The organism is Micromonospora sp. NPDC005707 (assembly GCF_040631005.1).
GTDB lineage: Bacteria > Actinomycetota > Actinomycetes > Mycobacteriales > Micromonosporaceae > Micromonospora.
The window spans coordinates 108,438-221,296 of the sequence record NZ_JBEXYR010000005.1; the positions used below are offsets into that span (position 1 = coordinate 108,438).

The window sequence follows — 112,859 nt, forward strand, 5'->3', positions numbered from 1 at the left end:
CCGTCTCCGCCGTGGTGGACGACCTGATCGCCGGCCGGCTGGTCGCCGAGGCCGAACCCGCGCCGCGCACCGGGGCCGGGCGGCCCGCCCGCGGGCTGGTGCTGGCCGCCGACGGCCCCGCCGGGCTCGGCCTGGAGGTGAACGTCGACTACCTGGCCGCCTGCGTGGTCGACCTGACCGGGGCGGTCCGGCACCACCTGGTGCGCCGCGCCGACCTGCGCCCGGTCGCCCCCGCCGACGCCCTGCGGAGGCTCGCCGCGCTGGCCGCCGAGGCACGTGCCGCCGCCGTACGCGACGGGCTGACCCTGGCCGGCGCGGCGCTCGCCGTGCCGGGCCTGGTCGACGGCGGCGGCCTGGTCCGGCTCGCGCCCAACCTCGGCTGGCGGGACGTCGACGTGCCCGCCCTGCTCGCCGGGCACCCGCTCGCCGAGCCGGTCGACGGCATCCCACCCCTGGTGGTCGACAACGAGGCCAACCTGGCCGCCCTCGGCGAGCTGCACGCCGGCCCGCCCGGTTCGACCAGCTTCCTGCACATCACCGGCGAGATCGGCATCGGCGCCGGGATCGTGCTGGACGGCGTGCTCTACCGGGGCGCGCGCGGCTGGAGCGGCGAGATCGGTCACATCCCGGTGCAGCCGCAGGGGCGGCCGTGCCGCTGCGGCGGCCAGGGCTGCCTGGAGCGGTACGCGGGCCAGGAAGCCATCCTGGCCGCCGCCGGCCTGGCCGGCGCGGACCTGCCCGCGGACACCGCCGCCACCCGGCTGGCCGACCTGGCCGGGGCGGGCGACCCGGCCACGCTGGCCGCCCTGGCGGACGCCGGGACCGCCCTCGGGGTGGCCGTGGCGGGCGTGGTGAACCTGCTCGACCTGGACACCGTGGTGCTCGGCGGCGGCTACGCCCCGCTCGCTCCCTGGCTGCGCCCGCCGGTGGTCGCCGAGATCTCCCGGCGGGTGCTCACCGCCGCCTGGTCGCCGGTGACGGTGCGCCCGGCGGCGCTCGGGGCCCGCTCCGCGGCGGTCGGTGGGGCCGCCTCGGTGGTCCGCCGGGTGGTCGACAAGCCGGTCGCCTGGCTGGCCCGCTCCGGGTGACCGGGACGCTCCGCCACGGGCTCACCGCGCCCCCGCTCGGTACGCTTGCTCCCAGGCAACGGATCCGCGACCGAGGAGTGCACCGACAGCATGCGCACGGTTCGACCGACCGAAGCGCCCGGCCACCGGCGGTGACGACGGCCCGACGGCCGGCCGGGGCCGCGCTGCCGGACGACTCCCAGCTCGCCCGCGAGGTGCTGGACGGTCTCGCCGAGGCCGTCGTGACCACCGATCGGGCCGGCGTGGTGACCCTGGTCAACGCGCCGGCCGCGGAGCTCCTCCCCGAGCTCTCCCCCGGCGTCGACCTGGCCGGCTGCGCGGTGCCCGCGCTGGCGGGCGCGGTGCGCGCCGGCGGCGACACCTTCGACACCGAGCACCACGGCCGGCGGCTGCGCGGCGTCCGGCGCGGCCTGGCCGGTGGCACCAGCGCCTGGTACGTGCGGGACGTCACCGAGGAGCAGGCACACGCCGACGCGCTGCTGGCCGAGCGGTCCCGCACCGCGTTCCTGGCCCGGGCGGGCAGCCGGCTCGGGCTCTCCCTGCACCGGGACCGGACGCTGCGGGCCGCCGTCACCCTCCCGGTGCCCTACCTGGCCGACGCCGCCGTGGTCGTGCACCGCCCGTCCCCGCCCGCCGAGGACCGGCCGCACTGGGTCCGGTACGCCGCCGACGAACTCGGTCCGGTCACCGGCGTCGCCGGCTGGCGGACGGTCGAGTCGGTGCCCGGGCTGATCGAGGCGCTCGACGGGGACGTCACCGGGCCCAGCCCCTGGCTCGACGCCGAGCTGGCCGACCTGGCCGAGGTGCTGCCCGCGGGCTTCGGCCGGCCCGGCACCGTGCTGATCAGCCCGATGCGCAGCGCGGGCGGCCCGGCCGGCGCGCTCATCCTGGCCCGCCGCCGCGAGCGGAGCGGCTTCGATCCGCGGGAGGTCGAGCTGGCCCGGGAGTTCGCCGCCCGGGCGGGAGCCGCGCTGGCGGCCGCCGACCTCTACGGCGAACAGGCCCACCTGGCCCGCGTGCTCCAGAACAGCCTCCTTCCCCCGGACCTGCCGGGGCTGCCCGGGATGACGCTGGCCGGCGGCTACCGCGCCGCCGGGGACACCCTGCGCATCGGGGGCGACTTCTACGACCTCTTCCCCACCCCCGACGGCGGCCTCTTCGCCCTCGGCGACGTCTGCGGCAAGGGGGTCGGCGCGGCCGTGCTGACCGGGCGCGTACGCCAGTCGCTGCAGACCCTGCGGCTGGTCGAGCCGCGCCCGCGAGAGCTGATGGAGCTGCTCAACCGCGCGCTGCTGGACGCACCCGACGCGGCCCGCCGGGCCCAGTTCACCACCCTCCTGCTGGGCGCCCTGACCCGCGAGCCGGACGGCGGGCTGCTGGTCCGGGTGGCCGGCGGCGGGCACCCGGCCCCGCTCGTGGTCCGCACCGGCGGCCGGATCGAGCCGGTGCGGGTGGGCGGCATGCCGGTCGGCGCGCTGACCGCGGCCCGCTTCGTGCAGGCGCAGGTACGCCTGGCCCCGGGCGACCTGCTGGTGGCGTACACCGACGGGGTGACCGAGGCCCGGGGCGGGCCCAGCCGGCTGGAGATGTTCGGCGACGTCCGGCTGCGGCGGGCGCTCGCGTCCGGAGCCGGGCTGCCACCCGCCGCGCTGGTCGACCGGCTGCTCCAGCTCGTCGACGAGTGGCTCGACGGCCAGGTGCACGACGACATCGCCATGCTGGTCGTGGCGGCGGGAGGGACCGGCCCGGCCCGGTCAGGCGGTGCGGGCCACCGGCGGATCGCCGGGTGACTCCGGCTCCGCCCGCTGGTCACCGATCCGCTCCCCCGACGGCTGGAGCACCGGCCAGCCCTCGGCGGCGGCGGCCTCCCCGCGCCGGGCGACCTCGTCGAACTCGCGCATCCCGCGCGTCAGCGCCGCCCGCCCCTCCGGGCTCATGCCGACCAGGATCCGGTCCAGCCGGTGCCGCCGGTCGGCGCGCAGCTCGGCGAGGAGCCGGGTGGCCGACGGGGTGAGGTGCAGGGCGATCTCGCGCCGGTCGTACCGGCCCGGCTCCCGCTCCAGCATGCCGGCCGCCACCAGCCGGTCGCAGAGCCGGCTGGCGGAGGAGAGCAGCATGTCGGTCAGGGTGGCGAGCCGACGGAGGTTGATCCCGTCGTACTGCTCCACGACCATGACCGCGCGCAGCTGGGCACCCGAGAGCCGGCTCGTGGTCCGCTCCCGGGCCGCCTCCCAGACAGCCAGCAGGGTGCCCGCCGCCTCGTCCAGAGCGGCGGCCATACTCGCATCAGGTCCCTGGGGACCGTGTTCTTCGGCCATGGTGGGCCCGAGACTACTCGCCTCACCAGGCCGGCGACCTGTGCAAAGGAGCAAAGATGAGCGGACCGGAGGATCGGGCGCGGCGGAGCCTCACCGAAGCGCCGACCGACCAGCTCGTCGACCGGCTCGCCGCCGAGCTGGAACGGTCGTACGGGATCACCGACGCCGAGCTGTACCAGGTCGACTACCGGTTGGCCGCGCTGCTGCCCCTGGACGGCGGTGAGCCGATCGTCACACCCGGCCATCCGGCCTGGCGCTGCTTCGACCATCAGGAGCCCGTCGTGTCGGAGGGCACCGGCTGGTTCCCGGTCGGGATGCGCGGCGAGCGGCGCGGGGTGCTCCGGGTCTCGCCGCTGCCGGCTGACCCGGCCGCCCTGAGCGAGCTGGACGCCGTCGCCACCGCGCTCGGGCACGAGCTGGCCGCCGTGGCGGCCACCACCGACATCTACCTGACCGCTCGGCGCAGCCGCCGGCTCACCCTGGCCGCCGAGATGCAGTGGGAGCTGCTGCCCGGCCGCAGCCGGATCCGCCCCTCCTTCAGCCTGGCCGGCCAGCTGGAGCCGGCGTACGCCGTGCGCGGCGACGGCTTCGACTGGTCCGACGACGGCCACCGGCTCTGGCTGTCGGTGGTCAACGGGTCGGGCGAGGGGGTGGCCGCCTCGATGCTCACCTCGCTGGCCACCCACGCCCTGCGCAACGCCCGCCGCGCCCAGCTGGGGCTGGCCGACCAGGCCGCCCTGGCCGACCAGGCGATCTACGCGCTGCACCGGGGCGAGCAGCACCTCTCCGCGCTCCTGCTGGAGCTGGACCTGGCGAGCGGGACGCTGACCGTGGTCGACGCCGGCTCGCCCCGCCTGGTGCTGCTGCGCGACGGCGAGGTGACCGAGCAGGTCCTGGACAAGCAGTTCCCGCTCGGCATGTTCGAGGGCACCGACTACCGGGAGCAGCGCTTCGAGCTGCACCGCGGGGACCGGCTCTTCGTGGTCAGCGACGGGGTGATCGACGCCACCTCGGAGCGGATCCGCTACGGCGAGACCGCGCTGGACCGCTTCCTGCGGCGCACCGGGCCCATGGAGCCGCTGGACGCCGTCCGGTCGCTGATCGGCGACCTGCGCGCCTTCGTGGCCGGCGACCTGGTCGACGACGCGGTGGTGGTCTGCCTGGACTGGCTCGGCCCGCAGCCGTGACCAGGCGTGCTATCGGGAAGTCGGTGGCGCTGGGAAGCGCCATCAACGGCCGGGATCGACGGGTGACGGCGCGGGACTCCGATGAAGTGATCCTCTGACAAATCATCGTGACCGGAGTCCCGCACCAGCTATGAGAATCTCCCACGCCGCCACGCTGCCGGTACGGGACGAAACCGTGTTGCGCCTGTCGGGCTTGCTGCACACCGACCGTCACGGACAGTACCCGCATGGGTCCGGCACCGACCCGCTGAGGCGCCAACCGCGCGACGAGCCTCAGGTGAAACCCAGCGACCTGCCGAGCTCGTTATTCCGATACCTAATCAGGCCGGAAATCTGTACGAGGCAGAGAAGTTCACGTGGACGCCGAATACCAATTTCCACTCGCTGTAGAGCCCTAGGCGCGGCGAACCACCGGACTTGTGCAGACCTCAAAGTCCGTGCCCTTGACGAGGCAGATCTTCAGCTCAACTTTGGTCTCGTCGGCGATGTTCCCGGTTACCCAAGGGCTGCAGTACGTCGCGTTATGGCCGCGAGTTGTCGCAACACGGTCAGTTTGCCAGTAGGGGGACGCATCCGGGTTGATGTCCATCTGGACCTCGATACCGTAGCCGTCACCGGAGACGTCGCACGCCTTGATCGCATCACCAGGATCCCCAGCGTAGGGGTCGGCTTGGAAGTAGCCTTTCCCACGGAGGATGCCGTCACTGGAGTAGTACTCAAGGTACGCGTCCGATGAAGCCAGAGCCGGCGTCTCCACGGCCAATACCAGTCCGATCGCGGCCGCCCCTGCCATCAGGACACGTCCAAGGGTCTCTTTCCGAAGCTTCACGCAGTCTCCCTCCAATTGGGCCCGACCGCGCAACAGCACTCAAACGATCAGGGCCCCGTCACACCTGTCGATGGTCGGTCTGAAAGTACCGCCGCCGGTAGTGCACGTCAATGAGCGATTCGGAGAAGGCTGTGATAGGCCGGAATCGGTGGCACTGGGGAAGTGCCATCAATAGGCGGGATCGACGAGCGATGGCGCCGAACTCCGATACGAAGTGGTCCTCTGACAAATCATCGTGACCGGAGTCCCGCATCAGCTGGTAAAACCACCCACACCGCCACGCTGCCTGTACGCGACGAAACCATGCGGTGCCGTCGGCTTGCTGGGCACGAGCGCCACCGGCGCAGTAGCCGCAAGGGGCAGACACCGACTAGCTTCCGCATGGCCGTGCCGTTCCCGTCTCGCTGCTCGACACCCCATGACCCATCTGACCCGCGGCAACCGGATCAGCCACCCCACCAGCTACGCAGCTTGCACGAGGGCATCGCGGCCCTCGCGACCCAGGCACTGGCCCTGCACTCGACGCTGGGAGCAGCAAGGGAGGCCGCCACGACTAATCACATGAACCGGACAACCGCGCACCGCCGCAGGGCATTGACCGGGAAGGCTTAGTACGCGCCGCGGCTGTTGAGCACCGCGCCGAAGGTCTTCCAAAGGATGGTCAGGTCGGCGGCGAGGGACCAGTTCTCCACGTAGTAGAGGTCGAGCCGGATGCCGTCCTCCCAGCTCAGGTCGGACCGGCCGCTGACCTGCCAGAGGCCGGTCATGCCGGGCTTGACCAGCAGCCGGCGGGCCACGTCGCCGTCGTAGCGGGCCACCTCGGAGGGCAGCGGCGGGCGCGGGCCGACCAGGCTCATCTGGCCGAGTAGCACGTTGGCCAGCTGGGGCAGCTCGTCCAGGGACCACTTGCGCAGCAGCTTGCCCACGCGGGTCACCCGGGGGTCGTCGCGCATCTTGAACATGAGGCCGTCGGTCTCGTTGCGCGCGGCCAGCTCGGCGAGCAGGGCGTCGGCGTTGACCACCATGGTGCGGAACTTGAAGACGCCGAACTCCTTGCCGCCCTGGCCGACCCGGGTCTGGCGGAACAGCACCGGGCCGCGGCTGTCCAGCTTGATGGCGAGCGTGATCACCACCAGCAGGGGCGCGAGCAGGAGCAGGGCGATCAGCGAGATCGAGCGGTCGACAAGCCCCTTGACCAGCTTGCGGGCGCCCCGGAACTCGGGCGCCTCGACGTGGATCAGTGGCAGGCCGGCCACCGGCCGGGTGTGGATGCGCGGGCCGGCGACGTCGGTCAGCGCCGGGGCCACCACGAGGTCGACCCCGGTGCCCTCCAGTTGCCAGCCCAGCCGGCGCAGCCGGGCGGCGGTCAGCTCGCCCGAGGCGGTGACCGCCACGGTGTCCGCGCCGATCGCGGTGGCCGCCTCGGGGATGCCCCGGAACGAGCCCACCACCGGCACGTCGCCCAGCCGCTGCGGCACCGGGGCCAGCAGCGCGTCGGGGATGCAGGCGCCGACCACCTGGTAGCCGGCGTACGGCTCGCGGCGCAGGGTGTGCACCAGCTCCAGCACGTGGGCGGTGTCGCCGACCACGAGCACCTTGCGGGACCAGCCGGCGCCCCGGTCGCGGGCGCGGTGCAGCCGCTTGCGGGCGGCGAACCGGGCCACCTCCAGGCCGAGCGTGCCGACCGCGAAGGAGACGGCCAGGAAGCCCCGGGAGACCCCGACGTCGGCGATGTAGCCGGCGATGGCGATGCCGCCGGCCAGCCGCAGGCTCGCGGCGCTGACCCGCCGGTACTCGTCGGCGCCGTAGCCGAGCACCTGGTCGTCGTAGCAGCGCATCGCCTTGAGCGAGACCAGCCAGACCAGCAGCAGGGCGGGCGCGACCACCACGTAGGGGATCTCGGAGCCGCTCGGCTGCTCGTCGCCGAACCGCGCCACGTACCCGATCAGGATGGCCACGGTCAGCACGGCGGTGTCCAGCACCGCCAGGACCCGGATGTAGGCCCGCTCCGCGGCGCGCGTCGTCGGTCCGGGGCGGTCGCCACCGGGTCGCGACGACGTGCTGGCGGGGGTCAACAGCGTCGCCGAGGTCACCGGCCCTCCCCACTTCGCTCAGGACGACCCCGCGCCGCGCGGTCCCGGTGGGGATCCCGTGGCTCGGAGCACCCGGTCATCTTGCCTCGACAATTATGGTTACCGATTGCTTCGGACACATTGCCGTCAGTTTTCTCCCGGCCGTTCGGGCCGGGAAGCGTTCCGCCGTACCGGTTTCGCCGGTACGGCGGAATGCGTTCGCTGAGTGTCGGGTCAGCGCGGCGCCGGCGGCCGCAGCGCGATCGCCTGCAGGAAGATCTCGCCGATCTTGCTCGGGTCGGTGGTCACGAATGCGCCACCCCGGGTCACGTCCGTGATCGACTTGAGCTCGGCGCGGCTGACCTCGGTGCCGATACCGATGATGATCACCTGAATCGGCTGCTCGTCGTCCTGCAGCTTCTTCAGCTGGTCCAGCAGCGCCTTCTGGGAGATGCCGTTGTCGTCGTCGTTCTTGCCGTCGGTGAACAGCACGATCGAGTTGACCTTGCCCGGTTCCCAGTCCTGCTGGACCTTCTTGTAGGCCGCCAGCATGGTGTCGTAGAGGCCGGTGTCGCCGTCCGACGGCCGGATCCCGGCCAGGCGCTGCTGGAGCGGGCCGCGGTTGCTCGACAGCGGCTTGATCTCGAGCAGCTCCCGGTAGTCCTGCGGACCGTTCAGGTTCGTGGAGAAGGTCCACAGGCCGATCGACCAGGAGTCGTCGAAGAGCCCGAGGCCCTGGCTCGCGGCGGCGACCGTGACCTGCTCCCGGCTGGCGCCACCCGCGGTCGCCACCGGCTTCTTCATCGAGCCGGAGACGTCGATGACGCAGAGCATGCGACCGGACTGGGTGGCCACCGACCAGGTGGTGGTCGCCTTCTGGATGGCGACCGGGTCCAGGTCCGCCGCGCCGCCCTGGCCGGACGGCGGGACGGCGCTCGCGCCGCCGTTGGCCGGGCTCGGTGCGCCCTGCGGCGCCTTGAACCCGTCGCCCCAGTTGCCGTCCGGGGCCCGCAGCGCCTGCCCGGCCAGCCGGTTCTTGAAGCCCGGAGTACGCAGCACCTCGAAGAGCACCCGGGCGGCCGACGCCTTGGTCGGCTCGATGCCGGGCAGCACCGCGAACGGGTAGTCCAGCGGCATGGGCGCCGGCTCCAGGTAGAGCGCGGCCAGCGGGATCGGCGGCTTGGTGCTGTTGTAGGCGATCACGTCCTCTTCCGACAGCGCCGCGGCGCCCAGCGCGTTGGCGATGGCCGTCGGGTCGGACGAGCGCGGGAAGCGGGCGAGGAGGTCCTGCCGCAGTGAGGAACGGTTGGTGGCCAGCGCCCGCAGCGCGCCGACCATCGCCTCCTGCGCCTTCGGTGAACCGGCGGCGCCGGTGGCGCTGGCGGCGGCGGTCAGCGAGAGCAGCCCGGACAGGCCCGCCGCGTCCTGGGTCGGCTCGACGATCCCGGCGCGCAGCGGCTTGCTGCTGGTCACCTGGCCCAGCAGGTCGGTCCAGGTGAGCTTCTTGTCCGGCCAGCCGACCCGGGAGGCCACCGGCTCCGGCAGCGCGACGACCACCGGGCTGCGGGCGATCGAGGCGCCGTTGGCCGGCGCGAAGGCGGTGGCGCCGCCACTCTTGAGCCGCAGCAGCCAGGTGGAGGAATCCGGCACCCAGACGTCCGGCGTGGCCACGGTGCCGCTGGCCTGCCCGACGCCGGCCAGGGTGGCGCCGTGCTTGCTCGCCACCGCGGCGGCCACGTCGACCGGCTCGGCGGAGGAGACGTTCACGGCGATGCAGGTCTCGCCGACGGCGGCGCCGTCGGAGACCCACTGCTCGGCCGCCCCGCGGACGGCGGGGGCGATCTCCGGCGCCGCCGCGACGGACAGCTCGATCCGTCCCGAGCAGTTCGGGCCCGCCAGCTGCTGATAACCGAACCAGGAGCCGGCTACGACGACGACGAGCGCGGTCGCCGCGGCAACGGCACCTGCCCCACGGAGGTTCGAACGCATGCGATGGCGGCCAGACACGGTGACCATCTTGCGTATCTCGTGGGGTTAGTGCCACAACCGTTCGGACGAAAGTTACGCAGGAGAAACAGTTGATCGCCAAATCATTACGTTGAGTGAGTGATCAGTCATCCCAGGTGATCAAAGTCCACTGCGGACGGTGTTCCGGTGACCGTCCGGTCACGGACGGACACAGGTGGGGCTCGCCATCGGCACCGGCTCCCCCACCGGCTCCGGCACACCGGTGCCGGGATCCACCCGGAAGACCCTGATCATGCCGGCCCGTTCGTCGGCCACGTAGAGGTGCTCGCCGGTCAGGGCGAAGTGCCGCGGCCACTCGCCACCGGTGTCCACCTCGGCCACCAGCTCGGGCGCGTCCCCGGCCAGCGCGAACACCGCGACCGTGCCCACCCCCCGGTTGCCCACGTAGAGGAACCGGCCGTCCGGCCCGACGGCGACCTCGGAGGGCTGCACGTGCCCGGCCCGGCCACTGGCCTCCACCCGGACCCGCTGGTGCAGCCCGTCCGGGGTGAGGTCGTACGCGGTGACCGTCCCGTCCAGCTCGCCGACCAGCCAGCAGCGCCGCCCGTCCGGGTGCCGGGCCAGGTGCCGGGGGCCGGTGCCGGCCGGCGTCCGCAGCCGGGGGGCGCGGGGCACCAGCTGCCCGGAGGAGACGTCGAGGTCGTACCGGTAGACCGAGTCGGTGCCCAGGTCGACGGCGAGCAGCGGACCGCCGGCCGGGTCCGGCGAGACCATGTGGCAGTGCGCCTGCTCCTGCCGCTCCGGGTCGGCGCCGTGCCCCTCGTGCCGGATCAGGTCGCTGCGCTCCCCCGGCGTCCCGTCGGCGTCGAGCGGGAACACCGCCACGCTCCCGCCCCCGTAGTTCGCCACGAACAGGTGCCGCCCGTCCGGCGCCACCGCCAGGTGGCAGGGCTCCGCGCCGCCGGTCGGGCGTACGCCGAGCGGGTCGAGGTCGCCGCCCGGACCGGACCGGAAGGCGCTGACCTGCCCCTCGGCCAGCTCGTTGACCGCGTAGAGCACCGGCAGCGCCGGGTGCCGGACGAGGAACGACGGCGACGGGGTGACCGCCACCGTGCCGAGCGGGGTCAGCGCGCCCGTCGCCGGATCGCGTCGGGCGGCCACGATGCCCTCGGCCCGGCCGCCCGCCTCCGCCGTGTAGCCCCCGATGTGGACGATCGTGTCCTGCCCGGTCACCGCTCCCACCCTTCCGCCGTCTCACCGTCGATCCAACCAGAGGCTTCCCGGTGAGCCGCCCGGTTAGGCGTCATTCCCGGCGCGGGCTTCCCGACCGGTCGCGGGCGGGCCGGCGGGCGGAGCCGGATCAGCCCACCGGCACCGGCTCGCCCCGCTGCCGCGCGACGTGCTCGACCAGCGAGATCAGCACCAGCTTGCCGGACTGCCGGTCCCGGGCGTCGCAGAGCACCAGCGGCACGTCCGGGTCCAGGTCCAGGGCGTCGCGGACCGCCTCCAGGCTGAACCGGCGGGACCCGTCGAAGCAGTTCACGCCCACCACGAACGGGATGCCCCGCTGCTCGAAGTAGTCGATCGAGGGGAAGCAGTCGGCCAGCCGCCGGGTGTCGGCGAGCACCACGGCGCCGAGCGCCCCGAACGCCAGCTCGTCCCAGAGGAACCAGAACCGGTCCTGCCCCGGGGTGCCGAAGAGATAGACCTGCAGGTCGTCGTTGATGGTGATGCGGCCGAAGTCCATGGCCACCGTGGTGGTCGACTTCTGCTCCACCCCGGAGACGTCGTCGGTGCCGATGCCGGCGCCGGTCAGCACCTCCTCGGTCTGCAACGGCCGGACCTCGCTCAACGCGCTCACCAGCGTCGTCTTGCCCGCGCCGAAGCCACCGGCGATGAGGATCTTCAGAGCCAGCGGCACCCGCGGCGCGGCCGGCTCCCGGTCAAAGCGCACGGAGTCCACTGACCACCGCCTTGAGGATGTTGTCGTCGGGCAGGTGGGCGGCGGCCGGCCGGCGCACCGTGACCAGCCCCCGGGCGAGAAGGTCGCCGAGCAGCACCCGGACCACGCCGACGGCGAGATCCAGGTCCGCGGCGAGGTCGGCCACGGCCACCGGCCGGCGGGCCAGTTCGACGAGGCGCCGGTGCTCCGGCTGGAGACCGGGCACCCCGGCCGGGTCGGCCCCCGGCGTGGTCAGCACGAACGCCACCAGGTCGAAGCCGTCGACCGGCGGGCGCACCCGGCCGCCGGTCACGGTGTACGGGCGGACCACGGGACCGGCGGCGGCGTCCAGCCACTCGTGGTGGGGGCCCGGCGGCTCAGCCCGCATCGGTCGCCGCCGTGCGGGCCGGTGCGCTGAGGTTCTCGCCGACCCGGATGACCAGCATGGCCATCTCGTACGCCACGAGCCCGATGTCGGCGTCGGCGTCGCTCACCACCGCCAGGCAGGCGCCCTGCCCGGCGGCCGTGACGAACAGGTACGCCGACTCCATCTCCACCACGGTCTGCCGGACCGCGCCGCCACCCACGTGCCGGGTGGCCCCCTTGGCGAGGCTGGAGAAACCGGAGGCCAGGGCGCAGAGGTGTTCCGCGTCGGTGCGGTCCAGCTCGGCGGACGCGCCGAGCATGAGGCCGTCCGCCGACAGCACCACCGCCTGGCGGGCGCCCGGCACCCGCTCCACCAGGTCGTCGAGCAACCAGTCGAGATCGGCGTTCTGCCGCGTCGTGTGCACCACTAGGCGTCCCTCTCAGTCGCGGTTCGTTGGTCCGGAGCCGCCGCCGGTTCGGGCGGGGAGGGCTCGGCGGCCCGGGCACGGGCCGCGTCGGTGGACGGAGCGCCGGCCCGGCCAGGGCCGGCGGCGGGGTCGGCGGCCGGTCCGCTCGCCGCCGGGGAGGCGGGCCCGCGGCGCGCGGCGGTCGGGTCGGCGGCGGCGCGGGAGCCGTCACGGCGGCCCCGGGCGGTGCCCGCCTGGAGCGCGGACATGGTGCGCCGGGCCTCCTCGGGCGGGCGGTGCGCCGGGTTGTCCGCGACGACCGGCCGGGGGCGGGCCGCCGGCCCGCGCCGGCGGACCCGGCGGGGCAGTCCGTCGACGTCCGCCGGCGTCTCGACGGCGGAGGCACGGGCGGCGGGCAGCGGCACGACCGCCGACTCGGGGCGGTCCCGGCCGGGCCGGGCGGCCCGCGTCCGGGGGACGGTGGCCAGCCGGGTCACCTTGGCCATCCGCCGGTCGTCCCGCCCGGGCCGGTCGGCGTCCGGGCCGGCCGGGCCGAGCGCCGGCTCGGCGGTGACCAGGTCCGACGGGACGAAGACAGCGGCCGTGGTTCCACCGGGTACGGCCGGCCGCAGCTCGACCCGGACACCGTGGCGAGCGGCCAGCCGGGCGACCACGAAGTGGCCCAGCCGGGCGCTGTCGGTCGGGTCGAACTCCGGGGCGTGGGACAGCTTGCGGTTGGCCTCGGCCAGCGCCGGCGCCGACATGCCGAGCCCCCGGTCGGTGATCTCGACGGTGTAGCCGCCGGGCACGGTGCGACCGCTGACGTCCACCCGGGTGCCCGGCGGGGAGAAGACGGTGGCGTTCTCGATCAGCTCGGCGAGCAGGTGGATCACGTCGCCGACGGCGCGGCCGAGCACCCCGGCCGGCTGGACCTCGCCGACGTCGACCCGGTCGTACGCCTCGACCTCGGAGATCGCGCCGCGCACCACGTCGACCGCGGCGACGGGGTTGCGCCAGCCCCGGCCGGGGGCGGCGCCGGCCAGGATGACCAGGTCCTCGGCGTGCCGCCGGAGCCGGGTGGCGAGGTGGTCGACCTGGAAGAGCCCGGCCAGTTCGTCCGGGTCCTCGGTCCGCCGCTCCAGCCGGTCCAGCAGCGCCAGCTGCCGGTGCACGAGGCCCTGGCTGCGCCGGGCGATGTTCAGGAAGACCTCGTTGAGGCCGCGGCGCAGGGTCACCTCGTCGACGGCGGCCTGCACGGCCGTGCGGCGCACCTCGTTGAAGGCGCGCCCCACCTGGCCGATCTCGTCGCTGCCGTGGTCCAGCTCGGGCGCCTCGCGGGCGACGTCGACCTCCTCGCCGCGGCGCAGCCGGGCCACCACGTCGGGAAGGCGTTGCTCGGCCATCTCCAGCGCGGCGGTGCGTACCCCGGTGAGCCGGCGGTCCAGGGACCGGCCGACCCGCAGCGCCACGAGCACGCAGACCACGATGGCGACCAGGCCGAGCACCCCGGCGGCGGCGAGCCGGATCAGGATCTGGACCGCCATCGGCACGGACCGCTCGGTGAGGGTGTCCGCGCCGCGCAGCTCGAAGTCCCGCAGGCCCTGCGAGACCTCGGCGTGGCTGGTCTCCCAGGCCCGGATGTCGAACCCGGCCGGCAGGCCGGGGGCCCGGACCAGGGTGTCCTGGAGGGCGCGCAGCCGGACGAACGCCGCCCCCTCGGTGAGCCGCTGGTATCCGGTCCGTTCGGCGGGTGGCAGGTCGGCCACCGCGTTCTCGGCCAGGAAGCGCTGGTTCTCGATGGTGCGGACCAGCTGTTCGTGCTCGCCCTCGGCGTACCGGCCGGCGGTCACCGCGCCGGCCAGCAGCGCGTCGGCCTGGCCGAGCAGCTCCCGGGACCGGCCGAGCCCGGTGAGCGCCAGCGCCTGCCGGTTGAGCTGGGCGTCGGGCAGCGTGGCCATGGCGGAGAAGGTCTGGAAGGCGGAGCCGATCATTCCGCTGTAGAGCCCGACGGCGCCGGCCTGGTCCACCTTCCGGCCGTCGATGAAGCCCCGCCCGGCGGGCAGCGCGTCGAGCGCGGAGACCAGCTGGTCGAGCCGGGCGTCGAGCAGGTCGTCGGCGGCATCGCGGAGCTTCTCCCCGTCGACCCGGCGGCGCAGCTCGGCGATCGCCCGGTCGGTGCGGTCGCGCTGCTCGGCAAGGGCCGGCAGGACGGTGTCGCCGGCGAGCTGGACGACCGAGAGCCGGCGTTCCCGTTGCAGCTCGGCGACCACGCTCTCGCCGGGTCGGCCCAGGTCATAGAGGAGGGTACGCGCGGCGAGCAGGTCGAGGGCCGGCCCGAAGGTCAGCGTGGTGGCGAAGATCCACAGTGCCAGCAGCCCGGTCACCGGACCGATGACCAGCGCGGTCAGCTTGGCGCGGATCGGCCAGTCTCGGGTGTTCATCCAACCTCGCCCGGGGGAAGGTGTCGCAGGGGTGGCGCCGGCACCGGCCGGAAGGGCCGCGACGCCGGGCCCCGGCCCGGGCGCCTTGGGCAGGATACGTAATCCCAGCCGGAAGCACTACCGGCCGTCTCGCCCCTCACTACGGTCCGGAATGTTCGCTGTGGACACCGTTGGACGGGAACCACCGCCGGAACGTTCGTCCTCAAGGGGCGTACGGAAGACCGGCTCACCGCCCCCGTCACCGCCGCGCCCCGCCCGGTACGGAGGCGCCGGGCGGCCCCGGCCACCCGCCCGGGCGCAGTTTCTGGAACGAGTCCACTCTTTCGCGGCACGAACCCGATGTGTGCCCGGCCGTGCCGTGGGCAGGCACCGTGGGCGCGACCGCGCAGGAAAGTACCGCCGATCGGGATTGGCGATCACCGGCCGGAGGGAATACCAGCGGGCGAAGGAGGAGCCATGTCGCCCACGCAGGTAGTCGTCATAGTCATCGTCGTTCTGGTGCTCGCGGCGCTGGCCGCGGTCGCCGTGGTCGCCAGCCGCCGCCGGGCGCTCCGGCAGCGCTTCGGCCCCGAGTACGACCGGGCCGTCGAGGAGCAGGACAGCCGGGGCGCCGCCGAGCGGGAGCTGCGGGAGCGGGAACGCCGCCACGCCGAGCTGGAGCTGACCCCGCTCAGTGCGGAGTCCCGCGCCCGGTACGCCTCCGCCTGGGAGGAACTCCAGGTGCGTTTCGTCGACTCCCCCGCCGAAACCGTCGGCGACGCCGACGAACTGGTCAGCCGGCTGATCGCGGAGCGCGGATACCCCACCGGGGACTTCTCGGAACAGATCGCCCACCTCTCCGTCGAGCACGCCCGCACCCTGACCCACTACCGCGACGCCCACGACATCCGGCTGCGCAACGAGCGCGGCGAGGCCGGCACCGAGGAACTCCGGCAGGCGCTCGTGCACTACCGGGCCCTCTTCGCCGACCTGCTCGGCGAGGACCCGGTCGGGCACCAGCCGCCGGCGCAGCGCCACCCCGACCACGAGCACGACGCCACGAGCCGCTGAGGAGGCCGCCGCCATGCGTCAGGAAGAGCAGCAGGTCACGCAGGACCACCCCGAGGCCGTCCGGTCCGCGCCGGTGCCGGTCCCGCCGCCGGACGACCGGACCGCCGGGGACGGGCCCGACGCCGAGCGGGCCGCCCGGGCCGAGGTGCCCGAGGACGCACTGGACGACCGGGGCACCTTCGACGACCCGGCGGTCGCCGGCGAGCGCGCCGACCGCGAGGGGGCGGAACTCGACGAGACCCGGGCGTACGACGCCCGGGAGATCCGCGACGCGGAGGCCGCCGACGCCGACGACCGGCCGGTGTACCACGACCCCGCGCCGCTGCCGACCTCCTTCGCCGGGGCGACCTCGGTGGGCGACGCGGTGGCCGCCTCCGCGATGGCCAGCGGGCGGCCCGAGGACGAGCGGGACCCGCGCGGCGAGGACACCGCCGCGCCGGGCGACGGCGCTCCGGGCCGGACCGACGCGTTCGACGACGAGCGGGCCGACCCGACGGCGGGCGACCGGCTGCACGACCCGGACCGCTGGGAGGCCGCCCACTCCGGCACGGCGCGTGACGACGCGGAGGCCGCCGCCGGGGCCGGGTACGGCAGCGCCGAGCCGGCCATGGTCGACCCGGACACCAGCACCGCCGCGGCGGGCGCCGCGCTGGCCGGCGCGGCCCGGCCCACACCGGGCGCCGTGCCGGCCGACGCGGCCACCCTCTTCGCCGCGGAGACCGCCCAGGACTTCCGGGACCGCTGGCGGGACGTCCAACTCCGCTTCGTGGACGACCCGCGGGCCGCGGTCGGCGAGGCGCAGTCGCTGGTCGAGGAGGCCATCGAGGCGCTGTCCGCCGCGCTGCGCGAGCAGAAGACCAAGCTGGGCAGCTGGCAGGAGTCCGGCTCGACCGACACGGAGCAGCTCAGGGTGGCCGTGCGCGGCTACCGGGACTTCCTGGACCGGGTCCTCGGCCGCTGACGACATCCCGCACGGAGCCCCGCGCCGGTGGACGGCCGGGGCTCCGCCGTGTGTGAAGACCGCCCTTCAAGCATGAAATTTCGCAAAGTGGGTACCTGCGGGCGCAGCGTCGCCACGGAGGGAGCAGCGGGATGGGTGTCGGTCTCCGGTTGGACATGAACGCCCTGGACTATCTGATCCTGGCGCTCTACTTCATCACCGTCCTCGGCGTCGGCTTCGCCGCGCGGCGGGCCATCCGCACCAGTGTCGACTTCTTCCTCTCCGGGCGGTCGCTGCCCGCCTGGGTCACCGGCCTCGCGTTCGTCTCGGCGAACCTGGGCGCCCTGGAGATCATCGGCATGGCGGCCAACGGCGCCCAGTACGGCGCCATGACCGTCCACTACTACTGGATCGGCGCAGTGCCGGCGATGGTCTTCCTGGGCATCGTGATGATGCCCTTCTACTACGGCTCGAGGGTCCGCAGCGTCCCCGAATACCTGCGGCTGCGCTTCAACCGGCCGACGCACCTGCTGAACGCGATCAGCTTCGCGGTCGCCCAGGTGCTCATCGCCGGGGTGAACCTCTACGCGCTCGCGCTGATCATGCAGGCGCTGCTCGGCTGGCCGCTCTGGGTGGCGATCGTGATCGGCGCGCTGATCGTGCTGGCCTACATCACCATCGGCGGCCTGTCCGGCGCGATCTACAACGAGGTCCTCCAGTTCTTCGTGATCGTCGCCGGCCTGGTGCCGATCACCGTGCTCGGCCTCGTGAAGGTCGGCGGCGTGAGCGGCCTCATGGACGCGGTGCGCGACTCCAAGCTCGGCGAGGCGGGGCTGCACGCCTGGCAGGGCACCGGCAGCACGGACAACCCGCTCGGCGCGCACTGGCTGGGCATCGTCTTCGGCCTCGGCTTCGTGCTCTCGTTCGGCTACTGGACCACCAACTTCGCCGAGGTGCAGCGCGCCCTGTCCGCCCGGAACATGAGCGCCGCCCGCCGGACCCCGATCATCGGCGCGTACCCGAAGCTGTTCATCCCGCTGGTCACCGTGATCCCCGGCCTGATCGCCCTGGTCACCGTGAAGGGACTCGGCGCCGAGGAGGGCGACCTGGTCTACAACAACGCGATCCCGCTGCTCATGCGTGACCTGCTGCCCAACGGGGTGCTCGGCATCGCGGTCACCGGCCTGGTGGCCTCCTTCATGGCCGGCATGGCCGCCAACGTCAGCGGGTTCAACACCGTGTTCACGTACGACATCTGGCAGGCGTACTTCAGGCGCGACCGTCCGGACGAGTACTACGTGAAGGTGGGCCGGATCGCCACCGTGGTGGCGGTGGTGGTCGGCATCGGCACGGCGTTCATCGCGGCCGGGTTCAGCAACATCATGAACTACATCCAGGCCCTGTTCTCGGTGTTCAACGCCCCGCTCTTCGGCACCTTCATCATCGGCATGTTCTGGAAGCGGATGAGCCCGCTCGCCGGCTTCTGGTCGCTGCTGGCCGGCACCGTGGTGGCGATCGGGACCTACCTGCTGCACCTGGCCGACGTCCTGCACTTCAACTCCGACCTGGAGGAGAGCTTCTGGGGCGCCGGTCTCGCCTTCGTGACGGTCGCCGTCGTGGCCGCGATCCTCACCCCGCTGACCCGGCCGAAGCGGAACGACGAGCTGACCGGCCTGGTCTACGGCCTGAGTGACGCCACGCTGAAGGACGACTCGCTGGCCGGCGACGCCGCCTGGTACCGCTCGCCGGTGCTGCTCGGCGTGATCGCCGTGGTCCTCGCCGCCCTCTTCTACATCCCGGTCTTCTGAGGAAGGGACGCACGCCATGGCAGACAACGCCGACCGGTACCAGCACGGCGAGGCCCACGACCCGCTGGTCGACGAGACCGAGGACTCGCGGGAGGCACGGTCCGCGGCGGCGCGGCTGTTCGACATCCGCCGGGTGATCGGCGGACTGTTCGTCGCGTACGGGCTGATCGTGGGCCTGATGGGCCTTTTCGACTCGTCCGCCGAGATCGACAAGGCGCAGGGCGTCCGGATCAACCTCTGGGCCGGCCTCGTGATGCTCGTCTTCGGGCTGCTGATGCTGCTCTGGCAGCGGCTGCGCCCCACCGAGCCGCCGGAGCCATCCGGCGCCGACCAACACTGACCACGGCCCCGGGACGCCCGCCCCCGGGCCGCCGGCATGGCCGGGCCCGCACGGGGTACGCCGTGGGGATCACGGAACGGGACAGGAGGGCAGCAGCATGACGGATCGTGACCGCGGTGGCGAGCGGCCGCTGGAGGAGACCCCCGAGGTGGCCGCCGCGGTGGACGACGACAGCACGGTGCCGCAGCTGCGCACCGGTGGCACCGACCCGGACAATCCCGTCTTCACCGAGCCGGACGGCGCGGTGCCCGACACCGGTTCGCCGGACATCCTCGGCGACCCGTACGCGGCCGGGACCGGGGCGACCGGCACCGGCACCGGTGCGGGTGGCGACAACATCCGGACGGGCGCCGAGCAGCCGTGGGATCCCGAGGACCTGGTGATGGCCCGCGGCCAGGACCCCACCCCGGAGAACCTGGAGCAGGCCCGGCGGGACCTGGCCGAGCTGGGCCGGGCGGCGATCGAGAGAACGGTCCCGTGACGCCCGGGGGCCCCTGGTCGACGTGGGGTCGACCAGGGGCCCGGGGAACCCGCGCGGCGGTGCCTCACTCCCGCCGCCGCGGGTGGGCCGGCCGCCGGCTCAGGAGAGCGGCGGGTAGGCGTTCGCCATGAGCTCCTGGAACTGGGCCGGGAACCAGGCGCCGGAGATCGGCGAGTTGGGCAGGGCGCCGGTCAGGTTGTTGCCGTTGCGGGCGTTGCCGGTGTACGTCGGGTCGCACATCCGGTCGAAGCCCTTGCCCTCGTCGTTCGGGATCGCCGTGCTGGAGCCGTCCGACTCACCCGGGGGCTTCACCCAGACGTACGCGTCGATGCCCGACTCCGGCGCCGCCTTCGGCCGCTCGCCGAGGCCCGCACCGGCCTGGTTGCACCAGTTGCCGGCGTGGAGCCGGCGGTCGATGCGGCCACCGTTGACGTAGGTGTCGACGCTGGTGGTCGCGCCCGGCCCGGTGGGCCGGTTCGGGCCGCCCCAGCCGTTGCGGGACGTGTCGATCAGCATGCCGATGTTGCTGTTGAAGCCGACCGAGACCAGCTTGTTGCGGAACGCCTGGGCGAAGGAGAGCTCGTCCACGTACTGGTTCCAGTCGATCCACTTGGACTGCCGGACGCTGGTGCCGTTCACCGTGTCGGTGATCTTGATGTACGGCTCCTTCAGCGCGGAGTAGTTCGCGGTGTTGACGATGAAGCCGGTGACGTTGTTCACCGTGCTGCCGGAGGCGGTGGCCGCGGTCTTCAGGATGTCGGCCACCGGGCCGAAGTTGCTGTCCCAGCCGATCCAGCCGTGGTGCGCCGCGTCGATGTAGTTGTAGACGTTGCCGATCGCGCCCAGCTTGGCCAGCGCGTAGCCGACGCCGTTCACGTAGGCGCCGTTGGCCTTGACCGTGTCGCACATGACGGTCCCGCCGGCGTTGCCCGAGGTGTTGGTCACGATGTTGGGCAGCGAGTCGATCTCGATGATGTTGACGATCCGCAGGTTCTTGTACTTCGGGTCGCTCTGGATCGCGGCGATCGGGTCGATGTACTCGGCCTTGTAGCGGGGCAGCTCGTCCGGGCCCAGCTCACCGTTGGAGGCGAGCGCGGAGCAGTCCCGGCCGGGCAGGTTGTAGATGACGAACTGGATGTAGCCGGCGCCCTGGGCCAGCGCGGCGTCCAGGTGGTCCCGCACCCCCATCGAGCCGTTGGAGCTGCTGCCGTCGGTGCCCTCGATGGCGGCGATCCGGTCCAGCCAGACGGCGGTCGGGTTGTTGGACACCCGGCTGCCGCCGCTCACCGACTCGGCCTTGGCCTTCCACTCCGGGTTCACGTACCCCTTCGCCCCGGCGTACGGGTTGTCGACCTTCTGGCCCGGCGTGGTCGGCGACGGGCTCGGGCTGGTCGGGGTGGGGGTGGGGGTGGGGCTCGTCGGCCTCGGGGTCGGGCTGGTCGGCGTCGGGGTCGTGGTGCCGCCGTTGCAGACCGTCCCGTTCAAGGTGAACTGGGCCGGCTTCGGGTTGCTGCCGCTCCACGCGCCGTTGAACCCGATGCTGGTGCTGGCGCCGGTGCCCAGCGAGCCGTTGTAGGACTCGTTCTGCGCGGTGACGTTCTGGCCGCTCTGCGACCACCGCGCCGACCAGCCCTGCTGCACCCGCTGGCTGCTGTTCGGGAAGGTGAAGCCGAGGTTCCAGGAACTGAGCGGGTCACCGAGGTTCCTGATGGTCACCGTGGCGGTGAAGCCACCGGGCCAGTCGCTGGTGGTGTAGTCCACGCTGCACTGGGTCGCGGCCTGCGCCGCCGTGACCGGGAGGGTCACCAGTCCACCGGCGGCCAGGACGCCGGCGCCGGTCAGCGCGAGCGCCCGGCTGCGGCCGGACAGCCTTCTCCACAGATTCATACCACTGATCTCCTTGGGCGAGACCGGATCCGCGTACGGCCCGGTGGAAGGGCGCTCGGACGTCCGCCGGGGGCGGATCTCGGCGCCACGGGTGTATTCGGGGGCGCCCGACCCGGACGGGCGTGATGGTGGTGGTGGCGACCGGCCCATGGGACCGGTCGAGGAGTCGGACGCCGGCCGGTGACCCGGCTGCCCTCGGCATCTGAACTCGCGGTGTGGCTCCCCGAACCGCGTGCAGCGATTCTTGCATGGGAGCGCTTCCATGGCAATGGCTCGATGCGCTTCGTCCCGGACGACCGGGATCGAACACCCAGGCGGCGCCGAAAGCGGCGGCGAAGCCGGAAGCCGGGCAGACCGGCAGAGCCGCCATGCCACGGTACGGCCGGACGCAGTCGACGCGGGAGCAACCGAGCAGGTACAGCCCCGTCCCTGTCGCACGGGAACCCACTAAAAGCGGCGTAGCACCCGTATCGCTCCCACCGCCGATAAACTCCTAAACACGAATCTTTCCCCGGATAAGTCATGAACCGGTCTAACGTCGGTCGTAGCTCGACTGAAGGCGGGCTCAGGACAAAAAGGGATGGAGTGACGCAGGTCATGGCTAAGAAGATGCTCGGGAAGCTCGTTGCGGGTGCCGCTCTCGGCGGCGCGTCCCTGCTGCTGTTCTCGCCCGGGGCGGCGAACGCGGCAAGCGCGAACGCCGTCGCCAAGCCGCAGATCAGCCTTCCCGGTACCTGCTCTGGGGAGCACGAGGACTGGGACCACAAGAACTGGGACCGCAAGGACTGGGACCGCAGCTACGAGGACCGCAAGGACCACGACCGTAAGGACGAGGACCGCAAGGACCACGACCGTAAGGACCAGGACCGCAAGGACCACGACCGCAAGGACCAGGACAGCAAGCACGACGACGGCAAGCACGACGACGGCAAGGACTACGAGAACGGCAAGCACGACGACGGCAAGGACTACGAGAACGGCAAGCACGACGACGGCAAGGACTACCAGGACGGCAAGCACGACGACGGCAAGGACTACCAGAGCGGCAAGGACCAGGACGGCAAGCACGACGTCGGCAAGGGCGAGGAGCACAAGGACTGGCAGGGCAGCGAGTCCTGGCAGTCTGGAGCTGACGGCCAGGGCGGCGGCCTGGTCGCCGACCAGCCCGGCGACGAGAAGGACCGCAAGGACGAGAACCGCAAGGACGAGAACGGCAAGGACGAGAACCGCAAGGACGAAAACCGCAAGGACGAAAACCGCAAGGACGACGAGCGCAACGACCGGGACAACAAGGAGCACGACGCCAAGGACCGGGACCGGCACGACGAGGACCAGAAGGGCCACGACCGCAAGGACGAGGACCGCAAGGACTGGGACAACCAGAGCTGGGACGGCAAGGACGACAGCAAGAAGGACCACGACCGCAAGGACGAGGACCGCAAGGACTGCATGCCGCGTGGCCACGTCGACGGCGGTGACGGTGGCATGACCACCACCAGCATGGACCGCAACATGGCCGCCAGCGGGGTGGGCGTCATCGGCGCCGCCGCCCTGGGCGGCATGATCCTGCTGCGCCGGCGCCGGGGCGATGACCTCGTCTGACCGGACGGCGACACGGGCCGGCGGCCGTCACGGGAAACCGTGGCGCGCCGCCGGCGCCGCTGTCGTCGTCCTCCTCGGCATGGTGGGCGCCGGCATGATCGGGGCATCGGTGCGGACCGAGCCGCCAGCCCGCCCGCCCCAGCCGCTCGCCCAGGCCGGGCCCGCCGACCCGTCCCCGTCGCCGACCACCATCCCGGGCCCCACCGGTGGCATCGGCACGGAAACCGCCGACCAGGCGTCCGTCGACGACGACTCCGCGGTGACGCCGCACCCGGACCTCACCCCCGCCGGACTGCCCCGCTCGACCCCGACGTCCATCTCGATCCCCCGGATCGGCGTGCAGGCCGAGATCATGACCCTCGGCCTGAACCCGGACGGCACGGTCCAGGTGCCCCCGCTGGAGCAGGCCATGAAGGCGGGCTGGTACTCCCCCGGGCCGAGCCCCGGCGAGGCCGGCAACTCGGTGATCGTCGGCCACGTCGACTCGGCCAAGCTCGGGCCGGCCGTCTTCTTCAACCTCGGCGCGCTCCAGAAAGGCGACACCATCTCGATCGCCCGGGAGGACGGCTCGGCCGCCACGTTCACAGTGACCGAGGTGAAGTCGTACCCGAAGGCGGCCTTCCCCACCGAACTGGTCTATGGCCCGTCCGACAAGCCCGGCCTGCGGGTGGTCACCTGCGGTGGGGCGTTCGACGAGAGCAGCCGCAGCTACGTCGACAACGTCATCGCCTTCGCCAGCCTGTCATGAGGCGGGCGCGGCCCGGTGGTCGCTCACCCGACCCGCGAGGCCGGGTGGGCGCCGCGAACGGGCGCGGCCCGGTGGTCGGTCACCCGACCCGCCAGGCCGGGTGGGCGCCGCGAACGGGCGCGGCCCGGTGGTCGGTCACCCGACCACCGGGCCGCGCTCGGCGTGCGTGTCGCGTCAGGCCGCCGCCGAGGTCCGCACCAGGGTACGGATCTGCCGCAGCAGCACTGACAGGGCGGACAGGTCGGCGCGGGACTCGTCGAACTCCCCCATCGCCCGGTGCGCCCGGTGGATCGAGGTGGCGTTCGCCTGCTCCCACTCCTGCACCCGCTCGACGGGCGGGAGGCTGTCCGGAGTGGAGCCGAGGACCTCCGCGGTGAGCGCGGCCAGCGCGGCGTACAGGTCGTAGCGCAGCGCCATCCGGGCCAGGGTCTGCCAGCGGTCCTCCCGCGGCAGCAGGGAGATCTTCGACAGCAGGGCGTCGACCCGGAACCGGTCGGAGAGGACGAAGTAGACCGAGGCCACCTCGCTCACGTCCCGGCCGGTCGACTGCGCGGTCTCCACCACGTCGAGCAGGCCGAAGCTGTACATCAGCCGGGTCGCCTGCTCGGCCAGGTCGCGGGGCAGCCCCCGGCCGGTCAGCGAGTCGATGTGGGCGGCGATCGCCTCCCGCTCGGTGCCGAAGAAGAGGTTCTCCAGCCCCGGCAGGAGCCGGGCCACCCCGTCGCGCAGGCGGGCGATCTCCCCCGGCACGTCGATCGGCGAGCGCCGGTTGGTGACCAGCCAGCGCACCGCGCGGTCGAGCAGCCGGCGGGTGTCCAGGTAGACGCTGGTCTGCAGGTCGGGCGAGACCTTGTTGTCCAGCGCCTCGACCGCGTCCCACAGCTCGCGCAGCCCGAACACCTCGCGGACCACCACGTACGCCCGCAGCACGTCCGCCGCCGAGGCGGCCGTCTCCTCCACCACCCGGAAGAGGAACGTGATGCCGCCCCGGTTGATGGCCTCGTTGACCAGGACCGTGGTGACGATGTCCCGGCGCAGCCGGTGCTGGCCCATCCGGTCGGCGAACCGCTCCCGCAGCGGGGTCGGGAAGTAGTTGACCAGGACGTCGGTCGTCCACTCCTCGTCCGCCAGCCCCTCGGCGACGATCTCCCGCTCCAGCACGATCTTCACGTACGCCAGCAGCACCGCGAACTCCGGCGCGGTCAGCCCCGTCTCGCCGCGCACCGCCAGTTCCTCGTCCGGCGGCAACGCCTCCAGCGCGCGGTCCAGCTGACCGGCCCGCTCCAGCTCGTTGATCATCCGGCGGTGCACCGGGAGCAGCGAGGCGGCCTGGGCCTGGGCGTTGTTCAGCGCCCGGGCCTGGTCGTAGTTGTCCCGCAGCACCAGCTCGGCGACCTCGTCGGTCATCTGGGCCAGCAGCTCGTCGCGTTCCGGCACGTCGAGCGCGCCGTCGGCGACCGCCGTGTTGAGCAGGATCTTGATGTTCACCTCGTGGTCGGAACAGTCCACCCCGGCCGCGTTGTCGATGAAGTCGGTGTAGATCCGGCCGCCGGCCGCCGCGTACTCGATCCGGCCGTGCTGGGTGAAGCCCAGGTTGCCGCCCTCGCCGACCACCCGGCAGCGCAGGCCCTTGCCGTCCACCCGGATGGCGTCGTTGGACTTGTCGCCGACCTCGGCGTTGGTCTGCGTCGACGCCTTCACGTAGGTGCCGATGCCGCCGTTCCAGAACAGGTCCACGGGCGCCGTGAGGATGGCCTTCATCAGCTCCTGGGGGCTGATCTGGGTGACGTCGTCGTCGAGGCCGAGCACCGCGCGGACCTGCGGCGAGACGGGCAGCGACTTGGCGGTACGCGGGTAGATCCCGCCGCCGGCCGAGATCAGCTCGGCGTTGTAGTCCTCCCAGGACGACCGGGGCAGGTCGAACAGCCGCTTCCGCTCGTCCCACGAGGTGGCGGCGTCCGGGTCCGGGTCCAGGAAGATGTGCCGGTGGTCGAAGGCGGCCACCAGCCGGATGTGCTTCGACAGCAGCATCCCGTTGCCGAACACGTCGCCGGACATGTCGCCGACGCCGACCACCGTGAAGTCCTGGGTCTGGGTGTCGTGGCCCAGCTCCCGGAAGTGCCGCTTCACCGACTCCCAGGCGCCCCGGGCCGTGATGCCCATCTTCTTGTGGTCGTAGCCGGCCGAACCGCCGGAGGCGAACGCGTCGCCCAGCCAGAAGTTGTGCGCGGCGGAGATCTCGTTGGCGATGTCGGAGAACGTCGCGGTGCCCTTGTCCGCCGCCACCACCAGGTACGGGTCGTCGGCGTCGTGCCGGACCACGTCCTGCGGCGGGACGATCTGCCCGCTGGAGATGTTGTCGGTGACGTCCAGCAGGGCGCCGACGAACTCCTTGTAGCAGGCCACCGCCTCGTCCCGGTCGCCCGGCTTCTGCTTCAGCACGAAGCCACCCTTGGCGCCCACCGGCACGATCACGGCGTTCTTCACCATCTGCGCCTTGACCAGGCCGAGCACCTCGGTGCGGAAGTCCTCGCGCCGGTCGGACCAGCGCAGCCCGCCCCGGGCCACCGGCCCGAACCGCAGGTGCACGCCCTCGAACCGGGGCGAGTAGACGAAGATTTCGAACTTGGGCCGCGGCGCCGGCAGCTCCGGAATCGCCTGCGGGTCCAGCTTGAACGCCACGCCCGACTTGGGCCGCCCCCCGACCGGCTTCTGGTAGAAGCTGGTGCGCAGGGTGGCCTGGATCAACGTCAGGTAGGAGCGCAGGATCCGGTCCTGGTCGAGGCTGGCCACGTCGTCCAGCGCCTCGCCGATCGCCGCGACCAGCTCGCCGCTGCGCTCCCGGCGCTCGTCCAGGGTGGACGCACCCGGGGCGAACCGGGTCTCGAAGAGCTCCACCAGCAGCGAGGCGATCTTCGGGTACGCGATGAAGGTCTGCTCCATGTACTCCTGCGAGAACACGGTGCCGGCCTGCCGCAGGTACTTCGCGTACGCCCGGAGCACCACGACCTGCCGCCAGGTGAGCCCGGCCCGCAGCACCAGCTCGTTGAAGCCGTCCACCTCGGCCTCGCCCCGCCAGGCCGCGGCGAAGGCGTTCTCCACGTGCGGGCGGACCTCGGCCAGCTCCTGGTGCGCCTCGGGCAGTTGCAGCCCGAAGTCGTAGAGCCAGATCCGGCCGTCGACGCGCTCCACCTCGTACGGGTGCTCGTCGACCACCTTGACGCCGAGCGAGTGCAGCACCGGCAGCACGGCGGAGAGCATCATCGGCTCGCCGTACCGGTAGACCTTGAACCGGACGTCCATGGACTCGTCGACCTGGACGGGCCGGCCGGCGCCGTTGGTGCGCGGGGCGAGCTGCTTGCGGAACAGGTGCATCTCCAGCTGGCCTGGCTCCTCCAGCAGCTCGAGCTTGGCCAGGTCCTTCATGGCCTCGTACGGCGTGTGCCCGTCCTTGTAGCCCTCGGGGAAGGCGTCGGCGTACCGGGCGAACAGGTGCTTGGCCTGCTCGTCGCCGAGCTTGCGCTCCAGCACCAGCCGGTAGTCGTCGTCCCACAGCCGGGTCGCGTCGGCCAGCTCCTCGGCCAGCAAGTCGGCGTCGATCTCACCCGGCGGGCTGCTCGGGTCGGTCCGGACGATGAAGTGCACCCGGGCCAGCATCGACTCGGTCACCCGGGTGGTGTAGTCGACCCCGACGCCGTTCAGCTCGCGCAGCAGGATGTCCTGCATGCGCAGCCGGTTCTGGGTGGTGAACCGGTCCCGCGGCAGGTAGATCAGGCAGGAGATGAAGCGCCCGTACGCGTCCCGGCGCAGGAACACCCGCAACTGCCGGCGGCCGGCCATGCGGAGCACACCGATCACCGCGTGGTAGAGGTCGTCGGTCTTGATCTGGAACAGCTCGTCGCGGGGGTAGGTCTCCAGGATCTGGAGCAGGTCCTTGCCGGAGTGGCTGCGCAGGCTCAGGCCCGAGCGGTCCAGCACCTCGGCGACCTTGCGCCGGACCACCGGCAGCTCCTGCACGCTGGTCCGGTACGCCGCCGTGGAGAACAGGCCCAGGAAGCGCCGCTCCCCGACCACCTCGCCGGCCTCGTTGAAGATCTTGAAGCCGATGTAGTCGAGGTAGGCGGAGCGGTGCACGGTGGCCCGCGAGTTGGCCTTGGTGATGATCAGCAGGCGCTTCTCCAGCACCTTCTCGTGCGCCTCGGGCGTCATCGAGTTCAGTGACCGGGCCTCCGGCGAGTCGGACCGCAGGATCCCCAGCCCGGTGCCGAGGACGGCCTCCAGGGCCTGGCCGCCGTTCGCGCCGTCGGTGTCGACCAGCCGGTACTCCCGGTAGCCGAGGAAGGTGAAGTGGTCGTGCGCCAGCCAGCGCAGCAGCTCCACCGAGTCGGTGATGTCCTTCTCCGGCACCGGCGGGCGGTTGTCCGAGGTGCGCGCCGAGGCCAGCTCGTCGGCCAGGGCCAGGGCGCGCTGGCGCATCTTGGGCCAGTCCTCGACGGCCTCCCGCACGTCGGTGAGGACCCGCTGCAGCTCCCGGCGCAACTTCTCCCGCTCGGCCGCGTCACGGACCGGGTCGATCTCGATCCGCATCCAGCTCTCGACGAGGTCGCCGGCGATCGCGTCGTCCGGCTCCACGTCCGCGGAGACCTCGGTGAGCCGGCCCAGCGGCTCGCGCCGGACCACGACCAGCGGGTGCACCAGCAGGTGCACGTCGAGGTGGTGCGAGTTCAGCAGCGCGGTCACCGAGTCGACCAGGAACGGCATGTCGTCGGTGACGATCTCGATCACGGTGTGGTGCTGCTCGGCGTCCGGTTCGTGGATGCGCAGCTTCAACTCGCCCGGTACCCGCTGCTGGGCGAGGTCCCGGTGGGCCCGGGCCGCGTCGAGCATCTCCTCGGCGGTGAAGCCGATCAGCTCCTCGTCCGGCGCGAACCGCCAGAAGCGGCCCACCAGGGTGGCCGCGTCGTGGTCGTCACCGGCCAGCGCGACCGCCTGGGCGACCAGGCGCTCCGCGTTGGGCACCGGCTCGTCCAGCTCGTCCTCGGACTCGTCGCCCAGAGCCTGCGCGGGCAGGCCCAGGTCGTAGAGGGTGTCGATGCTGGAACCGGTCATCCCGGTCACTCCTGTGTCGAGACGGCTGAAACCGTCCCCGTCGGTCGCCGAATCGAAGCTGTCATCGTCCCGGCTGGTGTCAGCCTGCCGGAGGTCGGGTCCCGGTTTGATCGCCGGACGCCGGTCCATCGGTGCCACTCCCCTCGACCCACCGCGTTGTGGGTCACTCTGCCGCCCAGCCTAGGCCTGCCGCTGTGCCCCTTCGTCGGCGGACCACTGGCCGGACGTCCGGATCGGGACTCTGTCCTTTCACCCGTTGCGGGTACGTGGTCGGCCGGTCGCGGATTACCCGGACTGGCGTTGTTCATCACACTGCCACACGGCACTCTTTGCCTGCGCAAAGGCCGTGCCGGGGCGGTGGGGCGGCGCGCGTCGTACTAGCGTGCAGGGCAGTTTCACACCGGAGGGACCGCTTCATGCTCCTGTCGTACCCCGTCCACCGCCGCCTCTCCCCTTCCCGTCGGGCCCTCGTGGCGCTGGCCGCCACCGTGCTGGCGGCGGGCGCCTTGACCGGGTGCTCGGGTGAGGACGGCCCGGAGCGGAGCGTCGACGGCTTCCTGAAGGGCTGGCGCTCGGGCGACCTTCAGGCGGTCGGCTTCATCGACCCGACCGGCGCCAAGGTCCCGGCGGCCGAGGTGACCAAGGAGCTGCGGTCGCTCGCCGGCGAGCTGGCCGGCAGCCCGCCGAAGCTGGAGCGCACCGGCGAGGTGAAGGTCGAGGCCGACATCGCCACCGCGCGGGTCCGGCTCACCTGGCCGCTGCCGGGCGGCGCCACCTGGACCTACGAGAATCCGGTACGCCTGCGGCACGGCGCCGACGACCAGTGGCAGGTCATCTGGGAGCCGGCCGTCGTGCACGAGAAGCTGGAGGCCGGCGACCGGTTCGCGTTGCGCCGGGAGGGCGCGCCCCGGGCGGGCGTGCTGGACGGCGCCGGAGCCCCGGTCGTGGCGCCGCGCCCGGTGGTCCGGGTGCAGGTGAACCCCGGCGAGGTCAAGGACGCCAAGGCCCTGGTCCGGCAGCTCGACGCCGCGTTCAAGGCGATCCGGCCCGCGCTCACCCCACCGGTCGACCTCTCCGACCTGCCGAAACGCCTGAGCGAGGCGGACCGTGAGGCACTCGTCGAGGTGGTGACCCTGCGCGACGAGGCCTACCGGCAGATCAAGCCCCGCATCTACGACCTGCCCGGCACCCGGTTCCAGTCCGACAAGCTCTTCCTGGCCCCGACGCGGGAGTTCGCCCGGGCCCTGCTCGGCTCGGTCGACCCGGCCCAGGCCGACGACCTCAAGGCTCACCCCGACAGGTACGTCCGGGGCGACCTGGTCGGCCACGGCGGCCTCCAGGGCCGCTACGACGAGCGGCTGCGCGGCACACCGGGGGTCACCGTCTTCACCGAGCGCCCGGCGCCGGACGGCACCACCGCACCCAGCGGGGTCGAGGTCTACCGCAGCGAGCCGAAGGCCGGCCAGCCGCTGAAGACCACTCTCGACGCGGCCACCCAGAACGCCGCCGACGCGGCGCTGCGCGGGCAGGCCCGGCGTTCGGCGGTGGTGGCCGTCCGGATCAGCGACGGCGCGGTGCTGGCCGCCGCCAACGGTCCCGGTGCGGCCGGCGAGAACCTCGCCTTCACCGCCCAGGTGCCGCCCGGCTCGACCTTCAAGATGGTCAGCGCCCTGGGCCTGCTGGACCGGGGCGCGGTGACCCCGGAGGCGACCGTGCGCTGCCCGAAGACGTTCGATGTCGAGGGGCGGTCCTTCAAGAACTCCGACAACTTCGAGCTGGGCGACGTCCCGTTCACCACCGACTTCGCCAAGTCCTGCAACACCGCCTTCACCTTCCTGGCCCCGAAGCTCGGTCCGGACGGGCTGGCGCAGGCGGGCCGCACGCTCGGCCTGGAGGCGCCCTGGGACCTCGGCACCGACGTCTTCACCGGCAAGGTCTCCGCCAACGGCTCGGCCACCGAGCAGGCCGCCGCCGCGATCGGCCAGGGCACCACCGTCGTCAGCCCGCTCGCCATGGCCGGCGCCACCGCCGCCGTGGCCCGCGGCCACTGGGAGCAGCCCAGGCTGCTGCTCGACCCGGCCCCGGCGAAGCCCGCCCCGGCCGGCGCGGCGCTCAAGCCGGAGTCGGTGACGGCGCTCAAGACGATGATGCGCGCGGTGGTCACGAGCGGCACGGCCAGCAGCCTGGCGGACGTCCCCGGCGAGCCGGTGTACGGCAAGACCGGCACCGCCGAGTACGACAACAACCCGGCGCACACCCACGCCTGGTTCGTCGGCTGGCAGGGTGACGTCGCGTTCGCGGTCTTCGTCGAGCAGGGCGGGTCGAGCACCACGAGCGCGGTCCCGATCGCCGAACGCTTCCTCCGCGGCCTCGCCGCCCGCTGACCGGGGGCCGGCGCCGCTCAGGCGATGTCGACACCCGGGCGGGTCGGAGACGGCTCCGTCCCGTCCGCCTCCTCCGCCTCGGCCACCCGGCGCAGCCGCCCGGGTCCGGCCGAGGCCAGCGGCGCGACCGGCTCGGGGCCGTCCGGATCCGGCGCCCGGCGCAGCCGCCCCGGCCCGGCCGACGCCAGCGGCCCGACCGGCTCTGGGCCGTCCGCGTCCGGCTCCCGGCGCAGCAGTCCCGGACCGGACGGGCCGGGAGAGGGCTCGGCCGGGCCGTCGCCGTTGGTGTCGGCGGGGTCGTCCCCGGCCCGGGTCGGGGCCGGGCCGATCGGTTCCACGGCCACCGCGGGCGCGGGGACGGCCGCCGGGCCGGGCAGCACATCCCGCACCGGTGGCCGGCCGTTGCCGGGCCGGGGCGCCGGGGCGACCGGGCCGGGCGGCAGCAGCCGGGGCGGTGTGGCGCCGGGCGCCGCGACCGGCGCGAGCCCGGCCACCACGGTGTTGACGATCTCGGCGGCGTACGACCCGTCGGGGTCGTAGTCGGGGTCGAAGACGGTCAGCTCGACGCCGAGGCAGTGCGGGGTGTCCACCAGGCCGGCGAGCAGGATCTCCAGCTCGGCGAACGCGATCCCGCCCGGGTCCGGCGCGTCGACGGCGGGCATCACCGCCGGGTCGAGCACGTCCACGTCGATGTGCACCCAGTAGCCGGCGCAGTCGGCCAACTGCTCATGCGCCCACTGGGCGGTGCGGGCCGCACCCTCGGCGCGCAGCGCCGGCACCGGGCGGGTGGTGATCCCGGCGGCCTGGAGGTCGAGCCGGTACTCGTCCTGGGCCCGGATGCCGAGCACCACCACGTCGATGTCCCGGAAGTAGGGGCGCCGCCCCTCGATGGCGGCCAGGTCGGCCTGCCCCCGGCCGGTGACCAGGGCCAGGTCCTCCCCCGCCGCCGCGCCCACGTAGGAGGCGTTGCCGGGGTGCCGGAAGTCGGAGTGGCCGTCGACGAAGACCAGCCCGATCCGCCCACCGACCGCCTCGCCGAGCCGGTGCATGGCCAGCGCCGAGCCGAGCAGGACCGAGCAGTCGCCGCCGAGCACCAGCGGGAACTCGCCGCGGTCGATGATCGCGCCGATCCGGTCGGCCAGCGCCACCGAGTAGCCGGAGATCTCCGGGGCGTGGCAGACCCCGTCGCCGGGTCGCCAGTCACCGGGGTCGTACCGGGGCGGGGTGAGGCAGCCGGCGTCGCGGGCCCGCAACCGGGCGAGCAGGCCGTGGTCGCGCAGCGCGCCGGGCGCCTTGGCGCAGCCGGGGACGGCGGTGGACGTGGGTGGGCGTAGGCCGAGGTTCGTCGGCGCGTCGAGGACGGCGATCCGGCGCATCATGGGCTCCCGTCCTCGATGGTCGGGCGGGCCGGCCGGTACGCCGGCCCGCGCTGGCGTGCGGTGAACTCAGAACAGGGCGCTGGCCAGGGCACGTCGGGCGGCCGCCACGGCGGGGTCGTCCGGGCCGGCGATGGTGAACAGCGACACGAGGTGCTGGCGTACCTTCTCGCGGTCGTCGCCGGCGGACCGGCGGACGAGGCCGACGAGCCGGGCGTACGCCTGCTCGGCCAGGCCGCTGAGCACCTCGATGTCGGCGGCCAGGAGCTGGGCCTCGATGTCGTCGGGGGCCTGCTCGGCGGCGGCGAGCGCGGCGCGCGGGTCGGCGCCGGCCACCCGCCGGGCGACCCCGACCTGGGCCAGGCCGGCCTCGGCCGCGGCGTCCGCCGGGCTCTCGGCCAGGATCTTCCGGTACGCCGCCTCGGCGGCCTCCAGGTCGCCGGACATCAGGGCGTCGTCGGCCTCGGTGAGCCGCGGGTCCTCCGGCTCGGCGACGGTGACGCCACCGGCCTTGAGGATGGCCTGGATCCACTGGCGGAGCTGGGCCTCCGGCACCACGCCGGAGAAGGCGTCGATCGGCTGCCCGCCGACCACCGCGTAGACCATCGGGATGCCCTGGACCCGGAACATCTGGGCGAGCCGCGGGTTGGCGTCGACGTCGACCTTGGCGAGCACCCAGGCGCCCTCGCCCTCGGCGGCCAGCCGCTCCAGCACCGGCGAGAGCTGCTTGCAGGGCTCGCACCACTCGGCCCAGAAGTCCACGATCACCGGGGTGGTCAGCGACCGTTCCAACACCTCGGACTGGAAGGTCGCCTCGGTCACGTCGAGGACGGCCACGCCGCCACCCGCCGGGGGGCCGCCGGGCACGCCGGCCGGCGGGCCGGCCTGGCTCGGGGCGGTGGGACGGGAGGGTTCCGGGGTGCCGCGCAACGCGCTGAGGTCGACCGCGCCGCGGGTGAAGATCGACGAGGTGATCCGTGGGTCGCTCATGGTTATCTAGTCTCGCACGTGTCCCCGCGAAGTCAGATCAACCGCCACGGCGGCAGTTGCGACTCTCACGCCTGGTCGGGATGCGGGAAAGGGCCCCGTCCCGACGGCGGGCGTCGGGACGGGGCCCTCCGAGGGCTCAGAAGCGGGCGGGCTCGCGGTAGACGCCCCACTCGCCACGCAGCGCGTCGCAGATCTCGCCCAGCGTGGCCTCGGCCCGGACCGCGTCCAGCATGGCCGGGATCATGTTCTCGCCGGTCCGGCTGACCTCGACCATCCGCTGCACGGCGGCCTTGACCGCGGCGTCGTCGCGGCCGGCCTTGCGCTCGGCGAGCACCCGGCGCTGCTCCAGCTCGACCTCGTGCGAGATGCGCAGGATCTCCAGGTCCTTGGCGACCGTGCCGGTGTGGCAGTTGACCCCGACGATCCGCTTGTCGCCCTTCTCCAGCGCCTGCTGGTAGACGAAGGCCGACTCGGCGATGTGGCCGGTGAACCAGCCGTCCTCGATGCCGCGCAGGATGCCCGAGGTCATCGGGCCGATCTTGTGCGGGCCCTCGCCGCCGAGCTGCCGGATCCGAGCGAAGATCTCCTCCGCCTCGGCCTCGATCTTGTCGGTCAGCGCCTCCACGTACCAGGAGCCGCCGAGCGGGTCGGCGACGTTGACGACGCCGGTCTCCTCCATGAGCACCTGCTGGGTGCGCAGGGCGATCTCGGCGGACTCGTCGGTGGGCAGGGCCAGGGTCTCGTCGAGGGCGTTGGTGTGCAGCGAGTTGGTGCCGCCGAGCACGGCAGCCAGGGCCTCCACGGCGGTCCGCACCACGTTGTTGACCGGCTGCTGCGCGGTCAGCGACACCCCGGCGGTCTGGGTGTGGAACCGCAGCCACTGGGCCTTCTCGCTGGTGGCGCCGTAGACGTCGCGCAGCCAGCGGGCCCAGATCCGGCGGGCGGCCCGGAACTTGGCGATCTCCTCGAAGAAGTCCACGTGGGAGTCGAAGAAGAAGCTCAGGCCCGGGGCGAACACGTTGACGTCCAGCCCCCGGGAGAGCCCGAGCTCCACGTAGCCGAACCCGTCGGCCAGGGTGTACGCCAGCTCCTGCGCGGCGGTCGAGCCGGCCTCGCGGATGTGGTAGCCGGAGACCGACAGCGGCTTGTACCGCGGGATCTCCCGGGCGCAGTACTCCATCAGGTCGCCGATGAGGCGCAGGTGCGGCTCCGGGTCGAAGAGCCACTCCTTCTGCGCGATGTACTCCTTGAAGATGTCGGTCTGGAGCGTGCCGTCGAGGGTGGACAGGTCGGCGCCCTGCCGCTCGGCGGCGACCAGGTACATGCAGAAGACCGGGACGGCCGGGCCGGAGATGGTCATCGAGGTGGTCACGCCGGCCAGGTCGATGCCGTCGAAGAGCACCTCCATGTCGGCGGCCGAGTCGACCGCCACGCCGCAGTGCCCGACCTCGCCGAGCGACTGCGGGTCGTCGGAGTCGCGCCCCATGAGGGTCGGCATGTCGAAGGCGACGGAGAGCCCGCCGCCGCCGGCCCCGAGGATCATCTTGTAGCGCTCGTTGGTCTGCTGGGCGTTGCCGAACCCGGCGAACTGCCGGATGGTCCAGGTGCGCCCGCGGTAGCCGGTCGGGTAGAGCCCCCGGGTGTAGGGGAACTCGCCCGGCCAGCCGATCCGCTCGAAGTCCGGGTACGGCACCCCCTCCGGCGGCCCGTAGACCGGGTCAACGGTCATCCCGGACAGCGTGGTGAAGTCCGCGTCCCGCTTGCGGGCGGCGTCGTAGCGGGCCTGCCAGCGGGCCCGACCGGCGGCGATCTCGTCGGCGTCCATGCGCGGAGCTCCTCCTCGAGTCCTGGGATGCAGACCGAGTGTAGAACGCCAGCCTGAACGATCGCTAAGCTTGCGCCTACCGACCGGTAACCGGGGTCAGGCCGAGGGGACCACCGGCCCACCCAGGGCCACGTCGTCGACCCGGATGTTGATCTCGTCGACCCGCAGCCCGTACGCCTCGACCGCCGAGGTCACCGCGACGCGGACCGCCTCGGTCACCTCGGGCACCGGCCGGCCGCCGCCGATGACGATGACCAGGTTGACCACCGCCGCCCCGTCGGTGACGTGCGCCGAGCAGCCGCGGCGGGCGTCGCCGACCTGGTCCAGCCCGACCCGGTCCAGCACGGCGTTGAAGAAGCGGGCCACGTCGCCGCCCAGCTCGGCCACCCCGGGCACCGACTTCGCGGCGGCCACCGCGATCTTCTCCACCACCTCGTCGGAGACGTGTGTCGCACCGCCCGCCACCGCGTTCGGGGTCACCGACAGCTCCTGGGTCTCGTCAGCCATGCTCTCCCACCACAGACGCGCACCGCCCCACGGGTCCGTGAGGCGGTGCGAGCGTACTAGGCGGGGGTGTTCCCCAGTGGACCCGTCAGGCGCCGAGCTGCGCCAGCAGCTCGCCGGCCGCCGCGTACGGGTCGATGGCGCCGTCGGCCACCTTGGCGGCCAGGGTCGGCAGCTGCGTACCGTCGCGCAGTGAACCGATGCGGTTCCGCAGGGTGCCCAGCGCGATCGCCTCGATCTCGGCGGCGGCCCGCGCCTCGCGGCGGCGGCGCAGCTCGCCGTGGCGCTCCAGCCAGTCGCGGTGCTTGTCGATCGCGGCGGCGATGTCGTCGATGCCCTCGCCGCGGGCGGCGATGGAGCGCACCACCTGCGGCCGCCACTCGCCCGGCCCGCGCTCACCCAGCGCGATCATGCCCTGGATGTCGCGGACGGTGGCGTCGGCGCCGTCCCGGTCGGCCTTGTTGACCACGAAGACGTCGGCGATCTCCAGGATGCCGGCCTTGACGGCCTGGATGGCGTCGCCCATGCCCGGGGCGAGCAGCACCAGCGTGGTGTCGGCCAGCGAGGCCACCTCGACCTCGGCCTGGCCGACGCCGACGGTCTCCACGAGCACCACGTCGCAGCCGGCGCCCTCCAGCACCCGCACCGCCTGGGGTGTGGCCGCCGAGAGCCCGCCGAGGTGGCCCCGGCTGGACATCGAGCGGATGTAGACGCCCGGGTCGGTGGCGTGGTCCTGCATCCGGACCCGGTCACCGAGGATCGCGCCGCCGGTGAACGGGCTCGACGGGTCGATGGCCAGCACGCCCACCCGGTGGCCGCGCGCCCGCAGCGCCCGGACCAGCTCGTTGGTGGTGGTCGACTTGCCCACGCCCGGCGAGCCGGTCAGGCCGACCACCTGGGCGTGCCCGGCGTAGGGCGCGAGGGTCGCCGCGACCTGCGGCAGCACCTCGTCGCCGGACTCGACCAGGGTGATCAGCCGGGCCACCGCGCGGGGGTCGCCCGCGCGGGCCCGCTCGACCAGCAGGGGTACGTCCCGGCTGCGGCGCACCGAGCCGGCGGCCGCCGCCGGGACGTTCTGAACACTGTCGCCCACGGTCAGCTCTCGGCACCGTTCGGAACGTGGATGATCAGCGCGTCGCCCTGGCCACCGCCGCCGCAGAGCGCGGCCGCGCCGGTGCCGCCGCCCCGCCGCTTGAGCTCCAGCGCCAGGGTGAGCACCAGCCGGGCGCCGGACATGCCGATCGGGTGGCCGAGCGCGATGGCGCCGCCGTTGACGTTGATCTTGTCGGTGCTGACCCCGAGGTCCCGCGCGGACTGGATGCCGACCTGGGCGAACGCCTCGTTGATCTCGATGAGGTCGAGGTCGGAGACGCTGAGGCCGCCCTTCTTCAGGGCGTGCTGGATGGCGTTCGACGGCTGCGAGTGCAGCGAGTTGTCGGGGCCGGCCACGTTGCCGTGCGCACCGATCTCGGCCAGCCAGGTGAGCCCCAGCTCCTTGGCCTTGGCCTTGCTCATGACGACCACCGCGGCGGCGCCGTCGGAGATCGGCGAGGAGCTGCCGGCCGTGATGGTGCCGTCCTTGGTGAAGGCCGGGCGGAGCTTGCCCAGCGACTCCGTGGTGGTGTCCGGGCGGATGCCCTCGTCCTCGCTGATCACCAGCGGGTCGCCCTTGCGCTGCGGGATGATCACCGGGGTGATCTCGTCGGCGAAGTGGCCGTTCTTCTGGGCGGCGGCGGCGCGCTGGTGGCTGGCCGCGGCGAACGCGTCCTGCTCCTCGCGGGTGATGCCGTGCTTCGCCCCGAGCCGCTCGGTGGACTCGCCCATCGAGCAGCAGTCCCAGGCGTCGGTGAGACCGTCCAGGGCCATGTGGTCCTTGATGGTCACGTCGCCGTACTTGTAGCCGGAGCGCTGGCCGAGCAGCAGGTGCGGGGCGTTGGTCATCGACTCCATGCCGCCGGCCACCACGATGTCGAACTCGCCGGCCCGGATGAGCTGGTCGGCCAGGGCGATCGCGTCCAGGCCGGAGAGGCAGACCTTGTTGATGGTCAGCGCCGGGGTGGACATCGGGATGCCCGCCTCGACGGCGGCCTGGCGGGCCGGGATCTGGCCCGCGCCGGCCTGGAGCACCTGCCCCATGATCACGTACTGGACCTGGTCCGGCGCCACGCCGGCACGCTCCAGCGCTGCCTTGATCGCGACGCCGCCGAGCTTCGTCGCCGGGAGGTCCTTGAGGTTGCCCAGCAGACGCCCCATCGGGGTCCGCGCGCCGCTGACGATCACCGAAGCCATGCCTGCCTCCGAGGGGGTGCCGACCTGTACGCCTTAACGATTGTTAGGACGCACCATATCTGCCGGGAAGGGCGACAGTACGGTGACCCCGAGCACGTCCGCAATGCGACCCAGTCATGATGATCAATGAAGTTCCGCACGTTCAGCCCTGGCGCGGACGGCGCCGGCGCGGCGGCACCGGCCCCCTGGGCGACGACGCCGGCGAGGGGTGCGCCCCGCGGGTGGCCACCTCGATCCGCGGCGTCCGGTCCGGCGGGAGGTGCTCCCGCTCCGCGACCACCACCACGTCGACCTTCCCGTCGATCATCATCTGCCTGACCTCGTCCCACGGCGCGGTAGTGATGATGCCGAGGAGGCCGTAGCGGCAGCGCCGCGCGTGGTCCAGGCAGGCCATGAGGTGGGGTTCGATCGGGTCGACGTGGGAGGGGATCCAGATGGCGGCGACAGGGCGTGACAATGAACTCACCATCCGCACTCTCCACCGTGTGCAAGTTGCAGATCAACCGTGCGCCGTCCGGGTTCGCATATGCCGAACGATCGATGAGCTGGGTCACCACCGGGTCAACGGCCGGGCGTTCCACCCCGCGGTGACCGGAGGTGGTCGTCGAGGCGGCTCTCCACGTCCTTGAGACGGCGCTCCGCATCGTTGACCGCGTCCCGCAGCGTCCCACGCCCGTCCGGGTGCAGCTCCGTCTCGATCCGCCGCAACCGCTCCGGCACCCCCGGGAGGGCGTCGTGGCCCGGTCGGGCCGGCACCCCGTACCAGTCCTGCCGGAACTCCTCGTTCTGCCGGGCCAGGCGGCGCAGCGGCCGGCTCACCGTCACGGCCAGGGTCAGCGCGCTGAGGATCGCGCCCAGCACGACGCCGGCCGCCGCCCACTGCTCCATCGTCATGCCGACCGCTCCCGAGCCCGGCCGCCCGCGACGGTGGCGCCCCGTGCGCTGCCGCGCCTCTCCGGTGCCGTATGCACGGCTCGACCCTCCCGAGTCCGGTCAGCCCCCGTGCCCGGGCCGCGAGCGCTGGCCGGGGGACGACCATTGCTGATGTGCGTGCCTGTTCGAATCCTGCTCGCGACCTGGTCAGCGGGGCATCGCCCGTCCAGCAGGACGATTGGAGCGGCGCCGGCCGCCGCTCGGGCGTACGGAGGATGCGGGCCGGGTGACCCCGTTCGGGATCCGGCCGTTCGACCGAGGCTCACGCCGAGGACGTTCGAGCGTGGTCCGTTCGGCGGAGTGAGATGCCCGACTGGGAGGGTCTCTGTCTCCCGAACGATCGTTGGATCAGACTGGCGCCATGGCTGAGAACTCCCCCGTCGAGCCCGCTGCCGACCATGTCACAGACATCGGCCTGCGCCGCATCGACCACGTCGGGATCGCCGTGGCGGACCTGGACGCCGCGATCGACTTCTACGCGCGCACCTTCGGGATGCGCTGCGTGCACACCGAAACCAACGAGGAGCAGGGCGTACGCGAGGCGATGCTCGCCGTCGGGCCGACCGCCGAGGGCGGCTGCGTGCAGCTGCTCGCCCCGCTGTCGCCGTCCTCGACGATCGCCAAGTTCCTGGACCGCAACGGGCCGGGCGTGCAGCAGGTCGCGTACACGGTGACCGACATCGACGCGGCCTGCGCGGCGCTGCGCGAGCGCGGCGTGCGCCTGCTCTACGAGAAGCCGAGGCGCGGCACCGCCGACTCGCGGATCAACTTCGTGCACCCGAAGGACGCCGGCGGCGTCCTGGTCGAGCTGGTCGAGCCGGCCGCAACCGGCCACTGAACCGCGCGGAGGGGCGCCGGCCGAGGCGGCCGGCGCCCCTCTCAGCACCTGGGACACGGCGCGGCACTGCGCGGTTTCACGTTCCCACGGACACCTCCACGCATCGGTGGATGCAGTTTTTCACAGAGGACTTCCGGCCCTAGCTACCGTTCAGTAACGTCCGGCCCCACAGGAGTGCGACCGGTGCCGGTTGTGTCGATTGCCGACATGGCGGTCCCGTCGCACCGGCGCCGACGATGGCAGCACCCCTGCCCGCCCGGTGCGGGTGCGCAACGAACGGGAGGTCACCGTGCAGGACATCCTCGAAGCGATCATGGCGGCGGAGGGCTCCGCCCAGCCGGAGCGGGAGCTCGCCGGCATCGCCGGCCTGCCGGTACCCGGGAGCTACCGGGGCGTGGTGGTCCGCGCCGAGGACACCCGGATGTTCGACGGCATGGCCACCCGGGACAAGGACCCGCGCAAGGCGCTGCACGTCCAGGAGGTGCCCACCCCCGAGCTGGGCCCCGGTGAGGCGCTGGTCGCCGTGATGGCCAGCGCCATCAACTACAACACCGTGTGGACGAGCATCTTCGAGCCGCTGCCCACCTTCAAGTTCCTCCAGCGCTACGGCCGGCTCTCCGAGCTGACCCGCCGGCACGACCTGCCGTACCACGTGGTCGGGTCGGACGCGGCCGGCGTGGTGCTGCGGACCGGGCCGGGCGTGACCCGGTGGAAGGCCGGCGACGAGGTGGTCGCGCACTGCCTCTCCGTGGAGCTGGAGGACGCCGCAGGCCACGACGACACCATGCTCGACCCGCAGCAGCGGATCTGGGGCTTCGAGACCAACTTCGGCGGCCTGGCCGAGCTGGCCGTGGTGAAGGCCAACCAGCTCATGCCGAAGCCGCGGCACCTGAGCTGGGAGGAGGCGGCCAGCCCGGGGCTGGTCAACTCCACGGCGTACCGGCAGCTCGTCTCCCACCACGGGGCCAACATGAAGCAGGGCGACGTGGTGCTGATCTGGGGCGCCTCCGGCGGCCTGGGCGGCTACGCCACCCAGATGGCGCTGGGCGGCGGGGCCATCCCGGTCTGCGTGGTCTCCTCGCCGGAGAAGGCCGAGCTGTGCCGGAAGATGGGTGCCGAGCTGGTCATCGACCGCACCGCCGAGGGCTTCCGGTTCTGGAAGGACGAGGAGACCCAGGACCAGGACGAGTGGCGCCGCTTCGGGGAGCGGATCCGCGAGCTGACCGGGGGCGAGGACCCGGACATCGTCTTCGAGCACCCCGGCCGGGAGACCTTCGGCGCCAGCGTCTACGTCGCCAAGAAGGGCGGCACCATCGTCACCTGCGCCTCCACGAGCGGCTACCTGCACCAGTACGACAACCGCTACCTCTGGATGCACCTCAAGCGGATCGTCGGCAGCCACTTCGCCAACTACCACGAGGCGTGGCAGGCCAACCGGCTCGTGGCGCTCGGCAAGGTGCACCCGACCGTGTCGAGGACCTACCCGCTGGAGCAGACCGGCCAGGCCGCGTACGAGGTGCACCGCAACGCGCACCAGGGCAAGGTCGGCGTGCGCTGCCTGGCGCCCACCGACGGGCTCGGCGTCCGGGACACCGAGCTGCGCGCCCGGCACGAAACCGCGATCAACCGGTTCCGCGGGCACTGACGCCGGCATTGCCTTTCCGGTAGGCCGCAACACCATTCGATTGCTGTCCGACAAAGGGCCGCGGGCGCCGACCCGCGGCCCTTTTCGCGCTCTCCCCGCTCGGCCGCCCGACCCGCCCGGGACCTGCCAAGATCGCCGGTTGGTCCGGGCCCGGCACGCGGCGAAGTTGACCATGTAAACAGGACACGAAAGCTGCGCACCGCTCTTGCGAAGCACCCTGGGGCGTCTGCGAGTATGTCCCAATGCCCCAGCAGCAGTCCTCCCCTCTTGCGTTCTTCGATAACGCGAACTCACAGCCCGATTTCACCGTTGGCCTGCGCGGTTACAACACCAACCAGGTCGACGACTTCATCGGCCGGCTGACCGCCGCCCTGAGCCAGTCCGAGCAGGCCCGCGCCGAGGCCGAGCAGCGGATGAACGACGCGCAGCGCCGGCTGCGCCAGGCCGAGCAGCGCCAGGGCGCGCTCGAGCAGAAGCTCACCGAGACCAACAAGCAGCTCGAGGAGAACAACCGGCCGACCCTCTCCGGTCTGGGCACCCGGGTCGAGCAGATCCTCCGGCTGGCCGAGGAGCAGGCCAACGACCACCGCAACGAGGCCAAGCGCGAGTCGGAGGGCATCCTCTCCGCCGCCCGCCTGGAGGCGCGGGAGATCACCGACAAGGCGCGCGCCGAGGCGGCCGCCATGAAGGCCAGCGCCGAGCGCGAGGCCGGCAGCGTCCGCACCGCCGCCGAGCGGGAGGCCGCCGAGGTCCGGGTGCAGGCCCGCCGCGAGGCCGACACCCTGCGCGCCGACGCCGACCGGGAGACCAAGCAGCTGCGCACGGTCACCGCCCACGAGGTGGCCGAGCTGAAGTCCACGGTCGAGCGCGAGGTCGCCACCCTGCGCGCCACCGCCGAGCGGGAGATCACCCAGCAGCGGGCGAAGGCCGCCCGCGAGGCGGAGGAGAAGCGGGCCGAGGCCACCAAGCTGCTCACCGACGCGCGGGACAAGCGCGACAAGGACCTCCAGGCCCTGGAGCTCCAGCTCGCCGAGCGGCGCGAGAAGGCCGAGCGCGAGGAGTCGGAGCGGCACGCCGCCCAGGTCGCGCAGACCCAGAAGCTGGTCAGCGAGGCCGAGCAGCGCGCCCGTGCCGCCCAGGAGCGGGCCAAGGAGATCGAGCAGCGGGCCGAGGCCCGCCGGGTCGAGTCCGAGCGCACCGCCACCGACACGGTGGAGAAGGCCAAGGCGCTGGCCGACAAGACGGTGTCCGAGGCGAGGGCCGAGGCGCAGCGACTGCTCAACGAGGCCCGCACCGAGGCCGAGCTGACCACCCAGGCGGCCCGCCGCGAGGTCGAGGACCTCACCCGGCAGAAGGACGCGGTCACCTCGCAGCTCGGGCAGATGCTCTCCGGTCTCGCCGGCATCGTGCCGGGCGTGCCGGCGGCGGGCGCCAACAAGCCGGAGGCGCCGAAGGCCGACGGCACCGACAAGAAGGTCACGGCCGAGTCGGCCAGCTGACCCCCACCACCCGCAGACGGGGCATGAGCCGCGGCGCGGGGTGACACCGGGTGACCGGTGTCGCCCCGCGCCGTCACGCTTTCCGTCCCGTTTCGCCAGTTCAGTGAACTGTGCCTCCCAACAGGGGCGTCCGTATCGCCCCAGCAGGGCCGGATGCGTGTGAGGATGGGGGCATGTCGCACGGCGAGGAACTGTTCGCCCTCGGCGGGGACGTGACCACGGAGCCCAGCTTCGAGTCCGCTCTGCGGGGGTACGACAAACGACAGGTCGACCGTTACGTCGCTCGTGCGGAGCACGAGATCTCCGCGTTGACGACCGAGCGGGAACAGGCGTACACCCAGATCCACAAGCTGGCCGGCCAGGTCGAGGTGCTGCAACGCGACCTCGCGCAGGTGCGCAAGCAGGTGGGTGTGGTGGACCGCGCCTCGTTCCGGCACCTGGGTCCCCGGGTCGAGCAGATCCTCACCATGGCCGAGGAGCAGGCCGACGACATCCTGACCGCCGCCAACGAGGAGATCGAGGCCCGGCGGGCGGCCGCCGAGCACATCGTCGAGGAGGCCCGGGAGCAGGCGGCCCAGGCCCTCAAGGACTTCGAGATCGCCCTCGCGGCCCGCCGCGCCGAGGAGGAGCGGCACACCGCCGCCCGCAAGGCCGAGGCGGAGTCCACTCTCTCCGCCGCCAAGGCCGAGGCGGAGAAGCTGCGGAAGACCGCCCAGGACGCGCTGGCCAAGGCCCAGCAGGAGGCCACCCAGCTCCGGGACACCGCCAAGGAGATCCACGCCCGCGCCCAGCAGGAGTCCGCCCGGCTGCGCGAGACGGCCAAGGAGGCGCTCGCCAAGGCCCAGCAGGAGGCCACCCAGCTCCGCGAGGCGGCCAAGGAGGTGCACGCCAAGGCCCAGCAGGAGGCCAAGCGGCTCACCGACTCCGCCGCCGAGGCCGGCCGGGCCACCCACGCCAAGGCGCTCGCCGAGGCCAAGAAGGTCGTCGACGACGCGGAGGAGGCGGCGAAGGTCACCCGCGGCCGGGCCCGCACCGAGGCCAACCGGCTCACCACCGAGGCCACCGAGGCCGGCAAGCGCAACCGCGCCGAGGTCGAGGCGTACGTGCAGCGGATGCGGAGCGAGACCGAGGCGTACGTCCAGCAGGCCCGCGCCCAGACCCAGCAGGAGCTGGGCGCCTGGCGGGCCGGCGTGGAGAAGGAGGTCAAGGCCCGGCGCGAGACGTCGGACAAGGAGCTGGCCCAGCGCCGCGCCACCGCCGAGCAGGAGTTCGCCAAGCGCCGCGACGAGCTGGACAAGCAGCACACCAAGCGGCAGGACGAGCTGGAGAAGGCGTACACGGCCCGGCGCGCGGAGATCGAGCAGGGCGCAGCGGAGCTCCGGCGGGCCGCCGAGCAGGACGCGCTCACCATGCGCCAGCGGGCCGAGGAGGAGGCCGCCGAGCTGCTGCGCCGCGCCGAGGCGGACGCCGCCGGCAAGCGCCGCAAGGCCGACGAACACGTGGCCGCCTCGCGGCGGCAGTTCGAGGAGTACGCGGCCACCACGCAGCAGCACCTGGCCACCACCCAGCAGCACCTCGCGGCCACCCAGCAGGAGGTGGCGGCCGGCCGGCAGCAGCTCGCCCAGGTGATGCTGGAGATCGCCAACGCCCAGCAGGAACTGGCCGACCTGCGCACGGAGACCTGGAAGTCCCGGCAGGAGTCCGACGACCTCCAGCGCCGGCTCGCCGAGCTGCGCACGGAGGCCGGTCCGGCCGGCCTGGCCGCGACTCCGGTCGACCCGGCCGAGCTGCCCACCGCGGCGGGCGGCGGCGACGCGGACGGCACTCCGGCGGGCGACCGGACCCCGGTGCCCGCCACCGCCAAGGGCACCACGGCGGTCTCCCCCAACGGTGGCGCCCCCGCGGAGGCCGGCGGGCCGGCGGCGGACGCCGCGACGGCCCGCCCGGTCGGCGAGCCGGTGACCACCGTGGACGGCTCCGGCGCCAGCGCCGGGGTGGACGGCGAGCCGACCGTGGCCGCCGTGCCCGGCGAGGGCGGCCGGGGCGCCACCCCCACGAAGATCACCAGCACCGGCGAGAACGGCAAGCGCCCGACCAAGCCGACCACCGACGAGCGCAGCGCCAAGCCGAGCACCGTCACCGTCGACAAGGACTGAGCGGACCCGGCCCTCCCGGCCGCCTCCGCCGCGCCGCGCCGCCTCGCCGCGCCGCCTCGCCGCGCCGCGCCGGCGTGCTGTGCCGGCGTGCTGTGCCGGCGCGCTGTGCCGGTGGCCCCGGCGGATCTGGTCCGGCTGGTCGCCACCACCTGGCCGGACCGGCGGGATCGGTGCGGAGGGGATGGTCGGGGCGGGCGCCGACCGCTAACCTGCGGGGCAAGAGGGGGCGCGCCGCCGAGGACCCGTCCGGTGCTCACGGTCCGCCGCACGGACGCTCCGCCGGGCCGGAGCGGGAGCCGGGGAGGCACGGGTGTCGCAGGAGGGATCCGCCGGCCCGCACGACGACCGGCCCGACGCCTCGCGCCCGGACCCCGAGCCCGCCCGGACCGGCGAGCCCGCGCGGGCCGAGGTCGCCGTGGAGACCGAGCCGACCGAGTTCGAGCCGAGCGGCCGCTTCGGCGTGCCGGGCCGGCCACTGCGACGCAGCAGCTTCCTGATCGGCTTCACCGGGGCCCTCGGCGTGCTGCTGGCGTACGCGGTGTTCCTGGGCGTACGCAACTCGGTCGGCATCCTGGTGCTGGTGGTGATCGCGCTCTTCCTCGCCGTCGGCCTGCACCCGGCCGTGGTCCGGTTGCGGGGCTGGGGGTTGCCGCACGGGCTGGCCGTGGCGGTGGTGACGCTGACCGTCGTGCTGCTCATCGTCGGCGGGCTGCTGGCGCTGGTGCCACCGGTGGTGACCCAGTCCGGGCAGTTCATCGAGCACCTACCCGGCTACGTCGACGAGCTGCGCCGCAACCCCACCGTCAACGACTTCGTCGAGCGCTACGACGTGATGCGGCGGGTCCAGTCGGCCGCGAACGCGGACACCATCGGCCGGGCCCTCGGCGGCGTGCTCGGCGGGGCGCAGCTCATCTTCGGCACCATCTTCCGGGCGCTGACCGTGCTGGTGCTGACGATCTACTTCCTGGCCTACTTCAACAAGCTGCGCGACCTCGGGTACGCGCTGGTGCCCCGGTCCCGCCGCGAGCGGGTCCGCCTGATCGGCGACGAGATCCTGACCCGGGTCGGCGCGTACATGGTCGGCGCCCTGGCCATCGCGGTGCTGGCCGGGGCGAGCACCTTCGTGTTCGCCCTGGTGGTCGGGCTGCCGTACCCCTTCGCCCTGGCCGTGGTGGTCGCGGTGACCGACCTCATCCCGCAGATCGGGGCGACCCTGGGCGCCGTGGTGGTGACCCTGGTCGGGCTCGCCACCGACCTGCCGGTCGGCATCGCCTGCCTGGTCTTCTTCCTGATCTACCAGCAGGTCGAGAACTACCTGATCTACCCGAAGATCATGCGCCGGGCCGTCTCGGTCAACGAGGTGGCCGCACTGCTGGCCGCCCTGCTCGGGGTGTCGCTGCTGGGTGTGGTCGGCGCGCTGATCGCCATCCCCACGGTGGCCGCGCTCCAGCTCATCCTGCGCGAGGTGGTGCTGCCGCGGCAGGAGTCCCGCTGACCGTCAGCCGGCGCGACGCTGCTCCGGGCCGGGCACCGGGGTGTCGGCGAAGGCGGCCACCGTCCGGTCGGCGTACGCGCTGACGTCGCCGGTCTCCATCGGGCCGTCCCAGGTGGTCGGCAGCGGGACCGGCACGGCCGGGTTGACCCGGCTGACGATCTCGTTGAGCACGGTCTCCGCGTCGCCGACCCAGAGGTGCTTGGCGCCCGGCACCCCGACCACCTCGGCCTGCGGCACGGCCGCGAAGCGCTGCCGGGCCTCCTCGGGGCGCAGGTAGTCGTCGAACTCGGGGACCAGGGCCGTGAGCGGCCGGCCGGACTCGGCCCAGACGGTCAGGTCCGCGGGCGCGGAGTAGCGCAGCGGCGGGGAGAGCAGGATGGCGCCGGCCACGGCCGGGTCACAGCCGTACTTCAGCGCCAGGTCGGTGCCGAACGACCAGCCGACCAGCCAGATGTTCGGCAGCTCGTGGAACTCGGCGTACTCGATGGCGGCGGCCACGTCGAAGCGCTCGCCGACCGCGCCGTCGAAGGCCCCCTCGCTGGTGCCGCGGACGCTGCTGGTGCCCCGGGTGTTGAAGCGGAGCACGGCCAGGTCGGCCAACGCGGGCAGCCGCCAGGCCGCCTTGCGGAACACGTGGCTGTCCATCATGCCGCCGTGGGTGGGCAGCGGGTGCAGGCAGACCAGGGTGCCGACCGGCTCCCGCTCCAGCGGCCGGGCCAGTTCGCCCACCAGCGTCAGGCCGTCGGCGGTGTGCAGCTCGATGTCCTCCCGGCGGCCGGGCAGGATCGACGACGCACGGATCGGTGTGCTCACCGCTCCAGTCTCCCGCGCGGCCGTCCCCGCCGCCCGCCGGGGCGCAAACAGGGTGATCCAGATCGCTCAGCCGTGCCGGGGGGCGCCCCGGCCGCGCTGGAGGTTCGGTCCGCGCCGGTCCCGGGCCCGCCAGCAGCCGCTGTGCCAGTGCCGGCGGTCGGTCAGGTCACCCCGGTCGTCGGCCGGCCAGGCCACCACGTGCGCCACGCCGGGGCGGATCTCCTGGTCACAGCCGGGGCAGCGGTACGTCTTCACCGACGCCCCGCCGGTGATCCCCCGCACCTGCCAGTCGCCGTCGCGCCACTGCTGGACGGTCGGCACGCCCTGGCGCGCCCGCTCGGCGTCCAGATGGGCGGTCTCGTCCCGGCGGGGACGGTTGCGACGGGGGCTCACGGTCACCAAGCGTACGGTCCGCCGGCCGGAGCGCCCCGGGTCGGGCGACTCCGGCCGGCGGTCACCCGGTCACGGCCAGGTCTGCAGGCGGGTCGGGTCCTCCGCCAGCCGCGCCCCGCCCAGCAGCGCGCCCGCGTCCGCCTCGGTGAAGCCCTGGCCCGGCCAGCCGAAGGTGGCTGTCAGCTCCACCTTGGGGATGCCGACCAGGTCGATGGTCCAGCCGTTCGGCGCCACGTACGCCGGCCGGCCACCGACCGTCCGGTTCGACTTGTTGCTCGTGCCGGCCTGCACGGCGTACCGGTACCGGACCGCCATGTACTGCTCCTCGTTCCCCCCCACGCTGAGCTGCGCGGTGATCAGCTCCGGGTACGAGGAGAGGTCGACCTGGCACGAGTTGATCGTGGCGCCCGCCGGCAGCGCGTCGAGCCGCACCGGCGCGGCGCACCGGCGGGCCTCGTCCCAGCGCAGCGCGGCAAGATACCGGGGGAGCGCGATCGCGTCGCCACCCAGCATGCTCGCGCGGGCGAAGAGGCCGGCCGCCGGCTGCCACCAGGTCACGAACCCGAAGTTGCCGTTGCCCGCCGCCACCCGCTGGATCGAGCCGTCGAAGGCGGCCGGCCGCGGCACACCCTCCTGGAACGCCTCGATCCCGAGGTTACGGAAGGTCGTCTCGGAACGGGCCACCTCGACCAGGACCCGCCGTCCTCCGGCGGCCTCGAACCGGATCGACTCGACCTGGCCGGCGTCGACCCCCCAGCCCAGGTACCGGGCCCGCGCCGGGTCGACGCCGAAGTGCAGCACCCGCGGGTCGGTGCCGACCCGGGTCGGGTCGGCGGCCGCCCCGGGCACCCCGTCGGCCCGGGGTGGCACCGGCGCAGGCGCGGTCGGGGTCGCGGCCGTCCACGGCAGCCGGCCGGTCAGCCGGCCGCCGTCGGAGGCGTTCACGCCGGCGAAGGCGACCACGCCGACCAGCGCGAGCGCGGTGCCGGCGGCGACCCGGCGGCGCACCTGCCGGCGCCGGCCGAGGGCCCGGGAGGCCCGCAGCAGGCGATGCGTGTCGGTCTCCCCCTCGGCGCGCTCGCGCAGCACGTCGGAGATTCGCTGGTCGAGGTCGGTCACTGCCGGCTCCCCTTCGTCGTCGGGGCGCCGCAGCGCTCCCGGAGCTGGGCGAGCGCCCGCATCGCGTGGGTGCGGACGGTGACCGGCGAGCAGTCGAGGATCTGGGCGATCGTGGCGTCGTCCAGGTCCTCGTAGTAGCGCAGCACCAGCACGGCGCGCTGGCGGTCCGGGAGGGCGCGGATCAGCCGCCACATCTCGTCCCGGTCGGCCGCCTCGCCGCCGAGGTCACCGCGCTCGGGCCGCTCGGCGAAGGTGTCGACGGCCAGCTCCCGGCTGGACCGCCGGCGCCACCACGAGCTGTTCGCGTTGACCAGCATCCGCCGCACGTACACGTCGGGCCGGTCGGCCCGGGCGATCTTCCGCCAGTGCACGTACGCGCGGGCCAGCACGTCCTGGGTCAGGTCCTCGGCGCGGTGCGCGTCCCCGGTCAGCAGCCGGGCCAGGCGCAACAGGGCCGGGCCGCGGCTGCCGACGTACTCCTCGAAGGTCACGCCCTGAAGACGCCGTCACCGGCCCCGGTTGTTGACCCGGATCAGCGCTTGGTGTGGTCGCGGAAACCGCGGCCGCTCTTGCGGCCCAGGTAGCCGGCGGTGACCAGGTGCTCCAGCAGCGGCGCGGGGGCGAAGCCCGGCTCCCGCAGCTCCAGGTAGAGCTCCCGCTGGATGGCCAGCGAGACGTCCAGGCCGACCACGTCGAGCAGCTCGAACGGGCCCATCGGGTAGCCGCAGCCGAGCTTCATGGCGTAGTCGATGTCGTCGGCGGTCGAGTAGCTGGCCTCCAGCATCTTCACCGCGTCGTTCAGGTACGGGAAGAGCAGCGCGTTGACGATGAAGCCGGACCGGTCGCCGCAGACCACGCCGGTCTTGCCCAGTCCCGCGCAGACCGCCCGGGCCGTGGCGGCGGTCTCCGCCGAGGTGCGGATGGTCTGCACGATCTCCACCAGCGGCATGATCGGCGCCGGGTTGAAGAAGTGCAGGCCGATCACGTCGGCGGGCCGCTGGGTGGCCATCGCCACGTCGATCACCGGCAGCGAGGAGGTGGTGGTGGCCAGCACGACGCCCGGCTTGCAGATCTCGTCGAGGCTGGCGAAGAGCGCCTTCTTGACGCTCAGCTCCTCGACGACCGCCTCGACCACCAGGTCGACGTCGGCCAGGTGGTCCAGGGTGGCCGACCAGGTGACCCGGCCCAGGGCGGCGTCCCGGTCGTCCTCGCTCAGCTTCCCCCGCACCACGCCCTTGTTCAGCGAGGTCTTGACCGCCTCGCACACCTTGGCGGACTTCTCCGCGCCCCGGGTCACCGAGATGACCTCGTAGCCGGCCTTGGCGAAGACCTCGATGATGCCGGTGGCCATGGTCCCGGAGCCGACCACGCCGACCTTGGCGATCGCCCGGGCGCCGTCGGCGAGCGCGGCGCCCGTGCTCACCGGGGTGTGCTCGTCGGGTACGACCACGGGGGAGCCCGGCCGCTCGTAGGTGTAGAAGCCGCGGCCGGACTTCCGGCCCAGCAGGCCGGCCGTGACCATCTGCTTGATCAGCGGCACCGGGGCGTGCCGGCGGTCGCGGCCGCCGCGCCGGTACATGGTGTCCAGGATCTCGTACGCGGTGTCGAGGCCGATCAGGTCCATCAGTGCCAGCGGGCCCATGGGCAGGCCGCAGCCGAGCTTCATGGCGGCGTCGATGTCCTCGCGGGTGGCGTACCGGGACTCGAACATGCCGACCGCGTGGTTCAGGTAGCCGAACAGCAGCGCGTTGGCGATGAAACCGGCGCGGTCGCTGATCGTGACGTCGACCTTGCCGAGCCGCGCGCAGAGCGCCTCCACGTCGGCCACCACGTCGGCCGAGGTGACCACGGTGCGGACCACCTCGACCAGCTTCATGACCGGCGCCGGGTTGAAGAAGTGGATGCCGATGACCTGGTTCGGCCGGGTGGTGGCGACGGAAATCTCGGTGACGCTCAGGGAGGAGGTGTTGGTGGCCAGGATCGCCTCGGGCCGGCAGACCCGGTCCAGCTCGGCGAAGATCCGCTGCTTCAGGTCCAGGTGCTCGGGCACCGCCTCGATCACCAGGTCCACCGAGTGCAGGGCGTCCAGCCCGACCTGCCAGTCGATCCGGGCCAGCAGCGCGTCCCGGTCGGCCTCGGCGAGCTTGCCCTTGGCCACGGCACGGTCGGTGGAGCCGGTGAGGGTGGCCCGGCCGCGCTCCAGGGCGGTCGCGGAGATCTCGACGGCCACCACGTCGATGCCGTTGCGGGCGAACACCTCGACGATGCCGGCACCCATGGTGCCCAGACCCACCACACCCACACTGGTGAACTCGCGCGCCACGACCGGCCTCCCTGGTTGACTCCGCCGTCGCCGACATGAACGGCGGCTAAGGTTATGCGCCGGAGTCTGCCATGTGACGCTGCGTTGTCGAGACGCCGTGGGATATTTCACGCACCGCGTCGCTCAGACCCCGGAGGGCACCTCCGCGAGCGCCAGCAGCTCGGCGACGAACTCGGCCGGCCGCTCCAGGTGCGGGCTGTGCCCGCAGCCGGGCAGCACCACCTCCCGGTACGTCCCGCCGGCCGCCGCGTACCGGTCGAGCACCGCCCGGGTCTGGCCGATCATCGGCTGCGGCGGGCAGTCCGCCGCCCCCGGCCAGCCCGGCACCACCCCGAGCGATCCCAGGTACGCCAGGTCGAACAGCGAGGTGTCCGAGACGATCACGTCGGCGTCGCCGCGTACCCACGTCACCGGCCGCTTGGTCCCGACGGCGACCAACTCCTCGGCGAGCCGGAAGTGCGCGGGCGCCAGCGCGTTGAGCACGCCCCGCTCCCCCGCCGCCACGCCCGGCCAGTGCGCCGAGGCGACCGCCGTGCCGGGGTAGTTGTCCTCGCCGGTGGCGGTGGTCAGCATGCTCTCCAGCAGCAGCTCCTCGTCACCACCGAGCGACGCCGGATCGGCCACGTACGCCGAGCGCAGCACGTTGCGCGGGCTGGTCGGGCCGTCGGCCCCTCGGTCGCGGGCGGCCAGCCGCGCCACGAAGTCGGGGTTCGCGGTGCCCGCGCCGGTGCCGGCGAAGTCCGGCGTCGTGGGGGTGCCGTCGAGGTCCCGGGTCCCACCGAAGCCGTACGGGGAGACCGGCGCCTCCAGCAGCAGCCCGGCCACCCGGTCCGGGTGGTCGACAAGCAGCCGCATCGCCACCCCACCGCCGAGCGAGTGCCCGACCACCACCGGCCGGGCGCCCGGGGCGAACAGGCCGGGGGCCTCGAGCAGGGCGGCCACGTCGTCGGCGAAGTCACCGAGGCCCCGGGTGGCGTCGACCGGGGCGGTGTCGGTGTCGCCGTATCCGCGCAGGTCGGGGGCGACCACCCGGAGCGTCTCCGGCAGCCGGGGCAGCAGTGGCTCCCAGAAGGCGGCGGACGACACGTTGCCGTGCACCAGCAGCACCGGCACGCCGTCGGGCGGACCGGCCACCCGGACCGCCTGGACGATGCCGTTGGCCCGGACCGTGTGTCGCTCGCTTCCCATCCGCGCATGCTGGCACGGCCGCCCGCGACCGGTCCATGTGGGCCACCCCCATCCGGAGGCGGCGGCCGGTGTGGCCGAACGCCGGGTCAGCGGTGCGCGTCGACCGCCAGCGGCAGCGTGCCCCGCGACTCGACCGGCGCCCGCGGCGTCGGCGGGACCGGCAGCGGCAGGGTGGGCCGCTGGTCGCGGCGCGGCTGCCCGAAGCTCATCCCGACCGGGTCGGTCCGGGCCACGCCCGGATCGAAGAAGCGCAGGTCGGTGCGGCCGACCCGGATCACGTCGCCGTCGGTGAGCGGCACGCTGCCGACGATCCGCTGGTCGTTGAGCCAGGTGCCGTTGGTGGAGCCCAGATCGGTGAGCACCACCCCGTCGGAGGTGGCCTGCACCGTGGCGTGCCGCCGGCTCAGGTGCGGGTCCGCCAGCACGATGTCGGCGCTCGGCGCCCGGCCGACCAGCTGTGGATCCCGGCCGACCCGGAAGCTCAGCCCCCGCATCGCCCCACCCGACACCGTCAACAGCGGCATCAGTTCCGGATGCTCCTCCATGGACAGTCGACCTCCACCCCACCGTCGCTCCGCGGCGTCAGCCTGCCACCTCACGGTAATCGGTCCCACCACCGCGTGGTCACCCCCGGGACCCCGGCCGGCCATCTCCTGTTCAACGTTTCGGCGGGCGCCGCCGGTTCAACCGGCGGCACGTTCCGTCGATCCCGCCGGGCCCGCGGCACCGCCGACCTGGGCGGAGTCCGTGGAGCCCGCCGGGCCCGCGGCACCCTTCGACCTGGGCACAGTACGGGCCGCGCGGGACCTACCGGTGAGTAACGCTCGGGTCTAGACTTCGGCCATGACGGCTGTGCGTGTCCCGGGAACCCCGCTCATCGAGGACGGTCGACTGGTGTCGACGAGCCCGGCGACCGGCGAGGAGGCCGGACGGCTCCCGGTGGCGACCGAGGCCGACGTGCGCGCCGCCGTGGATCGGGCCCGCGCCGCCGCCGACTGGTGGGCCGGGCTGGGCTTCGCCGGCCGGCGCGACCGGCTGCTGCGCTGGCGCGGCGTGCTCGCCCGCCGGATGGAGGAGCTGGCCGACCTGGTGCACACCGAGGGCGGCAAGCCGGTCGGCGACGCCGTGGTGGAGATCCTCACCGCCCTGGAGCACATCGACTGGGCCGCCCGCAACGCCCGGCGGGTGCTCGGGCCGCGCCGGATGCGCTCCCGGCTGATCCTCGCCGAGTTCACCGCCCACCTGGAATACCAGCCCTACGGGGTGGTCGGCGTGATCGGCCCGTGGAACTACCCGGTCTTCACCCCGATCGGCTCCGCCGCCTACGCCCTCGCCGCCGGCAACGCCGTGGTGTTCAAGCCGAGCGAGTACACCCCGGCCGTCGGGCAGTGGCTCGTGGACCGGTTCGCCGAGGTGGTGCCGGAGCAGCCGGTCCTTCAGGCCGTGCACGGGCTCGGCGACGTCGGCGCGGCCCTGTGCCGCTCGGGGGTGGCGAAGCTGGCCTTCACCGGCTCCACGGCCACCGCGAAGAAGGTGATGGCCGCCTGCGCCGAGACGCTCACCCCGGTGCTGCTGGAGGCCGGCGGCAAGGACGCCATGATCGTGGACGCCGACGCCGACCTGGACGCCGCCGCCGAGGCGTGCGTCTGGGGTGCGCTGACCAACGCCGGGCAGACCTGCATCGGCATCGAGCGCGTCTACGCGGTCGACCAGGTCTTCGACGCCTTCGTCGACAAGGTGGTGACGAAGGCCGGCCGGCTCACCGTCGGCCCCGACGGCGCCGACATCGGGCCGATCACCATGCCCTCCCAGGTCGACGTGATCCGCCGGCACATCGACGACGCGGTGGCCCGCGGCGGCCGGCCGGTGCTCGGCGGCCCCGAGGCGGTCCAGCCGCCGTACGTGCACCCGACCGTGCTCGTGGACGTGCCGGAGGACTCGACCGCGGTGCGCGAGGAGACCTTCGGGCCGACGCTGACCGTCAACCGGGTCCGCGACGTGGACGAGGCCGTCGACCGGGCCAACGCCCTGTCGTACGGCCTCGGGGGTTCGGTCTTCGGCCGCAAGCGCGCCGTTGCGGTCGCCCGGCGGCTGCGTTCCGGGATGGCCGCGGTCAACTCGACGCTGACCTTCGCCGGCATGTCCACGCTTCCGTTCGGCGGCGTCGGCGACTCCGGCTTCGGCCGGATCCACGGCGAGGACGGGCTCCGCGAGTTCGGGCGGGCCAAGTCGATCACCCGCCGCCGGGCCCGGTCGCTGCTGCCGTCGATGACCTTCGAACGCACCCCCGCCGACGTCGCCCGCCTCGTCAAGGCCGCCAAGCTGATGTACGGCCGGGGCCGCTGACCGGCCCTTCCGACTCAGAACAGGGTCAGCTCGTCGCGCTCGATGCCGCGCAGCTTGTCGTAGTCGACCACCACGCACCGGATGCCCCGGTCGGTGGCGAGCACCCGCGCCTGCGGCTTGATCTCCTGCGCGGCGAACACCCCGGCGACCGGGGCGAGCAGCGGGTCACGGTTCATCAGTTCGAGGTAGCGGGTGAGCTGCTCCACGCCGTCGATCTCGCCGCGCCGCTTCACCTCGACCGCGACCGCGCCCTGGTTGGCGTCCCGGCAGAGCAGGTCGACCGGGCCGATCGCGGTCATGTACTCCCGCCGCACCAGCGTGAAGCCCTCGCCGAGGGTCTCCGGGTTGGCGGCGAGCAACTCCTGCAGGTGCGCCTCCACGCCGTCCTTGCGCAGGCCCGGGTCGACACCCAGCTCGTACGAGGTGTCCTGGAAGATCTCCTCCAGGGTGATGCGCAGCTCCTCGCCGGCCTTGTTGACCACCCGCCACACGCCGGGAGCCTCCTCAAGCCGGCACGGCGGGCTCATCCAGTTCAACGGCTTGTACGCCCGGTCGTCGGCGTGGATGGACACCGAGCCGTCCGCCTTCACCATGAGCAACCGGGTGGCCAGCGGCAGGTGCGCCGAGAGCCGTCCGACATAGTCCACCGAGCACTTCGCAATCACCAACCGCACCCGACGAGGGTAGCGGAGCACCCGGCGGTCGCCGACGAGCGCCACTGGCGTACCGGTGCGATATTGAGATCGTGCTCGAAGTCCTCACCGGTTCCGGGCTCGCCGCATCGGCGGGCCTGAACGCCTACATCCCCCTTCTGCTCATGGGTCTGCTCGCGCGCTACACCGACCTCATGGAGCTGCCGAGCGGCTGGCAGTGGCTGGGCAACGGCTGGGTCCTGCTGATCCTCGCGGTGCTGCTCGCCGTCGAGATGGTGGCCGACAAGGTGCCGGTGGTCGACCACGTCAACGACGTGGTGCAGACGGTGGTCCGGCCGACCGCCGGCGGCCTGGCCTTCGGCGCCGGCTCCAGCTCGGAGACGGTGACGGTCAGCGACCCGGACACCGACACCTTCTTCTCCTCGCACCAGTGGGTGCCCGTGGTGGTCGGCGTGCTCCTCGCGCTCGGCGTGCACCTGCTCAAGTCGGCGGCCCGCCCGGTCATCAACGCGACCACCGCCGGCTTCGGCGCCCCGGTGGCCAGCACCGCCGAGGACGCGACCAGCGCCGTCATGTCGGTGGTGGCGATCCTGCTGCCGGTGCTCGTGCTGGTGTTCCTGGTCGGGTTCGTGGCGTTCCTGTTCTGGTTCCTGCGGCGGCGTCGTTCGCGGCGTCGCGAACGCCAGGCTGCTCGGGCGGCGGGATTCCGGGTCTGAGTTTGTAGCGGTTGAGGCTGGGAGCGAGGGTGACCGGCTCCGGACGGTCGGGCTTGCTCCCTGCGCCGGTCACCCTCGCCCCCAGCCCGTCGCGGTCCTTCGCCATCCGTCCGTCGCGGCTTTCCCTGGGTACGCCGCTGGCCGGCACCCCGTTTGGGGGTGCCGGCCAGCGTTCGTTCGGCTGTCAGCTGTTCCAGTTGTGGGTGACGATGTCGGTGGCCTGCTGCTCCCACTGGGCGTACGCGTCGGGGTAGGCCGAGACCTGCACGGTCTGCGCGGCGTCGGTCAGGGGCATCTTGTCCCAGCCGTCGACCTGCTTGAGGCCCTTCAGGAAGGCCAGGGTCGAGTACTCGGGGTCGGTGATCTGCTCCGGCGTGCCCCAACCACTGGACGGGCGCTGCTGGAACAGGCCCAGCGAGTCGTGGTCATTCTTGTCGCCGAGGTGGCCCAGGTTCTCCAGCTTCGACTCCTGCAGGCTGGTGGCGATCGAGATGACCGCGGCCCGCTCCGGCAGGCCGGCCTTCTTCGTCGCGGCGATGATCGCCTTGGCGTTGGCCGTCTGCTCACCGTTCAGCTCGATGTGCGACTGGGCGCCCTGCACGCTCACCGCTGCCGGCGTGGTGCCCTGCACGGGGGCGGCGTCGGCGTGGGCGGCGACCGGACCGGCGAAGATCCCACCGGTGAAGGCCAGACCAGCAATACCCAGCACACTCTTACGCAGCATCGTGTTCATGGGGGTAGCTCCATTCGGGGGTTGGCGCACACCCGGGCCGACGGGGGTCGGCTCTCACTGGCGTGCGCAAGCACCGTCAGGCGCTCAAGAAAGTCTTAGGGGATCATCCAGCGGACGGGGCGAAGGCCTCTTCGTCGCGCCGGGACCATGTACAACGACCGCCGGGCCACCGTCATTCCCGGCCGGGCAGTCCCGCCTCGGCGGGCCGTCACGCGGGCCGCTCACCCCGTCGGGCGGGGCGTGGTCCTCTGTCGTTCACCCGGATACAACGACCCCCACCCGCCGGCCATTCCGCCGCCGGGATGCCGCCCGTCACCCGCGAAACGGACACCGCACCCAGACACGGACCGTCGGTGGAACGGTATGGAGGTATCCGGGCGCGGGAGACATACATGAGGTTCCACTCACCGGCCGAGGGCGTGCGCGAACCGGACGTTCTGCCGCGCCGGCAGCGGTCGGTGGAACGGTATGGAGGTCATCCGGGCCGGGAGACATGCATCGCGGTTCACTCGTCGGACCGCGGCCCGTCACGAACCAGACAATCCGCCACGCAGGCATGGTCAAGGGGACGCCATGGTCGTATCCCGGGGCCGGGAGACGCACGGGGCGTTCCGCTCCGCCGGCCGGGACCGGGAGACGCACGCGGCGTTCCGCTCCGCCGACCGGGGCCGGGAGACGCACGCGGCGTTCCGCTCCGCCGGCCGGGACCGGAAGACGCACCCGGCGTTCCGCTCCCCCGACCGGGGCCGGAAGACGCACCCGGCGTTCCGCTCCGCCGACCGGGACCGGGAGACGCACGGGGCGTTCCGCTCCGCCGACCGGGGCCGTGCGGTCAGGGAGCGGCGGTCACGGCTCGAACTTGTAGCCGAGGCCGCGGACCGTGACGATGTAGCGCGGGGCGGACGGCTCCGGCTCGACCTTGGAGCGCAGCCGCTTGACGTGCACGTCCAGCGTCTTGGTGTCGCCCACGTAGTCGGCGCCCCAGACCCGGTCGATGAGCTGCCCGCGGGTGAGCACCCGGCCGGCGTTGCGGAGCAGCAGCTCCAGCAGCTCGAACTCCTTGAGCGGGAGCTGCACGGCGGCGCCGTCGACGGTCACCACGTGCCGCTCGATGTCCATCCGGACCGGCCCGGCGGCCAGGGTCGGCGCACCCGATTCGGTCGCGTCGGCGCTCTGCCGGCGCAGGACGGCCCGGATCCGGGCGACCAGCTCGCGGGGCGAGTACGGCTTGGTGACGTAGTCGTCGGCCCCGATCTCCAGGCCGACCACCTTGTCGATCTCACTGTCCCGGGCGGTGACCATGATGATCGGCACGTGGGACCGCTGCCGGAGCTGGCGGCAGACCTCGGTGCCCGACATCTCCGGCAGCATCAGGTCGAGCAGCACGATGTCGGCGCCGGTCCGGTCGAACTCGGTGAGGGCGGAAGTGCCCGTCGCGGCGACGGAGACCTCGAAACCCTCCTTGCGGAGCATGTAGGACAGGGCGTCGGAGAACGATTCCTCGTCCTCCACCACCAGTACGCGGCTCAACGGGGTGTTTCCTTTCCTGTCGGTCAGACCTGCCGGAGCTCGGCCGGGCCGGCCTCGATCTCAGCGGAGGAGAGTGTCGCCTCCAGGTCGTCCGGTGGGCGGGCGGGCAGCCGGAGGGTGAACGTCGACCCCCCACCAAGAGTGCTCGACACATCCACCCGGCCGCCATGGTTGCTGGCGATGTGTTTGACGATGGCCAGGCCGAGGCCGGTGCCCCCGGTGGCCCGGGAGCGGGCCTGGTCGGCCCGGTAGAACCGCTCGAAGATCCGGTCGACCTCGTTCGGGGCGATGCCGATGCCCTGGTCGGCGACGGCGATCTCGACGTGCTCGTCGGAGGCCCGGGCGGTCACCCGGACCGTGGTGTCCTCGGCCGAGTAGTTGACGGCGTTCTCCACCAGGTTCGCCACGGCGGTGGCGAGCTGGCTGTCGCTGCCGTACGCGGTGAGCCCGCGCTGCCCGTCGACGAGGATCTCCACGTGCCGGGCGGTGGCCGCGGTGCGGGTCCGGTCGACGACCTCGGCGATCACCCAGTCCAGCGAGACGGGCTCGGGCGCGGGCTGGGGCTCGGCGCCCTGGAGCCGGGTCAGTTCCAGTAGTTCCTGCACCAGCCGGCCGAGCCGGGTCGACTCGTGCTGGATCCGCTCGGCGAACCGCCGGGCGGCGATCATGTCCTCGGACAGCTCGGCCGGTCCGTCGCCGGCCGGCTCGGTGGCGTCCACCAGCGCCTCGGCGAGCAGTTGGAGGGCACCGATCGGGGTTTTGAGCTCGTGACTCACGTTGGCCACGAAGTCGCGCCGGACCCGGGCCAGCCGGTGCGACTCGGTGACGTCGGCCGCCTCGATCGAGATGTAGCCGGCGCCCAGTCCCATGGCGCGCAGGTGCACGCCGAGCGGGTTGTCCCCCGCGCTGTCGCGGCCACGCGGCAGGTCCAGCTCGATCTCGCGGCGGACGCCCGTGCGGCGGACCTGCCCGGCGAGGGTACGGATCAACGGGTGCGCGGCGATGGAGCCGGGTGTGGCCCCGGTGCGGAGCAGGCCCATCGCCCGGGCGGCCGGGTTCACCAGCACCGGCATGTCGTCCGGGTCGAGCACCACCACGCCGGCGCGCAGCGCGTCGACCGTCTTGCGGCCGAGCCCGGAGAGCCCGCCCTGCTGGTCGTCGGGAATCGCGAGCCTCCCTGAACTGCGACGGGAGGTCTGGCCTCCCGGCGGCGCCGACCGGCGTCGCCATTCCTGGACGCGTCCGGACAGCAGCAGGCCGGCGACCAGCCCGGTCACCAGCGCCACGGCCACCGCGACCGCCACCGCCCATTCCACCCGGCGATCGTATGGTCATTGTTAACCCGGCGATCGGGCATAACAGGACGAACCACTCTCACTTTCGGGAATGTTCACTCGCGGGTCCCGCGTCGTTCACCCGCGTTCATCTTGACGCCGGTTCCCCGGGCCTACCGTGGGTCGCGCACCTGCTCACGCCGTATCCGCCCATCCGGTCGGAGCGGCGAACACCGACCCCAGGAAGTGACGATGCGCGACGAGTTCCGGGCCGACCTGCAGATTGTCAGCCAGCTGCTGGTGGACATGGCCGAGGGGGTGCGGGCGGCCATGCGACAGGCCACCCGGGGCCTGCTCACCGCGGACCGCTCCGCGTCCGAGACGGTGATCGCGCGGGACGCCGAGATCGACGAGCTGTACCGGCACGTGGAGGAGCGGGTCTGCGACCTGCTGGCCCGGCAGGCGCCGGTCGCCTCCGACCTTCGCGCCATGATCACCGCCCTGCACGTGGCCGCCGACCTGGAGCGGATGGGCGACCTCGCCGACCACGTCGCGAAGACGGCGCTGCGCCGGCACCCCTCGCCGGCGGTGCCGGCCGAGCTGCGCCCGGTCTTCACCGACATGGCCGCCATCGCCGACCGGATGGCCGAGAAGATCGCCTCGGTGCTGGCGAAGCCCGACGCCGACCTGGCCGCCGAGTTGGACCGCGACGACGACACCATGGACGACCTGCACAAGAGCCTCTTCGGCGTACTGCTCGGCGACGACTGGCCGTACGGGGTGGAGACCGCGATCGACGCGACCCTGCTGGGCCGCTTCTACGAGCGCTTCGCCGACCACGCGGTGAACGCCGGCGAGCACGTGGTCTACCTGATCACCGGCGAGACGGCGCCCTCGGCGACCTGAGCCGGACACGACGAAGGCCCCCGGTCGCCCGGGGGCCTTCGTCGCCGGGTCAGCGGCCCTGGTTGGCGACCGCGGCAGCGGCTTCCTTGGCCGCGTCCGGGTCCAGGTAGGTCCCGCCGAGGACCTGCGGGCGCAGGTTCGCGTTCAGGTCGTAGCGCAGCGGGATGCCGGTGGGGATGTTCAGCTTGGCGATCGCCTCGTCGGAGATCTCGTCGAGGTGCTTGACCAGGGCGCGGAGCGAGTTGCCGTGCGCCGCCACCAGCACGGTCCGGCCGGCCAGGATGTCCGGCACGATCGAGTCGTACCAGTAGGGCAGCATCCGGTCGACGACGTCCTTGAGGCACTCCGTACGCGGCATCAGCTCGGTCGGCAGCAGCGCGTAGCGGGGGTCGCCCACCTGCGACCACTCGTCGGCGTCGTCGATCGGCGGCGGCGGGGTGTCGTAGGACCGGCGCCAGAGCATGAACTGCTCCTCGCCGTACTCGTCCAGGGTCTGCTTCTTGTTCTTGCCCTGCAGGGCGCCGTAGTGCCGCTCGTTGAGCCGCCACGACCGGCGCACCGCGATCCAGTGCCGGTCGGCGGCGTTCAGCGCCAGCTCGGCAGTGCGGATGGCGCGGCGCATGACGCTCGTGTGCACGACGTCGGGCAGCAGGCCGTGCTCGCGGAGCAGCTCGCCGCCGCGCCGCGCCTCGGTCTCGCCCTTGGCGGTCAGGTCGACGTCGACCCAGCCGGTGAAGAGGTTCTTGGCGTTCCAGTCGCTCTCGCCGTGCCGCAGCAGGACCAGCGTCCCGACGGTGGGCCCTTCGCTCGCAGTCATGCGGATCATCCTGCCGTACCTCGCCGGCGGACACGCGGGGACGGGTCGTGACGACCGCCACGTGGAAAAGCTGATGACCGGCGTTCCGGGGCGGCACTAGGTTGTAAGGCGCTGGAGATAGATCGGTCATTACCTAAACGGGGGCGCGGGGATGCGGTCGGTGCGGGGCTGGTTCGGGGACACCACAGGCGGGCTGCCGAGGACCTTCTGGTACCTCTGGACCGGCACCCTGATCAACCGCCTCGGCTCGTTCGTCCTGGTCTTCCTGGCCATCTACCTCACCCAGGAGCGCGACTTCTCCGCCTCGCAGGCCGGCCTGGTCATCGGGCTCTGGGGCGTGGGCGGCGCGGTCGGCACCACGGTCGGCGGCACCCTGACCGACCGGTGGGGACGCCGTCCCACGCTGCTCACGGCGCACCTCGGCGCGGCCACCATGATGGTGGCGCTCGGTCTGGCCCGGCCGCTCTGGGCGGTGGCGCTCGGGGCGCTGCTGCTGGGCACCTTCGCCGAGGCCGCCCGGCCCGCGTTCGGCGCCATGATGGTCGACGTCGTGCCGGAGAAGGACCGCCTGCGCGCCTTCTCGCTCAACTACTGGGCCATCAACCTGGGCTTCGCCTGCGCCGCGGTGCTGGCCGGCATCGCCGCCCAGTCCGGCTACCTGCTGCTCTTCCTGGTCGACGCGGCGACCACGCTGGTCACCGCGCTGATCATCTTCACCCGGGTCGGTGAGACCCGGTCGCCGCAGGCGGGGCCGGTGAGCAAGGGCGCGGCGGCTCCCCCGGGCGCCCTGCGCACGATCCTCGGCGACCGGGTGTTCCTGGGCTTCGTGGCGCTCAACCTGTTCGGCGCGCTGGTCTTCCTCCAGCACATCTCGATGCTGCCGATCGCCATGGGCGACTCCGGGCTGAGCCCGGCCACGTACGGCTCGGTGATCGCGCTCAACGGGGTGCTCATCGTGGTCGGCCAGCTCTTCGTACCCAAGCTGATCAAGGGCCGGAGCCGCTCGCACGTGCTGGCGCTCGCCGCGCTGGTGATGGGCGCCGGGTTCGGGCTGACCGCGTTCGCCGAGACCGCCTGGCTCTACGGCCTCACCGTGCTGATCTGGACGGTGGGCGAGATGCTCAACTCGCCGTCCAACGCCACCCTCATCGCCGAGCTGTCCCCCGCCGCGCTGCGCGGCCGCTACCAGGGCGCCTTCTCGCTCTCCTGGCAGCTCGCCGGCGCCACCGCGCCGATCCTCGGCGGCCTGGTCCGGGAGCACGCCGGCAACACCGCGCTCTGGCTCGGCTGCGCCGTGATCGGCGCCGTCATGGCGGTGGCCCACCTGATCTCCGGTCCGGCCCGGGAGCGGCGCGCGGCGCGGCTCCGCACCGCGGGCACCCTCGTCACCCCGGTCACCGTGGTCCGGACCCCGGTGCCGGAGGCGGCCGAGGCCGCGGCCACCGCGCCCGCCGAGCCGGTCCGCGCCGCCTCCTGAGGTACGCCATTCGGCGGTGGTGACCAGCGCCACCAGGCGAACGCCGGGGCGGGCCACTACGGTCAGCAGGGCGGATCGGTTAACAAACTTTCCCAGGAGGACGGGTGCGCGGCCTGCGGCGCTGGTGGGACGACACGGCCGGCGGGCTCCCCGCCACCTTCTGGTACCTCTGGTCCGGCCTGCTGATCAACCGGGCCGGCGCGTTCGCCATGCTCTTCCTGTCGCTCTACCTGACCGCCGCGCGGGGCGCCTCGGCGTCGCTCGCCGGCCTGGTCGTCGGTGCGTACGGGGCCGGTGGTGCGGCCGGCACCCTGCTCGGCGGGGTGCTGGCCGACCGGTGGGGCCGGAGGGCCACCCTGCTCGCCGCCCACCTGGTCGCGGCCGGGCTCATGGTGGCGCTGGCGTTCAGCCGGGACCTGGCGGTGATCGCCGTGCTGGCCGCGCTGGTCGGGATGGTGCATTCGATGCCCAGCCCGGCGTTCGTCGCCGCCATCGTGGACGTGGTGCCCGAGGCCCGCCGCTCCCGCGCGTTCAACCTGCAGTTCTGGGCGTTCAACCTGGGCATGGCGGTGGCCTCGCTGCTGGCCGGGGTGCTCGCCGAGGCCAGCTTCCTGGCGCTGTTCCTGGTCGACGCCGCGGCGACCCTGGCGGCGGCCGTGGTCATCGCGCTGAAGGTCCCGGAGACCCTGAGCCGCCGCCCGGCGGTCACCCTGCGCGCGGTGGCGGGCCGGCGGCCCGGGCTGCACACCGCGCTGACCGACCGCACCTTCCTGACCTTCGTCGGGCTGACCTTCCTCCTGGCCGTGCTCACCATGCAGACGTCGACGATCATGCCGCTGGCGATGCGGGGCGACGGCCTGCGCCCCTCGGCGTACGGACTGGTGGTGGCTCTCGGCGGGGCGCTGATCGTGGTCGGGCAGCTCTTCGTGCCCCGGCTCATCGAGCCCTACCGGAAGTCGACCGTCCTGGCGGTCTCCACCGGCCTGATGGCGCTCGGCTTCGGGGCGCTGACCGTCGCCGACGGCCTGCCGCTCTACCTGGGCGCGGCGGTGGTGTGGACGGTCGGCCAGATGCTCGCCGCGCCGCCGAACGCGCAGATCAACGCGGATCTCGCCCCGCCCGAGCTGCGCGCCCGCTACCAGTCGGTGTTCTACCTGACCTTCCCGGCCGCGTCCTTCGTGGCGCCGGCGCTGGGCGGGCTCAGCCTCCAGCACCTCGGTGAGCGGCACTGGCTGGTGGTGGGCGCCCTGGGCCTGGTCGCGGCGGCCGGTCACCTGCTGGCCGGGCCGCCGCGGGAACGCCGGGTCGCCGCGCTGCGGGCCGCGGCGGAACGGTCGGAGACGGTGTCGGCGGGGCGCTGAGCGTCCCCGGAAACGGCTCGAGCGCCCACCACGACCCCCGTCGTGATGGGCGCTCGCACCGTACGCCCGGCGGCGGCGGGCGACCCTCACCCCCGTAAGCGTCGCCCGCTCGCGCCGCCGGTTCCTCGGGTGGCACCGTCCCCCAACGGTGGGCTCCACCCGATCCCTCGCACCTCGCTTGCGCGGATCTGATCGATCCGCCGCTCCCCCGAACGATTCCAAGCGTGGCGCGGTGCAATAAAGTTAGTTCGCCCGGATTCCGGATTCAACCTCGATTGCTGTCTTGCCCGTCACAGCACCCGTGTCGGAAATCCGGCTGTCCCTGCTCCGGTCTCTTCCATGGCCAACAAGCGAATCCCCGCCGGCCATTCCCCTAAACCTCAGCCGTCCTCGCGATTCGGGTTCTCGGTCCGGAAGAAGTTGCTCTGCCGGCCGTCCCGCAGCTGCTCCTGGTAGATCAGGTTCAGGCCGCGCAGGTCGAACGTCCGGAACCAGTCGTCCCAGCTCACCTCGCGGATCCGGCTGCTCTCCCGGTATCCCGGGATGTTGAACGTCAGCACGCCGGGGCGGTCGCCACGCTCGGTGCCGGCGATCGTGGCCGGCTTCGCGTTGCGGGCCCGGGCCCAGCGCTGGATGACCTCGTGGTTGGTCGTCACCAGGCTCCGCCCGGGACGCTCGGGGCGATCGTCCAGCGACATGATCTGCTGGGACGAACCCACCGATCGCGACGCCGACCGGCCACTCCGGATCTGGGTGGCCGTTGCGGCCGTACCCCGTGCCAGGGCCGGCCCGGGAGCAGCTGCCGCCTTCCTCGCCGGCGCCGCCTTCGCGCGGCCGGCCGCCGTCTTCTTCGCCGGGGCCGCCTTCGCCCGCGCGCCTACGGTCTTCTTCGCCGGGGCCGCCTTCGCCCGCGCGCCCGCGGCCTTCTTCGCCGGCGCCGCCTTCGCCCGAGCGCCCGCCGCCTTCTTCGCCGGCGCCGCCTTCGCCCGCGCGCCTACGGTCTTCTTCGCCGGCGCCGCCTTCGCCCGCGCGCCTACGGTCTTCTTCGCCGGCGCCGCCTTCGCCCGGGCGCCCGCCGCCTTCTTCGCCGGCGCCGCCTTCGCCCGAGCGCCCGCTGCCTTCTTCGCGGGCGCCGCCTTCGCGCGGGCGCCGGTGGCCTTCGCGGCCGGTGCCGCCTTGGCCCGCGACGGTGCGGTCCGGCGCGCCGCGGTCGTCTTCTTCGCCGCGGCCGTCTTCTTCCTGGCCGCCGGCCGGCCGGCCGGGCCGGTGCTCTTCCGGGCCGCCCCGCCCTGTTCGGACCGCAGCGTCCGGACCATGGTCTTCACCAGGTCCGGCTTGCGCATGGCGGAGATCCCCGAGACCCCGCGCCGACGCAGCTGGCCCCGGATGTCGTCGACCTTCATCCGGGAGATCTCGGATTCGTTGATGCCCGGGGTGTTCGCCGTCTGGTTGCCCGGCTTGCGTTTGGTCGCAGTCGTGCCGCGACTTGAGCTGTTGCGCTGAGCCATGGGACACGCTCCTCGACAGTCCGTCCTCGGCACGCGGTGGGTCCCAAGTGCCGCACCGCGCGGTGCGGCATACCCGTCAGGACGGGTCCGAACCTCCGGCGGCCGAGCCGGCCGGGGCCGAGGGCTCGAAGAGGTGGGCGAACGCGGCCAGGTTGGCCGTCGACTCGCCCCGCTTGACCCGCCACTCCCACTCCCGGCGGATGGCGGTGCCGAAGCCGATCTCCAGCATGCTGTCGAAGGACTCGTCGGCGTAGGTCAGCACGGCCCCGAGCAGGCGGTCCAGCTCGTCCTCGTCGATCCCGGTGAGGTTGACCCGCCCGGTCAGGTAGACGTCGCCGACCGCGTCGATGGAGAAGGACACCCCGTACATCCGGGCGTTGCGCTGGAGCAGCCAGGCCCACAGCTCCTCGCGGCGCTCGTCGGGCTGGCGCATCACGAACGCCTCGACCCGCAGGGCGTGCTCGCCGACGATCAGGTTGCAGATCGTCTTGAGCTTGTGGGTGCCCGGCAGGGTGACCGCGTACGACGTCTCGCCGGTGGACTCCCACTCCAGCTCGCGTTCGGCGCAGACGGCCTCGATCAGCGCGGCGACCTCACTCCTGCGGCTCATCGCACCCACTCTACGGCCGGCCACCGGAGGCCGCCGGGCACGGCGGCGCTCACCAGGAACAGGTGAGGGCGGGGTCGCCGAGCCGGCCGGCCAGCCGCACCCGGTGCTCGGCCATCGCCTCGCCGTAGACGGCGAGCAGGCCGGAGACCGTGCGCTGCCAGGAGAAGTCGCGGGCGTGCCGCTGGGCGCCCCGGGCCAGGGTGGCCCGGCGCAGCCGCTCGGGCAGCAGGCGGGCCAGCGTACGGGCCCAGTCGACCGGGTCGTGGCCGTCGATGAGGACTCCGCTGACGCCGTCCCGGACGGCGGTGACCAGCCCGCCCACGGCGGCGGCCAGCACCGGCGTGCCACACGCCTGGGCCTCCAGGGCGACCAGCCCGAACGACTCGTTGTGCGAGGGCACCGCGACCAGGTCGGCCGCGCGGTAGAGGGCGGGCAGGTCGTCGCCGGTCTGCGGCGGGAGGAACCGCACCCGGTCGGCGACGCCGAGCGAGCCGGCCAGCTCGATGAGCGCGGTGGGCCGGTCCAGCCCCGTGCCGCTCGGGCCGCCGCAGATCACCACGGTCACCTCGTCGGCGAGTGCGGGCTCCCGCTCGCGCAGTGCCGCGACCGCCCGGATCAGCACGTCCGGGGCCTTGAGCGGCTGGATCCGGCCGACGAAGGCCACCACGTAGCCGCCGGTCGGCAGGCCGAGGCGGCGGCGGGCCGCCAGCATCGCCGCATCCCGGTCGCCCGGGGCCGGGCGGAACCGGTCCAGGTCCACACCGGGCTCCACCACGGTCACCCGGGCCGGCTCGGCGTCGTACCGGTCGATGAGGTCGCGGGCCTCGACCCGGGTGTTGGCGATCAGCCGGTCGGACTCGGCGACCACCTGCTCCTCGCCGATGACGCGCGCCTTGGGCTCGGGCCGGTCCCCGGCGGCGAGCCGGGCGTTCTTGACCTTGGCCAGGGTGTGCGCGGTGTGCACCAGCGGCACGCCCCAACGCTCCTTGGCCAGCCAGCCCACCTGCCCGGAGAGCCAGTAGTGCGAGTGGATCAGGTCGTAGTGGCCCGGCGGGCGGGCCGCCTCGGCGCGGAGCACCCCGGCGGTGAAGGCGCAGAGCTGGCCGGGCAGCTCCTCCTTGGTCAGCCCCTCCAGGGGGCCGGCGGTGACGTGCCGGACGCTCACCCCGGGCGCCATCTCGACCACCGGCGGCAGGTCGCCGGAGGTGGCCCGGGTGAAGATCTCCACCTCGACGTCGGCCTCGGCCAGCCGCCGGGCGACCTCAAGGATGTAGACGTTCATGCCGCCGGCATCGCCCGTGCCGGGCTGGTGCAGCGGCGAGGTGTGCACGGAGAGGGTGGCGATCCGGCGCGGCCGCGGCCACGGCAGGGCACCTCGCTGACGACCGATACCGGTGTGCAATTCCGCCACGTCCGCTCCCTCTGTCACGGTTGATGCCGTCCCGCACGACCGGCGCTTCTCGGTCAACCTCCGCGCCGGATGTCATCTTCCCCATCGGGCTTCGGAAATGCGTCGCGGCGGGTCCCGGGCGTGACGGACCTCATCACCGCGCGGAGCGGTGCGCCGGGTGAGAATGACCGGATGACCTCAGTCGCCATCGTCACCGGTGCGTCCAGCGGGATCGGCGCGGCCACCGCCCGCCGGCTGGCCGCCGAGGGTTTCCACGTGCTCGCCGCCGCGCGGCGTACCGACCGGCTGGCCGGCCTGGTCGCCGAGATCGAGGCGGCCGGCGGCGCGGCCACCGCGGTGGAGTGCGACGTGACCTCCGACGGGTCGGTCGCCGGCCTCGCCGCCGCGGCCGCCGCCGCGCCCGGCCCGGTCACCCTGCTGGTGAACAACGCCGGTGGGGCGCGCGGCCTCGACCCGGTGGAGTCCGCCGACGTCGGCGACTGGCAGTGGATGTACGACGTCAACGTGCTGGGCACGCTCCGCGTCACCAAGGCGCTGCTGCCGGCGCTGGAGGAGTCCGGCGCCGGCACCATCGTGATCGTCAGCTCCACCGCCGGGCACGTCGTCTACGAGGGCGGCGGCGGCTACACGGCGGCCAAGCACGCGCAGACCGCGATCGCCGGCACCCTCCGGCTGGAGCTGTGCGGCCGCCCGGTCCGGGTGATCGAGATCGACCCGGGCATGGTCAGGACCGAGGAGTTCGGCCTGGTCCGCTTCGGCGGCGACGCCGATCGGGCCGACGCCGTCTACGCCGGGGTGGCCGAACCGCTGGTCGCCGAGGACGTGGCCGACTGCGTCGCCTGGTGCGCCACCCGACCGCACCACGTCAACATCGACCAGCTCGTGGTCCGCCCGCTGGCCCAGGCCGCCCAGCACAAGGTGCACCGGACCGCGTGAAGCGCGAGGAGTGAGCCGGGCCTGCGAGCCCCGCAGTCGCGAACGGGGAGGGTGCTGATGGTCCGGCCGCTCGGGGCTGTCACCCGGGGCACGACGAATCCGAACCGGCTCCGGCGGGTCGACAACTGGATCGCCGCGACCTGCGGCGACGCGCTGCGCGCCGCCGCCGACCCCCTCGTGGTCGACCTGGGCTACGGCGCCACCCCGGTGACCGCCGTCGAGCTGCGGGCCCGGCTGGCCGCCGCCGTCCGCGCCGACGTCCGGGTGGTCGGGCTGGAGATCGATCCGGTACGCGTGGCCGCCGCCCAACCGGCCGCCGACCCGCCCGGGCTCACCTTCGCCCGGGGCGGCTTCGAGCTGGCCGGGTTGCGTCCCGCCCTGGTGCGCGCGTTCAACGTGCTGCGCCAGTACGACGAGAGCCAGGTGGCCTACGCCTGGCGCGCGGTGACCGGACGGCTCGCTCCGGGCGGGCTGCTGGTCGAGGGCACCTGCGACGAGTTGGGGCGGCTCGGCGCCTGGGTGCTGCTCGACGCCACCGGCCCGCGCACGCTGACCCTGGCCGCGAAGCTCACCACCCTGGAGAGCCCGGCCCAGCTCGCCGAGCGGCTGCCCAAGGCGCTGATCCACCGCAACGTCCCCGGCGAGCCGATCCACGACCTGATCCGGGCCCTGCAGAGCGCCTGGCACTCCACCGCCGGCTACGCCCCCTTCGGCCCCCGCGACCGCTGGACCCGAACGGTCGCCGCGGTGCGGGCGGCCGGCTGGCCGGTCCTGGACCGCCCCCGCCGCTGGCGCCTGGGCGAACTCACCGTCCCCTGGCCCACCATCGCGCCCACCTGACCCCTCGCCGGCCCCCGCGCCCTCGCCGGCCCCCGCGCCCCCGACGCCCGCGCCGCCCACGCCGCCCACGCCGCACCGGCGATCATGAAGTTAACGGCATTTTCTGTCCTGTTTGTCGCCACTAACTTCATGATCACCGGCCCGATGGGCGGGGTGGGGCCAGCCCAGGGAGGGGGGTCAGATGGCGCAGTTGATCAGGACGGGTTCGGGGTGGAGGGTTACCGCGAAGCGGGCCTGGACGCCGTCGCGGATCTCCCGGGCCAGGGTGATCAGGGCTGCCGTGCTGGCGGTGCCCGTGTGGTTCGTGAGGGCCAGGGTGTGCTTGCTGGAGATGGCGACGCCCTCGGGGCCGGTGTGGCCCTTGCCGAAGCCGGCCTTGTCGATCAGCCAGGCGGCGCTCAGCTTGACCGTGTCCCCCGGGCACGGCCAGGACGGCGGCTCGCCCAGGTCGGCGGCACGCTCCCGCAGCCGCTCGTACGCCTCCCGCTCCAGCACCGGGTTGGTGAAGAACGAGCCCACCGACCAGGTGTCCGGGTCCTCCGCGTCGAGCACCATGCCCTTGCCGGCGCGCAGCCGCCGCACGGTGGCCCGGGCGTCCGCCAGCGGCACCCGGTCGCCCACCTCGACGCCGAGCGCGCGGGCCAGCTCGGCGTAGCGCACCGGGCCGGAGAGCGGGGAGCGGGTGAGCCGGAAGTCGACCGAGAGCACCACCCAGCGGTCGCTGTACTTGAAGATGCTGCCCCGGTAGGCGAACCCGCACTCCGCCGCCGGGATCCGGACCACGGCGCGCCGGGTGCGGTCGTACGCCTCCACGGCGGTGATCGTCTCGGCCACCTCCTGGCCGTACGCGCCGACGTTCTGGATCGGGGTGGCGCCGGCGGAGCCGGGGATGCCGGAGAGGCACTCCAGCCCGGACCAGCCGCGCTCGACGGTGGCGGCGACCAGGTCGTCCCAGGGCTCGCCGGCCTCGACACGTACGGTGACGGTGTCGGCGTCCTCGGCGACCACCTGGAAGCCCCGGGAGCGGATCAGCACGACGGCGCCGGGGAAGCCCTGGTCGCCGATCACCACGTTGCTGCCGCCGGCCAGCAGCAGGACGGCCTGCTCCCGGGCCTCCGCCTCCTGGACCTTCCGGACGATCTCGTCGGCGCTGGTGGCGATCTCCAGCCGCCCGGCGGGGCCGCCGAGGCGCAGCGTGGTGTAGCGCGCCAGGGTGGCCGGGTCGGTCGGGTCGGCTCCGGTCGTCGGTTCGGCGTAGACGTCTGACACGCCTCTCACCCTAGGCTGAGGGGTAGCCGCGGCACCCACTGGTGGCCCGGTCACCCCCGGGAGGATTGCGATGAGCAGACTGCACGGCACGAAGGACTTCTGGATCGGCGCGTTGCGGACGGAGGGTCCCGCCTTCGCCGCCGCCGTCGCGGAGGCGCCCCCCGAGACACCGGTGCTGTCCTGTCCCGGCTGGACGGTCTCCGACCTCGCCCACCACCTCACCCGGATGTACGTCTGGGCCCGCACGGTGCTGACCGCCGGGACGGCCAGCCGCCCGGAGCGGCACGACCCGGAGCCGCCGGCCGGCCTCACCTCGGCGCAGTGGTACGGCCAGGAGTACGAGCGGCTCATGGCGCTCTTCGAGGGGCTGGACCCGGAGGCCCCGGCGTGGAACTTCGCCCCGCAGCCGAAGAAGGCGGCCTTCTGGCCGCGCCGGGCGGCGCACGAGACCGCGGTGCACCGCTGGGACGCCCAGCTCGCCATCGGCGCGGGTGAGCCCATCGAGGCCAAGCTCGCGGCCGACGGGGTGAGCGAGGTGCTGGACACCTGGCTGCCGGCGGGCCGGCGGATCCAGCCCGGCCAGTGGCACGGGGTGGTCCAGCTGACCGCGACCGACGCCGCCCAGGAGTGGTACCTGCGGCTGCGCGGCGAGGGGATGGCCCTGCTGGACACCGCGACGATTCTGGACCACGACGAGCACCACGCCCGCGCGCAGGTCACCGGCACGGCCAGTGACCTGCTGCTGGCGGTGATGGGCCGGATCAGCTTCGACGCCCTCGGGGTGGCCGGCGACCGCCGCCTGCTCGACGGTCTGCGGGTGGGCTGACCCCACCGGGGGGTCGTGCGGGACATCGGGCGGAGAGCGGCGTTTCCCACCGGAGCGCCACTCTCCGCCTTTTTCCGGACGCTCTGAGAGCGCTCTCTTGACACGGTCGGAGGTAGCCACCACCCTGTCGTGAGAGCGCTCTCTGAGTACCGGAACCGCCCGCCACCACCCGATACACCTAGAGGGGTCAGATAAGAGATGGTCACCTTCACGCGCCGCCGCCTGGCTGCGGTGGCCCTGGTCGCCACCACCGCGCTGCTGGGCGCCACCGCCTGCGGGGGCGGTGACGACGAGGCCGCCGCCGGTGGCCCGGTCACGCTCACCGTCGACGTCTTCGGCCAGTTCGGCTACGAGGAGCTCTACAAGGAGTACATGGCCAGCCACCCCGACGTGAAGATCGTCGAGCGGGGCACCGGCAGCAACCTGGACGAGTACTCGCCGAAGCTCACCCAGTGGCTCGCCGCGGGCAAGGGCGCGGGCGACATCGTGGCCATCGAGGAGGGCCTGCTGGTCGAGTACAAGGCCAACCCGCAGAACTTCGTCAACCTGCTCGACCACGGCGCCGCCGACCTGAAGGGCAACTTCCTGGACTGGAAGTGGAACCAGGGGCTCACCGCCGACGGCAAGCAGCTCATCGGCCTCGGCACCGACGTCGGCGGCATGGCCATGTGCTACCGCAAGGACCTGTTCGCCAAGGCCGGGCTGCCCACCGACCGCGAGGCCGTCTCGAAGCTCTGGCCCACCTGGTCGGACTACATCAGGGTCGGCGAGCAGTTCAAGGCGAAGAACACCGGCGCGTCGTTCCTCGACGCGGCGACCAACACGTTCAACACCATCCTGCTGCAGACCGCCGGCAACACCACCGGCTACAGCTACTACGACACGAGCGACAAGCTGGTCGTCGACAGCAACCCGGCGGTCCGGCAGGCGTACGACACCACCATGGACATCATCGACTCCGGCCTGTCCGGCAAGTACGGGTCGTGGTCGGAGGAGTGGGTCTCCGCGTTCAAGCAGTCGAAGTTCGCCACCATCGCCTGCCCGGCCTGGATGACCGGTGTCATCGAGGGCAACGCCGGCCCGGGCGCCAAGGGCAAATGGGACATCGCCCAGGTCCCCGGCAACGGCGGCAACTGGGGCGGCTCCTTCCTCGCGGTGCCGAAGCAGAGCAAGCACCAGGCCGAGGCGATCGAGCTGGCGAAGTTCCTGACCAGCGCCAAGGGCCAGATCGGCGCGTTCAAGGCCAAGGGCCCGCTGCCCTCCTCGCCGCAGGCGCTGGCGGACCCGGCCATCGTCGACTCGACGAACGCGTACTTCTCGACGGCGCCGGTCGGCCGGATCTTCGCCGAGGGCGCCAAGAACCTGAAGCCGGTCTACATGGGCCCGAAGAACCAGGCCGTCCGCACCGAGGTGGAGAACGCGGTCCGCTCGGTGGAGCTGGGCAAGCGCAGCCCGGAGCAGGGCTGGACCGACGCGGTCGGTAACGCCACGAAGGCCGCTGCCAAGTAACCCGAGCCAGGCGTGCGGGCGGTCCCCGGTCGACGGGTGCCGCCCGCACGGCGGAAAGGAGTCCCGGGCCATGGCAGTCCAGCTCGACGCCCGCCCGCCGGTCGCACCGGCGCCCGGCACCACCCGCCCCTGGAGGGGCGCCCGGCTCAGCCGGTTCGACACGAGGTACTCGCCCTACCTGTACGTCGCCCCGTTCTTCCTGCTCTTCGGGGTCTTCGGGATCTACCCGCTGGCCTACACCTTCTGGGTCTCGCTGCACGACTGGGACCTGCTCGGCGCCGACCACCCGTTCGTCGGGCTCGACAACTACAGCGAACTGCTGGCCGATCCGGACTTCTGGCACTCGGTCGTCAACACCCTCGGCATCTTCGTCATCTCCACGGTCCCCCAGCTGCTGCTCGCGCTCTGGCTGGCCAACCTGCTCAACCGGCAGCTCCGGGCCCGGACCACCTGGCGGATGGCGGTGCTCATCCCGAACGTCACCTCGACCGCCGCGGTGGCGATCGTCTTCGCGGTGCTCTTCGGCCGCGACTTCGGGATGATCAACTGGCTGCTCGACCACGTCGGCGTCGACGCGGTCGACTGGAAGGCCAACCGGCTCGCCTCCTGGGTGGCCATCTCCGCCATGGTGGACTGGCGGTGGACCGGCTACAACGCCCTGATCTTCCTGGCCGCCATGCAGGCCATCCCGCGCGACCTCTACGAGTCCGCGGCCATCGACGGGGCCGGCCGGGCCCGGCAGTTCTGGTCGATCACCGTTCCGCTGCTCAAGCCGACGATCATCTTCGCGGTCATCATCTCCACCATCGGCGGCCTCCAGCTCTTCACCGAGCCCCGCCTGTTCAACTCGGGCACCAACGCCATCCGCGGCGGGCCGCTGCGCGAGTCGCAGACGGTGACCATGTACATGTTCGAGAACGCCTTCGCGCCGCACTACAACTTCGGCTACGGCTCGGCGATCGCCTGGCTGCTCTTCGCGCTCATCGCGGTGGTCGCGGCCGTCAACGTCCTGCTCCTCCGCCGGCTGGGCGGCGGCGCCCGCAAGGAGGACTCCCGATGACCCGCCTCTGGTCCGCCGGCCGGCTCACCTACCTGGCGCTGGCCGTCACGGCCCTGATGTCGATCTTCCCGATCTACTGGATGTTCGTGGTGGCCAGCCGGACCAGCGACGCGATGGGCCAGGTCCCGCCCCCGCTCACCCCCGGCGGCAACCTCGGCGCCAACATCGCCCGGCTGTTCACCAACACCGACGCGTACTTCCTCACCGGGCTGATCAACTCGGCGATCGTGGCCGGCACGGTCACCGTCTCCGTGGTCTTCTTCTCCACCCTGGCCGGGTTCGCCTTCGCCAAGCTGCGCTTCCGCGGGCGCAACGCGCTGCTGCTGGTCATCGTGGCCACCATGATGGTGCCCACCCAGCTCGGCGTGATCCCGCTGTACCTGCTCATGACGAAGCTGAACTGGAACGACCGGCTGCCGGCGGTCATCGTGCCGGCCCTGGTCACCGGATTCGGCGTGTTCATGATGCGGCAGTACGCCGGCCAGGCGGTGAGCACCGAGCTGATCGAGGCCGCGCGGATGGACGGCTGCAACACCGCGCGGATCTACTGGAACGTGGTGCTGCCCGCCCTGCGCCCGGCCGCCGCCGTGCTGGGCCTGCTCACCTTCATGACCACCTGGAACGACTTCCTGTGGCCGTACGCGGTGCTGAACGATCCGGAGAACCCGACCGTGCAGCTGTCGCTGCGGGCCCTGTCCGACGGCTACTACCAGGACATGTCCCAGGTGTTCACCGGGACCGCCATCGCCACCCTGCCCCTGCTGCTGGTGTTCGTCGCGTTCGGCCGCCAGATCATCGGCGGCATCATGGAAGGCGCGGTCAAGGCATGACCGAGCTGCGGTTCCCCGAGGGCTTCGTCTGGGGGGCGGCCACCGCCGCGTACCAGATCGAGGGCGCCGCCCGGGAGGACGGGCGCGGCGAGTCAATCTGGGACACCTTCAGCCGTACGCCGGGCCGGGTGTTCCAGGGGCACACCGGCGACGTGGCCTGCGACCACTACCACCGGTACGCCGAGGACGTGGCGCTGATGGCGGAGCTGGGGCTTCGGGCGTACCGCTTCTCGGTCGCCTGGCCCCGGGTCCGGCCCGACGGCACCGGCCCGGTCAACCCGCGCGGCCTGGACTTCTACGACCGGCTGGTGGACACCCTGCTGGCCCGGGGCATCGACCCGTTCGTCACGCTCTATCACTGGGACCTCCCGCAGGCGCTGGAGGACCGGGGCGGCTGGACCGTCCGGGAGACCGCCGAGCACTTCGCCGATTACGCCCTGGCCGTGCACCACCGCCTCGGCGACCGGGTCCGCACCTGGACCACGCTGAACGAGCCGTGGTGCTCGGCCTACCTCGGCTACGGCAACGGGGTGCACGCGCCCGGCGGGCGGGACGCGGGGGCGGCCTTCCGGGCCGTACACCATCTGCTGCTCGGGCACGGCCTGGCGGCCCGAGCGCTGCGCACGGCCGGCGCGGAGGTCGTCGGGATCACCCTCAACCTGGCCGACGTGCGGCCGGCGGACGTCGGGAGCGCGGCGGACGCCGCCGCCGTGCGGCTGGTCGACGGTCTGCAGAACCGGATGTTCCTGGACCCGCTGACCGGCGCCGGCTACCCCGACGACGTGCTGGCCCACCTGAGCCGGATCGTCGAACCGGACTTCCTCCGGGACGGGGACGAGAAACTGATCGCCGCGCCGCTCGACCTGCTCGGGATCAACTACTACTCGCCCACCTACGTGGCCGGCCGGGCGGGCGGCGCCGGGAACACCGCGTACCCGGGCACCGCGGGCAGCGTCGAGTTCCTGCCGCCGGCCGGGCCGCTCACCGACATGGGCTGGAGGATCGAGCCGGCCGGCCTCACCCGGCTGCTGGAACGGGTGGCCGCCGACCACCCGGGGCTACCGCTGATCATCACGGAGAACGGCGGGGCCTTCCCCGACCGGGACACCGACGGGACCGGACGGGTGGCCGACGCCGACCGGATCGCCTACCTCGACGGGCACCTGCGCGCCGCGCACGACGCGGTCGCCCGCGGGGTCGACCTGCGCGGTTATCTCGTATGGTCGTTGCTGGACAACTTCGAATGGGCCGAGGGCTACCGGAAGCGGTTCGGGATCGTCCACGTCGACTACCTGACCCAGCGGCGCACACCGAAGGAGAGTGCCCGGTGGTACCAGGAGGTGATCTCCCGGAACGGGCTGTGACGAAGTGGTGGTGACGGGGATGACGACGGCACAGCGACCGACCCTGGAGGCCGTGGCCAGACGGGCGGGGGTGTCCCGGGCCACGGTCTCCCGCGTGGTCAACGGCTCCACCACCGTGGCCGAGCCCATCCAGCAGGCGGTCCGCCGGGCCGTCGAGGAACTGGGGTACGTCCCGAACCTCGCCGCCCGCAGCCTGGTCACCCAGCGCACCGACTCGATCGCCCTGGTCCTGCCCGAGGCGGCCACCCGCGTCTTCTCCGACGACCAGGTCTTTCCCGGGATCATCCGGGGCGCGGCCCAGGAGCTGGAGGCGGCCGACAAGCAGCTCGTGCTGATGCTGGCCGGCTCGCCCGCCGGGCACGAGCGGGTCGAGCGCTACACCACCGGGCGGCACGTCGACGGCGTGCTGTTCGCCTCCCTGCACGGCGAGGACCCGCTCCCCGGGCGGCTGGCCCAGCTCGGCATCCCGGTGGTGTGCAGCGGTCGCCCGCTGGACGGCGCCGAGGTGCCGTACGTCGACGTCGACCACGTGGGCGGTGTGGCCGAGGCGGTCCGCCACCTGATCGCGAACGGTCGGCGGCGGATCGCCACCATCGCCGGGCCGCAGGACATGGTCGCCGGCATCGAGCGGCTGATCGGCTACCGGGACACGGTCGCCGCGGCCGGCCTGCCGGAGCTGATCGCGTACGGCGACTTCACCCGGGAGTCCGGCACGGCGGCCATGCGGCAACTGCTCGCCGCCGACCCCCGGCTGGACGCGGTGTTCGCGGCGTCCGACCTGATGGCGCACGCCGCGCTGCGCACCCTGCGGGCGGCGGGCCGGCGGGTGCCGGACGACGTGGCGGTGATCGGGTTCGACGACATCGAGACGGCGGCGTACACCGAGCCGCCGCTGACCACGGTGAAGCAGCCGATAGTGGAGCTGGGGCGGGCCATGACCCGGCAACTGCTCCGGATCGCCGCGGGCGAGCACGTCGAGCAGGCGCTGCTGCTCCCCACCGAGCTGGTGGTCCGCGACTCGGCCTGAGCGGACCGACCCCGCTTAACCCGTCGCGGGCGGCGGCAGCCGGGCGCTACGGTCGCCCGGTGACCGGCATCGTGCGTCTGATCCGTGCGCCCCAGCTCTCCGACGTCGCCGAGTACGCGTACGCGGCCGAGGTCGCGCCGCCCGCGCGGCTGATCTTCACGGCCGGGGCCTGCCCGCTGGACGCCGACGGGCGGACCGTCGCGCCCGGCGACCCCGCGGGCCAGGCCCGGCAGGTGCTGGCCAACCTGGAGACGGCGCTGGTCGCGGCCGGCGCCGGGCTCGCCGACGTCGTCAAGACCACGGTGTACGTGGCCAGCGGTGACCGCAGCGACCTGGTGTCCGTCTGGCAGGTCGTCCGGGACGCGTTCGGCGACCACGATCCACCCAGCACGCTGCTCGGGGTGGCCGTGCTGGGCTACCCGGACCAGCTCGTGGAGGTCGAGGCGGTCGCCGCCGTCCGGTAAACCCCTCGCCGGTGGCGGGCGACCGCTCTAGGGTCGGCCGGATGACCGACGACCTGATCCGACCTGCCCGCCCCGAGGACGCGCCCGGTGTGGTGGCGCTGCGCGCCCTCGTCCACCCCTACCTGGTGCGCGGCGTCGAGTCGACCCGACGCATGATCGCCCAGCCGCCGCCCGGTGAGGACTGGGCCGCCTGGGTGGCCGAGGTGGACGGGCAGGTGGTGGGCTGGGTGTCGGCGTACCGGAACACCCAGACCTCCGCGGCGGGCGTCGGGGAGGTCGCGACGCTGCACGTCCATCCGGCGCACCGGCTCCGGGGAATCGGCACGGCCCTCCTCGACGCCGCGCTCGGCCACCTGCGCCTGCTCGACGTGAAGCGGCTGCTCACCTGGTCCCAGCCCGGGTCGCTGGCGTTCGCCCGCCGGCACGGCTTCACGCCCAGCCGCGAGCTGCGCTACTCCGCGCTCGACCTCCAGCCGGCCCCGCCGATGCCCGAGCCGCCGCCCGGCGTTCGGCTGCTGTCGGCCGCCGAGGTTGACCCGCGCCGGATCCACCGGGTGGACGCCGAGGCCTCGCTGGACGAGCCGGGCGACGTACCGACCGACGCGCTCGGCTATGACATCTGGCACCACGAGGTCTGGGAGAACGTGGGCCTGGACCGGGACGCCAGCACGCTGGCCGAGGTGGACGGCACGCTGGCCACCGTCAGCCTGGTCAAGCGGGACGGCGACCGGATGTGGTCGGACTTCACCGGCACGGTCCCCGCACACCGGGGGCGCGGCCTGGCCCGGCTGGCGAAGCAGGCGGCGCTGCACCGGGCCGCCACCTCCGGGGTACGCACCGCGTACACCTCGAACGACGAGGCGAACGGGCCGATGCTGGCCATCAACGCCCGGCTCGGCTACCGGCCGGTGGGCAGCCAGTGGTCCTGCCTGCGCGACCTCGACTAGCGCCCGGCGGCGACCCGGACGGCGGTCGCGTAGGTGTCCGCGCCGAAGAGCACGAGCCGGGCCTCGACGACATACGCCGGGGTGGCCGCGTGCAGCACGGCCAGCGCCTGCGCCACCGCGTCCTCGACCGGCCAGCCGTAGATACCGGCGGAGATCAGCGGGAAGGCGACGCGCGCCGCGCCCAGGTCGTCGGCGATCCGGAGGCTGCTGGCGTAGCAGTCGCGCAGCAGCACCGACCGGTCCTCGCGCGGGGAGAAGACCGGCCCGACGGTGTGCACCACCCAGCGGGCCGGCAGGTGACCGCCGGTGGTGGCGACCGCCTGGCCGGTCGGCAGGCCGTCCGGGTAGCGGGAGGCGCGCAGCGCCCGGCACTCCTTGAGGATGGCCGGCCCGCCGGCGCGGTGGATCGCGCCGTCCACACCCCCGCCGCCGAGCAGCGAGGAGTTCGCCGCGTTGACGATGGCGTCGACCTGCTGCGTGGTGATGTCCCCCTCGATCAGGACCGTCTCCATGTCACCCCTCCTCGACGACGGACTGCCCGAGCGACCGGCGGGCCAGCAGGGTGGCCCCGGCCACGGCGGCCGGCATGACCAGCACCGCCCCGAGCGGGATCAGGAAGCAGACGAAGACCGCCACCCCGAAGCCCAGGGTGGTCGGCCGGTCCGCCCTGAGCAACGACCGCCGCTCCGGCAGTCGCATGCCGCGCCGGTAGAACGGCGCGCCGACCAGCTCCAGGGCGAGGAACCAGCCGCCCACCAGGGCGCCGACCACCGGGACCACCGTCTGACCGACCACCGGGATGAAACCGGCCACGAAGAGGGGTACGCCGACCAGCGCGGAGATGGCGACCAGGCGCAACGAGTCGAGGATGCTGCGCCGCAGCGACGCCCAGAACGGCACCTCGACCGCGCCGGGCGTGCCGCCGAGGCGGTCCTCCACCCGCTCGGAGATCTTCTCGTAGAACGGGTCGCCCACAGCCAGGGTGACCGCCGTGAAGGTGAGCACCCCGAGCAGGCCGGCCAGCCCGACGACGGCGAGCCCGGCCACCACCCGGACCAGGCTGCGCCAGGTCCCCGACCAGTCGTCCGCGAACGGGGTGACCAGCGCGGCCAGGTCGTCCACGAAGTACAGCAGGGTGGCGAACAGGGCCACGAACAGCGCGCCGGTGATCAGCGCCGGCACGATCCCGAGCAGCATCAGGCCGGGGCTGCGGACGTAGAGGCCGAGACCGCGCAGCAGCAGGCCGGCGCCGGCGAGGAAACGGGTGACGGCGCCGGTCACGGGCGCGGCGAGGCGGGGTGCGTCCACGACGGCACAGCCTAGTGGCCGATCGCATCCCGGTCCGGTCCCGCGCCGGAGGGCAGGATGGGTGGGTGCGCGCGTCCCGGTTGATCTCGTTGGTGCTGCTGCTTCAGGCGCGGGAGACGATGACCGCGGCCGAGCTGGCCCGCGAGCTGGAGGTCTCCGAGCGCACGGTCTACCGGGACGTGCTGGCGCTCTCCGCCGCCGGGGTGCCGGTCTACGCCGACCGCGGCCGGGCCGGCGGCTACCGCCTGCTCGGCGGCTACCGGACCCGGCTGACCGGGCTGACGCGGGACGAGGCGGAGGCGCTCTTCCTGGCCGGGCTGCCCGGCCCGGCCGGCGACATGGGGCTGGCCGACGCGGTGGCCGGCGCCGAGCTGAAGGTGCTCGCCGCGCTGCCGCCGAGCCTGCGGGACGCGCCGGCCCGCGCGGGCCAGCGGTTCCATCTGGACGTGCCGGGCTGGTTCCGGGAGTCCGACCCGCCGCCGTGGCTGGCCGAGCTGGCCCGGGCGGTCTGGCGGGACCGGCAGGTCGAGCTGCGCTACCGGCGCGGCGACCGGGAGGTGACCCGGTCGGTCGCGCCGTACGGGCTGGTGCTGAAGAACGGCGTCTGGTACCTGGTCGGGCGGGTCGGTGCCCGGTGGCGGACCTACCGGGTGGACCGGGTGGTCGGCGTCGAGGTCGGCGGGGAGGGCTTCGAGCGGGACGAGGGCTTCGACCTGGGGGCGTACTGGCGGGAGCAGGCCGAGGCGTTCCTGCGGGACATCCTCCGGGCCGAGGTCACCGTGCGGCTCAGCCCGGCCGGGCTGCGCGCGCTGCGGCACCTGGTCGACGCCCCGTTCGTCCACGCCGAGGCGGTCGCCGCCGCGGGCCGGCCCGACGGGCAGGGCCGGGTGGTGCTCCGGTTGCCCGTCGAGTCGGTCGAGGTGGCGTACGCCCAGCTGCTGTCCCTCGGCCCCGAGGTGGAGGTGCTCGACCCGCCCGAGCTGCGGGCCCGCTGCGCCGAGGCGGCCCGCCGCGCGGCCGCGCTCTACGCCGGGGACGGAACCGGTCAGCGGTAGCCGGCGTCGTTCGCCGGTTTGCCCGGCCGGACCACCTCCTCGTAGTAGCGCGCCCAGTGCGGGCGGGTGCCGTCGAGGTCGGTGAAGCCGTACACCTGGGCCAGCCCGCCGCTGTCCACGGACTTCCCGTTCCACCGGGCCCGGTCCGGGTCGGCGGCCAGGGCGGCCACGGCGCGCCCGACGAAGGCCGGCGTCTCCGACATGACGAAGTGCGGGTCGGTCGCCGCGCCGTCACGCCAGGTCGCCTCGGTGACGCCGAAGTGCTCCAGCATCGCCTCCGACCGCAGCCAGCCGGGGGTGAGCGCGACCGCCGTGGCACCGTGCGGCGCCAGCTCGTGCGCCTGGCTGAAGGCGAGCCGGTTCACCGACACCTTGGCCAGGTCGTAGAAGACCGAGAGCCGGTACTCGGTGTCGTTGTACTCCTTGGTCCCGTCGCCGATCTCCACGACCAGGCCGCCGGGGTTGCGGATCAGCAGGGGCAGGGCGAAGTGGCTCGTGATGATGTGGGTGTCCACGGCCAGCCGGAGGGTGCGGAAGCCGGCGTCCAGGGGTTGCTCCCAGACCGGCTTCTCCCAGGTGATCAGCGGGTCGGCGCCCCAGATGTCGTTGACCAGCACGTCGAGGCGGCCCTGCTCGGCGTCGATCCGCGCGACGAGGCGGCGGACCTGCTCGGGGTCGAGGTGGTCGACGGCGACGCCGATGCCGGTGCCGCCCGCGGCGGTCACCAGCTCGGCGGTCTCCTCGATGGTCTCCGGCCGGCCCATCTCGGAGCGTCGCTCGCGGGTGGAACGGCCGGTGGCGTAGACGGTGGCCCCGGCGGCGCCGAGCTGGACGGCGATCTGCCGCCCGGCACCCCGGGTCGCGCCGGCGACGAGCGCGATCTTCCCTGTCAGCGGTGTCGTCATGGGACCACCGTGGCACCGATACCTGACAGCGGAGGTCCGGATTCGGCGGCGTCACGCGAACCGCGCCGGCCGGCGGGCTCAGCCGACCAGGCGCACCCGCACCCGGCGGTTGGCGCGGCCCTTGCTCTCCACCTTGACCACCTGGACCTTGCCGATCTGGGCGGTGGAGGCGACGTGGGTGCCGCCGTCGGCCTGCACGTCCAGGCCGACGATGTCGACGATCCGCACCTCCTGCTCCTCCGGCGGGATCAGGTTGGACTGGGTACGGATGATGTCCGGCAGGGCCAGCGCCTCCGCCCGGGGCAGCACCCGGACGGCGACCGACCGGTCGGCGGCCACCTCGGCGTTGACCAGGTCCTCGATGCGGGCCTTGAAGTCCGGCGGCACCTCGGGGAGGTTGAAGTCCATCCGGGCCTCGCCCGGCTCCATGTTCCCGCCGGTGACCAACGCCCCGAAGTCGCGGAACACCACTCCGCAGAGCACGTGCAGGCCGGAGTGGGTACGCATCAGCATGGTGCGCCGGGTGTCCTCTACCGCGCCGCTGACGGCGGTGCCGACCGGCGGCACCGGGTCGCCCTCGGCCGGGACGAGCCAGAGGTCGTCGCCCTTGCGGGTGCCCACGATCCGGGTCTGCACCCCCTGCCAGAGCAGCACCCCGTGGTCCGGCGGCTGCCCGCCGCCGCCCGGATAGAAGGCGGACCGGTCCAGCACGATGCCCTGCTCGGGATCGGCCGCCAGCACCGTGCACTGCCATTCCCGCAGGGTGGGGTCGGCGAGGTCGAGGCGGTGGGTGCGGCCGTGGTGTGTGACGCCCATGACCCGCGACGTTACCCGTTGAGGAACGTCGAGATCCGCTCCCGCAGGTCGGCGCGTTCCGTCCAGAGCACGCCCGGCCGGTCGTACACGTGCAGGGTGGCCTGGGGCAGCGCGGCGGCCAACTGCTCGGCGACGGTGACCGGGTGCAGGTCGTCGCCCGCGCAGCCGATCACCAGGGCCGGCGCCGTGACCCCGGCGAGCACCCCGGCGTCGCGCAGCGGGGCCTGCTCGGGCAGGCCGGCCAGGCCCGGCGCGAGCCCGTCGCGGAGCAGCTGGTCGAGCCGCTGCCGCAGGTAGGCCCAGCCGGCCGGGGTGTTGCGGACCGAGGGCGGCAGCTCCAGCGACACCACGTCGGCCAGGGCGGAGGCGTCCCCGTCGGCCACGGCGTCGAGCAGGTCGGTGAGCCGGGCCCGGGCCACCTCGCCGCGCGGGGTGTCCAGCACGGCCGGCAGGAAGAAGACGAGCTTCTCGAAGCGTTCCGGGCTCTCGACGAGCAGGCGGCAGAGCGCCCCGGCGCCGAGGCTGGCCCCGAAGGCCCGGGTGGCGCCGCCGAGGTCGGCGACGGCGCGGAGGTCACGGGCCAGGTCCAGGTAGCTCCACGGGCCGGGCGGCGAGTCGGAGCGGCCGTGCCCGCGGAACTGGAAGAAGATCCGCCGGCCGGTGACCCCGCTGCCGAACGGCCGGGTGGTGGCGATGCCGTTGCCCAGCCCGTGCGCGAACACGGTGACCGGGTCACCGGTGCCGGTGACGAGCCGCTCCAGGCGTACGCCGTGGGGCGTGGTGACCAGCTCGGTTTCCGGCTCCGGCAGGGCCGGCCGGCCGGTGCGGGGCGCGCCGGGCCCGGGGCCCCAGGTGCGGGGGCCGCCGTCGGGCGGCGGTGGCCAGCGGAAACCTCTCACCAGGAGCCTCGGCCGTCGTGCAGGTCGCGCAGCCCGACCCGGACGTCGAGCAGGTAGATCAGGGCCGCCGCGACGCCGATCAGGCCGAAGATGCTCAGCACACCACCCCCGACACCGAGCAGGGTCAGCACCATGCAGACCGCCAGGATGGCGATCCACCCGCCCTTGGGAAGGGTGCCGATGGCCGCGAAGGCGTCGGAGCGTTGGGTGATCGCGTGCACCAGGGAGACAGCCTCGATGACCAGAGCGAAGACGAGCAGGATCAGCTCGATCACGAGGCGGACGTCGTCGAAGAAGAGCGGCGCGGCGTAGGCCATGTCGGCAAGCTTATGCCGAGACCCCGGAAACGTCCGACAGGACGCTGTCCGGGGTCTCGGTCCAGCTTCGACTCACTCGGCGGCCGGGCGGGTCCGCTTCGTGGTCCTCGGCAGCTTCGCCGACGGGGTGGCCTTGGCAGTGGTCGCCTTGGTGGCCCGGGTCCGCTTCACGGCGGCCGGCTTGGCCTCGACGACCTCGGCCACCTCGGCCGGGGTCGGCACCTCGGCCGGCTGGGCGGCCGGCGCGGCCGGGGTGGTGTCGGCCTCGGTCGCCTCGATGTCGGCGTTCACCGTGTCGGCGGCCTCCAGCACGCCCGCGCCGACGACCCGCTCACCGCGGGCGACCAGCTCGGCGTACGTGGCCAGGGCGCGCTCCTGCGCGGCCTGCGCGCCGGCCAGCACGGCGGCGGCGTTGCGGCCGGCAGCCTCCCGCAGCTTGTCCAGGTTGGCGGCCTCGCGGAGCTTGTCCAGGTTGGCGGCCTCGCGCAGCTTGTCGAGGTCGAGGTCGGCCGAGCCGGCCTTCTCCCGCAGCCCCGTCGCGGTCAGGTTGGCGGTCTTCAGCGTCTCGGTCGCCTTCTGGCGCAGCTCGAAGCCGGTGAGGACGGCCTTGCCGCCCAGGTCGGCGACGACGCGGGTGCCGAGGCCACCGACCACGGTGGGCAGCTTGCGCAGCTGCTGGAGGGCGAGCTCGCCGGCGCCGGCGGCCGCGTAGACGGGGGCCGGGATGCGGTTGGTCTTCGGCTGGGTCATGACTGCTCCTCTTCGGCCGCACCGGCGGCCTTCCGGACCACCCTGCGGGCGGTCTTCTTCTGGGGGACGGCGGTGGTCGGGGCGGGCGCGTGGCCCGCCTCGGTGACGGCGACCGACTCGAGGACCGCCTCGGTCGGGGTGCCGTCCGGTGTCGTGGGGCCGGTCGCGGCCGGCGCGACGGTGGCCGGGGCCTCCGGCGCGGTGGCCGGCTCGGCGAGCGGGGCCGGCTCGCTGGCCGCCTGGGCTGTCGCGGTCGCCTCGGCGGCCGTCGCGGTCGCCTCGGCGAGGCGCGCGTTCTCCCGGCGGAACGTCTCGTAGATCTGGGTGAGCGACTGCTTCTGGGCCATGGTCAGCTCGGGGTCGACGGCGATCGCCGCGAGCACGCCCTGCCCCTCCTTGTCGTCCAGCAGCCCGGCCCGCAGGTACATGGCCGGGGTGGAGACGCGCAGGGCGCTGGCGAGCTGCTGGAGCACCTCGGCGCTCGGCTTGCGCAGGCCGCGCTCGATCTGGCTCAGGTACGGGTTGCTGACGCCGGCCTGCTCGGCGAGCTGCCGCAGCGAGATCTTCGCGTTGCGGCGCAGGTCGCGAATGAACCCGCCGACGTCGGGAAGGTCCTTGCTGGTGGCCATGACTCCACGCTAGCTCGCGCTGCTAGCTGCTGCAAGCAAAATGCTTGCCAGAGTTAGCGATGTCACGGATAGCCGGTTGCGTGCCGGGTGTCGGATCCGTACGGTGCCCCCGTGGCGAAGATCGAAGTCAACGGTGCCCTGCTCACGTACGACGAGATGGGCAGCGGTAGCCCGGTGGTGCTGCTGCACGCCGGCATCGCCGACCGGCGGATGTGGCGAGGGCAGGTGCCCGCGCTCGCCGCCCGGCACCGGGTCATCGCCGTGGACCTGCGCGGCTACGGCGACTCCGAGCTGCCGCCCTCCCCCTTCGCGCACCACGACGACGTGATCGAGCTGCTCGACGCGCTGGGCGTGACACAGGCCGCGCTGGTGGGCTGCTCCTTCGGCGGCAAGGTCGCGGTGGACACCGCGCTGGCGTACCCGGAGCGGGTCGCCGCGCTGGCCCTCTTCGGCGCACCGGTCTCCGGCAACGAGTGGTCCGAGGAGACCGAGCAGCTCTGGGAGGAGCTGGTCGGCGACGTCGACCCGGAGGACTTCGCCGCGACCGCGGCCGGCGAGGTGCGGTTCTGGGTGGTCGGCCCGACCCGCGAGCCGGCCGGCGTCGACCCGGAGCTGATCCGGTTCGCCGAGGAGATGGACCGCCGGGCGCTCGCCGCGGAGCAGGCGCTCAGCGCGGTCGAGGCGGGCGAGCTGGACCCGCCGGCGATCGACCGGCTGGCCGAGCTGCGGATGCCGGTGCTGGCCGGCGCGGGCGCGGACGACCTGGCCGACATCCGCCGGCTGGCCGACCGGATCGCCGATGAGGCCCCCCGGGGCGTTCGGATGCCGGACGTGCCGGATGCCGGTCACCTGCTGCCGCTGGAGCGCCCCGAGCCGGTCAACGCCGCGCTGCTCGACTTCCTTCGCTGACCGCCCGGGCTACCAGACCGGGCGGACCGCCCCGACCGCCAGGCCGCCGCCGAGCAGCGGGATCTCGGCGTACTCGGTCAGCACCGGGGCCTCGACGCCGAGCCGGCGCAGCGCCGACACCAGCACGGGCATCCGGGCCCGCCCGGCGCCGTCGTCGACCTTGAGGGCCACCGCGCCGACCTCCGGCACCGCCGCCGCGATCACACCCTCCGCGCCGACCTTGGCCAGCAGTCCGGGTACGCCGCGCATCAGCCGGGTGTCGTCGGCCTGGGTGCCCCCGACCAGTTCCGGGTACGCCCGCATGGCGTCGGCCACGGTCCGCTCGACGGTGCCCGGCTCGGCGGAGACCAGCCGCAGGAAGGCCCGCGCCAGCCCGGTCAGCGAGACGGCGAGCACCGGCGCCCCGCAGCCGTCCACCCCGACGGCCGCCACCTTCTCCCCGGTGAACTCCTCGATCGCGGCGGTGAGCCGCTGCTGGAGTGGGTGCTCGGGACGCCAGTAGCCGTCCAGCGGCCAGCCGGCGGCCAGGCAGGTGAGCAGCATGCCCGTGTGCTTACCGGAGCAGTTCATCTGGATTCGGGACGGGGCGCCACCGGCGCGCAGCACCGCCTCCCGGGCCGCCTCGCCGACCGGCAGGTCCGGCGGGCAGTGCAGCGCCTCCTCGGCGAGGCCGGCGCCGCGCAGCAGGGCGCGGACGCGCTCGATGTGGAACTCCTCGCCGGCGTGGCTCGCCGAGACCAGCGCCACGTCGGCCGGGTCGGTCAGCGGCAGGCCGGCCCGGAGCATCCCGATCGCCTGCATCGGCTTGTTCGACGACCGGGGGAAGACCGGCGAGGTGGCGTCCCCCGCCCCGGCCACCGGCGCGCCGGCAGCGTCGAGCACCGCCACGGACCCACGGTGGAAGCCCTCCACGAACCCGGACCGGACCACCTCGGCGAGCGGCACGCCGCCCTCGTACGTCTTTCCCACGCAGTGGACGGTACCGACGGGCTCGGCGGGGCCGGCACCGGGGTGACCAGGGACGTCGGCGCCCGGCGTACAGGGGTGGCGGGCCGGCCGTCGCTTACAGGCCGAGCAGCGCCCGGGCCTCGGCGGTGGTCAGCGGAGGGCGCTGGGCGAGCTGGGCGAAGCCGACGGCGCGGGCGACCAGCTGCATGTTGGACTCGACCGGCCGGCCCTTGGCGTAGGTGACCGTGTCCTCCATGCCGACCCGGAGGTGACCGCCGGCCGAGAGCGAGGCCAGCATCACGGGGATGGTGGTGCGCCCGATGCCGGTGGCCGAGAAGGTGGTGCCCTCGGGGAGGTCGCGCAACATCTGGTGGGCGGCCACCAGCGTGGCCGTGGTGCCCGGCATGCCGCCCGGCACCCCCATCACGAAGTCGACGTGCACGTGCCCGCCGTGCGGCAGCCCGTACTTGCCGAGCAGGCGCTGGAGCGCCGTGAGGTGGCCGAGCTCGAAGATCTCGTACTCGGGGACGACGCCCCGCTCCTGCATCCGGGTGTGCAGGTCGACGATGAACTCCCAGCGGTTGAGGAACACGTCGTCGCCGAAGTTGACCGTGCCCATGGTGCAGGAGGCCATGTCCGGGGCGGCGTCGAGCACGGCCAGCCGGGCGGCCTCCGGGTCGGTCACGGCGCCGCCGGAGGAGAGCTGCACGATCAGGTCGGTGCTCTGCCGCAGCGCCGCCACGGTCTCCCGCAGCCGGCCCTGGTCGAGGGTGGGCCTCGCCTCGTCGTCACGGATGTGGACGTGGATCACGGCGGCACCGAGCGCCTCGCACTCCTTGGCGGTGAGCAGCAGCTCGTCGAGGGTCACCGGCAGCGCCGGCACCTCCGCCTTGGCCGACTCCGCGCCGGTGGGGGCAACCGTGATCAACGTCCCTGTGGTCATGTCGGGATCCTAAACCGCCGACTCCCCTCCGGTCGACAGCCGGAAGCAGCAGAATCGGCCGCGACGACGCCCGGAAGCAGAAGATTTTCCGCTTCAGCGCCGCCTGGGCGGCATCCCTTACGCCGGATCGATGGCGGCGGCCGTCTCCCCCACCATCAGCCGAGCGTCGTCGGCCACGTTCCGCTTGACCACGGCGAGGGCGATCTGGCCCAGCTCGAAGTGGTGCACCGCGGTGCCCACGAAGCCGACCGCCCGGCCGTCCAGCGTCACCGGCGTGCCGACGGCCGGCGGCTGGTCCGTGGTCACCCCGTCCAGGTGCAGCAGGACGAGCCGGCGCGGCGGCTTGCCCAGGTTGTGCACCCGGGCCACCGTCTCCTGGCCGCGATAGCAGCCCTTGTCCAGGTGCACGGCCGACCCGATCAGGCCCACCTCGGCGGGAATTGTCCGGTGGTCGGTGTCCACCCCGGCCCGGGCCTGCCGGGCGGCCACCCGCAGCGCCTCGTACGCCCACAGCCCGGCCACCGGCACACCGGCGCCGCGCAGCTCGTCGACAACCTGGGTCATCGCCGCGCGGGGCACCAGCAGGTCGACGCCGAGCGGCACCCGCCGGGCCCAGCCGCCGACGGGCAGCGGCTTCACGTCGTACACGACGGAGGGCCGGGACGGCAGCTCGCCGGAGCGGAACTTCGGACCCGGCACCGCGACCACGTCGGGCGCGGCCAGCCCGGTGACCCCGAGGGTGCCGAGCGCGCCGGCGGCCTCCGGCCCGACCAGCGAGAGCAGCGCGTGGTCGGCCGTGACGTCGCGCGGGTCGACCTTGCTGAAGAACCGCATCCGCTCCAGATAGGACAGGAGGCCGCCGGTCATCCCGGGCTCGGTGTCCAGCCAGGTGGTCTCGCCGTCCTCGGCGACCAGGGCGTGCTGCTCGACGTGCCCGTGCGGGGAGAGCACCAGCAGCTCGCTGCCCTGCCACGGGCGCAGCGCGGCCAGGTGCTGGCTGGTCAGCGTGTGCAGCCAGGTCATCCGCTCCTCGCCGGGGACCGCGATCACGCCCCGGTGCGAGCGGTCCACCAGGCCGACGCCGGTGGCCAGGGTGCGCTGCTCGCGCATCGGGTCGCCGTAGTGGGCGGCCACCGGGCCGACCCCGGCCGCCCGGTGGGCCGGCTCGGGCTGCTCCCGGGTCTCCTCGTCGATGGCCTCGGCGGTCACCGCGCCCGCGATGTCGATCATTTGCGTTCCCCGTCCTCGCACTGGCCGCAGACGCCGAACAGCGCCACGTGCCCGATGTCGACCTGGAATCCCCGCTGCGCGGCCAACTGGTCGGCCAGCGGCCGGAGCAGCTCGGGGTCTATCTCGTCGATCGCACCGCACTCCCGGCAGACCAGGTGGACGTGCTGGTGCTCACCGGCCGCGTGGTAGGTCGGCGAGCCGTGCGACAGGTGGGTGTGTGTCACCAGACCGAGGCGCTCCAGCAGCTCCAGCGTCCGGTAGATCGTCGTGATGTTGACCCCGGCGGCCACCTCGCGCACCGCCGTGTGCACCTGCTCCGGCGTGGCGTGCCCCAGGTCCAGGACAGCCTGGAGGACCAACTGCCGCTGCGCCGTCAGCCGCAGCCCACGGGAGCGGAGCAGTTCCGCCAGGGAGGATTCGGACACCGTCCGATCATAGTTCGGCCGCCGCGCCGGTCCGCCCGCCGGCGGGGTACGCCACTACGCTGCGCTCGTGGTGGCGACGCGGGTGGCCGTGCCGGGCCGGGGCGTCGTGCCGGCCGGTGAGGCGGTGCTGCGCGGCGACGACCGGGGCGTGCTGCACGGCGACGGCCTGTTCGAGACGATGCACCTGCGCGGTGCGGAGCCCTGGCTGCGGGACGCCCACCTGGCCCGACTGCGGGCCGGCGCGGCGGCCATCGGGCTGGCGCTGCCGCCCACCGACGTGCTGGTCGAGCTGCTGGACACGGTCCGCGCGGGCTGGCCGCCGGAGGTCGAGGGCGCGGTGCGGCTGGTCTGCACCCGAGGGCCGGAGGGCGGCGGGGCGCCGACGGTCTACGCCACGCTGGGCGAGGTGCCGGCCGCCGCGCGGCGGGCCCGGCGCGACGGGGTGACGGTCGCCACCCTGCCGCTCGGGGTGGCCGCCCGGTCCCGCCCCGAGCTGGGGTGGCTCCCGAACGGTGTGAAGTCCACCTCGTACGCGCTGAGCACCGCCGCCCGTCGCTGGGCCGAGCGGGCCGGGGTGGACGACGTGCTCTGGGTCTCCACCGACGGCTACGTGCTGGAGGCGCCGACCGCCAACGTGGTCTGGCTGACCGACGGCACCCTGTGCACGGTCCCGGCCGCGGCCACCGGCATCCTCCCCGGCGTCACCGCAGGCTGGCTTCTCGACCACGCCGACGAGTTGGGCTTCCGTGCCGACGAACGCCTGCCCACCCTGGCCGACCTGCACGAGGCCGACGCCATCTGGCTCACGTCATCCCTCCGCGGCCTGGCCGAGGTGCGCTCGCTCGACAAAACCCCCCGCCCCCCGTCCCCCCACACCGCCACGGCCCAGTCCCTCCTGGGTCACCCACACCCCTGACCGGCCCCCCGGCCCCCCGGCCTCCCGACCTCCCGACCTCTGACAGCGTTGATCATGAAGTTATTGCGCCGACACGCCGCTGTGGCGGGCAATAACTTCATGATCAACGGGTGAGGCGGGGTGGGTGGGGTGGGGCGGGGGGTGGGGCAGGCGGGGAGGGGGTTAGCCGGCTACACGGGTCAGGCGGGCCGACAGGTGGGGGCTCAGGGGGTGGCCCACGGCGGCCATCTCCTGGGCGTAGAGGAGGGCGCCCTCGACGATGCCGAAGAGGCGGGCACCCGCCGTGACCTCCTTCGCCGTGGCCGTGCGGACCACCGCGTCGGTGACGAACTCGATCTGGGTGCCCTTGCGCTTGCCGATGTGCAGCTCCATCACGCCGGTGGGCGTGGTCATGAGCGCTTCCAGCTCGTCGGTCACCCGGTCCCCGTCCAGCACCGGACGCCACCAGCCCACCTCACGGCCGGCCGGGCGGACCGGGCGGCTCTGGTCGTCGAGGATCCAGGCGCGGGACTCGTAGAACAGGAACGGCCGGCCGTCGTGGCTGATCCGGATCTCCTGCGCGAAGTCGAAGTCCTCGATGGTGGGGAACCCGCCGCGACCCCGCCCGCGCCACACCCCGATGTACGGCAGCAGGCCGTCCAGGCTCCGGTGCAGCTTCGGGCCGACGCGCAGGTCGTGGCTCTCCTCGTACGGATACGGGTCGACCGGCGGCGCGTTCAGCCACGGCGGCTGAAGCGGGTTCTCACTCACCGCGCCACCTTCGTTCGCGACTGCGGGGCTCGCAAACCCGGCTCACTCCTCGCGCTCACCATTTTCCTCTCGAAATGCGTACGGCCAGGTAGACCAGGCCACCGGCGAGCGCGCCCAGGCCGGCGACCAGCAGGCTGACGAACCCGATCTCGGTAACCATCCCGGCCATCCTATGCTGGGCGTCATGGCCCGCACTCTCGTCGTCAAGGCCACCGCCGGAGCCGACGCCCCCGAGCGTTGCGCGCAGGCCTTCACCGTGGCCGCCACGGCGGCCGCCGCCGGGGTGGACGTGTCGCTCTGGCTCACCGGGGAGTCGACCTGGTTCGCGCTGCCCGGGCGGGCGCAGACCTTCGACCTGCCGCACTCCGCGCCGCTGGCCGAACTGCTGCACGTCATCCTGACCACCGGCAGGGTGACCGCCTGCACCCAGTGCGCGGCCCGCCGCGACATCGGCCAGGACGACGTCATCCCCGGCGTACGGATCGCCGGGGCGGCGGTCTTCGTCGAGGAGGCGATGGCCGAGGGCGCCCAGGCCCTGGTCTACTGACCGACCCGACCGCGCGGCGAATGTCCGTTACGCGCGGACTGCCGATCCTGGCCCGACATGTCCGGCCACTGCCTACGATCCTGATGTGGGCGAGGCGATCGAGCGGTTCTTCGCATCCCTGCCGGCGCGTGCCCCGGCGGTGCTGCGCGGGCCCACCCGCGGCCGCCTCCAGCTGGACCTGACCACCGGAAACCGCACCGAGCACTGGTTTCTGGAGATCGCGCCGGGGACCATCCAGGTGTCCCGGGAGCAGTTGCCGGCCGACGCCGTCTTCACGATCAGCGCCGAGCTGTTCGAGGAGCTGGTCACCGGCCGGGAGGCCGCCATGGCGGCGGTGCTGCGCAACGAGGCCACGTTCAGCGGCAACGTGGTGCTCTTCCTGATGTTCCGCCGGTTCTTCCCCGACCCGCCCGGCGTCCGGGATCCCCGGGAGAGCGCCCGCGAACACGTCCGGCGGTCGGCATGAGGGAACGCGTCAGCATCCTGGACGGCAACACCTTCCTGGTCAGCGACCGGCGCGGCGACATCGAGCCGTCGTTCGACTTCCCCACCGGGCTCTTCTCCTTCGACACCCGGTTCATCTCGACCTGGCTGCTCACCCTGAACGGGCAGCGGCTGCACGCGCTCTCGATCGACGACTCGCTGTCGTACCGGACCCGGTTCTTCCTGGTGCCCGGGGAGCCGACGCACTACCTGGACGCCAAGGTCTCGCTGATCCGCAGCCGGTCGATCGGCGGCAGCTTCGACGAGGAGCTGACGCTGCTCAACCACTCCGGTCAGGAGGTGGAGTTCATGCTCCGGCTGGACATCGGCTCCGACTTCGCCGACCTGTTCGAGATCAAGCACCAGCGGCAGAAGAAGGGGCACACCAGGCCCACGGTCAGCGAGAACCAGCTGCGGCTCACCTACCGGCGGGAGGGATTCCACCGGGAGGCGGTGGTGACCAGCAGCGAGCCCGCCGAGGTCGACCGGGAGGGGCTGACCTTCCGGGTCCGGGTGGGGCCGCACGGCGAGTGGACCACCCAGCTGCACGTGGGGACGAAGATCTACGGGGCCCGGGGGGAGGACATCCGGGCCACCCTGCCGCTCGGCGGGCAGCGCTCGGTGCAGGCCATCCACGCCGAGCAGAACGAGCTGATCGAGCGGGCGCCGAAGCTCGGCTGCGACTGTCAGCCGCTGGCCGGGGCGTACCGGCGCAGCCTGAACGACCTGGCCGCGCTCCGGTACGAGTCGATCGCGCTGGGCGTACGGCTGCTCGCCGCCGGCCTGCCCTGGTTCATGACCCTGTTCGGGCGGGACAGCATCTTCACCTCGCTCCAGGTGCTGCCGTTCCTGCCGGAGCTGGTCCCGCCGACCATCCTCATGCTGGCCGGCCTCCAGGGCAGCCGGGTGGACGACTTCCGGGACGAGGAGCCCGGCAAGATCCTGCACGAGCTGCGCTACGGCGAGACCGCCGGCTTCGAGGAGCAGCCGCACTCGCCGTACTTCGGCTCGGCCGACACCACGGCGCTGTTCGTGATCCTGCTCGACGAGTACGAGCGGTGGACCGGGGACACGAAGCTGGTCAGGCAGTTGGAGCAGGAGACCCGGGCGGCGCTGGCCTGGCTCGACACGTACGGGGACCTGCTCGGCACGGGCTACATCTGGTACATGACCCGCAACCCGGAGACCGGCCTGGCGAACCAGTGCTGGAAGGACTCCTGGGACTCGATCTCCTACTCCGACGGCCGGCTGCCGGCGTTCCCCCGGGCCACCTGCGAACTGCAGGGCTACGCGTACGACGCCAAGCTGCGGGGCGCCCGGCTGGCCCGGACGTTCTGGAACGACCCGGCGTACGCGGACCGGCTGGAGCGGGAGGCGGCGGCGCTGAAGGAGCGGTTCAACCGGGACTTCTGGATCCCCGGGCGGGAGTACTACGCGCTCGCCCTGGACCCGGACGGGCGGCACGTGGACGCGCTCAGCTCCAACATCGGTCACCTGCTCTGGAGCGGCATCGTCGACGAGTCCCGCGCGGCGACCGTCGCCGGGCACCTGCTCGGGCCGCGGCTCTTCTCCGGCTGGGGTGTACGGACCCTCGCCGACGACCAGAGCCGCTACAACCCGATCGGCTACCACGTGGGCACGGTCTGGCCGTTCGACAACTCGATCATCGCCTGGGGCCTGTGGAAGTACGGCTTCCGGGAGGAGGCCGGGCAGATCTGCGACGCGATGCTGAGCGCGTCCCGCTACTTCAACGGGCGGCTACCCGAGTCGTTCGCCGGCTACGAGCGCGACCTCACCGACTATCCCGTGGAATACCCGACCGCGTGCAGCCCGCAGGCCTGGTCGGCCGGCACCCCGCTGCTGCTGCTGCGGGTGATGCTCGGCCTGGAGCCGCAGGGCGAGCACCTGATCATCGATCCCGCCGTTCCGACCGGGATGGGTCGGGTGGAGCTGCTGGACATCCCGGGCCGCTGGGGCCGGGTGGACGCCCTGGGGCGCAGTCGCGAGCCGCACGACCAGCGCCACGGGCACTGACCGGCCGGGTCAGGCCGTGCAGGGGGTGGTGACGGCCACCCGGACCCGGTCGTCGACCCGCTCGGCCAGCACCGCGAAGCTGCCGCGCAGGGCGTACTCCTCGGCGGAGTCACGGAGCGCCGGGGAGCCGCCGGCGGCCTCCCGGAAGGCCGCCGCGAGTGGGGTCCCGGCCGGCCCGGCGGCCGTCTCGGCGCGGGCCGTGCGTGCGGTTCCGCCCCCGGGGCAGGGCGCCGCGAGCACCTGGACGGGCCCGGCCGCGCCGCCCCAGCGGCGCACGGCCCGGTCCGCCTCGGCGGTCTCGGCTGCGGCGTCGGCTGCCGGAGGCCGGTAGCCCGCCCCCATCGGCCGGCAGCCGGTGGTGGCGGTGAGCAGCACCCGGCCGGGCCCGGCGGACCGGCCCTCGACCGCGACGAACTCCCCGGCGTCGGCGCGCAGCCGCGGCTCGCCGCCGAACGACGAGACGCCCGCGCGCCAGTCGGCCGGCAGCCGGTCGGCCACCCGCTGGAGCAGCTGGCGTACGTCGTCGCCGGCCACGGCGACCGCCACGCCGCGTTCCAGCTCGATGCCGTCGTCCAGCGGGGTGACCCGGCAGCCCCGCTCGATCCGGTCCGGCAGCAGCGCCGGCACCCCGTCCCGGCCGACCGCGGCGGTCAGCCGGCCGAGCGCCCGGTCCACCACGGGGCCGGCCTGGTCCAGCGAGCGCTGCTCCTTGACGGTCGGCGGGTCGTGCCGCACCGACCACCAGGTCAGGCCGGCGAGCAGCACCGCCCACGCCGCCGTGGCGGCCACCAGCCAGCGCAGCCGACGCCGGCCGGGGCCCGGCTGGTCGGGACGGGTCGGCGGGGCGTATCCCGCCTGGACGGCCTCACTCACCGGGCCATGGTGTCACGTCGTGACGACCGGCCGGGCCGCACCTCGGCCCGCCCGTCGAACCGCCGTGACGGACCGCCGGAAACGGCCCGTGGCCCGTCGCCCTCGCGTGGGGCACCGCTGCGGCGGGCGCCGGAAACGGCTCGTGGCCCGTCGCCCCTTGAGGGCGACGGGCCACGGTCAGAGCGTGGGTCAGGCGGCGACCGTGACGGTCACCTCGTTGATCCCGCGGGCGGCGGTGACGGCGGTGTCGCCGTTGCCGTGCCGGGAGAGCGCCCGCAGGGTCCAGTTGCCCGGCGCGGCGAAGAACCGGAACTGGCCGGCCGGGGAGGTCACCACCTCGGCGGTGAACTCGCCCGTCGAGTCGAGCAGCCGGACGTACGCGCCCGGCACTGCCTCGCCGGACTCGGCCGTGACGAGGCCGGTGATGACGGTCTCCTTCTCCAGGTCCAGGCTGGCCGGGAGGGGGGCGGCCTGGTCCGGAGCGGCGCAGCCGGCGGCGGTGGGAGCGGTCATGAGAATCAGGCCTCCCCGGGCTCGTCGCCGAGCGCGACCGGCACGCCGACCAGCGAGCCGTACTCGGTCCAGGAGCCGTCGTAGTTCTTCACGTTGCGGTGGCCGAGCAGCTCCTGGAGCACGAACCAGGTGTGCGAGGAACGCTCGCCGATCCGGCAGTAGGCGATGGTCTCCCGGCTGTCGTCCAGCCCGGCGTCGGCGTAGATCTTGCGCAGCTCGTCGTCGGACTTGAACGTGCCGTCCTCGTTGGCCGCCTTGGACCACGGGACGCTGATCGCGGTCGGCACGTGGCCGGCCCGCTGGGCCTGCTCCTGCGGGAGGTGGGCGGGGGCGAGCAGCCGGCCGGCGTACTCGTCGGGGCTGCGCACGTCGACCAGGTTCTTGGTGCCGATGGCGTCGACCACCTCGTCGCGGAAGGCACGGATCGAGGTGTCCGGCGACTGCGCGACGTACTGCGTCGCCGGGCGCCGCACCGCGTCGGTGACGAGCGGGCGGGCGTCCAGTTCCCACTTCTTGCGGCCGCCGTCGAGCAGCTTGACGTCGCGGTGGCCGTAGAGCTTGAAGTACCAGTACGCGTACGCGGCGAACCAGTTGTTGTTGCCGCCGTAGAGGATGACGGTGTCGTCGTTGCCGATGCCCCGCTCGGAGAGCAGCGCCGCGAACTGGTCCTGGTTGACGAAGTCCCGGCGCACCGGGTCCTGGAGGTCGGTGCGCCAGTCGAGCTTCACGGCGCCCGCGATGTGGCCGGTGTCGTAGGCCGAGGTGTCCTCGTCGACCTCGACGAAGACGACGCCCGGGGCGTCGATGTTCTTCTCGGCCCACTCGGCCGAGACGAGTGCGGTGTCGCGACTCATCAGATCACTCCCTGTGAGGATGGATGGTGAGCCAGCGCGCGGAGATCGAAGTCGGTGATTGTCGCACCACGCGCGGGACCCAGAGCTAGGAACGGATCACGGGTACGTGCGACGGCGCCGCTGCCGGGCGATCAGGGGGGAAACCGGAGGGTACGCGGACCCTGTGTGCCGGTGGCCGCTAAGCGGCCGAGGACAGCCCCGCCGTCAGATGACGGGGCGACACAGGCAGGTGGCCACGCGGCACAGGTCGACCGCGCGCCGTTTGGTGAGGAGCGTCCCCATGGAGAGGGAGACTACCAGCCGGCCCGGTGGCTGCCACCGGGCCGACCAGCATCCGGGACACGGGCGGGGCGTCAGCGGGCCGAGTTGATGGGCACGTTCCGCGCGTCGGCGTCGACCACGAGGCCCTCCGGCGTCGGCTGCACTTTGCGCACGTTGAGCTGGAAGGGCAGCTCCGGCAGGGGCACGTCGACGGAGATGCCCTTGGCGTAGTTGGCCAGCAGCGTCTTGGCGAGCGGCAGGTTGGGCAGGCCCTCGGCGGTCACGTCGTTGAAGCGCAGGGCCACCTTGCCGTTGGCGACGGTCACGTCGGCGGTGCCGTTCACGGTGAGCTTGGCGCCGAGGATGTCCACCGGCGCGGTGACCGCGAGCTTGCCGTTCCGCTCGCCGAGGGTGAGCCCGGGGCGGTCGAGCAGCTTCGCCAGGCTGTCGTAGGTCACCGTGCCCCGGCCGTCGACGGTCTCGGCCACCACGTCGCCCTGGCCGGAGCGGAGGGTGTCCAGGGACGCCTTGACGTTGCGGGCGTCCACGTCCAGCCGCGGCACGCTGACGGCACCGCCCTGCACGTTGCCCTGCACGTCGGTCAGCACGATGGAGATGCGCTCGTACTTCCCGGCGAGCACCTGGGTGAGGAACGGGAAGCCACCGACCTCGACCTGGGGCGCGGCGGACTGCGCGTCCTGCTTGGCGACCTCTTTCTTCACCTGGTCGGCGATGGCGCGCTCGGCGACGCCGGCGGCCACCCGGTCGGCGACGACCAGGAGGCCGGCCAGGACCAGCAGCAGGACGACGAAACCGACCAGCACCTTCCGGCCCCGCCGCCGGGGACGGCCCTCGTTTGCCGGGTACGCCTCTGCCACGCCGCCTCCTGCCCTCGCCGCTGATCGCCGCAACCGTACTTACCCGGAGCGCCGATTCCCCAACCGCGCGCTCAGAGGAAGAGCACGCACATGGCGTACGCGGCCGGCGCGGCGAGCGCGAAGCCGCCGAGCGGGCCCTGCATGTGCCGGGCCACCCACATGGTCGGCGGTTCGCCGGCCATGAGCCGGCCCGCCTCGGCGTACCCCACGGCGAGGTCGGCCAGGACGGCGGTGCCCGCGGTGACGAGGCCGACCAGCGCGGCGCTGGTCGGGGTGAAGCCGACCAGGTAGATGCCGAGCACGGCGCTGGTCAGGGTGCCGAGCATGGCGCCGGCGACCACGCCGGAGGCGCCCCGGGGCACCTGCGGGGCGAGCCGCGGCCAGGGCGCCACCGCGTCGGTCAGCCGGGCCACCAGCAGGGCCACCCCGGCGGCGGTGAGGCAGACGGTGATCGCCTGGGTGCCCTTGGGGATCCGGCTGAGCACGATCAGCGTGGCGAACGCGACCACGCCCACGACGATCAGCAGGGTGCTGCCCAGCGAGTCGGTCACCCGGACCCGGTCCACCCGGCGGAAGAGCTGGCCGAGCACGGCGAGCACGAAGCCGGCGGCGGCCGCGTAGCCGAGGGGGGCCAGGCCGGCGATGTCCGACTGCACGGCGGCAGCGTCGGCGATCCCGGCCGTAGCGGCGCTGACCAGCGCGACGACCAGCAGCGCGGGCGGCCGCATGGCCATCGTCCAGGCCAGCACGAAGAGCAGCTGGACGCCGAAGATGATGAACGCGAAGGGCAGCCGGTGCCCGGGACCGGCGGTCTGCGCGCCGAGGACCAGGCCCACGCCGAGCAGCGCGGCGAAGCCCGCGACGGTCAGCGCGAGCGGGCGGCGCACCGGGACCGGAGGCACCTCCTCCTCGGGCGCCTCGTCGGCCTCGTCGTCGGGGCGCCGGCCCGGCCCGCCCTTGCGGAGCCGGCGGGGGCCCTTCCGCTCCCGCCCGCCCCCGTCGGCGTCGGCGGGGCCGGTGCGCGGGGCCGGCGGGTAGCCACGGGCGGGCCCGGAGGCGGCGGCGTCGGACCACGGTTCACGGCCGGTCTCGGGCGAGGTGGAGGGAAACACGCCCCGATCGTGCCAGACCCGGCCGGCCGGGCGGAGTCACGGTTTCGGCAACGTTAAAACCTGAGCCCCGATCAGGGGCAGACCAGACAAACAGGAAAGGGTACGGAGGTGACGGCCGGGCGATCGGTTACGCTCAAGCCGTTACCCGCCCGTCAGCGACGCCGGGACCCACGCAAGTTCTCAGCGCCTCCCTCGACGGAGTGCCGCTGGTCGCGCGCGGCCTTGAGCGCCGCCGGGACGGAGGTGATCGTGTGGAGCTCCTGCTGCTGGTGACCGCGCGCGCAGGTGAACCATCGGCGGTGCTGCCGGCGCTCGACCTGCTGCCGCACTCGGTCCGCACCGCGCCGCGCGACGTGCGCACGCTGGTCTCCGGCCCGACCCCGGACGCCGTCCTGGTGGACGCCCGCGCCGAGCTGAGCGAGGCCCGCGCGACCTGCCGGATGCTGCACGCCACCGGGCTGGGCGTTCCGCTGGTCGCGGTGGTCACCGAGGCCGGGCTGATCGCGCTCAACGCCGACTGGGGCGTGGACGACGTGATCCTGGCCGGCGCCGGTCCCGCCGAGGTGGAGGCCCGGCTGCGGCTCGCGGTCGGCCGGCTGAGCAACGCGACGGCGGGCGCCGGCGGTTCGATCCGGGCCGGCGAGCTGACCATCGACCCGGACACCTACGCGGCCAAGCTGAAGGGCCGCCCGCTCGACCTCACCTACAAGGAGTTCGAGCTGCTGAAGTTCCTCGCCCAGCACCCGGGTCGGGTGTTCACCCGGGACCAGTTGCTCCGCGAGGTCTGGGGCTACGACTACTTCGGCGGCACCCGCACGGTCGACGTGCACGTCCGGCGGCTGCGCGCCAAGCTCGGCTCGGAGTACGAGTCGATGATCGGCACGGTGCGCCAGGTGGGTTACAAGTTCGTCGTGCCGCCGTCGCGTTCGCTGCCGGAGTCGGAGCCCGCCCCGCTGCCCGTCTGATCCAACAAATTCTGCCTCGTCCCCCATCGGGGAGGCTTACCCGATTTTGCCCTTTTTGCCCACTCAGTCAGACCTAATCTGACTGCCGGATCTGCCGGGCGAAGGGGGCGACGTGCGCGTGCTGACCACGGGGGCGAAGAACGGCCGGGCCGGCTGATGTCGGCGTCGACGCTACGCGCGGCCGGGTTGGTGACGGTGGTGGTGGCCGCGCTGCTCGGCTCCGCGTTCGCGCTCGGGCGCAGCCTGATGCCCGAGCACCCGCACCGGGGCTCCGGCGTGGCAGCCAGCGTCCACGCTCCGCACTACGGCGATCAGCCACCCAGCACCGAGTTCCCCGGCCCGCCGGCCGGCGACCACGGCGAGCCGAGCCCCTCCGCCAGCCCGAGCGGCTCGAGCCACGGCCCCCAGGCCGACGACAGCGAGGGTCCGTACGGCGCGCTGGTCAGCACCGGCTCCGCCCGGATCGCGCTGACCTTCGACGACGGCCCCGACCCACAGTGGACACCGCAGGTGCTCGCCCTGCTCAAGGAGTACGGCGTGCGGGCCACCTTCTGCGTGGTCGGCGAGAACGCGGAGGCCCACCCGGACCTGGTCCGGTCGATCGTGGCCGACGGGCACAGCATCTGCAACCACTCCTGGAACCACGACGTCACCCTGGGCAAACGCTCGGCGGAGGCGATCCGGGACGACCTGACGCGCACCAACGACGCGATCCTGGCGGCGGCGCCGGACGCGCGGATCGCGTACTTCCGGCAGCCGGGTGGCGCCTGGACGTATCCGGTGGTGTCGGTCTGCGAGGAGATGGGCATGACGCCACTGCACTGGGCGGTGGACCCGACGGACTGGCAGGTGCCCGGCGCCGACAAGATCGTCGAGACGGTGCTGACCGAGACCCGGCAGGGCTCGATCGTGCTCATGCACGACGCGGGCGGCGACCGCTCCGGCACGGTCGACGCGTTGCAGCGCCTGCTCCCCGAGCTGCTGCACCGCTTCCAGCTTGAGGCGCTGCCCACCGGCACCACGTGACCACCGCCACCGCCCGGTGCCCGCGTCCGGCATGATCGGCGGTCCGCCGGCCGCTACGGTGGCGGGATGAGCAGCACCACGCCGACCGCCGATCGTGTCGCCCGCGCCGACCGGCTGGCGCCGGTCGAGGTCGCCGAGGTGCTGGCGCTGGCCCGCACGGCCGGCGACGCCGACGGCGCCGACCCGCTCGACGAGCACGTGCTGCTCCGGCTGCGCGACCCCGAGGCGCCCGCCGTGCACCTCACGGCCCGGGCCGCCGACGACACCCTGACCGGGTACGCCCACCTCGACACCACCGACCCGGCGGAGGGGATCGGGGTGGAGCTGGTGGTGCACCCGGCGTACCGGCGGCGCGGCACCGGCCGGGCCCTCGCCCGGGGCGTGCTGGCCGCCGCCTCCGGACCGCTGCGAGCCTGGGCGCACGGCGACCACCCGTCGGCCGCCGCGCTCGCGGTCGACCTGGGCTTCACCCGTGCCCGCGTGCTCTGGCAGCTGCGCCGGCCGCTGACCGCCGCGCTGCCGGAGCCCGCCCTGCCCGAGGGGGTGCGGTTGCGCGCGTTCCGCCCGGGCGAGGACGACGACGCCTGGCTGGCGGTCAACAACGCCGCGTTCGCCCAGCACCCCGAGCAGGGCCGGTGGACCCCGGACGACCTGCGGGTGCGCCTCGCCGAGCCGTGGTTCGACCCGGCCGGATTCCTGCTCGCGGAGGACTCGGCCACCGGCCGGCTGCTCGGCTTCCACTGGACCAAGGTGCACGAGCGTCCGGGCTCGGCGCGGATCGGCGAGGTCTACGTGCTCGGGGTGGACCCGTCCGCGCACCGCGGCGGCCTCGGCCGGGCGCTCACCACGGCGGGCCTGTCCTACCTGCGCGACCAGCGCGGGCTCGACCGGGTGATGCTCTACGTGGACGACTCCAACGCCGCCGCGGTGGCCCTCTACGAGCGGCTCGGCTTCGCGCGCTGGTCGGCGCACGTCAACTACCACCTCGGCTGACCGCTCGGCGCCACCTCCCCGCCCCGGGACGGCGGTCACGGCCGCGTCACGCGGTGGACTCGACCGGATAACGGGTGCCCGGAAAAATCGTACTATTAGCGATAGTGGCGCGCCCGTTCACGAAATGGACAACGCGCCCTCAGGCTACGGCCACCGGGCCGGCCGCGCCTGTTCATCTGTCGTTCACTTCCGACCGGCGAACCGTCTACCTGGCACTTCTACCTTTCCTTTCAGCCGGTCAGCGCCGGCACCCGGGAGACCGGGCGACCTGACAAAGACGTGAAGGGAAACCCCTCAGGTGAAGCTCCAGCGGCACGGCGCCATTGCCTGCCTCGCTCTTACCGCGGTGCTCGGTCTCAGCGCCTGCGGCTCGGACAACAACGAGCCGACCGGCACCTCCGCCTCCGGCTCCGCCGCCGCGGTCGACTGCGGCAAGGGCACGCTGAACGCGCAGGGCTCCTCCGCGCAGAAGAACGCCATGTCCGAGTGGATCAAGGCGTACCAGCAGAAGTGCGCCGGCACGACGATCAACTACGAGCCCACCGGCTCGGGCGCCGGCATCCAGGCGTTCATCGCCGGCACCGCCGACTTCGCCGGCTCCGACTCCGCGCTCAAGCCGGAGGAGCAGCCCCAGGCGGACGCCAAGTGCAGCGGTGGCCAGGCCCTCAACCTGCCGATGGTGATCGGCCCGGTCGCCGTCGTCTACAACGTCACCGGCGCGGACAACCTCCAGTTCACCCCGGCCACCCTGGCGAAGATCTTCGCCGGCAAGGTGACCAAGTGGGACGACCCGGCCATCAAGGCCGACAACCCGGACGCCAAGCTGCCGTCCACCGCGATCCAGGCGGTGCACCGCTCCGACGAGTCGGGCACCACCGACAACTTCACCAAGTACCTGTCGAAGACCGCCGAGACCGACTGGACCTTCGGCAACGCCAAGGCCTGGAAGGCCCCGGGCGGCGTCGGCGCGGCCAAGTCCGACGGTGTGGCCAGCAAGGTCAAGAGCACCGACGGCACCATCAGCTACGTCGAGTGGTCCTACGCCGAGAACGGCGGCCTGAAGAAGGCCAAGGTCAAGAACGGCGCGGGTGAGTTCGCCGAGCTGACCGCCGAGTCGGCCGGCAAGACCATCGCCGGGGCCAAGATCGAGGGCCAGGGCAACGACCTCAAGATGTCGATCGACTACAACACCAAGGAGGCCGGGGCGTACCCGATCGTCCTGGCGACCTACGAGATCGTCTGCAGCAAGGGCCTCGCGGCCGACAAGCTGCCGCTGGTCAAGGGCCTGCTGAGCCACGCCGCCAGCGCCGAGGGCCAGCAGGACCTGGTCGAGCTGGGCTACGCCCCGCTGCCCGAGACCGTCCGCGCCAAGGTCGAGACCGCGGTCAAGAGCCTCTCCTGACGCACTGACCACACACCTCCTCTACCGAAGCGAGCGAGCAGATGGGTGACACCCCTCACCGCTCGGCGCACGCCGGCACCGGCGGGACCCGCGTGGCCACGAGCCACGAGTGGCCCGCCGGTGCCTCGGCGCGTGTGGCCGAGCCCTCCGGCATCCCTGGCATCCCCGACAACGGCCTGGGTGGCGGCGGCGGGCTGCCCCGGGCCCGGGCCTTCGGCGCGGAACGCGCGTTCCGTGGCCTGACCCTGGCCGCCGGCACCACCGTCCTGGTGGTCATCGCGGCCATCGCGATCTTCCTGATCGCCAAGGCCGTGCCTGCGCTGCGGGACAACACCGAGTCCTTCTGGACCTTCGAGGGCTGGTTCCCGAACGACGACCCGCCGAAGTTCGGCATCGGGGCGCTCGCCTTCGGCACCGTGCTCACCGCGCTGCTCGCCCTGCTCATGGCGGTGCCGGTGGCGCTGGGCATCGCCCTCTACCTGTCGCACTACGCCCCGCGCCGGCTGGGCAACGCCCTCGGCTTCCTGATCGACCTGCTGGCCGCCGTGCCCAGCGTGGTCTTCGGGCTCTGGGGCCGCGACTACTTCGCCCAGCCGGTCGCCGACCTGTCGGCCTGGCTGCACCGGTACTTCGGCTGGATCCCGATCTTCGGCGACGGCCCGTACGGGAACTCGATCCTGCTCGGCTCGGTGGTGCTGGCGATCATGGTGCTGCCCATCGTCACCTCGCTGTCCCGCGAGGTGTTCCGGCAGACCCCGACCGCCAACGAGGAGGCCGCCCTCGCCCTCGGCGCCACCCGCTGGGAGATGGTCCGCACCGCCGTCCTGCCCTACGGCCGGCCCGGCGTGATCGCCGCGGTGATGCTGGGCCTGGGCCGGGCGCTCGGCGAGACCATCGCCCTGGCGCTGACCCTCGGCTCCACGTACGCCATCTCGTTCAACGTCCTGCAGAGCGGCGGGAACTCGATCGCCGCGAACATCGCGAACCGGTTCGCCGAGGCGAACGACACCGGCCGGGGCGCCCTGATCGCCTCCGGCCTGGTGCTCTTCGCGATCACGCTGATCGTCAACATCACCGCGCGCGCGATCATCTACCGCCGCCGCGAGTTCACGGAGTCGGCCGCATGACCACCACCGTCACCTCCCACCGCCCCCAGCCGCCGACCCAGCCGCTCACGCTGCGGGCCCGGCGACTTCCCGCGTACGCCGCGCCCGTCCTCGCCGTCGTGGCGCTGCTGGTCTCGGCCGGCGTCGTCTACGGCGCCGGCATCGGCGGCCCGGTCCTGGTCGTGGTCGTCGGCGCGCTGCTCTACCTGGCCGGCCTCTACGCCGCCGCGAACGCGGTGGAGGGCCGCCGGGCCGCCCGAAACCGGACCTGGAGCGCGCTCATCCACTCCGCCTTCGTGCTGGCGGTGCTGCCGCTGGCCTCGGTGGTCTGGACCCTGGTCAGCAAGGGCTCCGAGCGGCTGGACGGCAACTTCTTCGGCACCTCGATGAACAACATCGGGGCCCGGGACGCCAACGGCGGCGCGTACCACGCCATCATCGGGACCCTGGAGCAGGTCGGCATCGCCACGCTGATCACCGTCCCGCTCGGCGTGCTCTGCGCGATCTACGTGGTCGAGTACGGCCGGGGCCGGTTCGCCTTCACCATCCGCTTCTTCGTGGACGTGATGACCGGCATCCCGTCGATCGTCACGGGCCTGTTCGTGCTGGCCTTCTGGGTGCTGATCGTGTCGCCGTGGTTCAACGACGGCCGGCCGGGCTTCTCCGGCTTCGCCGCCGCGCTGGCCCTGAGCGTGCTCATGCTGCCGACCGTGGTCCGGTCCACCGAGGAGATGCTCCGCCTCGTGCCGGCCCCCCTGCGCGAGGGCGCCTACGCCCTCGGCGTACCGAAGTGGAAGACCATCCTGCGGGTCGTGCTGCCGACCGCGCTGCCCGGCATCGTCACCGGCATCATGCTCGCCATCGCGCGGGCGGCCGGCGAGACCGCGCCGGTGCTGCTCGTGGCCGGCGGCGGCGCCGCGATCAACTTCAACCCGTTCGAGAACAACCAGTCGTCGCTGGCTCTCTTCGTCTACCAGCAGGCCGGCGAGGCCTCGAAGTACTCGCCGGCACGGGCGTGGACCGCGGCGCTGACCCTGGTCGCCCTCGTCCTCGTCCTGACCGTCGCGGCGAAGTTGCTGGCCCGTCGCAACCGGCTCGGCCGATGAACCCCGGAGGTACCACCACCATGGCCAAGCGCATCGAAGCCACCGACGTCACCGCCTACTACGGCGGGTTCAAGGCGATCGAGAACATCAACCTGACCGTCGAGCCGAAGACCGTGACCGCCCTCATCGGGCCGTCCGGCTGCGGCAAGTCCACCTTCCTGCGGTCGGTCAACCGGATGCACGAGGTGCTCCCGGGCGCCCGGGTCGAGGGCAGCCTGACCATCGACAACCAGGACATCTACGACCGGGACGTCGACGTCACCGCCGTCCGCCGGATGATCGGCATGGTCTTCCAGCGGCCGAACCCGTTCCCCACCATGAGCATCTTCGAGAACGTGGTGGCCGGCCTGCGGCTCAACGGCGTGCGGCGCAAGTCGATCCTGGAGGAGGCCGCCGAGAAGGCGCTCCGCTCGGCGAACCTGTGGGACGAGGTGAAGGACCGGCTCGGCAAGCCGGGCGCGGGCCTCTCCGGCGGTCAGCAGCAGCGGCTCTGCATCGCCCGCACCATCGCGGTCGAGCCGCAGGTGGTGCTCATGGACGAGCCCTGCTCGGCGCTGGACCCGATCTCCACGCTGGCCATCGAGGACCTGATGTTCCAGCTCAAGGACAAGTTCACCATCATCATCGTCACGCACAACATGCAGCAGGCCGCCCGGGTGTCGGACCGGACCGCCTTCTTCTCCATCGAGAAGACCGGCGACCCGGGCCGGCTCATCGAGTACGACAACACCCAGAAGATCTTCAGCAACCCGAGCCAGAAGAAGACCGAGGACTACATCACCGGCCGCTTCGGCTGAGCCGCTGACAACCCGGTCCGCGAGGGCCCCGGTCGATCCCGACCGGGGCCCTCGGCGTGTCCGCGTACCGGCTCCGCTCAGCGCAGCGCGGCGAAGAACTGCCGCAGGTCCGCCACCAGCAGGTCGGGCGCCTGGTGGGCGGCGAAGTGCCCGCCCCGGTCGTACGTGTGCCAGGAGACGATGTTCTTGTGGTCGCGCTCGGCGAGGGTGCGGATCGACTGGAAGTCCCAGGCGAAGTTGGCCAGGCCGAGCGGCACGGTGGTCGGCTCCGGCACCTCCGTGCCCCGCCCGTTGACCTTCTGCGTCGGGTGCACCGCCTCGGCGTCCTCGTAGTAGTAGCGGGCCGCCGAGGCGGCCGTGTTCGTCAGCCAGTAGATGGTCGTGTTGGTGAGCACGTGGTCGACGTCGATCTGATCCCCCATGAGCTGGCCCAGCCAGCCGAGCAGGCCCACCGGCGAGTCGGCCAGCGCGTGCGCGACGTTCTGCGGCTCGGTCGAGTGCAGCTTGTCGTAGCCGCCGCGCCGCTGCACGAACCAGTCGGCGAACGCCACCTTGCCCCGCTCCTCCTCGCTGAGCGCGGCCAGCTCGGCGGGATCACCGGACGGCAGGGAGAAGACCTGCGTGACGTGCACCCCCAGCACGTGCTCCGGGTCGGCCCGGCCCACCTCGGGCGACACGAACGCGCCCAGGTCGTTGCCGGCCGCGCCGTACCGCTCGTAGCCGAGGCGGCGCATCAGCTCGGCCCAGGCGCGGGCCACCCGGTGGCGGTTCCAGCCGCGCTCCCGGGTCGGCCCGGAGAAGCCGTACCCGGGCACCGACGGGATGACCAGGTGGAAGGCGTCGGCCGGGTCACCGCCGTGCGCCCGCGGGTCGGTCAGCGGACCGATCACGTCCAGCCACTCGGCGATGGTGCCGGGCCAGCCGTGGGTGAGGATCAGCGGGGTGGCGTCCGGCTCGGGCGAGCGGACGTGCAGGAAGTGGACCCGCTGCCCGTCGATCTCGGTGGTGAACTGCGGGTACGCGTTGAGCCGCGCCTCCCACTCCCGCCAGTCGTAGGTGGTCCGCCAGCGCTCGGCCAGCCGCCGCACCCAGCTCAGCGGGACGCCGTACTCCCAGCCGGGCGGGATCGGGCCGGCGGGGGCTGCCGGGTCGGGGTCGGCGGGCAGCTCCTCGGCCCAGCGGGTCCGGGCCAGCCGGTCGGCGAGGTCGTCCAGGTCGGCCTGCGGGACGTCGATACGGAACGGGACGATCGCGGTGTTGTCTGCCATGCCCACGAGCCTAGGAAGGGATTAGGAACGGTCCGTTCCTAATACGCTGGCAGAATCCGAGAAATGTTGGAGACCTCGGCGCGGCTGCTGCGCCTGCTGTCGCTGTTGCAGACCCCGCGCGACTGGACCGGCGCCGAGCTGGCCGAGCGCCTCGCGGTGAGCACCCGGACCGTGCGCAACGACGTGGAGCGGCTGCGCGAGCTGGGCTACCCGGTGCACGGGACGCGGGGCGCGGTCGGCGGCTACCGGCTCGGCGCCGGCGCGGCCCTGCCCCCGCTGCTCCTCGACGACGAGGAGGCGGTGGCCGTGGCGGTCGGGCTGCGCACCGCCGCCGGCGGCAGCGTCGCCGGCATCGAGGAGACCTCGCTGCGGGCGCTGGCCAAATTGGAGCAGGTGCTCCCCCACCGGCTGCGCCGCCGGGTCACGGCCCTGCACACGCACACCGTCCGGGTGCCGCACGACCAGCCCGGCCCGACCGTGGACGCCGAAACGCTCAGCGTGCTCAGCGCCGCCTGCCTCGACCGGGAGCGGCTGCGGTTCGACTACGTCCGGCACGACGGGACCGCGGACCGGCGGGACGTCGAGCCGTACCGGCTGGTCAACTGGGGCCGGCGCTGGTATCTCGTGGCCTTCGACCCGGCCCGGGACGACTGGCGCACCTTCCGGGTGGACCGGATCACGCCGCGTACCCCGACCGGCCCCCGGTTCGCGGCGCGCGAGCTGCCCGGGGACGTCGTGGAACGGGTCCGGCACGGGGTCTCCTCCGCCGCCTGGCGGCACCGGGCGCGCGTCCGCGTGCACGCCCCCGCCGAGGTGGTGGCCGACCGGATCAACCCCGCCGTCGGCACGGTCGAGCCGGCCGGTGACGGGACCTGCCTCCTGCACACCGGCGCCGACCGGCTGGAGACGATCGCGGTCTGGCTCGGCCTGCTCGACCTCGACTTCACCGTCGAGGAACCGCCCGAACTGGCCGACCTCCTGCGCGCCCTGGCGGCCCGCTACCTCCGCGCCACCGGCTGACCCGTCCGGGTCACGACGGAGGTCGTCGTCCCCGCCGCGGCCAGCGGGGCCTCAGGACAAGCGGAAGCGGGGCGCCTCGGCGTCGGAGAGGTCGAGGTGCGGCGTGACCGGGGTGCCCGGGTCGCGCTTCGCCGAAGCGCCGGCCACCCCGGCCAGGTCGCCGGCCGCGGCCACCTCGCCGAGGGTGACCATCGTGGGCGGGAGCATGGTCAGCTCGCCGGCCTCCGCCCGGGCCAGGGCGTCCGCCGGTCGCAGCCACAGCGTGTGGTCGGCCTCGCCGGAGACGTCCCGGGTCCGCTGCCCCTCCGGCAGCAGGGCGACGAAGAAGTACGTGTCGAAGCGACGCGGCTCGAACTCCGGCGTGATCCACCGGCTCCACGGCAGCAGCAGGTCGGACCGGAGGGTGAGCCCCTTCCCGGCCAGCAGGTCGGCGAAGCCGGTCCGCCGGGCCACCAGGTCCTGCCGGGCCGCCTCCCAGTCGTCCCCGCTCACGTCGCCCACCACGGTCCCGCCGTCCGGGCCGGCCAGCAGCACGCCCGCCTCCTCGAAGACCTCGCGGGCGGCGGCGCAGACCACCGCCTGCGCGGCGGCCGGGTCGAGGCGGAGCCGCTCGCCCCACCCGGCGGGCGCCGGGCCGGCCCAGCCCAGGTGGGCCTGCGAGTCGGAGCGGTCCACGCCGCCGCCGGGGAAGGCGTACATCCCGCCGAAGGTCATGGCGGCCACCCGGCGGATCAGGTACACCTCGAACTCCGCGCCGGCCGGGCGGAGCAGCAGCACGGTGGCGGCCACCCGCGGCACGGCCGGCACACCGCCCTCGGCGCGGAACCGGCGCGCGTGCTCCACCAGGGCGGGGGGTGCGGCGAAGCCGTCGATCGTCATGCCCCGAGCCTAGTTCCCGACCAGTCGATCATCAGCCCGGCAGGACGGCCACGACGAGGCCGACCGCCCACCGCCACCCCTCACCGCAGCCCGATCTTGCGGTGCTCGGTGAGCGGGCTCGCGGGGCTGCGCTCATCGACGGCGCGTGGCAGGGTCGGGGCCCATGATCGATGAGTTCGCGAAGGACTACCTGCACCACGACCTGCGGGATATCCGCGAGACGATGCTGTGGAAGCTCGACGGGTTGCCCGAGTACGACGTCCGCCGCCCCCTGACCGCCACGGGAACCAACCTTCTCGGCCTGGTCAAGCACCTGTCGATCACGGAGGCCAGGTACTTCGGCGAGGTCTTCGACCGGCCGTTCCCCGAGCCCCTGCCCCGGTGGGACGCCGCCGACGACGGCACCGACATGTGGGCGAGCGAGCACGAGACACGCGAGGAGATCATCGACCGCTACCGGCGGGTGTGGGAGCACTCGGACGCGACGATCGCCGCCCTCGCCATCGACTCGCCCGGCCATGTGCCCTGGTGGCCGCGCCCGAACGTGAAGCTGTTCAACATCCTGGTGCACGTGCTCGCCGAGACGAGCCGGCACGCCGGACACGCCGACATCCTGCGCGAACAGCTCGACGGCTCCACCGGGGCGGCAGCCGAGTACGCGCACCTGGAACCCGACGAGGCGACCCGGGCGGCGCGGCGTGCGGCGATCGAGCGGGCCGCCAGAGCAGCCGCCGCCGGCGCACCGCACTGAGCTTCCCGACGGGTGGATCTTCTTCCCGACGGCGCGACGGCGCGGGATAACGTGCCGGCATGACGCGTTGGGGAATCCTGGCCACCGGAAACATCGCCGCCCGCTTCGCCGAGGACCTGCGGCTGGCGCCGGGGGCCGAGCTGGTGGCGGTGGGCTCGCGTACCCGGGAGAGCGCCGAGCTGTTCGCCCGGCGCCACGACATCCCCCGGGCGTACGCCTCCTGGGCGGAACTGGCCGCGGACCCGGACGTGGACGTCGTCTACGTCGCCACCCCGCACGCCGCCCACCACGAGGCGGCCCTCACCTGCCTGGCCGGCGACAAGGCCGTGCTGGTGGAGAAGCCCTGCACGCTCGACCTGGCCACCACCACCGAGCTGGTCGAGACGGCCCGCGCCCGGGGTCTCTTCCTCATGGAGGCCATGTGGATGCGCACCAACCCGCTGATCCAGCGGGTGCTGGAGCTGATCAGGGACGGCGCGATCGGTGCGGTGACCCACGTCCGGGCGGACTTCGGCGCGGCCGGCCCGTTCCCGCCGGAGCACCGGATGCGGGCTCGCACGCTGGGCGGCGGCGCCCTGCTCGACCTGGGCGTCTACCCGCTGAGCCTGGCCCACCTGGTGCTCGGCGTGCCGCAGCAGGTGCACGCCTGGGCGAAGCTGAGCCCGGAGGACGTGGACGAGAACACGGGCATCGTCCTGGGCTGGGACTCGGGGGCGGTGGCGACGCTGAGCTGCGGGATGGTCGGGGCCACCGCGATCACCGCCGCGATCACCGGCACGACCGGGCGGATCGACCTGCCGGAGCCGTTCTACCGGCCCGGCGCCGCGGTGCTGCACCGGCTCGGCGCCGAGCCGGAGACCATCCCGGCTGACCTGACCGGCGGCGGCTACCAGCACGAGGCCGTCGAGGTGCAGCGCTGCCTGGCGGCTGGGCTCATCGAGAGCCCCCTGGTGCCGCACGCCGCCACCCTGGAGGTGATGGGCCTGCTGGACGACATCAAGGCCCGGATCGGCGTCTCCTACACGTGAGGGGTCCCCCGCCACAGCGGGGAACCCCTCGACGCCGGTCGCTCAGAACAGCGGGCGGACCAGCAGGTACGCCAGGCAGGCGATGGCCGCGGCGGCCGGGAACGTGATGATCCAGGCGATGACGATGTTGCCGGCCACGTTCCAGCGGACCGCCGAGAGCCGCTTGGTCGCGCCGACACCCATGATCGCCGAGGTGATCGTGTGGGTGGTGGAGATCGGGGCCTTGAGCACCAGGGCGTTGAAGTAGAGCACGGCGCTGGCCACGGTCTCGGCCGCGAAGCCTTCCGGCGGGCCCAGGTCGATGATCTTCCGGCCCAGGGTCCGGATGATCCGCCAGCCGCCCGCGTAGGTGCCGGCCGCCAGCATGGCCGCCGAGGTCCAGAACACCCACTGTGGGATGTGCGTCTTGGATTCCTGGAAACCGCCGGTGTAGAGGGCCAGCACGATGATGCCCATGGTCTTCGCGGCGTCCTGCATGCCGTGGCCGACCGACATGGCGGCGGCCGAGAGGGTCTGCGCCCAGCGGAAGCCCCGGTTGAGCTTGCCGGGCTGCCCCTTCCGGAACAGCCACAGGATCGCCAGCATCAGCAGGAAACCGAGCACCAGGCCGACCACCGGCGAGAGCACCATCGGGATGATGACCTTCTCGAGGATGTTGCCCCACTGCACGACGCCGTCGGAGGCGAAGAGGGTGGCGCCGACCAGGCCGCCGAAGAGGGCGTGCGAGGAGGACGACGGCAGGCCGAAGTACCAGGTGATCAGGTTCCAGGCGATCGCGCCGAGCACGCCGGCGAAGACCACCCCGAGGCTGGCCACCCCGGGCGGCAGGGTCACCAGGCCGTCGCCGACCGTCTTGGCCACCCCGGCGCCGAAGTGCGCGCCGACGAAGTTGCCGACTGCGGCCAGCGCGAGGGCGACCCGGGGGGTCAGCGCCCGGGTGGACACGCTGGTGGCGATCGCGTTCGCCGCGTCATGGAAGCCGTTCGTGTAGTCGAACGCCATGGCGACCACGATCACCGCCAGCACGGCGATGAGTTCGGGGGTCACGGGATCAGGACTCCTTGACCGCGATGGTCTCGACGGTGTTGGCCACGTGCTCGAAGGCGTCGCAGGCGGCCTCCAGCTCGTCGGCCACCTCCTTCATCTTCAGCACCGTGAGCGCGTCGTACTCACCGCTGAAGAGGCGGACCAGCAGCATCCGGTACGCCTGGTCACCGTCGTTCTCGAGGCGGTTGCACTCGATCCAGTAGTCCTCGAGATCCTTCATCGACTTCAGCCGGGGCATCGCCTCGGCGGTCAGCTTGGCCTGCTGGTCGAGGACGTTCACCAGCTCGTGCATCTCGCGCGGCAGCGACGGCAGCTTGGTGAGGCCGTAGAGGTAGAGCAGGTTGCCCAC

At 73.2% G+C, this 112,859-nt stretch carries 106 protein-coding genes (2 of these 106 cut by a window edge); 47 read left to right on the top strand and 59 right to left on the bottom strand.

From position 1 onward, the window contains the following. On the top strand, nt 1–1,088 hold the 3' portion of the coding sequence (locus tag ABZ452_RS11050; protein ID WP_357941297.1) for an ROK family protein. The gene continues 172 nt to the left of window position 1, outside the view; 1,088 of the gene's 1,260 nt are visible here — the last part of the coding sequence; its start codon lies beyond the left edge, outside the window; its stop codon occupies nt 1,086–1,088. Nucleotides 1,089–1,219: 131 nt separating this feature from the next. Then, nucleotides 1,220–2,878, top strand: coding sequence for a PP2C family protein-serine/threonine phosphatase (locus ABZ452_RS11055; RefSeq protein ID WP_357941299.1), 1,659 nt, complete (start codon nt 1,220–1,222; stop codon nt 2,876–2,878). On the opposite strand, the gene ABZ452_RS11060 is transcribed toward ABZ452_RS11055, so the two are convergent. Further along, entirely contained in the window at nt 2,843–3,367 is a 525-nt protein-coding gene (locus tag ABZ452_RS11060) for a MarR family transcriptional regulator (RefSeq protein WP_357941301.1), read from the bottom strand. The genes ABZ452_RS11055 and ABZ452_RS11060 overlap by 36 nt on opposite strands. Nucleotides 3,368–3,462: 95 nt before the next feature. On the opposite strand from ABZ452_RS11060, the gene ABZ452_RS11065 reads away from it, so the two are divergent. Then, a complete protein-coding gene (locus ABZ452_RS11065) occupies nt 3,463–4,593 on the top strand; it encodes a PP2C family protein-serine/threonine phosphatase (RefSeq protein ID WP_357941303.1) in 1,131 nt (376 codons plus the stop codon). Between the two features lie 394 nt (nt 4,594–4,987). On the opposite strand, the gene ABZ452_RS11070 is transcribed toward ABZ452_RS11065, so the two are convergent. The 8 genes from ABZ452_RS11070 to ABZ452_RS11105 form a co-directional block, all read right to left on the bottom strand. Beyond that, on the bottom strand, nt 4,988–5,422 hold the full coding sequence (locus ABZ452_RS11070; protein WP_357941305.1) for a hypothetical protein: 435 nt from the start codon (nt 5,420–5,422) through the stop codon (nt 4,988–4,990). A gap of 608 nt (nt 5,423–6,030) precedes the next feature. Further along, nucleotides 6,031–7,515, bottom strand: coding sequence for a sugar transferase (locus ABZ452_RS11075; protein ID WP_357941307.1), 1,485 nt, complete (start codon nt 7,513–7,515; stop codon nt 6,031–6,033). A gap of 213 nt (nt 7,516–7,728) precedes the next feature. Further along, entirely contained in the window at nt 7,729–9,483 is a 1,755-nt protein-coding gene (locus ABZ452_RS11080; protein ID WP_357941309.1) for a substrate-binding domain-containing protein, read from the bottom strand. A 177-nt stretch (nt 9,484–9,660) separates the two neighbouring features. Next, nucleotides 9,661–10,695, bottom strand: coding sequence for a lactonase family protein (locus tag ABZ452_RS11085; RefSeq protein WP_357941311.1), 1,035 nt, complete (start codon nt 10,693–10,695; stop codon nt 9,661–9,663). Nucleotides 10,696–10,822: 127 nt separating this feature from the next. Next, nucleotides 10,823–11,425, bottom strand: a complete 603-nt coding sequence (locus ABZ452_RS11090; protein ID WP_107078959.1) for an ATP/GTP-binding protein — start codon at nt 11,423–11,425, stop codon at nt 10,823–10,825. Then, nucleotides 11,406–11,792, bottom strand: a complete 387-nt coding sequence (locus ABZ452_RS11095) for a DUF742 domain-containing protein (RefSeq protein ID WP_357941313.1) — start codon at nt 11,790–11,792, stop codon at nt 11,406–11,408. The genes ABZ452_RS11090 and ABZ452_RS11095 overlap by 20 nt, the downstream gene beginning before the upstream one ends. Further along, nucleotides 11,782–12,198 carry a roadblock/LC7 domain-containing protein gene (locus tag ABZ452_RS11100; RefSeq protein ID WP_313718502.1) on the bottom strand — a complete coding sequence of 139 codons (417 nt, stop codon included), beginning with the start codon at nt 12,196–12,198 and terminating at the stop codon, nt 11,782–11,784. The genes ABZ452_RS11095 and ABZ452_RS11100 overlap by 11 nt, the downstream gene beginning before the upstream one ends. After that, the gene (locus ABZ452_RS11105; protein WP_357941316.1) at nt 12,198–14,618 is read right to left on the bottom strand and encodes a nitrate- and nitrite sensing domain-containing protein; all 2,421 of its coding nucleotides are present in this window, start codon (nt 14,616–14,618) and stop codon (nt 12,198–12,200) included. The genes ABZ452_RS11100 and ABZ452_RS11105 overlap by 1 nt, the downstream gene beginning before the upstream one ends. A 456-nt stretch (nt 14,619–15,074) precedes the next feature. On the opposite strand from ABZ452_RS11105, the gene ABZ452_RS11110 reads away from it, so the two are divergent. From ABZ452_RS11110 to ABZ452_RS11130, 5 genes are all read left to right on the top strand, one after another. Then, nucleotides 15,075–15,668 (top strand): hypothetical protein, encoded by a 594-nt coding sequence (locus tag ABZ452_RS11110; RefSeq protein WP_357941318.1) that lies wholly within the window; start codon nt 15,075–15,077, stop codon nt 15,666–15,668. Between the two features lie 13 nt (nt 15,669–15,681). Beyond that, nucleotides 15,682–16,629 (top strand): hypothetical protein, encoded by a 948-nt coding sequence (locus tag ABZ452_RS11115; RefSeq protein ID WP_357941320.1) that lies wholly within the window; start codon nt 15,682–15,684, stop codon nt 16,627–16,629. Between the two features lie 131 nt (nt 16,630–16,760). Further along, complete coding sequence (locus ABZ452_RS11120; RefSeq protein WP_357941322.1) at nt 16,761–18,416, top strand: sodium:solute symporter family protein; 1,656 nt, start codon at nt 16,761–16,763, stop codon at nt 18,414–18,416. A gap of 16 nt (nt 18,417–18,432) precedes the next feature. After that, a complete protein-coding gene (locus tag ABZ452_RS11125) occupies nt 18,433–18,756 on the top strand; it encodes a hypothetical protein (protein ID WP_357941324.1) in 324 nt (107 codons plus the stop codon). A 97-nt stretch (nt 18,757–18,853) separates the two neighbouring features. Next, nucleotides 18,854–19,237 (top strand): hypothetical protein, encoded by a 384-nt coding sequence (locus ABZ452_RS11130; protein WP_357941326.1) that lies wholly within the window; start codon nt 18,854–18,856, stop codon nt 19,235–19,237. Between the two features lie 99 nt (nt 19,238–19,336). On the opposite strand, the gene ABZ452_RS11135 is transcribed toward ABZ452_RS11130, so the two are convergent. Further along, nucleotides 19,337–21,124: a glycoside hydrolase family 6 protein gene (locus ABZ452_RS11135; RefSeq protein WP_357941328.1), complete on the bottom strand. Its 1,788-nt coding sequence runs from the start codon at nt 21,122–21,124 to the stop codon at nt 19,337–19,339. A 597-nt stretch (nt 21,125–21,721) separates the two neighbouring features. Between ABZ452_RS11135 and ABZ452_RS11140 the strand changes: the two genes are divergently transcribed. Further along, nucleotides 21,722–22,726: a hypothetical protein gene (locus tag ABZ452_RS11140; protein WP_357941330.1), complete on the top strand. Its 1,005-nt coding sequence runs from the start codon at nt 21,722–21,724 to the stop codon at nt 22,724–22,726. Then, complete coding sequence (locus tag ABZ452_RS11145) at nt 22,713–23,474, top strand: class F sortase (RefSeq protein ID WP_357941332.1); 762 nt, start codon at nt 22,713–22,715, stop codon at nt 23,472–23,474. The genes ABZ452_RS11140 and ABZ452_RS11145 overlap by 14 nt, the downstream gene beginning before the upstream one ends. Nucleotides 23,475–23,648: 174 nt before the next feature. On the opposite strand, the gene ABZ452_RS11150 is transcribed toward ABZ452_RS11145, so the two are convergent. Beyond that, nucleotides 23,649–28,712, bottom strand: a complete 5,064-nt coding sequence (locus ABZ452_RS11150) for an NAD-glutamate dehydrogenase (RefSeq protein WP_357941334.1) — start codon at nt 28,710–28,712, stop codon at nt 23,649–23,651. Between the two features lie 287 nt (nt 28,713–28,999). Between ABZ452_RS11150 and ABZ452_RS11155 the strand changes: the two genes are divergently transcribed. Next, nucleotides 29,000–30,967: a penicillin-binding transpeptidase domain-containing protein gene (locus tag ABZ452_RS11155; RefSeq protein WP_357941336.1), complete on the top strand. Its 1,968-nt coding sequence runs from the start codon at nt 29,000–29,002 to the stop codon at nt 30,965–30,967. Between the two features lie 17 nt (nt 30,968–30,984). Here ABZ452_RS11155 and ABZ452_RS11160 read toward each other — a convergent pair whose 3' ends face one another. The 8 genes from ABZ452_RS11160 to ABZ452_RS11195 all read right to left on the bottom strand — a co-directional run bounded on the left by ABZ452_RS11160 (nt 30,985) and on the right by ABZ452_RS11195 (nt 38,845). Then, nucleotides 30,985–32,346, bottom strand: a complete 1,362-nt coding sequence (locus ABZ452_RS11160; protein WP_357941338.1) for an arginase family protein — start codon at nt 32,344–32,346, stop codon at nt 30,985–30,987. 66 nt (nt 32,347–32,412) lie between these two features. Next, on the bottom strand, nt 32,413–33,333 hold the full coding sequence (locus ABZ452_RS11165) for a tetratricopeptide repeat protein (protein WP_357941340.1): 921 nt from the start codon (nt 33,331–33,333) through the stop codon (nt 32,413–32,415). 136 nt (nt 33,334–33,469) lie between these two features. Further along, nucleotides 33,470–35,158, bottom strand: a complete 1,689-nt coding sequence (locus ABZ452_RS11170; protein WP_357941342.1) for a methylmalonyl-CoA mutase family protein — start codon at nt 35,156–35,158, stop codon at nt 33,470–33,472. A gap of 96 nt (nt 35,159–35,254) precedes the next feature. Further along, nucleotides 35,255–35,665 (bottom strand): Asp23/Gls24 family envelope stress response protein, encoded by a 411-nt coding sequence (locus ABZ452_RS11175; RefSeq protein ID WP_357941344.1) that lies wholly within the window; start codon nt 35,663–35,665, stop codon nt 35,255–35,257. 85 nt (nt 35,666–35,750) lie between these two features. After that, nucleotides 35,751–36,755, bottom strand: coding sequence for a methylmalonyl Co-A mutase-associated GTPase MeaB (meaB, locus tag ABZ452_RS11180; protein WP_357941346.1), 1,005 nt, complete (start codon nt 36,753–36,755; stop codon nt 35,751–35,753). A gap of 2 nt (nt 36,756–36,757) precedes the next feature. Beyond that, nucleotides 36,758–37,951: an acetyl-CoA C-acetyltransferase gene (locus ABZ452_RS11185; protein ID WP_357941348.1), complete on the bottom strand. Its 1,194-nt coding sequence runs from the start codon at nt 37,949–37,951 to the stop codon at nt 36,758–36,760. 142 nt (nt 37,952–38,093) lie between these two features. Further along, nucleotides 38,094–38,408 (bottom strand): hypothetical protein, encoded by a 315-nt coding sequence (locus tag ABZ452_RS11190; RefSeq protein ID WP_357941350.1) that lies wholly within the window; start codon nt 38,406–38,408, stop codon nt 38,094–38,096. A gap of 104 nt (nt 38,409–38,512) precedes the next feature. Continuing rightward, nucleotides 38,513–38,845, bottom strand: a complete 333-nt coding sequence (locus tag ABZ452_RS11195; protein ID WP_357941352.1) for a hypothetical protein — start codon at nt 38,843–38,845, stop codon at nt 38,513–38,515. 400 nt (nt 38,846–39,245) lie between these two features. On the opposite strand from ABZ452_RS11195, the gene mce reads away from it, so the two are divergent. From mce to ABZ452_RS11220, 5 genes are all read left to right on the top strand, one after another. Beyond that, nucleotides 39,246–39,722 carry a methylmalonyl-CoA epimerase gene (gene mce / locus ABZ452_RS11200; RefSeq protein ID WP_357941354.1) on the top strand — a complete coding sequence of 159 codons (477 nt, stop codon included), beginning with the start codon at nt 39,246–39,248 and terminating at the stop codon, nt 39,720–39,722. Nucleotides 39,723–40,011: 289 nt separating this feature from the next. After that, nucleotides 40,012–41,367 carry a crotonyl-CoA carboxylase/reductase gene (gene ccrA / locus ABZ452_RS11205; RefSeq protein ID WP_357941979.1) on the top strand — a complete coding sequence of 452 codons (1,356 nt, stop codon included), beginning with the start codon at nt 40,012–40,014 and terminating at the stop codon, nt 41,365–41,367. Between the two features lie 242 nt (nt 41,368–41,609). Beyond that, nucleotides 41,610–42,866 carry a DivIVA domain-containing protein gene (locus tag ABZ452_RS11210; RefSeq protein WP_357941356.1) on the top strand — a complete coding sequence of 419 codons (1,257 nt, stop codon included), beginning with the start codon at nt 41,610–41,612 and terminating at the stop codon, nt 42,864–42,866. A 173-nt stretch (nt 42,867–43,039) separates the two neighbouring features. Beyond that, nucleotides 43,040–45,022 (top strand): hypothetical protein, encoded by a 1,983-nt coding sequence (locus ABZ452_RS11215; RefSeq protein WP_357941358.1) that lies wholly within the window; start codon nt 43,040–43,042, stop codon nt 45,020–45,022. Nucleotides 45,023–45,437: 415 nt separating this feature from the next. Beyond that, nucleotides 45,438–46,517 (top strand): AI-2E family transporter, encoded by a 1,080-nt coding sequence (locus ABZ452_RS11220; protein ID WP_357941981.1) that lies wholly within the window; start codon nt 45,438–45,440, stop codon nt 46,515–46,517. Nucleotides 46,518–46,520: 3 nt separating this feature from the next. On the opposite strand, the gene ABZ452_RS11225 is transcribed toward ABZ452_RS11220, so the two are convergent. From ABZ452_RS11225 to ABZ452_RS11255, 7 genes are all read right to left on the bottom strand, one after another. Then, on the bottom strand, nt 46,521–47,330 hold the full coding sequence (locus ABZ452_RS11225) for an alpha/beta hydrolase (RefSeq protein WP_357941360.1): 810 nt from the start codon (nt 47,328–47,330) through the stop codon (nt 46,521–46,523). 66 nt (nt 47,331–47,396) lie between these two features. Then, complete coding sequence (locus ABZ452_RS11230; RefSeq protein WP_357941362.1) at nt 47,397–47,729, bottom strand: hypothetical protein; 333 nt, start codon at nt 47,727–47,729, stop codon at nt 47,397–47,399. A 63-nt stretch (nt 47,730–47,792) separates the two neighbouring features. Further along, nucleotides 47,793–48,842: a hypothetical protein gene (locus tag ABZ452_RS11235; protein ID WP_357941364.1), complete on the bottom strand. Its 1,050-nt coding sequence runs from the start codon at nt 48,840–48,842 to the stop codon at nt 47,793–47,795. Continuing rightward, nucleotides 48,839–49,333 (bottom strand): SigE family RNA polymerase sigma factor, encoded by a 495-nt coding sequence (locus ABZ452_RS11240; RefSeq protein ID WP_313718476.1) that lies wholly within the window; start codon nt 49,331–49,333, stop codon nt 48,839–48,841. The genes ABZ452_RS11235 and ABZ452_RS11240 overlap by 4 nt, the downstream gene beginning before the upstream one ends. A gap of 41 nt (nt 49,334–49,374) precedes the next feature. Then, the gene (locus tag ABZ452_RS11245; RefSeq protein WP_357941366.1) at nt 49,375–51,165 is read right to left on the bottom strand and encodes a 3-hydroxybutyryl-CoA dehydrogenase; all 1,791 of its coding nucleotides are present in this window, start codon (nt 51,163–51,165) and stop codon (nt 49,375–49,377) included. 123 nt (nt 51,166–51,288) lie between these two features. Next, nucleotides 51,289–52,353 (bottom strand): alpha/beta hydrolase, encoded by a 1,065-nt coding sequence (locus ABZ452_RS11250; RefSeq protein ID WP_357941368.1) that lies wholly within the window; start codon nt 52,351–52,353, stop codon nt 51,289–51,291. A gap of 86 nt (nt 52,354–52,439) precedes the next feature. Next, nucleotides 52,440–52,898 carry an FHA domain-containing protein gene (locus ABZ452_RS11255; RefSeq protein WP_357941370.1) on the bottom strand — a complete coding sequence of 153 codons (459 nt, stop codon included), beginning with the start codon at nt 52,896–52,898 and terminating at the stop codon, nt 52,440–52,442. A 298-nt stretch (nt 52,899–53,196) separates the two neighbouring features. Between ABZ452_RS11255 and ABZ452_RS11260 the strand changes: the two genes are divergently transcribed. Continuing rightward, nucleotides 53,197–54,699, top strand: a complete 1,503-nt coding sequence (locus tag ABZ452_RS11260; protein WP_357941372.1) for an aldehyde dehydrogenase family protein — start codon at nt 53,197–53,199, stop codon at nt 54,697–54,699. Between the two features lie 14 nt (nt 54,700–54,713). On the opposite strand, the gene nucS is transcribed toward ABZ452_RS11260, so the two are convergent. Further along, nucleotides 54,714–55,373 carry an endonuclease NucS gene (gene nucS / locus ABZ452_RS11265; protein ID WP_091269785.1) on the bottom strand — a complete coding sequence of 220 codons (660 nt, stop codon included), beginning with the start codon at nt 55,371–55,373 and terminating at the stop codon, nt 54,714–54,716. A 71-nt stretch (nt 55,374–55,444) separates the two neighbouring features. Between nucS and ABZ452_RS11270 the strand changes: the two genes are divergently transcribed. Next, entirely contained in the window at nt 55,445–56,068 is a 624-nt protein-coding gene (locus tag ABZ452_RS11270; protein ID WP_357941374.1) for a DUF4126 domain-containing protein, read from the top strand. Between the two features lie 184 nt (nt 56,069–56,252). Here ABZ452_RS11270 and ABZ452_RS11275 read toward each other — a convergent pair whose 3' ends face one another. The 3 genes from ABZ452_RS11275 to ABZ452_RS11285 form a co-directional block, all read right to left on the bottom strand. Beyond that, complete coding sequence (locus tag ABZ452_RS11275; protein WP_357941376.1) at nt 56,253–56,801, bottom strand: hypothetical protein; 549 nt, start codon at nt 56,799–56,801, stop codon at nt 56,253–56,255. 846 nt (nt 56,802–57,647) lie between these two features. Continuing rightward, entirely contained in the window at nt 57,648–58,331 is a 684-nt protein-coding gene (locus ABZ452_RS11280; protein ID WP_357941378.1) for a response regulator transcription factor, read from the bottom strand. A gap of 23 nt (nt 58,332–58,354) precedes the next feature. Further along, nucleotides 58,355–59,647 (bottom strand): ATP-binding protein, encoded by a 1,293-nt coding sequence (locus ABZ452_RS11285; RefSeq protein WP_357941380.1) that lies wholly within the window; start codon nt 59,645–59,647, stop codon nt 58,355–58,357. Nucleotides 59,648–59,857: 210 nt separating this feature from the next. Here ABZ452_RS11285 and phoU point away from each other — a divergent pair, with 210 nt between their 5' ends. Then, the gene (gene phoU / locus ABZ452_RS11290; protein WP_357941382.1) at nt 59,858–60,511 is read left to right on the top strand and encodes a phosphate signaling complex protein PhoU; all 654 of its coding nucleotides are present in this window, start codon (nt 59,858–59,860) and stop codon (nt 60,509–60,511) included. Nucleotides 60,512–60,560: 49 nt separating this feature from the next. On the opposite strand, the gene ABZ452_RS11295 is transcribed toward phoU, so the two are convergent. After that, nucleotides 60,561–61,328 carry a phosphoglyceromutase gene (locus ABZ452_RS11295; protein WP_357941384.1) on the bottom strand — a complete coding sequence of 256 codons (768 nt, stop codon included), beginning with the start codon at nt 61,326–61,328 and terminating at the stop codon, nt 60,561–60,563. A gap of 151 nt (nt 61,329–61,479) precedes the next feature. Here ABZ452_RS11295 and ABZ452_RS11300 point away from each other — a divergent pair, with 151 nt between their 5' ends. Both ABZ452_RS11300 and ABZ452_RS11305 read left to right on the top strand, forming a co-directional pair. Beyond that, nucleotides 61,480–62,805, top strand: a complete 1,326-nt coding sequence (locus ABZ452_RS11300; protein WP_357941386.1) for an MFS transporter — start codon at nt 61,480–61,482, stop codon at nt 62,803–62,805. A gap of 104 nt (nt 62,806–62,909) precedes the next feature. Continuing rightward, nucleotides 62,910–64,166, top strand: a complete 1,257-nt coding sequence (locus ABZ452_RS11305; protein ID WP_357941388.1) for an MFS transporter — start codon at nt 62,910–62,912, stop codon at nt 64,164–64,166. Between the two features lie 380 nt (nt 64,167–64,546). On the opposite strand, the gene ABZ452_RS11310 is transcribed toward ABZ452_RS11305, so the two are convergent. The 3 genes from ABZ452_RS11310 to mshA all read right to left on the bottom strand — a co-directional run bounded on the left by ABZ452_RS11310 (nt 64,547) and on the right by mshA (nt 67,695). Beyond that, nucleotides 64,547–65,569, bottom strand: coding sequence for a hypothetical protein (locus ABZ452_RS11310; protein WP_357941983.1), 1,023 nt, complete (start codon nt 65,567–65,569; stop codon nt 64,547–64,549). A gap of 181 nt (nt 65,570–65,750) precedes the next feature. Then, nucleotides 65,751–66,284, bottom strand: a complete 534-nt coding sequence (locus ABZ452_RS11315) for a YbjN domain-containing protein (protein WP_357941390.1) — start codon at nt 66,282–66,284, stop codon at nt 65,751–65,753. Nucleotides 66,285–66,333: 49 nt separating this feature from the next. Beyond that, nucleotides 66,334–67,695 (bottom strand): D-inositol-3-phosphate glycosyltransferase, encoded by a 1,362-nt coding sequence (gene mshA, locus ABZ452_RS11320; protein WP_357941392.1) that lies wholly within the window; start codon nt 67,693–67,695, stop codon nt 66,334–66,336. Nucleotides 67,696–67,866: 171 nt separating this feature from the next. Here mshA and ABZ452_RS11325 point away from each other — a divergent pair, with 171 nt between their 5' ends. Then, nucleotides 67,867–68,631, top strand: a complete 765-nt coding sequence (locus tag ABZ452_RS11325) for an SDR family oxidoreductase (RefSeq protein ID WP_357941394.1) — start codon at nt 67,867–67,869, stop codon at nt 68,629–68,631. Nucleotides 68,632–68,688: 57 nt separating this feature from the next. After that, nucleotides 68,689–69,471 carry a class I SAM-dependent methyltransferase gene (locus tag ABZ452_RS11330; RefSeq protein ID WP_357941396.1) on the top strand — a complete coding sequence of 261 codons (783 nt, stop codon included), beginning with the start codon at nt 68,689–68,691 and terminating at the stop codon, nt 69,469–69,471. Between the two features lie 177 nt (nt 69,472–69,648). Here ABZ452_RS11330 and ABZ452_RS11335 read toward each other — a convergent pair whose 3' ends face one another. Further along, a complete protein-coding gene (locus tag ABZ452_RS11335) occupies nt 69,649–70,740 on the bottom strand; it encodes a UDP-N-acetylmuramate dehydrogenase (RefSeq protein WP_357941398.1) in 1,092 nt (363 codons plus the stop codon). A gap of 70 nt (nt 70,741–70,810) precedes the next feature. Between ABZ452_RS11335 and ABZ452_RS11340 the strand changes: the two genes are divergently transcribed. From ABZ452_RS11340 to ABZ452_RS11375, 8 genes are all read left to right on the top strand, one after another. After that, on the top strand, nt 70,811–71,566 hold the full coding sequence (locus ABZ452_RS11340; protein WP_357941400.1) for a maleylpyruvate isomerase family mycothiol-dependent enzyme: 756 nt from the start codon (nt 70,811–70,813) through the stop codon (nt 71,564–71,566). A 198-nt stretch (nt 71,567–71,764) separates the two neighbouring features. Then, a complete protein-coding gene (locus ABZ452_RS11345) occupies nt 71,765–73,075 on the top strand; it encodes an ABC transporter substrate-binding protein (protein WP_357941402.1) in 1,311 nt (436 codons plus the stop codon). A gap of 70 nt (nt 73,076–73,145) precedes the next feature. Next, complete coding sequence (locus ABZ452_RS11350) at nt 73,146–74,135, top strand: sugar ABC transporter permease (RefSeq protein WP_357941404.1); 990 nt, start codon at nt 73,146–73,148, stop codon at nt 74,133–74,135. Continuing rightward, a complete protein-coding gene (locus ABZ452_RS11355) occupies nt 74,132–74,965 on the top strand; it encodes a carbohydrate ABC transporter permease (protein ID WP_357941406.1) in 834 nt (277 codons plus the stop codon). Before ABZ452_RS11350 ends, ABZ452_RS11355 begins: the two co-directional genes overlap by 4 nt. After that, entirely contained in the window at nt 74,962–76,329 is a 1,368-nt protein-coding gene (locus ABZ452_RS11360) for a GH1 family beta-glucosidase (protein WP_357941408.1), read from the top strand. The genes ABZ452_RS11355 and ABZ452_RS11360 overlap by 4 nt, the downstream gene beginning before the upstream one ends. A 19-nt stretch (nt 76,330–76,348) precedes the next feature. Further along, nucleotides 76,349–77,356, top strand: a complete 1,008-nt coding sequence (locus ABZ452_RS11365; protein WP_357941410.1) for a LacI family DNA-binding transcriptional regulator — start codon at nt 76,349–76,351, stop codon at nt 77,354–77,356. 71 nt (nt 77,357–77,427) lie between these two features. Continuing rightward, nucleotides 77,428–77,820 carry a RidA family protein gene (locus ABZ452_RS11370; protein WP_357941985.1) on the top strand — a complete coding sequence of 131 codons (393 nt, stop codon included), beginning with the start codon at nt 77,428–77,430 and terminating at the stop codon, nt 77,818–77,820. Between the two features lie 41 nt (nt 77,821–77,861). Next, nucleotides 77,862–78,767 (top strand): GNAT family N-acetyltransferase, encoded by a 906-nt coding sequence (locus ABZ452_RS11375; protein WP_357941412.1) that lies wholly within the window; start codon nt 77,862–77,864, stop codon nt 78,765–78,767. On the opposite strand, the gene ABZ452_RS11380 is transcribed toward ABZ452_RS11375, so the two are convergent. Together ABZ452_RS11380 and ABZ452_RS11385 are read right to left on the bottom strand one after the other, a co-directional pair. Next, on the bottom strand, nt 78,764–79,279 hold the full coding sequence (locus ABZ452_RS11380; RefSeq protein ID WP_357941414.1) for an O-acetyl-ADP-ribose deacetylase: 516 nt from the start codon (nt 79,277–79,279) through the stop codon (nt 78,764–78,766). The genes ABZ452_RS11375 and ABZ452_RS11380 overlap by 4 nt on opposite strands. A 1-nt stretch (nt 79,280) precedes the next feature. After that, entirely contained in the window at nt 79,281–80,075 is a 795-nt protein-coding gene (locus ABZ452_RS11385) for an EI24 domain-containing protein (protein ID WP_357941416.1), read from the bottom strand. A gap of 65 nt (nt 80,076–80,140) precedes the next feature. Between ABZ452_RS11385 and ABZ452_RS11390 the strand changes: the two genes are divergently transcribed. Further along, entirely contained in the window at nt 80,141–81,130 is a 990-nt protein-coding gene (locus ABZ452_RS11390; protein WP_357941418.1) for a YafY family protein, read from the top strand. Here the strand turns inward: ABZ452_RS11390 and ABZ452_RS11395 are convergent. The 6 genes from ABZ452_RS11395 to ABZ452_RS11420 all read right to left on the bottom strand — a co-directional run bounded on the left by ABZ452_RS11395 (nt 81,121) and on the right by ABZ452_RS11420 (nt 85,446). Continuing rightward, nucleotides 81,121–82,035, bottom strand: coding sequence for an SDR family oxidoreductase (locus ABZ452_RS11395; protein WP_357941420.1), 915 nt, complete (start codon nt 82,033–82,035; stop codon nt 81,121–81,123). The genes ABZ452_RS11390 and ABZ452_RS11395 overlap by 10 nt on opposite strands. 78 nt (nt 82,036–82,113) lie before the next feature. After that, on the bottom strand, nt 82,114–82,851 hold the full coding sequence (locus ABZ452_RS11400; RefSeq protein WP_357941422.1) for an alanyl-tRNA editing protein: 738 nt from the start codon (nt 82,849–82,851) through the stop codon (nt 82,114–82,116). An 11-nt stretch (nt 82,852–82,862) separates the two neighbouring features. Continuing rightward, nucleotides 82,863–83,750 carry an alpha/beta hydrolase gene (locus ABZ452_RS11405; protein WP_357941424.1) on the bottom strand — a complete coding sequence of 296 codons (888 nt, stop codon included), beginning with the start codon at nt 83,748–83,750 and terminating at the stop codon, nt 82,863–82,865. Continuing rightward, on the bottom strand, nt 83,747–84,067 hold the full coding sequence (locus tag ABZ452_RS11410) for a DUF2516 family protein (protein WP_357941426.1): 321 nt from the start codon (nt 84,065–84,067) through the stop codon (nt 83,747–83,749). Before ABZ452_RS11410 ends, ABZ452_RS11405 begins: the two co-directional genes overlap by 4 nt. Before the next feature lie 72 nt (nt 84,068–84,139). Further along, a complete protein-coding gene (locus tag ABZ452_RS11415) occupies nt 84,140–84,817 on the bottom strand; it encodes a hypothetical protein (protein ID WP_357941428.1) in 678 nt (225 codons plus the stop codon). Further along, nucleotides 84,814–85,446, bottom strand: a complete 633-nt coding sequence (locus ABZ452_RS11420) for a helix-turn-helix transcriptional regulator (protein WP_357941430.1) — start codon at nt 85,444–85,446, stop codon at nt 84,814–84,816. Before ABZ452_RS11420 ends, ABZ452_RS11415 begins: the two co-directional genes overlap by 4 nt. 111 nt (nt 85,447–85,557) lie before the next feature. Here ABZ452_RS11420 and ABZ452_RS11425 point away from each other — a divergent pair, with 111 nt between their 5' ends. After that, the gene (locus ABZ452_RS11425; protein ID WP_357941432.1) at nt 85,558–86,355 is read left to right on the top strand and encodes an alpha/beta hydrolase; all 798 of its coding nucleotides are present in this window, start codon (nt 85,558–85,560) and stop codon (nt 86,353–86,355) included. A 9-nt stretch (nt 86,356–86,364) separates the two neighbouring features. Here the strand turns inward: ABZ452_RS11425 and ABZ452_RS11430 are convergent, their stop codons facing one another. From ABZ452_RS11430 to ABZ452_RS11445, 4 genes are all read right to left on the bottom strand, one after another. Further along, complete coding sequence (locus ABZ452_RS11430; protein WP_357941434.1) at nt 86,365–87,324, bottom strand: asparaginase; 960 nt, start codon at nt 87,322–87,324, stop codon at nt 86,365–86,367. A gap of 94 nt (nt 87,325–87,418) precedes the next feature. Next, complete coding sequence (locus ABZ452_RS11435) at nt 87,419–88,246, bottom strand: 3-keto-5-aminohexanoate cleavage protein (RefSeq protein ID WP_357941436.1); 828 nt, start codon at nt 88,244–88,246, stop codon at nt 87,419–87,421. A 117-nt stretch (nt 88,247–88,363) separates the two neighbouring features. Next, nucleotides 88,364–89,476 carry a folate-binding protein gene (locus ABZ452_RS11440; RefSeq protein ID WP_357941437.1) on the bottom strand — a complete coding sequence of 371 codons (1,113 nt, stop codon included), beginning with the start codon at nt 89,474–89,476 and terminating at the stop codon, nt 88,364–88,366. Continuing rightward, a complete protein-coding gene (locus ABZ452_RS11445; protein ID WP_262282865.1) occupies nt 89,473–89,901 on the bottom strand; it encodes a Fur family transcriptional regulator in 429 nt (142 codons plus the stop codon). Before ABZ452_RS11445 ends, ABZ452_RS11440 begins: the two co-directional genes overlap by 4 nt. A gap of 67 nt (nt 89,902–89,968) precedes the next feature. Between ABZ452_RS11445 and ABZ452_RS11450 the strand changes: the two genes are divergently transcribed. Next, on the top strand, nt 89,969–90,817 hold the full coding sequence (locus tag ABZ452_RS11450) for an aminotransferase class IV (RefSeq protein WP_357941439.1): 849 nt from the start codon (nt 89,969–89,971) through the stop codon (nt 90,815–90,817). 162 nt (nt 90,818–90,979) lie between these two features. Here the strand turns inward: ABZ452_RS11450 and ABZ452_RS11455 are convergent, their stop codons facing one another. Then, on the bottom strand, nt 90,980–91,567 hold the full coding sequence (locus tag ABZ452_RS11455; protein ID WP_357941441.1) for an FABP family protein: 588 nt from the start codon (nt 91,565–91,567) through the stop codon (nt 90,980–90,982). Between the two features lie 55 nt (nt 91,568–91,622). Further along, nucleotides 91,623–91,727 carry a small membrane protein MtfM gene (gene mtfM, locus ABZ452_RS11460; RefSeq protein ID WP_046570768.1) on the bottom strand — a complete coding sequence of 35 codons (105 nt, stop codon included), beginning with the start codon at nt 91,725–91,727 and terminating at the stop codon, nt 91,623–91,625. Nucleotides 91,728–91,739: 12 nt separating this feature from the next. On the opposite strand from mtfM, the gene ABZ452_RS11465 reads away from it, so the two are divergent. The 3 genes from ABZ452_RS11465 to ABZ452_RS11475 all read left to right on the top strand — a co-directional run bounded on the left by ABZ452_RS11465 (nt 91,740) and on the right by ABZ452_RS11475 (nt 94,631). After that, nucleotides 91,740–92,114 (top strand): DsrE family protein, encoded by a 375-nt coding sequence (locus tag ABZ452_RS11465; RefSeq protein WP_357941443.1) that lies wholly within the window; start codon nt 91,740–91,742, stop codon nt 92,112–92,114. Between the two features lie 85 nt (nt 92,115–92,199). Then, nucleotides 92,200–92,580: an SCP2 sterol-binding domain-containing protein gene (locus ABZ452_RS11470; RefSeq protein WP_357941445.1), complete on the top strand. Its 381-nt coding sequence runs from the start codon at nt 92,200–92,202 to the stop codon at nt 92,578–92,580. Next, a complete protein-coding gene (locus ABZ452_RS11475) occupies nt 92,577–94,631 on the top strand; it encodes a glycogen debranching N-terminal domain-containing protein (RefSeq protein WP_357941447.1) in 2,055 nt (684 codons plus the stop codon). Before ABZ452_RS11470 ends, ABZ452_RS11475 begins: the two co-directional genes overlap by 4 nt. Nucleotides 94,632–94,640: 9 nt before the next feature. Here the strand turns inward: ABZ452_RS11475 and ABZ452_RS11480 are convergent, their stop codons facing one another. The 6 genes from ABZ452_RS11480 to ABZ452_RS11505 form a co-directional block, all read right to left on the bottom strand. Beyond that, nucleotides 94,641–95,504, bottom strand: coding sequence for a hypothetical protein (locus ABZ452_RS11480; RefSeq protein WP_357941449.1), 864 nt, complete (start codon nt 95,502–95,504; stop codon nt 94,641–94,643). A 189-nt stretch (nt 95,505–95,693) separates the two neighbouring features. Then, entirely contained in the window at nt 95,694–96,017 is a 324-nt protein-coding gene (locus ABZ452_RS11485; protein WP_357941451.1) for a DUF1416 domain-containing protein, read from the bottom strand. 5 nt (nt 96,018–96,022) lie between these two features. Then, on the bottom strand, nt 96,023–96,871 hold the full coding sequence (locus ABZ452_RS11490) for a sulfurtransferase (RefSeq protein ID WP_357941453.1): 849 nt from the start codon (nt 96,869–96,871) through the stop codon (nt 96,023–96,025). 204 nt (nt 96,872–97,075) lie between these two features. Continuing rightward, complete coding sequence (locus ABZ452_RS11495; protein WP_311202345.1) at nt 97,076–97,153, bottom strand: Ms5788A family Cys-rich leader peptide; 78 nt, start codon at nt 97,151–97,153, stop codon at nt 97,076–97,078. A gap of 71 nt (nt 97,154–97,224) precedes the next feature. Then, the gene (locus ABZ452_RS11500; RefSeq protein ID WP_357941455.1) at nt 97,225–98,010 is read right to left on the bottom strand and encodes a DUF2993 domain-containing protein; all 786 of its coding nucleotides are present in this window, start codon (nt 98,008–98,010) and stop codon (nt 97,225–97,227) included. A gap of 71 nt (nt 98,011–98,081) precedes the next feature. Further along, nucleotides 98,082–99,122 carry a hypothetical protein gene (locus tag ABZ452_RS11505; RefSeq protein ID WP_357941457.1) on the bottom strand — a complete coding sequence of 347 codons (1,041 nt, stop codon included), beginning with the start codon at nt 99,120–99,122 and terminating at the stop codon, nt 98,082–98,084. Nucleotides 99,123–99,373: 251 nt separating this feature from the next. Here ABZ452_RS11505 and ABZ452_RS11510 point away from each other — a divergent pair, with 251 nt between their 5' ends. The 7 genes from ABZ452_RS11510 to pstB all read left to right on the top strand — a co-directional run bounded on the left by ABZ452_RS11510 (nt 99,374) and on the right by pstB (nt 106,517). Next, on the top strand, nt 99,374–100,087 hold the full coding sequence (locus ABZ452_RS11510; RefSeq protein ID WP_091267462.1) for a response regulator transcription factor: 714 nt from the start codon (nt 99,374–99,376) through the stop codon (nt 100,085–100,087). A 156-nt stretch (nt 100,088–100,243) separates the two neighbouring features. Further along, a complete protein-coding gene (locus tag ABZ452_RS11515) occupies nt 100,244–101,113 on the top strand; it encodes a polysaccharide deacetylase family protein (RefSeq protein WP_357941459.1) in 870 nt (289 codons plus the stop codon). Nucleotides 101,114–101,179: 66 nt separating this feature from the next. Further along, nucleotides 101,180–102,106, top strand: coding sequence for a mycothiol synthase (gene mshD, locus ABZ452_RS11520; protein ID WP_357941461.1), 927 nt, complete (start codon nt 101,180–101,182; stop codon nt 102,104–102,106). Nucleotides 102,107–102,404: 298 nt separating this feature from the next. After that, the gene (gene pstS / locus ABZ452_RS11525) at nt 102,405–103,508 is read left to right on the top strand and encodes a phosphate ABC transporter substrate-binding protein PstS (protein WP_357941463.1); all 1,104 of its coding nucleotides are present in this window, start codon (nt 102,405–102,407) and stop codon (nt 103,506–103,508) included. Nucleotides 103,509–103,549: 41 nt separating this feature from the next. Next, nucleotides 103,550–104,635 carry a phosphate ABC transporter permease subunit PstC gene (gene pstC / locus ABZ452_RS11530; RefSeq protein WP_357941465.1) on the top strand — a complete coding sequence of 362 codons (1,086 nt, stop codon included), beginning with the start codon at nt 103,550–103,552 and terminating at the stop codon, nt 104,633–104,635. Continuing rightward, nucleotides 104,632–105,720 (top strand): phosphate ABC transporter permease PstA, encoded by a 1,089-nt coding sequence (pstA, locus tag ABZ452_RS11535; RefSeq protein ID WP_357941467.1) that lies wholly within the window; start codon nt 104,632–104,634, stop codon nt 105,718–105,720. The genes pstC and pstA overlap by 4 nt, the downstream gene beginning before the upstream one ends. 20 nt (nt 105,721–105,740) lie before the next feature. Beyond that, complete coding sequence (gene pstB / locus ABZ452_RS11540) at nt 105,741–106,517, top strand: phosphate ABC transporter ATP-binding protein PstB (RefSeq protein WP_151463371.1); 777 nt, start codon at nt 105,741–105,743, stop codon at nt 106,515–106,517. 77 nt (nt 106,518–106,594) lie between these two features. Here the strand turns inward: pstB and ABZ452_RS11545 are convergent, their stop codons facing one another. Beyond that, on the bottom strand, nt 106,595–107,785 hold the full coding sequence (locus ABZ452_RS11545) for an epoxide hydrolase family protein (protein WP_357941470.1): 1,191 nt from the start codon (nt 107,783–107,785) through the stop codon (nt 106,595–106,597). 63 nt (nt 107,786–107,848) lie between these two features. Between ABZ452_RS11545 and ABZ452_RS11550 the strand changes: the two genes are divergently transcribed. Further along, on the top strand, nt 107,849–108,805 hold the full coding sequence (locus tag ABZ452_RS11550) for a transcriptional regulator (RefSeq protein ID WP_357941472.1): 957 nt from the start codon (nt 107,849–107,851) through the stop codon (nt 108,803–108,805). 51 nt (nt 108,806–108,856) lie between these two features. On the opposite strand, the gene ABZ452_RS11555 is transcribed toward ABZ452_RS11550, so the two are convergent. Then, entirely contained in the window at nt 108,857–109,684 is an 828-nt protein-coding gene (locus ABZ452_RS11555) for an NUDIX hydrolase (protein WP_357941474.1), read from the bottom strand. A 163-nt stretch (nt 109,685–109,847) separates the two neighbouring features. Here ABZ452_RS11555 and ABZ452_RS11560 point away from each other — a divergent pair, with 163 nt between their 5' ends. Together ABZ452_RS11560 and ABZ452_RS11565 are read left to right on the top strand one after the other, a co-directional pair. Beyond that, nucleotides 109,848–110,435 (top strand): DinB family protein, encoded by a 588-nt coding sequence (locus tag ABZ452_RS11560; RefSeq protein WP_357941476.1) that lies wholly within the window; start codon nt 109,848–109,850, stop codon nt 110,433–110,435. Between the two features lie 59 nt (nt 110,436–110,494). Continuing rightward, nucleotides 110,495–111,463, top strand: coding sequence for a Gfo/Idh/MocA family oxidoreductase (locus ABZ452_RS11565; protein WP_357941478.1), 969 nt, complete (start codon nt 110,495–110,497; stop codon nt 111,461–111,463). 42 nt (nt 111,464–111,505) lie between these two features. On the opposite strand, the gene ABZ452_RS11570 is transcribed toward ABZ452_RS11565, so the two are convergent. Together ABZ452_RS11570 and ABZ452_RS11575 are read right to left on the bottom strand one after the other, a co-directional pair. Then, nucleotides 111,506–112,510: an inorganic phosphate transporter gene (locus ABZ452_RS11570; protein ID WP_357941481.1), complete on the bottom strand. Its 1,005-nt coding sequence runs from the start codon at nt 112,508–112,510 to the stop codon at nt 111,506–111,508. A 4-nt stretch (nt 112,511–112,514) separates the two neighbouring features. Continuing rightward, nucleotides 112,515–112,859, bottom strand: partial view of a DUF47 family protein gene (locus tag ABZ452_RS11575; protein WP_148431186.1) — the 3' portion only. Its footprint extends 282 nt past the window's final position; the window shows 345 of its 627 coding nt (coding positions 283–627); its start codon lies beyond the right edge, outside the window; its stop codon occupies nt 112,515–112,517.

Bases quoted from the DNA above. Each gene is read 5' to 3' on its own strand.
- ABZ452_RS11105 (WP_357941316.1), bottom strand. From the start codon at position 14,618: ATGAACACCCGAGACTGGCCGATCCGCGCCAAGCTGACCGCGCTGGTC.
- ABZ452_RS11550 (WP_357941472.1), top strand. From the start codon at position 107,849: ATGTTGGAGACCTCGGCGCGGCTGCTGCGCCTGCTGTCGCTGTTGCAG.
- ABZ452_RS11215 (WP_357941358.1), top strand. From the start codon at position 43,040: ATGTCGCACGGCGAGGAACTGTTCGCCCTCGGCGGGGACGTGACCACG.
- ABZ452_RS11490 (WP_357941453.1), bottom strand. From the start codon at position 96,871: ATGAGTCGCGACACCGCACTCGTCTCGGCCGAGTGGGCCGAGAAGAAC.
- ABZ452_RS11120 (WP_357941322.1), top strand. From the start codon at position 16,761: ATGGGTGTCGGTCTCCGGTTGGACATGAACGCCCTGGACTATCTGATC.
- ABZ452_RS11325 (WP_357941394.1), top strand. From the start codon at position 67,867: ATGACCTCAGTCGCCATCGTCACCGGTGCGTCCAGCGGGATCGGCGCG.
- ABZ452_RS11310 (WP_357941983.1), bottom strand. From the start codon at position 65,569: ATGAAGGTCGACGACATCCGGGGCCAGCTGCGTCGGCGCGGGGTCTCG.
- ABZ452_RS11065 (WP_357941303.1), top strand. From the start codon at position 3,463: ATGAGCGGACCGGAGGATCGGGCGCGGCGGAGCCTCACCGAAGCGCCG.
- ABZ452_RS11275 (WP_357941376.1), bottom strand. From the start codon at position 56,801: ATGAACACGATGCTGCGTAAGAGTGTGCTGGGTATTGCTGGTCTGGCC.
- ABZ452_RS11155 (WP_357941336.1), top strand. From the start codon at position 29,000: ATGCTCCTGTCGTACCCCGTCCACCGCCGCCTCTCCCCTTCCCGTCGG.
- ABZ452_RS11515 (WP_357941459.1), top strand. From the start codon at position 100,244: ATGTCGGCGTCGACGCTACGCGCGGCCGGGTTGGTGACGGTGGTGGTG.
- ABZ452_RS11145 (WP_357941332.1), top strand. From the start codon at position 22,713: ATGACCTCGTCTGACCGGACGGCGACACGGGCCGGCGGCCGTCACGGG.
- ABZ452_RS11250 (WP_357941368.1), bottom strand. From the start codon at position 52,353: ATGGGAAGCGAGCGACACACGGTCCGGGCCAACGGCATCGTCCAGGCG.
- ABZ452_RS11365 (WP_357941410.1), top strand. From the start codon at position 76,349: ATGACGACGGCACAGCGACCGACCCTGGAGGCCGTGGCCAGACGGGCG.
- mtfM (WP_046570768.1), bottom strand. From the start codon at position 91,727: ATGGTTACCGAGATCGGGTTCGTCAGCCTGCTGGTCGCCGGCCTGGGC.
- ABZ452_RS11475 (WP_357941447.1), top strand. From the start codon at position 92,577: ATGAGGGAACGCGTCAGCATCCTGGACGGCAACACCTTCCTGGTCAGC.
- ABZ452_RS11380 (WP_357941414.1), bottom strand. From the start codon at position 79,279: ATGGAGACGGTCCTGATCGAGGGGGACATCACCACGCAGCAGGTCGAC.
- ABZ452_RS11170 (WP_357941342.1), bottom strand. From the start codon at position 35,158: ATGGACGCCGACGAGATCGCCGCCGGTCGGGCCCGCTGGCAGGCCCGC.
- phoU (WP_357941382.1), top strand. From the start codon at position 59,858: ATGCGCGACGAGTTCCGGGCCGACCTGCAGATTGTCAGCCAGCTGCTG.
- ABZ452_RS11555 (WP_357941474.1), bottom strand. From the start codon at position 109,684: ATGACGATCGACGGCTTCGCCGCACCCCCCGCCCTGGTGGAGCACGCG.
- ABZ452_RS11330 (WP_357941396.1), top strand. From the start codon at position 68,689: ATGGTCCGGCCGCTCGGGGCTGTCACCCGGGGCACGACGAATCCGAAC.
- ABZ452_RS11095 (WP_357941313.1), bottom strand. From the start codon at position 11,792: ATGCGGGCTGAGCCGCCGGGCCCCCACCACGAGTGGCTGGACGCCGCC.
- ABZ452_RS11135 (WP_357941328.1), bottom strand. From the start codon at position 21,124: ATGAATCTGTGGAGAAGGCTGTCCGGCCGCAGCCGGGCGCTCGCGCTG.
- ABZ452_RS11350 (WP_357941404.1), top strand. From the start codon at position 73,146: ATGGCAGTCCAGCTCGACGCCCGCCCGCCGGTCGCACCGGCGCCCGGC.
- ABZ452_RS11395 (WP_357941420.1), bottom strand. From the start codon at position 82,035: ATGACGACACCGCTGACAGGGAAGATCGCGCTCGTCGCCGGCGCGACC.
- ABZ452_RS11185 (WP_357941348.1), bottom strand. From the start codon at position 37,951: ATGGCTTCGGTGATCGTCAGCGGCGCGCGGACCCCGATGGGGCGTCTG.
- ABZ452_RS11115 (WP_357941320.1), top strand. From the start codon at position 15,682: ATGCGTCAGGAAGAGCAGCAGGTCACGCAGGACCACCCCGAGGCCGTC.
- ABZ452_RS11080 (WP_357941309.1), bottom strand. From the start codon at position 9,483: ATGCGTTCGAACCTCCGTGGGGCAGGTGCCGTTGCCGCGGCGACCGCG.
- ABZ452_RS11315 (WP_357941390.1), bottom strand. From the start codon at position 66,284: ATGAGCCGCAGGAGTGAGGTCGCCGCGCTGATCGAGGCCGTCTGCGCC.
- mshD (WP_357941461.1), top strand. From the start codon at position 101,180: ATGAGCAGCACCACGCCGACCGCCGATCGTGTCGCCCGCGCCGACCGG.
- ABZ452_RS11260 (WP_357941372.1), top strand. From the start codon at position 53,197: ATGACGGCTGTGCGTGTCCCGGGAACCCCGCTCATCGAGGACGGTCGA.
- ABZ452_RS11495 (WP_311202345.1), bottom strand. From the start codon at position 97,153: ATGGGGACGCTCCTCACCAAACGGCGCGCGGTCGACCTGTGCCGCGTG.
- ABZ452_RS11465 (WP_357941443.1), top strand. From the start codon at position 91,740: ATGCTGGGCGTCATGGCCCGCACTCTCGTCGTCAAGGCCACCGCCGGA.
- ABZ452_RS11560 (WP_357941476.1), top strand. From the start codon at position 109,848: ATGATCGATGAGTTCGCGAAGGACTACCTGCACCACGACCTGCGGGAT.
- ABZ452_RS11140 (WP_357941330.1), top strand. From the start codon at position 21,722: ATGGCTAAGAAGATGCTCGGGAAGCTCGTTGCGGGTGCCGCTCTCGGC.
- ABZ452_RS11195 (WP_357941352.1), bottom strand. From the start codon at position 38,845: ATGACGATGGAGCAGTGGGCGGCGGCCGGCGTCGTGCTGGGCGCGATC.
- ABZ452_RS11485 (WP_357941451.1), bottom strand. From the start codon at position 96,017: ATGACCGCTCCCACCGCCGCCGGCTGCGCCGCTCCGGACCAGGCCGCC.
- ABZ452_RS11545 (WP_357941470.1), bottom strand. From the start codon at position 107,785: ATGGCAGACAACACCGCGATCGTCCCGTTCCGTATCGACGTCCCGCAG.
- ABZ452_RS11375 (WP_357941412.1), top strand. From the start codon at position 77,862: ATGACCGACGACCTGATCCGACCTGCCCGCCCCGAGGACGCGCCCGGT.
- mce (WP_357941354.1), top strand. From the start codon at position 39,246: ATGGCTGAGAACTCCCCCGTCGAGCCCGCTGCCGACCATGTCACAGAC.
- ABZ452_RS11340 (WP_357941400.1), top strand. From the start codon at position 70,811: ATGAGCAGACTGCACGGCACGAAGGACTTCTGGATCGGCGCGTTGCGG.
- ABZ452_RS11355 (WP_357941406.1), top strand. From the start codon at position 74,132: ATGACCCGCCTCTGGTCCGCCGGCCGGCTCACCTACCTGGCGCTGGCC.
- ABZ452_RS11110 (WP_357941318.1), top strand. From the start codon at position 15,075: ATGTCGCCCACGCAGGTAGTCGTCATAGTCATCGTCGTTCTGGTGCTC.
- ABZ452_RS11165 (WP_357941340.1), bottom strand. From the start codon at position 33,333: ATGAGCGACCCACGGATCACCTCGTCGATCTTCACCCGCGGCGCGGTC.
- pstB (WP_151463371.1), top strand. From the start codon at position 105,741: ATGGCCAAGCGCATCGAAGCCACCGACGTCACCGCCTACTACGGCGGG.
- ABZ452_RS11125 (WP_357941324.1), top strand. From the start codon at position 18,433: ATGGCAGACAACGCCGACCGGTACCAGCACGGCGAGGCCCACGACCCG.
- ABZ452_RS11150 (WP_357941334.1), bottom strand. From the start codon at position 28,712: ATGGACCGGCGTCCGGCGATCAAACCGGGACCCGACCTCCGGCAGGCT.
- ABZ452_RS11360 (WP_357941408.1), top strand. From the start codon at position 74,962: ATGACCGAGCTGCGGTTCCCCGAGGGCTTCGTCTGGGGGGCGGCCACC.
- ABZ452_RS11565 (WP_357941478.1), top strand. From the start codon at position 110,495: ATGACGCGTTGGGGAATCCTGGCCACCGGAAACATCGCCGCCCGCTTC.
- ABZ452_RS11435 (WP_357941436.1), bottom strand. From the start codon at position 88,246: ATGACCACAGGGACGTTGATCACGGTTGCCCCCACCGGCGCGGAGTCG.
- ABZ452_RS11175 (WP_357941344.1), bottom strand. From the start codon at position 35,665: ATGGCTGACGAGACCCAGGAGCTGTCGGTGACCCCGAACGCGGTGGCG.
- ABZ452_RS11160 (WP_357941338.1), bottom strand. From the start codon at position 32,346: ATGATGCGCCGGATCGCCGTCCTCGACGCGCCGACGAACCTCGGCCTA.
- ABZ452_RS11130 (WP_357941326.1), top strand. From the start codon at position 18,854: ATGACGGATCGTGACCGCGGTGGCGAGCGGCCGCTGGAGGAGACCCCC.
- ABZ452_RS11345 (WP_357941402.1), top strand. From the start codon at position 71,765: ATGGTCACCTTCACGCGCCGCCGCCTGGCTGCGGTGGCCCTGGTCGCC.
- ABZ452_RS11440 (WP_357941437.1), bottom strand. From the start codon at position 89,476: ATGATCGACATCGCGGGCGCGGTGACCGCCGAGGCCATCGACGAGGAG.
- ABZ452_RS11300 (WP_357941386.1), top strand. From the start codon at position 61,480: ATGCGGTCGGTGCGGGGCTGGTTCGGGGACACCACAGGCGGGCTGCCG.
- ABZ452_RS11210 (WP_357941356.1), top strand. From the start codon at position 41,610: ATGCCCCAGCAGCAGTCCTCCCCTCTTGCGTTCTTCGATAACGCGAAC.
- ABZ452_RS11420 (WP_357941430.1), bottom strand. From the start codon at position 85,446: ATGGCCACCAGCAAGGACCTTCCCGACGTCGGCGGGTTCATTCGCGAC.
- pstC (WP_357941465.1), top strand. From the start codon at position 103,550: ATGGGTGACACCCCTCACCGCTCGGCGCACGCCGGCACCGGCGGGACC.
- ABZ452_RS11295 (WP_357941384.1), bottom strand. From the start codon at position 61,328: ATGACTGCGAGCGAAGGGCCCACCGTCGGGACGCTGGTCCTGCTGCGG.
- ABZ452_RS11410 (WP_357941426.1), bottom strand. From the start codon at position 84,067: ATGGCCTACGCCGCGCCGCTCTTCTTCGACGACGTCCGCCTCGTGATC.
- ABZ452_RS11415 (WP_357941428.1), bottom strand. From the start codon at position 84,817: ATGACCCAGCCGAAGACCAACCGCATCCCGGCCCCCGTCTACGCGGCC.
- ABZ452_RS11255 (WP_357941370.1), bottom strand. From the start codon at position 52,898: ATGGAGGAGCATCCGGAACTGATGCCGCTGTTGACGGTGTCGGGTGGG.
- ABZ452_RS11060 (WP_357941301.1), bottom strand. From the start codon at position 3,367: ATGGCCGCCGCTCTGGACGAGGCGGCGGGCACCCTGCTGGCTGTCTGG.
- pstA (WP_357941467.1), top strand. From the start codon at position 104,632: ATGACCACCACCGTCACCTCCCACCGCCCCCAGCCGCCGACCCAGCCG.
- ABZ452_RS11400 (WP_357941422.1), bottom strand. From the start codon at position 82,851: ATGGGCGTCACACACCACGGCCGCACCCACCGCCTCGACCTCGCCGAC.